Here is a 115,343-nt window from a genome sequence, read left to right as displayed (position 1 = left end):
GCGCGGGCCGGGTTGTCGGCCTCGAACTCGGCGAGGGTACGGCCCTCCACGACACCGAAGTCGCATTCGCGCAGGGCGGGTTCACGGTGTGCGGTGAGACCGAGGGCCTGGCAGGCGGGGGCCGCGGTGGCGACGGCGCGGGAGAGGGTCGACGTCCACACCGCGTCCACGGGGTGGGCGGCGGCCCAGCGGCCGAGCTCCTCCGCCTGGGCGCGGCCCTCGTCCGTGAGGGCCACGTCGCTCACCCCGGCGTAGCGGTTCTCGGCGTGCCAGACGGTCTGGCCGTGCCGGACCAGCAGCAGGGTCGTGCTCGCCGGAGTCCCGGGGCCCGTGGCGTCGTCGTCGGTGTGCGTCGTCCTCATGACCCCGCAGTATCCAGGTCGAGGCGGGCGCGTGCGTGCGCTCCGAGGGAAGCGGACGGCCGGCCGTGTTCCCCGGGTACGCCGAGCAGCCGCGACGAAGGGGACGGCGGCCGGGGCGGGGAAGGGAAAACGTTCGCCGGGTGAGACGAGCGGACGGGCGGGGACGGACGCGGGTTCGTGGGCGGCCGCCGTCCGGTCCAGCCGGCGTCCGGAAAGGCCGCCGACAACGCGCCCGCGCCGACGCCCGACGCCCCGCCCGGCGGCCGACCGCCGTGGGCAGCCCGCGGTGTGCTCCACAACGGGCTGCCCCGGGGCGCGTGGCGGCGCCACGCGCCCCACCGCTCCGCGGCCGTGGGGCGTACGGGTGCGGTGCGTGGCGCCGGGGGGTGCGGCGCCTTACGGTACGGGCGCTTCCGGTGCATTCTGGCCGGATGCCCAGGGAAATGACGTATCCCTGCTACACGTGCGGATCGCGCCAACCGCACCGACAGCCCCGGGACGACCGGGAACGGGATTTCATCCGCGAACTGACGCACGCCGCCCGTCCCCGGGCGTATGTGGACGACTACTGGATCTGCGGCAGCACCGACCACGACTGCCGCAACATCCGGCACGCGTGGCGGGTCAAGCCGTTCGACCCGCCACGGAAGATGCCCGAGCCGGAGTGACCGACGCGAGAGGCCGGCTCAGAGGTTGCTGAAGTCCGGTCCGGCCGTCCGCGTCCGCTTGATCTCGTAGAAGCCGGGGGTGGAGGCGACCAGCAGCGTGCCGTCCCAGAGCCTGGCCGCGGCCTCGCCCTGCGGGGTCGGGGTGACGACCGGGCCGAAGAAGGCGATCTGCTCGCCGTCGTCGCCGGGGAGCGCGATCACCGGGGTGCCGACCTCCTGGCCGACCTTGTCGATGCCCTCCTTGTGGGAGGCGCGCAGCTCGGCGTCGAACTCGAAGTCCTCCTGGTCGGCGTAGTCGATCAGGGAGGCCGGCAGGCCGACGTCGGCGAGCGCGCCCGCGACCGCCTCGACGGTCGGGCCCTCGCCCTGGTTGTGGATGCGGGTGCCGAGCGCGGTGTAGAGCGGGCCGAGGACGTCCTCGCCGTGCTTCTGCCAGGCGGCGGTGACCACCCGGATCGGCTTCCAGGCCTTGGTGGCGAGCATCTCCCGGTACTCGTCGGGGAGCGTGTCCAGCTTGTCCTCGTTCAGCACGGCGAGGCTCATGATGTGCCAGCGGACCTCGATGTCCCGGACCTTCTCCACCTCCAGGACCCAGCGCGAGGTCATCCAGGCCCAGGGGCACAGCGGGTCGAACCAGAAGTCGACGGGGGTCTTGCCGGAGGTGGTCTCGGACATGGTTCTCCTCAAGAGGTCCTCTTTTCCGGCCCCAACGCCGCCGGTGCCCCGGCTCATTCCCGGGTGCCCGCGCTCAGGTGCACATGGGAGGATCGGTCCCGTTCACACATGTCTATGACGCCATGAGGGAGTGCCGCCCGTGCCCGGTGAGAATCTGTCCCGCGACGAGGCCCAGGAGCGGGCAGCCCTGCTGTCCGTGGACGGGTACGAGGTCTCGCTCGACCTGCGATCCGCCGTGGGCACCGCCGAGGCCGGAGCCCGTACGTTCCGCTCGGTCACCACGATCCGCTTCCGCTGTTCCGAGCCCGGCGCCGCGACCTTCGCCGACCTGATCGCGCCGAGCGTCACCGCCGTCTCGCTCAACGGGCGGGACCTCGACCCCGGCGAGGTCTTCGACGGCACCCGCATCCGGCTGGAGGACCTCGCCGCGGAGAACGAGCTGGTGGTCGACGCCCAGTGCGCCTACTCCCGGACCGGCGAGGGCATGCACCGCTTCGTCGACCCCGAGGACGGCGAGACCTACCTCTACACCCAGTACGAGCCCGCGGACTCCCGGCGCGTCTTCGCCAACTTCGAGCAGCCGGACCTCAAGGCGCCCTTCCGCTTCGAGGCACGGGCCCCCGAGGGCTGGGTGGTGTGGAGCAACGGCGTCGGTGAACTCACGGACGGCGTCTGGAAGTTCGCCGAGACGAAGCCGATCTCGACGTACATCACGGCGATCGTGGCGGGCCCGTACCACTATGTGACGGACAGCTACTCCCGTACCTTCGACGACGGTACGACGCTGGAGATCCCGCTCGGCGCGATGTGCCGTAAGGGTCTCGCGCCCCACTTCGACGCGGACGACGTCTTCCTCGTCACCAAGCAGGGTCTGGACTTCTTCCACGACCACTTCGACTACCCGTACCCCTTCGGCAAGTACGACCAGGCCTTCGTGCCCGAGTACAACCTCGGCGCGATGGAGAACCCGGGGCTCGTCACCTTCCGCGAGGAGTACATCTTCCGCGGCAAGGTCACGCAGGCGTCCTACGAGGGCCGGGCGAACGTCGTCCTGCACGAGATGGCGCACATGTGGTTCGGGGACCTCGTCACCATGGAGTGGTGGGACGACCTGTGGCTCAAGGAGTCCTTCGCCGACTTCATGGGCGCGTTCGCGCTGGTCGGGGCGACCCGCTTCAAGGACGGCTGGATCACCTTCGCCAACCGCCGCAAGGCGTGGGCCTACCGTGCCGACCAGCTGCCGTCCACGCACCCCGTCACGGCGGACATCCGCGATCTGCAGGACGCCAAGCTCAACTTCGACGGCATCACGTACGCCAAGGGCGCCTCGGTCCTCAAGCAGCTCGTCGCGTACGTCGGCCAGGACGCGTTCCTGGAGGGCGCGCGCCGCTACTTCAAGCGGAACGCGTACGGCAACACGCGCCTCGGTGACCTGCTGTCGGCGCTGGAGGAGACCAGCGGACGCGATCTGGCCACCTGGTCCCGGGCGTGGCTGCAGACGGCCGGGGTCAACTCGCTGACCCCGCAGGTGATCCTGGGCGCGGACGGCCGGGTGGCCGAACTGTCCGTGCTCCAGGAGGCGGCCGAGTCGCATCCCGAACTGCGCCCGCACCGCGTCGCGGTGGGCCTCTACCGGCGCGAGACCCGGCCGGACGGGGAGACCGGTCCGCTGGTGCGCTACGCCCGCGTCGAGACGGACGTCGACGGCCCGCGCACGGTGGTCGGGGAACTCGCCGGTGCCGACGCCCCGGAGCTGGTCCTCGTCAACGACGACGACCTGACGTACTGCAAGATCCGCTTCGACGAGACCTCGCTGGCCACGCTGCGCGAACTCCTCGGCGACATGACCGATCCGCTCGCCCGCGCGCTGTGCTGGTCGGCGCTGTGGAACCTGACCCGGGACGGGCTGATGCCGGCCCGTGACTTCGTCGGCCTGGTGCTGCGCTTCGCCGGCCGCGAGTCGGACATCGGCGTGCTCCAGACGCTGCACGCCTGGGCCGACTCGGCGCTCACCCACTACGTGGCGCCGGACTGGCGGGAGACCGGCGGCCGGCTCCTGGCCGAGGGCGCCCTGAAGGAGCTGCGGCTCGCCGAGCCCGGCAGCCAGCACCAGCTGGCCTGGGCCCGTTTCTTCGCGGCGGTCGCGTCCGGACGGGACGACCTGCGGCTGCTCCAGGACCTGCTGGACGGCACGGCGAAGATCGACGGCCTGGACGTCGACCAGGAGCTGCGCTGGGCGTTGCTGGAGCCGCTGGCCGCGCACGGTGTCGCCGACGAGTCCGCGCTCGCCGCCGAGCTGGCCCGGGACGACACGGCCTCCGGCAAGCGCCATCAGGTCCGCTGCCTCGCCGCCCGCCCGTCCGCGGCGGTCAAGGCCCAGGCCTGGGCGCAGGTCGTCGAGTCGGACACGCTGTCGAACGCGCTGGTGGAGGCGACCATCGCGGGCTTCACCCAGGCGTCCCAGCGGGAGCTGATCGCCCCGTACGCCGAGAAGTACTTCGCCGCCATCGAGCGGATCTGGGCCGAACGGTCCATCCAGATCGGCATGGACGTGGTCAGGGGGCTGTTCCCCTCCCTGCGGGACTCCCAGGAGACCCTGGACGCGACGGACGCGTGGCTGGCGGCGCACGAGGGCGCGGCACCGGCCCTGCGCCGACTGGTCCTGGAGGCCCGCGACGACCTGGCACGGGCGCTGCGCGGCCAGCGGCACGACGCGGGGACCACGGCCACGAGCGCCGGCTGAGCCGAACGGCACGAGCCGCACGGGCAACGACACCAGAGGGGCACCGGTTCCGGCCGGTGCCCCTCCGCCGTGTCCCCGCCACGTCCGCCCGTCCGCCGTGTCTCCGCCACGCCCGCCCCGCCGCCACGGCCGTCACTGGAACGGGTGGTTACGAAATTCAGGTAAGCAGAGCCGTAACCCCTCTCCGTTACCCATCCGGACCAGCGCCTTTCGGCAGTCGAACGCCCGTACTTTAGGACGAGCTTGTCCGCATTTGCCGACGAGCGTGTAACAGCGGTTAGGGGACGGACCGGTCGCGGAAAGCCCCCGTGCATGAACCACAACACCCCGCTCTCCCCCCGCCCCCCGCGTCCCCTCTCCGACGTCCGGCGCCGGGTGCTGACCACCGCCCAGCTGCGCGCCCGCGGCGTCACCGCCGCCGGGGCGAGCGAGAGGTGCAGGTCCGGCGGACCCTGGCAGCAGTTCCTGCCGGGCGTCTTCCTCCTCCACCCCGGACCGCCCACCTCCGAGGAACGCCTGCACGCGGTACTCCTGTTCGCCGCCCGCACCCCCGCGACGGTGCCCGCGACCGCGATCCCCGTCCAGCCCGGGCCCGAGCAGCCGCACGCCCCCCAGCCCTACGCGGACGCGCTGATCACCGGCCTCGCCGCGCTCACCCTGTACGGCTTCACGTCGGCGCCCTCCCTGCTCTCCCTCGACAGGATCGACGTCCTGGTCCCCCGGCTGCGCCGGCTGCGCTCGCAAGGCTGCGCCCGCATCGTCCGTACCGCCTCCCTGCCCGCTCCGGCCCACGTCACCGGCGTCCCGGTCGCCCCGGTCCCGCGCGCCCTGGCCGACGCGGTGGCGGAGCTGACGGACGCGGACCTGGTACGCCGTCTGCTGACCGAGGCGGTGCGCGGCGGTCACTGCGATCCGGCCGCGCTGGTGCGGGAGCTGACGCAGGCCAGGCTGCTGAGCCGGCCGCATGTGGTGGACGCCGTCGACTCCCTGCTGGCCGAGGGACGCGCCGTCGCGGAGGACCGTCTCTACCGCATGGTCCGTGAGCACGGTCTGCCCGAACCGGTCTGGAACGTGGACCTGCGGCTGGCGGGCGGCCCTCACCTGGGCGGTCTGGACGCCTACTGGCCGGAGCAGGCGGTGGCCCTGGAGCTGGACACCCGGACTCCCCGCCACGACGAGGACGCCCTCTGGTCGGAGTACGCCCGCAAGCGCGAACACCTGGAGCGGCTGGGCATCACCGTCGTCCACATCACGCCGAAGAAGCTCCGCGACACGGCCGAGCAGCAGGCGACGGTGGTACGGACCGCGCTGATGGCGGCGGACGAGCGCGAACCGGCCGTGTACGTCGTGGTGCTGCCCCGGTAGGGACGGACCGGCCGGCCGGCGGGAGCAGGAGGGGAGCGGAGGGGCCACCGGGTGCCGGTGGCCCCTCCTCGTGTGCGCGGCCCCGGGTCCACGGGTACGCGCCTCCCGGGCCCGGGCCCAAACCCGGGCCGCGGGCGTCCGGAGGGCCGGGTTCAGCCCTTCTTCAGCAGGAGCTCCGTGTTGCGGTCGCCCGGGGTGCCGCTCAGTACGGTGCTGCGGCCGGGCGCGTTGTAGGACAGCTCTCGGTAGAGCGCCGCCAGGCCCGTCTGGCTCAGGTCGGAGAAGTCCGTGCGGTGCGGGGCGGCGGACTCGATGAGGGTGGTGAAGAGGGAGAGCGTGCCGTCCTTGTTGTCGACCACCTCGACGATGCGGGCGAGGTGCGGGAAGTCGACGTGGGAGGCGGTGTTGATCTCCCAGAACGATCCGTTGCCCGGCGCCGAGTGCGCGATGATCTCGTTCTTGTGGGTGTGGCCGTTGACCCAGGCCAGGACGTTGCGGTGGCGGGAGAGCGCGGCGACGACGTCCCCTCCGCCGTGACGCTGCTCGGTCGGGTGGGCGGGGTCCTTGCGGGTGTTGTGCATGGACTTGCTGGTGTGGTGGCTGAAGACGATCGCGTACGAGTCCTTGTTCTCGGTGAGCGTCCGCTCCAGCCACTTGAGCTGGGCCGTGCCGATCGAGCCCTCGTAGTGGCCGCCCGGGTCGGTGGTGTCGAGGCTGACACCGATGACGTCGTCGGCGATCCGGAAGGCGTAGTACTGGGTGCCCGCCGCGAGGTTCGCCTCCGAGTAGCCGTGTCCGACCGGGCCCGGGCCGGTGTGCGCCGGGTCGAGGTGCGCCTTGAGGTACTCGGCGGGGGTGAAGGGGGCCCGCGAGGCGTCGGGGGTGACCGACCTGAGCTGCCGCGCGTGCGCCTTGAGCAGGTCCCGCAGCAGGGTGCCCTTGGGGTCCTTGTCGTTCTTGATGGCGGCGCGCAGGTCGACGCTCTGCGCGGCCGGCAGGCTCATCAGCTTCTTGCCGCCGACGGCGAACTCGGCGAGGAAGGAGTCGCCGTGCCGGTAGCAGCCCAGCGGCAGCGCGTCGTGGTTGCCGACGGTGGAGTACCAGGGCAGGGCGAGGCCCGGGCTGCGCAGTTCACGGACGGCGGCGGCCAGGAAGCCGTTCAGGTGCGGGAAGCCGCGCTGCTTGTCGGCGTCGCGCACGGCGCCGTCGGGCTGCCAGTACGTGGTGATCCCGCTGTTCTGGACGCCCTCGTAGTGGCGCGGGTCACCGCTGTTGGGGCGGATGCGGCCCCCGCTCATGACCTTCAGGAACCAGTCGAGTTCCGTGCGGGAGTTGTTGTCCGTGTTGTCCCCGGTGGTCATCACGAAGTGCAGCGGGGAGCCGGTGACGGGCGCTCCCCGCAGCGAGTTGACCCGCTCGACGAGCGAGACGGCGCCCGCGACGGTCAGCGCCTCCTGCGGGCGCCAGGCGTTCGCCGCGCCCGAGCGCAGGAACTCCAGCCGCAGCGGGTGCTGGACGTCGGTCAGGTGCAGGTCGGTGAACTGGACGAAGGAGGCGAGCGCGGTGCGCCGCTCGGCCCGGCCGGCCTTCGCCGACGCCAGCTCGCCGCGCACCACCCGCTTCCAGGCGGGTCCGTCGCCGAGCCGCCGGTAGCCGCCGGAGCCGGTCCGCGGGGCGGCGACGCTGTGCAGGGTGGTGCCGCGCTCGTAGGGCGCGAGGGGAGCGGGCGGCGCCTTGCGGGAGACGGCCACCGGAGCCTCTCCGGGGTCGGCGGCGTGCGCCCCGCGCGCCTCGGCGGCGTGCGCCTCCGAGTCGGGCCGCAGGGCGTAGCCGATGCCCGCGGACAGGGTCACCGCCCCGGTGGCGGCGAGGAGGGTACGGCGGTTCATGGCAGCGGCGGTGGCGACAGAGCGTATGCGCGACATGGCGCGATCTCCCCGAGTGCGAACGCGTCGGCAGTGGTCGCGGGGGGCTGTTTGCGGTGACTCCCCGCTCATACTGGATCGTTGGCACCCGGGATGACCTGGACGTTAACTCGGCGGCAACGCCCGACGCCGATCACCGTACGTGGATCTTGGGCTACCCTGCGCGTCCACGGAGCTCTCCCCGGACGGCCGGGAGGCGGTCACTCCGTGTTCATCTTCAGGGGTAGCGGGCCCCTGGTCGTGACCGGACCCGGCGCGCTCCGGGGGGCGTGCCGTCCGTCCGGGGGCGGGCCGCTCACGCCAGAGTTCCAGGCCCGTGTCGACCAGTCCGACGCGCTCCAGCGACGGCACCTCGCCGAGGGGATACCAGGCCGCCATGTCGGTGGAGCCGTCGGTCTCGTGCCGCAGGTCGCCGCCGGTGATCCGGGCCTCGTAGACGATCCGCAGGCCGTGGAAGTCGGTGGCGCCGCCCATCCGGCGCGGATGCGTGCGCAGTTGGGAGTCGATACCGAGGAGCGCCACCGGTTCGACGGTGTACCCCGTCTCCTCGTCGACCTCGCGGACGACCGTGTCGTAGGGGTCCTCTCCGTGGTCCATGCCGCCGCCCGGCAGGGTCCACCGTCTGGTCCCGTCGCCCGCCACCCACCGGGCCAACAGCATCTGTCCGTCCCGCACGCACACGGCGTAGGCCGCCACCCTCAACTGCTTCGGCATGCCCAGACGTTACGGCAGGGACGGGTTGGCCGGTGAGTATTCGGGCGGCGACCAGCGCAGGGGGCTGCCGGCGGGTGTCTCGACGACCCCGGTGACGGTGAAGCGGACCGTGCGCTCCCCGTCCGGCGCGTACCGCGCGCGGGCCGTGCCGGTGAGCCGCAGCAGCGTTCCCGATGTCCAGTCCAGGAAGAGCAGTCCGGCCCGCGGGTCCGCCTCCAGGTTGCCGAGGGTCAGGAACATGGAGTTGCCGGGGTAGTCGCGCCAGCGCAGCGCGGACGGGCCGTCGGCGCGCACGAAGCCCGGATTGCCGCCCCGGTGGCTGGCGTCCGCGCCGTCCGCGTGGACGGTGGCGAGGAAGAAGGTGTCGGCGGATTCGACGAGGGCGAGCTGCCGGGGGGTGAGGGAGGCGGAGCGGCGCACGTCGCCGGGCTCTCGCGCGACCGTCTCGTAGGACTCCCTGCGCTGGAGGTACTTCGGGCAGTTGGCGAAGACGCGGTCGGCCTCCACGGCGAACCCCCGGGCGGTGGGCCGGGACCGGCCGTTGAGGCGCATCCGGCGGCGGGTGCGGGGGTCGAGCGCGATGGTGCCGACGAGGGTGCCCTCGGCGGCGAGGGCGGCGGCGAGGGGATCGCCGTCGGAGGGGCGGCCGGTGACCGAGATCTGCCGGACGCCGGTGGCCCGTACGAAGCCGGGCGGGCCCGTGAGCAGTGAGGCCCACACCGCGCCGGTGGCCGGATCGGCCGCCCCGGCCACCAGCATCGGCTGCTGTTCGAGGAAGGCGGCGGCCACCGGGCGGATGCCCTGGCCGACCGCCTGCCCGACGTGGTCGGCGAGATCACGGACGCCGACCCGTTCCTGTACGGCGCGCGAGCCGGAGTGGTAGGTCATCTCGCCCTCCGTCTAGAAGAAACCGCAGGTCGGAGCCGACTCGGCGGGTGCGGGCGCCCCTTCGGCGCCGGCCGGGGCATAGATCTCCAGCCGGGTGCCGTCCGGGTCGTGGAAGAAGATGCCGCCGGAGGCCGAGCCCTCGCGGTGGGCGACCACGCCCTCGTGGGCGAACGTGACACCGTGCGCGCGCAGCGCCGACTCGTACGTCCTGACCCGGTCGATCGAGTCGACCTCCAGGGCGAGGTGGTGGAGGCCCGCGCGGTCCTCGGCGTACGGCGCCCGCGCCTGCTGCCAGAGCGTGAGGACGGGCCCGCCGTCCCCGTCCGAGGAGCCCAGGAACGCGAAGCGGCGCATCTCCTCCTTGCCCTCGGCGAGGAGGGTGAAGCCGAGCAGGTCCCGGTAGAAGGCGAGCGAGCGGTCGAGGTCCGTGACGTTCAGGCCGACGTGGCCGGTGCGCGGTGTCATGGCTGTCCTCCGGGACGGTGGTGGCCCCCACACCGAGGGCTAACCTTTCTCAACAAGATTAAGGGTTAGAATGGAGAACGTCAACCGGTCATCTACTCTTGAACGGTTAGCCGCCGAAGGGAGCCCCACCGTGTCCACCGCCACCGACCCCCGCCCCCTCACCGGGGAGCCCCTCTCGCTCGACCTGCTCAACACCCGCTGGATCAGCGACGGGGTGCCCCAGGACCTCCTCACGGACACCGGGGGGCTGGCGGTGTGGCTGGCCGCGAACGGGCTCGGCCTCCCGGCCGACGAGACGGTGCTGCGCCACACCCTCCAGGCGCGCGACGCCCTGCGCGCCGTGGTGGACGGACCCGCGCGGGAGACGGCCGGCGGGACCCGGGCGGCCGGGGCCGAGCGGATCGACGGCGTCCTCGCGCACGGACGGATCAGGCTCACCCTGACCCCCGAAGGGCCGGGCGAGCGGCCCGAGTTCGAGGACCCCGCATGGGGCCCCGGCTGGCTCGCCGCACGCAACTACCTGGAGCTGCTGAGCACTTCCCCTGACCGCATCCGGCGCTGCGCCCACGAGAGCTGCGTCCTGCACTTCCTCGACACCTCGCGCAACGGCACCCGCCGCTGGTGCTCGATGGCGAGCTGCGGTAACCGCGCGAAGGCGTCCCGCCACTACGCGCGCACGAAGGAGGGCTGAGCCCGCACCCCGGCGGCCGGAGGCGTCCGGCATGTCCGCCCATACGCCGCTATCACCGGCGTGACGTATGGCGGAAGTACGCCATGCTTCCTTCCTGCCAGGGTCAACTCTCCCCAAATATCTCTCCCTTGGGTAAAGCTGAGCGGTCATCCGGGTTCACATTCCGGACTGATGTGATCAGGTCCCGCTGGAACGTCGGGACCGGTCACTCCACGCTCGTTCCTTTACCTACAAGGGATGCCGATGACCCACGACCCCCAGCGCGCTCCACTGTCGGGCGCGAGACGCGTGGCCCGCATAGCCGTGGCCGCCGGTCTGGTGGCCGCACTCTCCGCGGCCGGACCGATACCCATGGCCCTCGCCGCGGACCACGCACCCGCCGCGACGCCCGACCCGGGCACCAAGTCCGCGAGCGCCAAGCTCGGTTCGGACGACGCGGCCCTCCTCGCCGAGGCCAAGGCCGACGGCACCAAGAACGTCACCATGATGGTCGCCACCGCGCCCGGCCAGACCGAGCAGGTCGCCCGGCAACTGGACGCGGTCCAGGGCGGTCTCGTCGGCCGGACCTTCGACAAGGTCGGCTACGTCCGCGCCACCGTCCCGACCGCCAAGGCGGACGCGGCCATCGCGGCCGCCGCCAAGCTCTCCTCCGTGCACGGCATCGACCTGCGCCAGGACATCGCGCTGGACGACCCGACCCCGAGCGCGGACACCGCCAAGGGCGCCGGCCGGGCCACGGGCACGGTCACCCGCTCCGCCCCGAACAAGAACACCCCCGCCGAGAACCCGTACAACCCGTCCTTCGAGACGGGCGCCGTCGACTTCGTGAAGAAGAACCCGAAGGCGGACGGCCGCGGCATCACCATCGGCATCCTCGACTCGGGCGTGGACCTGGGCCACCCCGCGCTGCAGAAGACCACCACCGGCGAGCGGAAGATCGTCGACTGGGTCACGTCCACCGACCCGGTCAACGACGGCGACGGCAGCTGGCGGCGGATGACCAGTTCGGTCTCCGGCCCGTCCTTCGCCATCACGACGGCCAGTCAGGGCACCGAGAGCTTCAAGGCCCCCGCCGGCGCCTACAAGTTCAACTACATGTACGAGTCGGCCACCGCGGGCGGCGACGAAGCGGGCGACCTGAACCGCGACGGCGACACCACCGACGCCTGGGGCGTGCTCTACGACCCGGCCTCCGGAACCGTGCGGGTCGACACGAACGACAACCTCGACTTCACCGACGACGTGCCGATGAAGCCGTACAAGGACGGTTTCCAGGTCGGCTACTTCGGCAAGGACAACCCGGCGACCGACGTCGTCGAACGCATCCCGTTCGTCGTCGAGATCCGCAAGGACGTGGTCTACGACGCGGCCGGTTCCAAGGCCGACTACGTCAACATCGGCGTCATCTCCAGCGAGCACGGCACGCACGTGGCGGGCATCACCTCCGCCAACGGCCTGTTCGGCGGCAGGATGAACGGCGCCGCCCCCGGCGCGAAGCTCGTCTCGTCCCGCGCCTGCGTCTTCGGCCCCGGCTGCACCAACATCGCGCTCACCGAGGGCATGATCGACCTCGTCGTCAACCGTGGCGTCGACATCGTCAACATGTCCATCGGCGGCCTGCCCGCGCTGAACGACGGCAACAACGCGCGCTCCGAGCTCTACACGCGTCTCATCGACACCTACGGCGTCCAGCTGGTGATCTCCGCCGGCAACTCCGGCCCCGGTGCCAACACCATCGGTGACCCCGGCCTCGCCGACAAGGTCATCTCGGTCGGCGCGTCGATCTCCAAGGAGACCTGGGCCGCCAACTACGGCTCGGCCGTGGAGAAGAAGTACGCGATGATGCCGTTCTCCTCGCGCGGCCCGCGTGAGGACGGCGGCTTCACGCCGACGCTGACGGCACCCGGCGCCGCGATCAACACCACCCAGACCTGGCTGCCGGGCTCCCCGGTCGCCGAGGCGGGCTACACCCTGCCGGCCGGCTACTCGATGCTGCAGGGCACCTCGATGGCGTCCCCGCAGGCCGCGGGCGCGTCCGCGCTGCTGCTGAGCGCCGCCAAGCAGCAGCACATCGCCCTGACGCCCGCGGACCTGCGCACGGCCCTCACCTCGACCGCCGACCACATCAGGGGTGTGCAGGCGTACGAGGAGGGCGCGGGCCTCATCGACATCGTGGACGCGTGGAAGGCCATCAGGCGCGACGCGACCGCCCACGAGTACACGGTGAAGGCGCCGGTCGACACCGCGATCGACTACGCGCTGAAGACCCCCGGCTTCGGCACCGGACTGTACGACCGCGAGGGCGGTCTCAAGGCCGGTGTGAAGAAGACCTACGAGATCACCGTCACCCGTACCTCCGGTCCGGACCGGGCCATCCGCCACGAGCTGCACTTCGCGAACAACGCCGGTGGCACCTTCCGGATCGTCGGCTCCGACGAGGTGAAGCTCGGACTGAACCAGCCGGTCACCGTCAAGGTCTCCGCCAAGGCCTCCTCGGCCGGCGTCAAGAGCGCGATCCTCGAACTCGACGACCCGCGGACCGAGGGCGTCGACCGGCAGATCCTGACCACGGTCGTGGTCTCGACGCCGGTCAAGTACGCGTTCTCCGCGTCGGGTTCGATCCAGCGCAACAGCACGCGGTCGTACTTCCTGACCGTGCCCGAGGGCGCCAGGAGCCTGGAGGTCGCCATCGGCGGGCTGAAGGGCCTGAGCCAGACCCGGTTCATCTCCATCCACCCCTACGGCGTCCCGGTCGAGGACACCGGCACCCCGTACTGCTACAGCAACTACCCCAACACCAACGGCTGCAAGCCCGACGTGCGCGCGTACGCCGACCCGCAGCCCGGTGTCTGGGAGGTCGAGGTCGAGGCGCGCCGTACGTCGCCGCTGCTCGACAACCCGTACAAGCTGGAGGCCACCGTCCTCGGCGCGGCCTTCGACCCGGAGACCGTGACGGTGCCCGAGGCCAAGGTGGGCACCCCCGTCACCGCCTCCTGGAAGGTGACGAACCGGTTCGCCGCGATCGACGGCAGACTGCGGGGCGGCCCGCTCGGCTCCTCCAAGACGGACCGGCCGACCATCGCCCAGAACGCCACGCAGACCACCACGGTCGACGTGCCGGCGGGCGCCGCCTCGCTGGACGTGGCCATCGGCAACGTCTCCGACACCGCCGCCGACCTCGACCTGACGGTGTACGACTCCGCCGGCAAGCAGGTCGCCCAGTCCGCGGACGGCGACTCGGAGGAGGCGGTCTCCATCCCGAACCCCGCCCCCGGCACGTACACCGTCGAGGTCGTGGGCTACTCGGTCCCGTCGGGCTCGACCGCGTACGACTACCGTGACGTCTTCTTCTCGTCCGCGCTCGGCTCGGTCGGCGTCGACGCGTCCGCCCCGGTGAAGCTCGCCACGGGCGGCACGGCGACGGTGTCCGGCACGATCACCGCCCTGGCCCCGGCCCCCGAGGGACGCGAGTTCTTCGGCCAGGTCCAGCTGGTGAACGCCCGAGGCACCGCCGCCGGTCTCGGCAACGTGAAGATCGAGAAGGTCACGCAGTAACCCGTGCGTCCCTGAGGGGGGCGGGCGTCCGGGATTCCGGGCGCCCGCCCCCTTTCCCGTACCCGGACGTCCGGTACGCGGTGCGGAGGTGCGGGGTGCTCCGGGCCCGGTCGTCCGCCCGCGTCCTCATCCACAGGTGAGGTCGCGGGACGCGGGCAGGGCCGCGAGGATCCGGCGGCGGTCCTGGGCGATCGCCCTCTCGCCCGTCGTCCACCGGTCGGGGGTCGCCGCGCCCTGCCGGATGCCGACGAGTACGTGCTCGCCCCGCCGCGGAACGGCCGCGTCCCGGTCCACCAGGAAGGTGACCCGCGCCCGTCCCGCGGCCGGTTTGTAGGAGCGCGTCACGTCCAGGGTGACGCGGTACCGCCCGCTGCCGGGGACCGGCCCGATCCCGGTGATCTCGCCCTCGACCAGCAGCCGGGAGCACGCGAGGTAGCCGGGGGCCCCGAACGCGGCCGACCCGCCCGCGCCGTCCGCCGCCTTGGCCGCGCTGTCCGCCGACGACGTCGACGCCCCGCCCGCGCCCTGCCCGAGCAGCCAGCCGATGCCGATGACCATCGCGGCGAAGACGGCCACGGCGAGGGTGCCCAGGGCGGCCGCCGGGGGACGGCGGCCCCTCTTCCGCGCCGCTCCCGCCGGACGGCGCGAGCGGCGCCGGGGAACCCGTACGGCCCCCTGTTCCTCCCCCGGCTCCGCCAGCGTGTTCCCGATGGCGGCCAGCTGCTCCCGCAGCAGCGCCAGGTCCTCGACCGCGGACCGGTGCTCCGCCACGGCGTCCGGATCCTCGCGGGCCCCCTCGGGCAGCGGTTCCCCGGCGATCGCGGCCCACAGCGCGTCCGCCGTCGCGCCGTCCCCGTGCTCGGCGTACCCGGCCACGTCACACCACCTCGTCCTCGTGCAGGCGGGCGCGCAGCGCGCGGACCGCCGAATGCAGCCTGCTCTTGACCGTGCCCTCGGGAACGCCGAGCTCCTCGGCGATCCCGCGGACGGACAGATCGGCGTAGAACCGCAGGACGAGGACCTGCCGGTGCGCGTCGGGCAGTTCGTCCAGCCCCTGCGCCACGGCGAGGGAGAGCACGCTGGAGTCCTCGCCCGAGGGGTGCTCCAGCTGCCGGAGCCCCGCCAGCCGCTCGCCGAGGCGCTGCTGACGGTGTTTGGCCCGGTGCCAGTCCATCGCCAGGTTCGAGGCCACGACCGCCGCCCAGGCGGACACGTCACGGGGTGCCTCGTCCCCCTTCGCCGCGCGCTCCAGCAGCCGCAGGCGGACCTGCTGCACCCCGTCCGGCAGGTCCGCCTGCGGGACGCCGCCGAGCGCGAGCACCGCCCGTACCCGGCGTTCCTGCGCCGCGTCCAGCGGGTCGTCCACCCGCTGGACACCGCGTGTCCTTCTGCGCAGCACGGCTGCCCTCCCCTCCCGCGTTTCCCCTACGACGCCGGTGCGGGCCGAAACGTTCGGCCGTCCGCCACCGAGTCGTACGTCACACCGGACCGGGGGCCGGAGGGACGCGAGCACCGTACGGCTTGCGGTTCCCGGGGTCCGCCGGACGGTGTTCTTCCGGCGACCGGCCCCGGGAGCCCCGTCCCACTCCTCGAACGGCGCGGGCAAAGGATTGGACACGACGGCACGGGTGAGACGCATGATGGAAGCGCTGGACCACGTAGAACGCACGCAGAGGGAGTCGCCGTGAGGGTCGGAATCGTCGGAGCCACCGGTCAGGTCGGCACGGTCATGCGCAGGATCCTGGTCGAGCGGGACTTCCCGGTCACGGAGCTGCGCCTGTTCGCCTCGGCCCGCTCGGCCGGGTCGGTGCTGGACGGCGTGACGGTGGAGGACGCGACGACGGCCGACTACTCCGGCCTGGACATCGTCCTCTTCTCGGCGGGCGGCTCGACCTCCCGGGCACTGGCGGAGAAGGTCGCCGCGCAGGGCGCCGTCGTGATCGACAACTCCTCCGCGTGGCGCAAGGACCCGGACGTACCCCTGGTGGTCTCCGAGGTGAACCCGCACGCGATCGCCGACCGCCCCAAGGGCATCATCGCGAACCCGAACTGCACGACCATGGCCGCGATGCCCGTGCTGCGCCCGCTGCACGACGAGGCGGGTCTCGAGGCGCTCGTCGTCGCCACGTACCAGGCCGTGTCCGGCTCCGGTCTCGCGGGCGTGGCCGAGCTGCACGGCCAGGCGCTGAAGGTCGTCGCGGACGCCGACCGGCTGACGCACGACGGCGGGGCGGTCGACTTCCCCGAGCCGCAGGTCTACAAGCGGCCCATCGCCTTCAACGTGCTCCCGCTCGCCGGATCGATCGTCGACGACGGTCTGCACGAGACGGACGAGGAGCAGAAGCTCCGCCACGAGTCCCGCAAGATCCTGGAGATCCCGGACCTCAAGGTCTCCGGCACCTGCGTCCGGGTCCCGGTCTTCTCCGGCCACTCGCTGCAGGTCAACGCCCGCTTCGCGCGCCCGGTCACGGTGGAGCGCGCCACCGAGCTGCTGGCCGGCGCCCCGGGCGTCACCCTCTCCGAGATCCCGACCCCCCTGGAGGCCGCGGGCCAGGACGCGTCGTACGTCGGCCGCATCCGCGCCGACGAGACGGTCGAGCACGGTCTCGCCCTGTTCATCTCGAACGACAACCTGCGCAAGGGTGCCGCCCTGAACGCGGTCCAGATCGCGGAGCTGGTCGCGGCCGATCTCAAGGCCGGCCTCAAGGGCTGACGCCCTCGGCGCACCCCTCGACGCCCCGGGGGCGGTCACCGCACGGTGACCGCCCCCGGTTGTGCCCTGCCCGTGCCCCGCACCACCCGTCCGGACCGCCCCGCCCGGAACCGGACCGACCGGACCCGGGCCGACACCCCCGCCCGGAACCGGTCCCGGCCCTCCGGCTCCCGGCCGGTCAGGTCCGCCGGGCCCCGCGCGTCACGGCCGGTGGACCTCGTACAGGAAGCAGCCGTACTCGACGGCCCGCACGTGGACCAGTTCCACCGCCGGGTCGGCGAACGCCGCCTCGAAGGCCTCCTCGAACGCCGGCCACTCCGGGGCCTCCACCAGCCGGCCCCCGAGGATGCGCCCCGCGGCGGAGTAGCGCCGCACGGTGCGGTGGGCGCCCTCGAAGGGCCGCACATCCGCGGCCGGCCCCCCGCACTCCCGGGCGTGCACGAAGACCGGACCCTGCTCGTCGTACGCGCCCGGATCGACGCCGGCCGCGGCGGCCCAGCGGCGCAGCGGGGCGTACGAGACGAGCGCGATCCGCTCCCCCGGCTCGCTGCGGCGCAGACAGCAGCGGAGCGGAGCCCCGCCCTCCTCGTCCGTGACGGGAACCATCGGGCGGCCGGCGTCGTCAGCTGTGCGGAGATCCTTCAGGACCTCCGGTCCGACGGGGCGTGCGATGTAGGTCGTCATGCGCTCCAGGCTCGCGCCCGAACGCCCCGGTCACCGGCGGGATACGGACATCGCGCTCCGTGCCGGTCCCGTGGAAGGATGGCGCAACCGTCACATAACGAGGAGATGACCGCGTGCCTGGCACAAACCTGACCCGCGAAGAGGCGCAGCAGCGCGCGAAGCTGCTCACCGTTGACTCGTACGAGATCGATCTCGACCTCTCGGGCGCGCAGGAGGGCGGCACCTACCGGTCCGTGACCACGGTGCGCTTCGACGTGGCCGAGAGCGGCGCGGAGACCTTCATCGACCTGGTGGCCCCCGCCGTTCACGAGGTGGTCCTGAACGGGGACGCCCTCGACCCCGCCGACGTCTTCGAGGACTCGCGGATCGCGCTGCCGGGCCTGCTGGAGGGCCGCAACGTCCTGCGGGTCGTCGCGGACTGCGCGTACACCAACACCGGCGAGGGCCTGCACCGGTTCGTCGACCCCGTCGACCAGCAGGCCTACCTGTACACCCAGTTCGAGGTCCCGGACGCCCGGCGCGTCTTCGCGTCCTTCGAGCAGCCCGACCTGAAGGCCACCTTCCGGTTCACCGTGAAGGCGCCCTCCGGCTGGACCGTCATTTCCAACTCGCCGACGCCCGAGCCCAAGGACGACATCTGGGCCTTCGAGCCGACTCCGCGGATCTCCACGTACATCACCGCGCTGATCGTCGGCCCGTACCACTCGGTGCACAGCGTGTACGAGAAGGACGGACAGAGCGTGCCGCTCGGCATCTACTGTCGTCCCTCGCTCGCCGAGTTCCTCGACTCGGACGCGATCTTCGAGGTCACCCGGCAGGGCTTCGAGTGGTTCCAGGAGAAGTTCGACTACGCGTACCCGTTCGAGAAGTACGACCAGCTCTTCGTGCCGGAGTTCAACGCCGGCGCGATGGAGAACGCGGGCGCGGTGACGATCCGGGACCAGTACGTGTTCCGGTCGAAGGTCACGGACGCCGCGTACGAGGTGCGCGCCGAGACGATCCTGCACGAGCTCGCCCACATGTGGTTCGGCGACCTCGTGACCATGGAGTGGTGGAACGACCTGTGGCTGAACGAGTCGTTCGCCACCTACACCTCCATCGCCTGCCAGGCGTACGCCGAGGGCAGCCGCTGGCCGCACTCGTGGACCACCTTCGCCAACTCCATGAAGACCTGGGCGTACCGGCAGGACCAGCTGCCCTCGACCCACCCGATCATGGCGGAGATCCGCGACCTGGACGACGTGCTCGTCAACTTCGACGGGATCACGTACGCGAAGGGCGCGAGCGTACTGAAGCAGCTCGTCGCGTACGTCGGCATGGACGAGTTCTTCCGGGGCGTGCAGGCCTACTTCAAGCGGCACGCGTACGGCAACACGCGCCTGTCCGACCTGCTGGGCGCGCTGGAGGAGACCTCCGGGCGCGACCTGAAGAACTGGTCGGAGAAGTGGCTGCGGACCGCCGGCATCAACGTCCTGCGCCCCGAGATCGAGACGGACGCGAACGGGGTCATCACCTCCTTCGCGATCCGCCAGGAGGCCCCGGCGCTCCCGGCCGGCGCCAAGGGCGAGTCGACGCTGCGCCCCCACCGCATCGCGATCGGCCTCTACGACCTCGACGACGCGAGCGGCAAGCTGGTGCGCGACGAGCGGATCGAGCTCGACGTCGACGGTGAGCTGACCGCCGTGCCGGAGCTGGCCGGCCGGCGCCGTCCGGCCGTCTTCCTGCTCAACGACGACGACCTGTCGTACGCCAAGGTCCGTCTCGACGAGGACTCGCTGGCCTTCGTGACGGAGCACCTCGGCGACTTCGAGTCCTCGCTGCCGCGCGCGCTGTGCTGGGCCTCCGCCTGGGACATGACCCGCGACGGGGAGCTCGCCACCCGCGACTACCTGTCCCTGGTGCTGTCCGGCATCGGCAAGGAGTCCGACATCGGTGTCGTGCAGTCGCTGCAGCGGCAGCTGAAGCTGGCGATCGAGATGTACGCCGACCCGGCCACCCGCGAGACGCTGCTGACCCGCTGGACCGAGGCGACCCTCGCGCACCTGCGCGCGGCCGAGGCCGGCGGCGACCACCAGCTCGCCTGGGCGCGCGCGTTCGCGGCGACCGCCCGGACCCCGGAGCAGCTGGACCTCCTGGAGGGGCTGCTGGAGGACCGGGAGAGTGTCGAGGGTCTCGCCGTCGACACCGAGCTGCGCTGGGCGTTCGTCCAGCGGCTCGCCGCGGTCGGGCGCTACGACGAGGCCGAGATCGCGGCCGAGTACGAGCGGGACCGCACGGCGGCCGGTGAGCGGCACGCGGCCACCGCGCGGGCGGGCCGCCCCACCGTGGAGGCGAAGGAGGAGGCCTGGACCTCGGTCATCGAGTCCGACAAGCTTCCGAACGCCGTGCAGGAGGCGGTGATCGGCGGCTTCGTGCAGACCGACCAGCGTGAGCTGCTCGCTCCGTACGCGGACCGGTTCTTCGCCGTGGTGAAGGACATCTGGGACTCCCGTTCGCACGAGATCGCCCAGCAGATCGCGGTCGGCCTGTACCCGTCGATCCAGGTCTCCGAGGAGACCCTCGCCAAGACGGACGCGTGGCTGGCCTCCGCCGAGTCCAACGCGGCCCTGCGGCGTCTGGTCTCGGAGTCCCGTGCCGGGATCGAGCGCGCCCTGAAGGCCCAGGCGGCGGACGCGGCGGCTTCCTGACCGGCCGCGGGGCGTAGGCCCTTACGGACGGGATCGCAGCCCCGTACGGGCACAGGGGCGTCCGGCGTTTCGCCGGGCGCCCCTTCCGTCCACCGGTTCCGCCCGCGTGCCGCGGGGGGACTCACAGCAGGGCGCGGGCGAGGACGAGCATGGTGCGGGCCTGGAGCGCGGTCTGGTCGGCGACGGGCACCCAGCGGGCGTCGAAGGTGCGCTCCAGCTCGCGGGCCCATCCGGCCACGAGCGCGTCCAGTTCCGGCGCGCCGCCCAGCGCCTGGCTCATCATGGCCGCCGCGCGCAGCGGGATGCGGCGGGCCGCGATGCCGAGGGAGACGGAGTTGCCCACGGTGGCGGCCAGTTCGGCGGCGCTCCAGGTGTCCACGACGCCGGAGCCGATGTCCATCAGTTCACGGGCCGCGGTGAAGTGGGCCAGCCGGCCGGCTGTTTCCGGCGGCTGTGGATCCAACTCGTCGACCAATGAACTCAGTTGCTTGACCCGGCCGAGCAGGAGTTCGCTGACGTCGGCGAGTTCGCGGTGCGGTTCGGCCACCGGCCGTGGATCGCCGACCCCCGCCACGCTCCAGAAGGGCGCCTCGACCACCGCCGAGACCGTGCCGTGCCGCATGCCGTGCAGCCAGGTCGCCCGCGAGACGAACCCGGAGGGGTCCCGTTCCTCGGCGGGGCTGCCCTCGGGCAGGACGAGGACGCCCGGTCCCTCGACCAGCCACCCCATGCCGTCGAAGGGCCGGTGTTCCAGCGGGACACCCAGGTCCGCCGCGATCCGGCGATAGGCGGCGGGCGCTCCGGGCACCGCCCGGGTCAGCTGCAGGAAGGTTCCTCCTACTTCGACGCCGTGCAGCGAGAACTGCGCGACGGGCCGCAGTTCGTCGAGGAGCCCGAGCAGGGCCTCGGACTCCGGCATCGGCGCGCGCGGATCGCCGACGACGGGCGGGAACTCGGGCTGGGCGGCGAAGGCGGGGCGGTAGAAGCCCCGGTAGTAGCTCCCGATGGGTGGGGCCGCGCCGGTGGGGGCCGCGGGCGCCGCGGCCCCCGGCACCGGGCCGGCGCCGGACGGCACCGCGGCCGTCCGTCCGTGCGCGCTCTCCGGGGCGCCTCCGGAGCCCACGAGGGCCGCGGGGTCATGGGCTCCCGTGGCGTCCGCGGCATGCGGAGTACGCATCCGGTACGCGGCGTCCGGGGTCTCCGCACCCCCGGCGACGTTCGGGGTACCCGCACCCCGAGTGACGTCCGGGCCGCCCGTCGCGCCCGTGGGCCCCGGGACGGGGAAGGTGCTCGCGGTCATCCAGCCCTCGGCGAGACTCGCCCCGTCGGGATCGAGGCAGAGCAGGAAGTGCCAGGTGCAGTCCAGCCCCCCGGCACCCCGGCCCAGGATCCTCGGGTCACGGGCGAGGTACCGGGCGCACCGGAGCGAAGTGGCGCCGCCCACCGGTTCGTTGGCGTGCGCGCCGGCCACCGTGAGCAGCTGGCGCGGGCCGTTCCCGGCCGACAGCAGCCACAGCGGACGGCCGGCACGCGAGCACCCGATGTCGCGCAGTCGCAGGACGCCGGGCCGCGCGGCCACCGCCTCACGAGCGCCTCTCAGCAGCTCGTCCAGGGTGGGATACGGGGTTCCCCGCATGCCGGAATCCGGTCAGGTGCCGTTCGCGTTACTGGCCCCGGTGGTCTCCTTCTTGTCCAACGGACGGATCACGATCCTCGCAGCCATGTGGTCCCCTCTCCTTCACGACGGTCCGCGCGACGGAGCGGCCCGGTCCGCGCCGGGCCGCCGGACGAGTACGACGGGCTGGTCAGCCGCCGTTGCCCCCGCTGCTGTCGCCCGTGGTCTCCTTCTTGTCCAACGGACGGATCACGATCTTGGTAGGCATGCCAACTCCTCCCCCTCACAAGGATGTTGTGCATCGCGACGCGATCGCCGACCGCGTCTTGTCAAGGCTCGACTCGGGGCACCAGAGTGTCAAGGCATGTACCTGTAACGGGAAGGGGTCCTGGTGACGGTCACGGTCGACACGCTCCGCCGGCCCCGGATCAAACCCGAGCACCGGCCCTACCGCACGATCGACGGCAACGTCCGCATCGGCAGCGTCGTCCACGGCATCGGCGCGGAGATCGCGGACCCGGAGGGCTGGGTCTGGACCCTGGTCGAGGCGATGGACGGGACGCGACGGCCCGCCGAGGTGGTCGACACGGTGCTGCGGGCGCATCCCGGGCTTCCCGGTCTCACGGACGGGGACACCCGGCAGGCGATGGCCGATCTGCTCGACGCCGGGTTCGTGGAGGACGCGGGCGCGCCCGTACCGGTGTCCGGGCGGGAGCGCGTCCGCTACAGCCGGGGCGTGCCGCTGCTGCGCTGGATGGACCTCGGGCCCCGCGCGACCCCGTGGGACACCCAGCTCCGGCTGGGCGGTGCCCGCGTGCTGCTGATCGGCGTCGGCGGGACCGGCGGGTACGCCGCGCAGAGCCTGGTCGCGTCCGGGGTCGGCCGGCTGCACTGCGTGGACCCGGACGTGGTCGAACTGTCGAACCTCAACCGCCAGCCCCTGTTCCGCGAGTCCGACCTCGGCCGCCCCAAGGTCGAGGCCGCGCTCGCCACCCTGCGGGCCCTGAACTCGGACGTGACGGTGACCGGGGAACGGCGGGAGGTGCGCGGGCCGGGGGATCTGACGGAGCTGGTGCGGGCCGGGGCTCCCGGGGGCTCGCGTCCGTCCGGGAGCCCGCCCCCGCCCGGGGCTCCGGACGCGTCCACGACCACGGGCGCGTCCGAGCCGTACGACCTGCTGGTTCTCGCCGCCGACCGCCCGGACGACATCCGGCGGTGGGCGAACCGTGTCTGCCTGGCCGCGGGCCTGCCGTGGGTCGACGCCGGATACCGGGGTCCCCTGGTGACGGCCGGGGTGCACGTGCCGGGCCGGGGCGCCTGCTGGGAGTGTCTGCGGGCCACCGAGGTCGCCCGCCGCGATCTGCGGCTGGCGCCGGGACAGGACGAGCGGGTCGCCTCCCCGCATCTGCCGTGGAACCCGGCGAGCGCGGTCACCGCCGGTCTCTCCGGCGGCCTGCTCGCCCACGCGGCCCTGGCCCTGCTCACGGGCGTGCCCGCACTCGAACCGGGCTTCCGCTTCGGGATGAACCTGATGCTGCCGGGGGATCCGGTCCTGGAGAGGTCCCCGCGGCGACCCGACTGCCCGGCCTGCGGCGACCGTCCCACCGGAGGACCCGCCCGGCCCGAACCGCCCGAACCGCCTACCCGGCCCGCCACGCCCGAGCCATCGGAGCCGTCCGCCCCGTCCGAGCCGCCCACTCGGTCCGCCCCGCCCGAGCCGCCCACTCGGTCCGCCCCGTCCGAGCCGCCCTCCGGCTCCGCCGTTCCCCGGGCCGGGGTCCGGCCCGGGGACACGGACGGAGGCTCGCCCCCGGGCCGGCCGGGAAGCCCGGCCGGAGAACCGGGGTGACCCCGTCCGCCGAGGAGCGTCACGGGTGCGCCGGCCCCACCGGCCACCCCCCGGCGAGCCCCGCCCACGCCCCCGCCCGCGCCCCGGTCCCCGGAGCCGGCGCCGCCCCGCACGTACGGCTCCACCGGCTCGACTCCCGTCCCGACGGGGACGAATGGATCGTCGGACGGCTGGCGACCGGCCGGTTCGTCGCGCTGCCCGAGGTCGGCAAACAGGCGCTGGACCTGCTCGGGCAGGGGCTGGACGCCGCCGAGGTCGGGCGACGGCTGCGGAAGGCGACCGGAGACGACATCGACGTACCCGATTTCGTCGAGGCGCTGGTGGACCTCGGGTTCGTGGCCGAAGTGGACGGACGGCCCACGCAGGGGCCGCCTCCGCCGAAACCGACGCTCGCCCGCATCCGCCCCCGGCACGTGCGCTGGGTACTGAGCCCCGTCGTCCCGGTCCTGGTCGGGCTGCTGATCGCGGCCGCCCTCCTCGTCCGTCCGCCCGTCCCGCTCGGCTACCGCACCCTCCTGTGGAGCCCGCACGGCAGCGCGGTGATCGCCCTCGGAGCGGGCGCGGGGTGGGCCCTGCTGCTGCTCCACGAATGCGCCCACCTGGTGGCCGCCCGCGCGACCGGCGTGCCGGGCCGGATGCGGCTGGGCACCCGGCTCCAGTTCCTCGTCATGCAGACGGACATCAGCGGCATCGAACTCGCCCCGCGCCGGCACCGTCTGACCGCCTATCTCGCCGGCATCGCGACCAACCTGTCCGTCGCCTCGCTCGCCGCCCTCGCGGCCGACGCCACCGACGGCACGGCACGCCGGGTGCTCGCCGCCCTCGCGCTGCTCGCCCTGCTCCCGCTCCCCTTCCAGCTGATGGTCTTCATGCGCACGGACCTGTACTTCGTGCTCCAGGACCTGACGCGCTGCCGTGATCTGTACGGGGACGGGCTGGCGTTCTCCAGGTACACGGCCCGCCGCCTGCTGCGGCGGGCACACGCCCCCGATCCGAGCCGCGACCTGCCCGCCCACGAACGGCGGGCCGTGCGCGTGTACAGCGCCGTGCTCGTCGTGGGCACCGCGCTGTGTCTCGCGTTCCTCCTCGCCGTCACGCTGCCCGCGGACGTCACCCTGTTCGCCCGCGCGGTCTCCCGCCTGGGCGCGGGCCACTCCGCCGCCCAGCGCCTCGACTCGGCGGCGGTCGTGGTCGCGCTCGGCGGGGTCCACCTGCTGTGGGCGCGCACCTGGTGGCGGGGGCGCAGACTCAGTGCGGGACCATCCCGCCGGTGACGTTGACGAACGTGCCGGTGATGCCGCCCGCCCGGTCGGAGGCGAGGAAGGCGGCGGTCGCGGCGATCTCGGCGAGGGTGGGATTGCGGCGGGTCATCCGCATCCCCGCGAGCCGGTCGAGCAGGCCCCGCAGAGCCGTCTCGTCGAGGTCCATCCGGCTGTCGACGGCGGCGAGCTTCTCCCGGGTCAGGGTCTCGGGCACCCCGGCCGCCCACAGGCCCACGACCCGCAGTCCGCGCGGTCCCAGCTCCGACGCCAGGTTCCGTACCAGCGTGTCGATCGCCGCGTCGGCCGGTCCGGTGCCGCCCATCATCGGACTGCCGTGCGCGGAGCCGCTGTTGAGCGTGAGCACCACGCCCGAGCCCGCCTCGGCCATCCGCCGGGCGGCGGCGCGCGCGGTCGTGAAGGCGGCGCGCAGACCGGTCTCGACGGGCCGTACGAAGTCCTCGACCGGCAGGTCGACCAGCGGAACGCCCTGCACGTCGCCCCGCGTGACCAGATTGAACGAGATGTCGACGGCGTCCAGCGACGCGACGTGCGCCTCGACCGCCGCCTCGTCGAGCGCGTCGAGCACCGCGGTCTCGGCGTACCCGCCCGCGGCCGTGATGTCCTTCGCCACCGTGTCCAGCGTCTCGCCGGTACGCCCCACCAGGTGGACGCGGGCGCCCTCCTGGGCGAAGGTGCGCGCGACGGCACCGCCGATGGATCCGCCGGCGCCGTAGATGATCGCGGTCTTGTCGGTGAGCAGCATGGTGGTCTCTCCTGGGGATGCGTGACCGTACGCGTGCGTCGTACGGGTCCGTCGAACGGGACGGTCATACAGACGTACGCGCCTGCCCGCACTCATCGGCCGCCTTCCCGCGCTCGTCGTCGCCGCCCCGCGCTCAGCGGTCGGCCGGGAGCCGCAGGGGCAGTCCGAACGCCGGGAAGAGGTGCGGTTCGAAGGAGGTGATCTCGACGACGCGGTCGCCCTCGATGCGCAGGACGTCGAGAACCTGCGCCCGGTACACGGTCGTTCCGGGCCGTCGCACGTAACCCCCCGCGGCGAGATGACCGTTGGCCCGAGCGGGGAGGTGGCGCCAGTGACCGAGGAACAGCGGGGAGGCCGGTTCGAGACTGATCGAGAGGAACTCGGTGATCGCGGCGCGGCCGACGAACCAGTACGGGTTCGGCGGCATGGTGAGCCTGATGTCCTCGCTGAGCAGGTCGGTGAACGCGCCGAGGTCGAGGCTTTCGGCGGCGGCCATGTAACGCCCGAGGACCGCGCGTTCACGGGCGTCGGCCTCGGCCGTCCAGTCGCTGCGGCGACGGGGCATCCGGTCGCGCAGGGCCGGCCGGGCGCGCTGCAGGGCGCTGTTGACCGAGGCCGGCGTCATCTCCAGCGCCTGCGCGGTCTCTACCGCCGAGAGGCCGACCAGGTCGCGCAGGAGCAGGACGGCGCGCTGGCGGGGCGGCAGATGCTGGATGGCGGCGAGGAGGACGAGCTCCATGGTCTCCCGGGAGACGGCGAGGGCGTCGGGCTGCTCGTCGGCGGAGGGCAGCTCCTCGTCGGGGTACGGCTGGAGCCAGGTGATACGGGCCGGGGGTTCGGCGCTGCCGTGGTTCATGCCGGGCAGCGGCTCGTAGCGCCGGGGGCGGCGGGCGGTGCGCCGCTGGAAGTCCAGACAGGTGTTGGTGGCGATCCGGTACAGCCAGGTCCGGACGCTCGCCCGTCCCGAGAAGCCGTCCCGGGCCCGCCAGGCCCGCAGGAACGTCTCCTGGACGAGGTCCTCGGCGTCGTCGTACGAGCCCGCCATCCGGTAGCAGTGCACGCGCAGCTCCCGCCGGTACGGCTCGACGAGCGCGGCGAAGTCGCTCTCCCCGAGGCGGACTTGCTCCTGAGGGGTCTGTGTCCCGGAGTCCTGCGTGACGGTGTCCTGCGGGACGGAGTCATGCGTCACGGCGGCCCGCGTGACGGAATCCCGTGCGGCGGAGTCCCGGGGTACCGCGGCCCGCGGGACGGAATCCCCCGTCACGGGATCCCGTGTACGGGAGGTCTCGTCCGACGCGGTCCGCGGGGCGGACGGGTGCGGGCCGCCGGCGCGCGGGGCGGACGGATGCGCTGCGCCGGTCCGCGGGCCGGTGGTGTGCGGCGCGGCGGCGTCCCCGGTGGCGGGTCGAACCGCGGGGGACGGTGAGCCGGCCTCTTTCGTCACGGCGGTCCGCGTGACGGAATCGTCCTGCGCGGTGTCCCGGGCCACCCGGGCGATGCGGCGCAGACGTCCGACCGAGGCGGCGAGGTCGCTCACGCCCGCGTAGAAGACGGACGGCGGCTGCGGCACCAGCGCCTCGACCTGTCGCCCGACGTCCTCGATCAGCCCGCGCACGGTGCCGTCGGGGGCCGCCCGCCGCTCCCGGTACGCCTTCTGCCGGCAGGCCGCGGAGCAGTACACCGAGCTGCGCCCCGCCCGGCCGTCCCGCCCGGCCAGCGGCCGGGCACAACTGCGGCACGCGGCATCGGTCACGGGAACCTCCCAGGGACACGTCACGGGACCGTCGTGACGCTATCGCCGCGGCCCGGTCCCGCGAAGGCGATCGGCCCGGCCCGCGCGGCACCTCTCAGGCACCCACCGCGGCCGTCACCGCCGCCTCGACCGCCGCCGCGTCCGGGGACTCGGCGGCCCAGGCCACGTATCCGTCGGGCCGCACGAGCAGCGTCGTACGCCGGCCGCCCGCCCAGTTCCCCACCGTGAGGCGGTCCTTGCGGTCGCCCACCCCGTACGGCCGGGAGGCCGGTCCCGGTGTCACGAGGACGAACCTGCCGCCCCGCAGGGCCTCGTAGAGACGTCCGCCGCGCAGGGCCACGTCGGGGGCGCGGGTGCCGACGAGGGCGTGCGCGCCGCGCGGCGCCTTGTAGGCGTATCCGATGCCGGTGATCTGGCCTGCCGCCTTCCGCGCCGCCGGGCCGACCCCGTTGAGGACCATGGTGAGGGCGGCGCGCAGCGCCATCGTCCAGGGGCGCTTGGCCATCGCGAGCCGTACGATCCCGCCGCTGCTGCGCAGCACCGATCTGCCCACCGGGTGGCGCTCGGCCTGGTAGGTGTCCAGCAGGGCGGGCGCCGCGTGGCCGTTGACGACCAGGGCCAGCTTCCAACCGAGGTTCGCCGCGTCCTGGAGGCCGGTGTTCATGCCCTGGCCGCCGGCCGGGGTGTGGACATGGGCGGCGTCGCCCGCGAGGAAGACCCGGCCGACCCGGTACGCGGGTGCCTGGCGCTCGTCGCTGTGGAAGCGGGACATCCAGCGGGCGTCGTGCATGCCGTAGTCGCGGCCCAGGGAGAGCCGGGTGATCTCCCTGACCTCGTCGAGTCCGAGCGGCTCGCTGTCCGGGACGTTGCGGCCCCGGTGCCAGCCGATCACGCGGTGGTAGCCGTCCCCGAAGGGCGCGATGAAGGCGAAGGCGTCGCCGACCGCGTCGGCGGTCAGCACCGACTCCGGTTCCTCGGCGAGCCGGACGTCCGCGAGGACGACGGACCGGATGACGGACTTGCCGGGGAACGGCAGTCCGATCGCCTCGCGTACCGCGCTGCGCATCCCGTCCGTGCCGACGACGTACGCGCCGCGCAGTTCCCCGGGCTCCCCGTCCGGGTGCCGGACGTCGAGCGTCACCCCGTCCGCGTCCTGGCGCAGCCCGGTCGCCTCCGTCTCGTACACGAACCGCACCCCGGCCTCCACCGCCCGCCGCTCCAGGGCCTTCTCCACCTCGTACTGCGGAATCACCAGCAGGTGGTTGAAACGGGAGGGGAGGGTGTCGAGCTCGACGGTGAGCCGGCCGAAGAGCCGGATGCGGTCGAGGGGGCGGCCCAGGGCCTCCAGTTCGTCGGCGAGACCGCGAGCGTCGAGCTGCTCCAGGGTCCGGGCGTGCAGGACGAAGGCGCGGGAGAGGCTGCTGATCTTGTGCGGGCGCTTCTCGACGAGAGTCACGGGGACCCCGGCGCCGGCGAGGTCGGCGGCCAGCAGCAGGCCGGTGGGGCCGGAGCCGACGACGATCACGGTCCGGGAAGCGGCGTCGGTGCGGGGCGTGCCGATCATGTTGACCTCCTGATGCCAACCACTACAGGCCAACACTCGTTGACCAGCGATCCCACGGGCGGCTCCCGTCGGGTGACGTGCGGCGACCATCGACCAACACCCTGTCAACGCTTGTTGGCCAACGCTCGTTGACAAACGTAGAACGCCCACACTGGACTGTCAACACGTGTTGGCCTACGGTTGTTGGCATGCCCGTCAAGGAACCCTCGGCCACCCCGCCGCCCTCGCCCTCGCCGTCCCCCTCACCCGCGGCCCCGTCCCGCCGCTCCGACACCACCCGCACCGCGATCCTCACCGCCGCCCGCGAGCGCTTCGCCGCCGACGGCTACGAGCGTGCCACCATCCGCGCCATCGCCAAGGACGCCCGTATCGACCCGTCGATGGTCATGCGGTACTACGGCTCGAAGGAGGGACTGTTCGCGGCGGTCCTCGACGTCGACCTGCGGCTGCCTGCGCCGGAGGGGCTGACCCGGCAGGAGGTGGGCCAGGCGCTCGTCGCGCACTTCCTGGACCTGTGGGAGGAGAACGAGGTGCTCACCGCGGTGCTGAGGGTCGGCGTGACCAATCAGGCCGGGGCCGAGCGCATGCAGCACATCTTCCGGGACCAGTTGCTGCCGATCGCCCTGCACCTGTGCCCCGACCCGGAGCAGGCCCCGGTCCGGGCCGCGCTCACCGCCTCACAGCTGCTGGGCCTCGCCCTCACGCGCTATGTCCTGCGCTTCCCGCCCGCCGTGGCGCTGCCGCGCGAGGAGATCGCCGCCTGGCTGGCACCCACGGTGCAGCGGTACCTGACGGCACCGCACCCCGGCGCCGTCTGATCCGAACGGAGAACTCCCGGAGCGCGCCGCCTGATCCGAACGGCGAGCCGCGGCGGGACCGCCCCTGGAAACACGTCGAGGGAGTCCGCGCTCACCCGGTCGGGTGGGCGCGGACTCCCTCGGCGGAGAGACGGAAGGGCGCAGAAGAGCCGGGATCAGCCCCGCTTCGCCTGCTTGGGGGACTTGTCCATGACCATCACGAGACCAGCGATGATCAGGAAGAGCAGGATCGGCGCCACGACGTAGAGGCCGACCGTGTCGATCACGCTCAGACCCTTGCCGGGGTCGTCACCGTCGTCGCGGGTCAGCGCGAGCGCGGGGGACGACATGAGCAGCATCATCAGCGTCGTACCGGAGGCCAGGGCGCCGGCGCGCAGGGCGTTCTTCTTGTCCACGGTGCAAACGTAGCGAACCCCCGGACGACCCGCGCGCCCGGGGGTGCCGTACGGAGGTCTCAGCGCCGTGGACGGCCTCCTCCGTCGTCTCCCGCACGTGCCCGTACGTCTCCCGCACGCGCCCGCACCACGTCGAGGAGGGCGTGCAGCCGCGGTGAGGCGGCCAGTTCCTCCAGTGTCATCGGCCGGCCGGCCGCGTCGGCCACGGGCAGCCGCCAGTTGGGGTACTGGTCCCAGGTCCCGGGCAGGTTCTGCGGGCGCCGGTCGCCGACCGCGTCCGGGAGCCAGATCCCGACCATGCGGGCCGGGGTGCGCAGCAGGAACCGGTGCACGGCCTGGATCTCGGCCTCCTCCGACACCGCGGAGCCCGAGCCGCGCAGCAGTCCGAGCCGGGCGAAGAACGCGAGCCACTCGCCGGTCTCGGCCGAGGCCGCGGCCCGCTCGTCCGCCAGGGCGCCGGTCAGCAGCCCCAGCCGGTCCCGGAGTTCGACATGGCCGCCGGTGAGCCGGGAGGCGGTGGGCGGCAGGTCGTGGGTGGTGGCGGTGGCCAGACAGTCCGCGCGCCAGCGCTCGGGAGGAAGGGGCCGGCCGTCGCCCTCCCAGTCGCGTTCGAACCAGAGCACCGAGGTGCCCAGCACCCCGCGCTCCTGGAGCGTCTCGCGCACTCCGGGCTCGACGGTGCCGAGGTCCTCGCCGATCACCAGCGCTCCGGCCCGTGAGGCCTCCAGTGTCAGGACGGCGAGCATCGCCTCCGCGTCGTGACGGACGTAGGTCCCCTCCGTGGGCGGCTGCCCCTGCGGGATCCACCAGAGCCGGAACAGACCCATGACATGGTCGATACGCAGCGCGCCCGTGTACCGGAAGAGGGCGCGCAGCAGGTGGCGGTAGGGGGCGTAGCCCGAGGCGGCCAGCCGGTCCGGGCGCCAGGGCGGCAGGCCCCAGTCCTGGCCGCGCGCGTTGAAGGCGTCCGGGGGCGCGCCGACCGACATGCCCGCCGCGTAGTACTCCTGCTGCGCCCAGGCGTCGGCCCCGCCCGGATGCACGCCGACCGCGAGGTCGTGCACGAGTCCCACCGGCATGCCGGCGTCGCGGGCGGAGCGCTGTGCGGTGGCGAGCTGCGCGTCGGTGAGCCAGGCGAGGCGGCTGTGGAAGTCGACGCGGTCCATCAACTCGCGGCGGGCTCGGGCGGTTTCGGGTGAGCGGGGGTCACGCAGGCCCACCGGCCACCGCTGCCACTCCGGACCGTGGACCTCGGCGAGCGCGCACCAGGTGACGTGGTCCTCCAGTGCCTCGCCCTCCTCGGCGAGGAAGTCGGCGTAGGCGGCGCGCCGTCCGGGTCCGAGCGGCACCTCGCGGATCAGCTCCAGTGCCTCGCGCTTGAGTTCCCACACGGCGTCGCGGTCGATCAGCGCGTCCTTGTCGAGCACGGACGCGCGCAGCCGCCCGGCGCGCTCCAGCAGCGCACGGAGGCGGTCGCGGTCGTCGACGTACGCGAACTCGGGGATGTCCTCGATCCGCAGGTGCACCGGATCGGGGAAGCGGCGGGAGGACGGCCGGTACGGGGAGGGGTCCGTGGGGGTGCCGGGCACGGCCGCGTGCAGGGGGTTGACCTGGACGAATCCGGCGCCCAGCGCGCGGCCGGCCCAGGCGGTCAGTTCGGCGAGGTCGCCGAGGTCGCCCATGCCCCAGGAGCGGCGGGAGAGGAGGGAGTAGAGCTGGACGAGGAGTCCGTAGCTGCGCCCGGGCGGGGTGGGCAGCCGGTCGGGGGCGACGACGAGATGGGCGTCGGCGGTGCGTCCGTCGGGCGCGGTGGCGCGCAACGCGTGCACGCCTGGCGGGAGTTGTTCGGCCCCGGCGCGGGTCTCGCCCTGTTCGGTGGTGATGCGCAGACGGGTTCCGTCGGGCAGCGCGGAGAGGGCGTCGGACGGCCGGCCTCCCCAGCAGACCACGGTCGGCGGCAGGAGCCGGTCCCGGGTCTCGGCCTCCCGGGCGGCGAGGGCCGCGCGGACGGCGTCCGGGGTGCTCGCGTCGACGCCGAGCGCCGCCAGGGCGGCGACGACGGCGGTGTCGGTGGCCGGGACCGTCCGGCCGGGCGAGGGGCTGTAGGAGGTGGCGACGCCGTGCAGTGCGGCGAGCCGGGACAGCGGCATCTAGACCCCCGAGGCATCCGTGGCGGCGCCGGTGGAGATGGGTTCGCTGGTCAGGTGCGCGGCGTCGGCCAGCGGCGGCTCGCTGGTCAGCGGCTCGGCGTCGGGCAGGGGAGGTTCGCTGGTGAGCGGCGCCTCGGCGGCGGTGCCCTCCGCGGTGAAGAGGCAGAAGCGGGGTTCGACGGAGATGCGGGGTTCGACGGAGAAACAGGGGTCGGCGGCCGGTTCCGTAGGACGTTTGGAGAGGGCCGAGAGCAGAAGGTGTGCCGATGCGGCCACGGGGGCCTCCTTGTCGGGTACGGCGGCGGGCGGGTTATCGCAGCCCTACCCAACGCGCGGGACCGCAGACGTACACGGGCGAACAATGTGGTTTTGGTCACGTTCTGTTCCGGCTCGGGCCGCTCGGACGGGCGGGAGCGAACCGCCTGCCGCGAGGGGGCCGATAGAGGGGGTGTGAGACTGTTCCGCCCCGTGAGGGGCCACCGGGAGGACGCCACGGACGCGGCACTGCTGCGGGCCGTCGCGGACGGGGACTCGGCGGCGCTGGCCGCACTGTACGACCGGCACGCCGGGTGGCTGCACACGCGGCTGACCCGGCGCTGCGCCGATCCCGAGGTCGTCCGGGAGGTGCTGCAGGACACCTTCGTGACGGTGTGGCGGTCGGCGGCCGGGCACCGGGGCACGGAGGCGGGCGGCTGGCTGTGGACGATCGCGGCGCGCCGGCTCGTCGACGCCCGGCGGGCGACGGAGCGGGCCGTACGGGTCGAACGGGCCGGGCAGGACGGGTTCATGGCGCCGCCGCCCGCCCCCTCCGCGGAGGAGCGTGTGCTGGCGGGTCTGGAGTACGGGGACGTGGGCGCGGCCCTGGACCGTATCTCCCCCGAACTGCGCGAGGTGCTGCGCGCCACCGTCGTCGACGGGCTGACCACGCGCGAGACGGCCCGGCTGCTCGGGATACCCGAGGGCACGGTCAAGACGCGCGCGATGCGGGCGCGCGCGGAGCTCAGGGCGGCGCTCGCCCATCTGGCCCCCTCCGGGGACCCGTCACCGCTGGGAGGCCCGGCATGACCGGCTGGCACGCCGGCGACGATCTCGTCGCCCGTTACACGGACGGCTCCCTCGCGGAGCCGGACGCCTGGTCCCTGGAGAGGCATCTGGAGGGCTGCGGTCCCTGCGCGGCGCGGGCCTCGCGGGCGGCACGCGCGGGGGCGGCGGGGCCGGTGCTGGCGCGGGTGCGGGACGCGGTCCTGGACACCGTCACGCACCCGGCCCGGGCGCCCCTGCCGGCGTCGGCGCCCTCGCTTCCCGTACCGGCGACGCCGGCGCACGCGCCCGTGCCCGCGTCGGCGTCCACACCCACACCCACACCCACACCGGCACCGACACGGGCACCGACACGGGCACCGGCACCGGCACCGGCACCGGCACCCGGGATTCCGCCGTCCGCGCCCGGGGTCCCGGCGGCCGCTCCCCCGGCACCCGGGCTCGTCCGAGCCTCCGGAGGACGGCCCGGACGGCTCGGAGGGTTCGTACGGCCCGGAGGGTTCGTACGGATCGGGTGGGCCGCCGGGCCCGCGCTGCGCGGCGCCTGGACCGGAGCCGTGCTGCTGGTGGCCCTCGGGGCCCTCGCGCTGGCGTACGGCGGCGGTTCCGGCGGCGCGCGCCCACTGCTGCTGGCCGTCGCGCCGGTGGTCCCCGTGGCCGGGGTGGCCCTCTCCTACGGCCGGTACGCCGACCCGCTGCACGAGATCGTCGCGACGTCCCCCTCCGGGGGGCTGCGGCTCCTCCTCACCCGGACGGCCGCCGTACTGGCGGTGAGTGTGCCGCTGCTGACGGCGGCGGGGCTGCTGCTCCCCGCCGCCGGTCCCCGCCTGCCCCAGTCGCCCGCGGCGGCGGCCTGGCTGCTGCCGGGGCTCGCCCTGACCCTGGCCGCGCTGGCGTTGTCCGGGTTCACGAACTGCCGTACCGGCTCCGCGGTGGTGGGCGGCGGCTGGCTGCTCGCGCTGACCGCACCGGTCCTCACGGCCGGCGGCCCGGGCCCGGCCGCCACCGGTCCGGGCGTGACCGCCCGTCTCTCCCAGCAGCTCTCCCTCTACTTCACCGGCGCGTCCACGCAGTGGGGGTGGGCGGCCGCGGCCGCGCTGTGCGCCCTGCTGCTCACCGCGCGCCGTACCGCGTACGACCGTCTGGAGACGATGTGAACACCCCAGCACCGCACGGCACTTGCCCGGGGGACGGGGGCCGGGACACCGGACCCGCCGCGATCCGGGTGTCGGAGCTGACGGTCCGGCACCGCAGGACCACCGCGCTCGACGCGGTCGACCTGGACTTCGGCCCCGGTGTCCACGGCCTGCTCGGCCCCAACGGGGCCGGCAAGACCTCTCTGCTCCGGGTCCTCGCGACCGTCGCCGAACCCACCGCGGGCCGCGTGGAGATGTCCGGCGACGACCTGCGTCGGCACGGGGCGCGCGCCGCGTTCCGCCGCCGACTCGGCTATCTGCCACAGGACTTCGGGTTCTACCCGGGGTTCACGGTCCGCGAATTCGTGGCGTACGTGGCCTGGTTGAAGGAGCTCCCGGCCGGTGACGCCGCGGCGTCGGTCGAGCGGGCCGTGGCCCGGGTCGGGCTCACCGACCGGATCGACGCGAAGGTCCGGACGCTGTCCGGAGGGATGATCCGCCGCGTCGGAGTCGCCCAGGCCATCGTGAACGATCCCCGGGTGCTGCTCCTCGACGAGCCCACCGCCGGACTCGACCCGGAGCAGCGCGTCGAGTTCCGGGCACTGCTGCGGGAGTTGGGTGAGGAGGCCACCGTGATCGTCTCCACCCATCTGGTGGAGGACGTGGCCGCCGCGTGCACGCAGGTGACGCTGATCGAGGCGGGCCGGGTCGCCTACCGCGGCACCCCCGGGACGCTGGCCGCCCTCGGGGCGGACGGTCACGAGTCCGACGGCAACGCGATCGAGCGCGGCTACACCAGGGCGCTGCGCGGCCACCGCACGACGGTGGGGACGGGGGCGGCCCGATGACCGCACGCGTCCACCCGGACGAGGACCGCCCGGCCGGACCGTCGGCCCGAGACGCACTGGCCGACCCGCACACCCTGCCCGGCCCGCACACCCTTGCAGGCCCGCACACCCCGCCCGGCCGGACCCCGCGACCGCACCGGCGGCCCGAGCCGGACGACGGCCCCCCGGCCGCCCGCCCGGACGGACCGGCACACCAGCACCCCGCCGCCCCGGGGCCGGGAGCGGAGGACAACAGCCCGGCGGACCGTCGCCCCCACCCCCGCCCGGGGCCCGCCACGAGCACACCGGCCCGGGAGCCTTCCGTCCGCGCGGCGGGCGCCCCACCCCTCGCGGCCGCCGGTCCGGCGGCCCGCGCGCCGCACCCCCTCCGCACCGAGTTCCTGCGCGGGTCCACCCCCTGGGCGGCCGCCGCGCTGCTGGTGGCTCTCGGCTGGCCGCTCGCGGCCACGGCGGCACAGTGGCAGGGCAGCTGGGGCGCGACGACGGGCAGGCTGAGCACGGCCGCCGCGGTGATCGGCGTCCCCTTCGCCCTCGCCGCGGGAGCCTGGCAGGGCGGCCGGGACCGCCGGCGGCGGATGACGGACCTGCGCGCGTCGAGCCCGCGCGGCCCGCTCGCCCAGCTCCTGACCGCCGCCCTGCCGCTCGCCTGCGTGCTGGCGGGTGCGTACCTGGTGGCGGTGGCCGGCGCGCTGCTGGCCTGCGCACCCTATGTGTCGGCGGGCGGCCCGGTCCCGACCGTCTTCGCCGGGGACGCGCTGTCCATCGCCGCGTGCGCGGTGCTCGGGCAGGTCGCCGGGCGGGTGCTGCCCTGGCGGGCGGCGCCTCCCCTGCTCGCGGTCGGCGGGTACGTCCTGGCCGGCGTCACCACCGGCTCCTCCTCCGGTCCCGCCGCGCTGGCCCCGGCCTCCCTGCGACTGGTCGGCGACGGCGGTCTGCCGGTCTGGTGGTGTCCCCTCGTGTCGGCCCTGTGGGCGGCCGGGCTCGCCGCCGCCGCGGTGCTGGCCCATTCCGCCCGTCGCCGCGGCACCGCCCTGCTGCCGCTCGCCGCGTCCCTCGTCGCCGCCGCGCTGCTGCTCCACACGGGTGACGGGAGGGTGCGCGACAACCCGCTCGCGCACCGTCAGGTGTGCGACGACTCGACCACCCCGCACGTCTGCGTCAACGCCACCCGTCCGGATCTGCTGCCGGAGGCGGTCCGGGTGCTGTCCGGGGTCACCGCCCGGCTGCAGGGCGTACACAACGTACCGGTCCGCTTCGAGGACCTGTCGCGCCGTCCGCGCGCGGACGAGGCGGAGCTGCCGCTGCTCACCCCGCTCGGCTGGTGGTCGGTGCGCGGCAGGGTGCTCGATCCGCGGGGGTACGCCTGGCAGGCCGCCCTGAACCTGGTCCAGGTGCGTCCTGAGTGCGGGAGGACTCCGTCCGCGGGGCGCGTCCGAGCCGTCGACGGGGCCGTGCTGCGCTGGCTGGCCCCGCACTCCGCGTGGAAGGACTACCGCGAACGCTCCCTGCGATCGGCGCGCGAGCGCGGCGACGCGGGGGTGCCGGCCGGGTTCCGCGCCGAGGACAGGGCGTACGCGCGCCTCGCCGCCCTGGGCGACGACGAGCGGCGCGCCTGGCTCGGCCGGTACTTCGCCACGGTCCAGGAGTGCTCCCCCGACGGGAGCGGGGTGCCGTCCCTGTGAACGTCTCGCGCGGGGCCGCCCGGCCGGCCCCCCTCGCCCTCTACGCGCGTTCCCGTGCCGTCCCGGCCACGCTGGCCGCCCTCGTCTGCGCCGCCCTCCTCACCCGCTGGGCGGCGACCGTCCCGGACGTCTTCCTCGACCCCTACCGCAGGGTTCCACTGCTCTCGCTGGCCCCGCTGACGGTCTCGGCGGCGATCGGTACGGGCCTGCACGTGTACGGGCGGGATCTGGACGACACCGCGGTGCGCCCCTGGTGGCCCCGTCGCCTGGCCCACCTGCTGGTGCTCACCGCGCTCGCGGCCGGCACGCTGGCCCTCGCCGTACCGGGGGACGCACAGGTGTTCGGTGCCGTGGGGATGGTCCGCAACACCCTGGGCGCCGTCGGAGTCACCGCGCTCGGTGCGGTGCTGTGCGGGGCCCGCGCCGGCTGGATGCCCACGACGCTGTACTTCAGTGCCGTGTACCTGTCGGCCGCGTCGCCGCACATGAGGCGGGCGACGCTCCTGACCTGGCCCGTCCAGGCCGGCCCCGAGCGCGCCGCGTGGGCCGCCGCCCTCGCGCTGTTCACGCTGGGCGCCGGGCTGTACGCGGTGTGCGGCGCCCGCCCCGAAGGACCCCGCGGCTGAGCGCGGCGGCACCCGGGGCGGGCCACGGCGCACCCCGGCCACGGGTGCACAAAAGCCCGGATCGTCAGGCGGAAATGCCGTCGATCCGGGCCATCGCGTCCTCCGCGCCGTACGGCTGCAGGTAGGGCAGCCACCGCGGGTCCCTGTGCCCTGTTCCGATGATGCGCCAGGCGAGCCCCGTCGGCGGGGCGGGTTTATGGCGCAGGCGCCAGCCGATCTCGACCAGATGGCGGTCGGCCTTGGTGTGGTTGCAGCGGCGGCAGGACGCCACCACGTTGTCCCAGGCGTGCTGACCCCCGCGGGAGCGCGGGATGACGTGGTCGACGCTGGTTGCGACGCCACCGCAGTACATGCACCGGCCGCCGTCGCGGGCGAACAGTGCCCGACGGGTCAGCGGGACGGGCCCCCGGTAAGGGACCCGCACAAACCTCTTCAGCCGGACCACGCTGGGTGCGGGGACAGTAACGGTCGCGCTGTGCATGAAGGCGCCGGATTCCTCGAGAGAGACGGCCTTGTTCTCAAGGACGAGGATGAGCGCGCGGCGGAGCGGTACGACGCCGAGTGGTTCGTACGACGCGTTGAGGACCAGGACATGCGGCACGGATGCCTCCTTGTACGCCGGCGGCGCGTGGCTCGCGCCGGGACGATCTGCAGTCAGTCTCCCCTCTTGCCTGGTGGAAGCGCCACCATGTCCCGGTAACGGGCTGGGAGTGTTTTCGACCACATCCTCTTCATCCCCAGGTGAGTACCGTCTCTCCCCCGAACATCACAACGATCCACACACGATGCCCCGTTAGTGTGGTTGTTCTGCCCGGCGGCGTCTCTCACCTGTCCCCGAGCCGCGGGCAGACCGCCATACCTGGAGGTACCTGCTGTGTTCTCGACCGTCCTGCGGGCCGCAGGGTCCAGTCCGTCGCCCTCTCCCTCGGCGACGACGGGCCCCGCGGTCACCACGCTCCAGGACGCCCAGGAAAGCGCGACCAACGCCGCGAGCTGGGTCGAGCAGAACTGGTCCACATGGCTCGCGATAGGCCTGCGCGTGCTGCTGATCCTGGTGATCGCGGCGGTACTGAGAGTGGCGGTCCGGCGGGCGATCACCAAGCTGATCGACCGCATGACCCGCACCGTCCAGGCGGTCGACGGGACGGCCCTGGGCGGTCTGCTGGTGAACGTCGAGCGCCGTCGCCAGCGCTCCCAGGCGATCGGCTCCGTGCTGCGGTCGGTGGCGTCCTTCCTGATCATCGGCACCGCCGCCCTGATGATCCTCGGCACGTTCGAGATCAATCTCGCCCCGCTGCTGGCCTCGGCCGGTGTCGCCGGTGTCGCCATCGGTTTCGGCGCCCGCAACCTGGTGACGGACTTCCTCTCCGGCGTCTTCATGATCCTGGAGGACCAGTACGGCGTGGGCGACACGATCGACGCCGGGGTGGCCTCCGGCGAGGTCATCGAGGTCGGCCTGCGCGTCACCAAGCTGCGCGGCGACAACGGGGAGATCTGGTACGTCCGCAACGGCGAGGTCAAGCGCATCGGCAACCTCTCCCAGGGCTGGGCCACCGCCGGCGTCGACGTCACGGTCCGCGCCTCCGAGGACCTGGACCACGTCCGGTCCGTGCTGGACGAGGTCGCCGAGGCGATGAGCAAGGAGGAGCCCTGGAACGAGCGCCTCTGGGGCCCGGTCGAGGTCCTCGGCCTGGAGAGCGTGCTCCTCGACTCCATGGTCGTGCGGGTCTCGGCCCGGACGATGCCCGGCAAGGCGCTCGCCGTCGAGCGCGAGCTGCGCTGGCGCGTCAAGCGCGCCTTCGACGTCGCGGACATCCGCATCGTGGGCGGCCCCACGGCCGCCGTCGAGGAGGAGCCCGTCGACCCGAGCGCCGCGGTGGCGGCCCCGTCGGCCCTCGGAAACCCGGCGTCCCCCCAGTCGGAGGCGGCCGCCCCGATCGCCCCGCCCACGACAGCGGCGCCGTCGGGCGTGCCGAAGTAGGAACGGCCCCGCCCGCGCCTCCCGCGAGGCGATGACTCCCGCCCCCGAGGTAACGACTCTGTTGCCTCGGGGGCGGTTTCTCTTGACGCCCCCTCCGCGCCCGGCCTAGGTTGCCCCCACCGAACAGGAAACTTTCCTAACAGTGATCTTGCGGTGTCGCCTTCTGGACGCCCCCACCCGGTCGCTGGAAGGCTGGGCAGCACAGAGAGGCAGGTGTCGTCACCATGGCAGGATCCGCCGGTACGCCGGGCACCCCGCGCGTCCTGCGCGCCATGAACGACCGCGCCGCCCTCGACCTGCTGCTCGCGCACGGGCCGCTCTCGCGGACCCGTATCGGGAAGCTGACCGGGCTGTCCAAGCCGACCGCGTCCCAGCTCCTCGCCCGGCTGGAGGCCGCCGGACTGGTGCTCGCCACCGGCACCAGCGAGGGGCGGCCGGGCCCCAACGCCCAGCTGTACGCGGTGAACCCGGTCGCCGCCCACGCGGCGGGCCTGGACGTCACCCCCGAGCGCATCCTCGCCGCGGTCGCCGACGTGACGGGGCGGACCGTGGGCGAGTACGAACTGCTGACGCCCGGCCGGCGGCCCGCGCAGCCCGTCGTGCGCCAGGTCACCGACGCGCTCGACGGCGCGGTCAAGGAGGCCGGCCTGGCCCGTGACGACGTCCACCGCCTCGTCATCGGCACCCCCGGCGCCTTCGACCCCAACACCGGACGGCTGCGGTACGCCTCCCACCTGCCCGGCTGGCACGCCCCGAGCCTCCTCGACGACCTCGCGGCCGCACTGCCCATGCCGGTCGAGTACGAGAACGACGTGAACCTCGTCGCCATCGCCGAACAGCGGCTGGGCGCGGCCCGGGGACACGAGGACTTCGTCCTGCTGTGGAACGAGGGCGGACTGGGCGCCGCCCTCGTGCTCGGCGGCCGGCTGCACCGCGGCTGGACCGGCGGCGCCGGCGAGGTCGGCTTCCTGCCGGTGCCCGGCGCACCCCTCGTCCGCCAGGTGACCAAGGCCAACAGCGGCGGCTACCAGGAACTCGCCGGCTCCCAGGCGCTCCCGAAACTCGCCCGCGAACTGGGCGTGCAGCCCGTTCCCACCGGGTCGTACACCGAGGTGGCCGCCGCCCTCGTCGGGCAGGCCGCCACCCGTGACGAAGGCCCGCACCGCAGGCTCCTGGAGACGTACGCGACCGGCCTGGCCACCGGTCTCGCCTCACTCGTCTCGGTGCTCGACCCCGAACTCGTCGTCCTCAGCGGCTCCTCGCTCACCGCCGGCGGCGAACCGCTGCGCGCCCTGGTCCAGGCCGAGCTGGAGGAACTGGCCGCGTCCCGTCCGCGCCTCGTGCTCGGCGACGTCATCGAACACCCCGTACTGCGCGGCGCGTTGGAGAGCGCGCTGGCCGCCACCCGCGACGAGGTGTTCGACACCTCGCGCTGAACCCCGACCCCCTCGCCCGACCCGCCCACCCCATCGCCCCGGCCCTGCCCTAGGGAGAACCCGCCATGCCCGGAATATCCAGGAAAGTCGCCACCGCACTCGCCGCTTCCGCATCGCTCGCCCTCCTCACCACGGCCTGTACCGGCCAGTCGGACTCCGGCGCGAGCGACGACGCCTCCAAGGAGACGACGATCAACTTCTGGCACGCCTGGAGCGCACCGGGCGAGGTCCAGGGCGTGAAGGCCCTGGTCGCGGGTTTCGAGAAGGCCCACCCCAACATCCACGTCAACATCGTCGCCAACGTGACCGACGACAAGATCAACCAGGCGCTGCGCTCCGGCGGTGACAAGGCGCCCGACGTGATCTCCTCGTTCACCACCAACAACGTGGGCAAGTTCTGCTCCTCCGGCGCGCTCGTCGACCTCAACCCCTTCTTCAAGAAGGCGGGCATCGACCCGGCGACGACCTTCCCGAAGGCGATGAACGAGTACACCCAGTTCGACGGCGACCGCTGCACGGTGCCGCTGCTCGGTGACGCGTACGGGCTCTACTACAACAAGGACGCGTTCAAGAAGGCCGGGATCGCCGCTCCCCCGAAGACCTGGTCCGAATTCGAGGCGGACGCCAAGAAGCTGACCATCGCCAAGGGCGACTCGTACTCGCAGCTCGGCTTCATGCCGAACTACCACGGCTGGGAGTCGACCACCGAGCACTACTTCGGTCAGTTCTCACCGACGTACTTCGACAGCAGCGGCAAGTCGAACATCGCCAAGGACCCGGCGTTCACGGCCGGTTTCACCCTCCAGAAGAAGCTGGTCGACGAACTCGGCGGCTTCAAGAAGCTGGAGACCTACCGCTCCAAGCTCGGTGACGAGTGGGGCCCCAAGCACCCCTTCCACACCGGCCAGGTCGCCATGCAGCTGGACGGCGAGTGGCGGCTCGGCATGGCCGAGGAGGCCAAGCCCGGCTTCGAGATCGGCGTCGCCCCGCTGCCCGTTCCCGACGACCGGGCCGACCAGTACGGCAAGGGCTACATCACCGGCACCATCGCGGGCATCGCGGCCACCAGCAAGAAGCAGAACGCGGCCTGGGAACTGGTCAAATACATGACCACGGACACGGACGCGGTCGTCGGCTTCGCCAACGCCATCCACAACGTGCCCTCCACGCTCGCCGCGCTCAAGTCGCCGAAGCTGAAGTACGACCCGCGCTTCAAGACCTTCCTGGACATCGCCTCGGACCCGAACTCGACGACGACCCCCGCGTCCATCAACGGCGGCACCTACCTGGTGACGATCCAGCAGTTCGGCTACGACTACGAGAGCGGCAAGTCCAAGGATCTGAAGGCCGGTCTGGAGAAGACCGCCGCGCAGATCGACACGGACATCGCGCAGGCGAAGTAGGAAGCGGCACGGACATGAGCGCCACCTACACCCTGCGCGCCAAGCGACGCCGGGCGGCCCTGAGAACAGCCGCCTTCATGTCGCCCTGGCTGATCGGCTTCGCGGTCTTCTTCGCCTATCCGCTGCTCTCGACCGTCTACTTCTCGTTCATGCACTACGACGGCTTCAAACCGCCGACGTGGAGCGGCACCAAGAACTGGTCCTACGTCTTCCGGCACTACCCGCTGTTCTGGCCCGCGCTGCGCAACACCCTCTGGCTGGTCCTGGTCATGGTGACCCTGCGCGTCGTCTTCGGACTCGGCGTCGGACTGCTCATCACGAAGATCAAGACGGCCACGGGGATCTTCCGCACCCTCTTCTACCTGCCCTACCTCGCACCGCCCGTCGCCGCCACGATGGCCTTCGCCTTCCTCCTCAACCCCGGTACGGGGCCGGTCAACTCGATCCTGGAGAAGGTCGGCATCCCGGCCCCCGGCTGGTTCAACGACCCCAGCTGGTCCAAGCCGGCCCTGACCCTGCTCGCCCTGTGGGGCATCGGCGACCTCATGGTCATCTTCATGGCCGCGCTGCTCGACGTACCGACCGAGCAGTACGAGGCGGCGGAACTCGACGGCGCGTCGGCCTGGCAGCGGTTCCGCTTCGTGACGCTGCCGAACATCTCGCCGATCGTGATGTTCGCGGTGGTCACCGGCGTGATCCAGACCATGCAGTACTACACGCAACCCCTCATCGCCGGGAAGGTCGCCTCGGGCGTCATCCAGGGCGCCGGCACGCAGTTCGAACCCGGCTACCCCGACAAGTCGACGCTCACCCTGCCCCAGCTCGTCTACAACCTCGGCTTCCAGCGCTTCGACTACGGCTCCGCCTGTGTGGTCGCGCTCGTGCTGTTCGCCCTGTCCATGGTGTTCACCGCGTTCCTGATGCGGCGCCGGGGCGGTCTCATCCAGGCAGGTGACTGACCATGACCCAAGCACCTCAGGTGTCCGGTGTGCTCGACCGGCCGGCACCGCCGCCGGCGCGGACCCTCTCCCCCGCCGAACGCACCGCCCGCCGCAGGACGCTCCTGGAGTGGATCGCGGTCCACGCGCTCGGTGTCGCCGCCGCCCTCTTCTTCGTCCTCCCCTTCGTGTTCGTCTTCCTCACCTCGCTGATGAGCGACACCCAGGCGCTCAGCCGCGACCTGATCCCGCACACCTGGGAATGGGGCAACTACCGGAAGGTCTTCGACACCCCCGGCTTCCTCACCTGGTGGAAGAACACCCTGCTGTACGCCGGCGCCGGCACCGTCCTGACGGTCGTCTCGTCGATCCCCGTCGCCTACGCGCTCGCCAAGTTCCGCTTCCGCGGCCGGAACCTGTCGCTGATGCTGGTCATCTCGATGATGATGCTTCCGCCCCAGGTCGTCATCATCCCGATGTACCTGTTCTGGGCGAAGCAGCTGGACCTGTCCGGGACCCTCTGGCCCCTGATCATCCCGATGGCGTTCGGCGACGCCTTCTCCATCTTCCTGCTGCGGCAGTTCCTGATGACCATCCCGAACGAGTACCTCGACGCGGCGAAGGTCGACGGCTGCGGGGACCTGCGGACCCTGCTGAGGGTCGTCCTGCCGATGGCGCGGCCCGGGATCGCCGCCGTGGCCCTGTTCCAGTTCTTCTACGCCTGGAACGACTACTTCGGGCCGCAGATCTACGCCTCCGAGAACCCCGGCGCCTGGACCCTGTCCTACGGCCTGGAGTCGTTCAAGGGCGCGCACCACACCGACTGGAATCTCACCATGGCCGCGACCGTACTGGTCATGGCCCCCGTGATCCTCGTGTTCTTCTTCGCACAGAAGGCGTTCGTCGAGGGCGTCACGCTCACCGGAGTGAAGGGCTGACTATGAAACTGGCAGTAGTGGGCGGGGGCTCCACCTACACCCCTGAACTCATCGACGGCTTCGCCCGGTTGCGGGACACCCTGCCGGTCGAGGAGCTGGTCCTCGTCGATCCGGCCCCCGAACGGCTGGAGCTGGTGGGCGGACTCGCCCGGCGCATCTTCGCCAAGCAGGGGCACCCCGGCCGGATCGTCACCACCGACGACCTGGACGCGGGCGTCGAGGGCGCCGACGCCGTCCTGCTCCAGCTGCGCGTCGGCGGCCAGGCCGCCCGCGAGCAGGACGAGACCTGGCCCCTGGAGTGCGGCTGCGTCGGCCAGGAGACGACCGGCGCGGGCGGCCTGGCCAAGGCGCTGCGCACGGTGCCGGTGGTGCTGGACATCGCCGAGCGCGTCCGCCGCGCCAACCCGGACGCCTGGATCATCGACTTCACCAACCCGGTCGGGATCGTCACCCGCGCCCTGCTCCAGGCCGGACACCGGGCCGTCGGACTGTGCAACGTGGCGATCGGGTTCCAGCGCAGGTTCGCCGGCCTGCTCGGGGTCGCGCCCGCGGACGTCCACCTGGACCACGTGGGCCTCAACCACCTCACCTGGGAGACCGGCGTACGGCTGGGCGGCCCCGAGGGTGACAACGCGCTGCCGAAGCTGCTCGCCGAGCACGGCGACTCCCTCGCCGACGAGCTCCGTCTGCCGCGCGCCGTCCTCGACCGGCTGGGCGTCGTCCCGTCCTACTACCTGCGCTACTTCTACGCCCACGACGAGGTCGTACGGGAGCTGCGCACCAAGCCGTCCCGGGCCGCCGAGGTCGCCGAGATGGAACGGGAACTGCTGAAGATGTACGGCGACCCGGCCCTCGACGAGAAGCCCGCGCTGCTCGCCAAGCGGGGCGGCGCCTACTACTCGGAGGCGGCCGTCGATCTCGCCGCCGCGCTGCTCGGCGGAGGCGGCAGCCCCTACCAGGTGGTGAACACGTACAACAAGGGCACCCTGCCGTTCCTGCCGGACGACGCCGTGATCGAGGTGCAGGCGGCGGTGGGCCCGCACGGTCCGACGCCCCTGCCGGTGCAGCCCGTGGACCCGCTGTACGCCGGGCTGATGGCGAGCGTCACCGCCTACGAGGACCTGGCGCTGGAGGCGGCCCTGCGGGGCGGCCGCGACCGGGTCTTCCGGGCCCTCCTCAGCCACCCCCTGGTCGGCCAGTACGCGTACGCCGAAGCCCTGACCGACCAGCTGATCGCGCACAACCGGGAGCACCTCGCGTGGGCATGACCTCATCGGGATCCGGAGCCGGGACGGCCTCCGGGTCCGGCCCCGCGGGTCCGGTGCTCGCCATCGACGCGGGGAACAGCAAGACCGACGTCGCGGTGGTCGCGGCCGACGGCACGGTGCTCGCCACCGCGCGCGGTGGCGGCTTCCGGCCGCCGACGGTCGGTGTCGACGTGGCCGTGGACGCGCTCGCCGACGCGGTCGGCCGGGCCTTCGCGGAGGCCGGGACCGACTCGGTCACCCATGTCTCGGCATGCCTGGCCAACGCCGATCTCCCCGTGGAGGAGGCGCAGTTGGCGGACGCGCTGCGGGCGCGGGGCTGGGGCGGCGGGGTGGACGTGCGCAACGACACGTTCGCGATCCTGCGGGCCGGGATAGCGGAGCCGCGCGGGGTCGCCGTGGTGTGCGGCGCCGGCATCAACTGCGTCGGCATGCTGCCCGACGGCCGCACCGCCCGCTTCCCGGCGCTCGGCCGCATCTCCGGTGACTGGGGCGGTGGCTGGGGCCTCGCGGAGGAGGCCCTGTGGCACGCCGCACGGGCCGAGGACGGACGGGGCGGCCCGACGGCGCTGACCCGCACGCTGCCCGGCCACTTCGGGCTCGACTCCATGTACGCGCTGATCGAGGCGCTGCATCTGGAGCACATCGGGCAGGCACGGCGGCACGAGCTGACGCCGGTGCTGTTCGCCACGGCCGTGGACGGGGATCCGGTGGCGCGCGCCCTCGTCGACCGGCTCGCCGACGAGGTCGTCGCGATGGCGACGGTCGCGCTGGCCCGGCTCGACCTCATGGACGAGGAGGCTCCCGTCCTGCTCGGCGGCAGCATCCTCGCCGCCCGCCACCCCCAACTCGACGACCGCATCCGCGAACTGCTCGCCGAGCGCGTCCCCAAGGCCGTCCCCCAAGTGGTCACCGCCCGCCCCGTGCTGGGCGCCGCGCTGCTGGCACTGGACCACATCGGGGCGGGGGACGCGGCGCGGGCGCGCGTACGGCGCTTCTACGAGGGTTCCTGAGGTCACCCCCCACCGGGGGCTCCGCCCCCAGACCCCCGTTCCCCCTGGACGGCCTCGTCCTCAAGCGCCGGACGGGCTGATGGTGCCGGCCGGAGCCGAAGGGCTTGTGCGCGGAGGTGATCTTTCCGGCGTGGGCGCGCATCTCCAGCCCGTCCGGCGTTTGAGGACGAGCCCTCCGGGCGATGCGGGGGTCCAGGGGGCGGCAGCCCCTTGGCGGGGGTCCGGGGGCGGAAGCCCCAGGTGCGGGACGGGTCGGGTAGGGGCGGCGGGGGCGAGGGAACCGAACGGATACCGAACGCGTATTCATGGTCAGGGGGAGACCGCGAAGCGCCACCGTCGGAATCCGAACAAGATCCAGTCAAGGCCTGTGCGGATGTCGGCCCCGGCGGCGATACTTGCGGCCGTGCACCTCCCCTCGCGCTCCCGCGCCCGCGGGGACCGGTGACCGACGGATGACCATGGGGGAGGTCAAGTGACACACCCGCCGCAAGGCAGCACGGCACCACCACGGCCCACAGTCGCGGCCACGACACCGGCCGTCCCGCCGCAGCCCGGCTCCCCCGCGCCCGGCCGCCCTCCGGCGACGGCACCGGACACCCTGCCCGCGCGCCGCACCGCCTGGGCGGAGGGCGTCGACCGGCTCCGCGCCGCGGCGACGACGGAGCCGGGCCGGCTCCGCATCATCGGCGCCGTACTCGCCCTGCTGGTCGTCGCGTTCGGCGCGGTCACCGCGTGGCAGACGACGGAGCGCTCGGCGGCGGCGGACGACGTGCTGCACAGCAGCCAGCCGCTGAGCGCCGGCGCCGCGGACATCTACCGTTCGCTCGCCGACGCCAACACCGCCGCCTCCAGCGGCTTCCTGGCGGGCGGCCAGGAGACCGCGGCCACCCGCGACCTGTACGAGAAGGACATCAGGACGGCGGCCCAGGGCCTGGTCACCGCGGCGGCCAGCTCCGACCCCGGCTCTCCCTCCGCGCACACCATCACGAAGCTCAACCAACTGCTGCCGGAGTACAAGGGCCTGGTCGAACGGGCCCGCGCCAACAACCGCCTGGGCTACCCGCTGGGCGGTGCCTATCTCCGGTACGCGAACGAGAAGATGCAGGGCGAGATGCTCCCGGCCGCCAAGGATCTCTACGAGCGGGAGAACAAGCGGCTGGGCGCCGACTACGCGGACGCCAAGCCCTACCCGTGGGCGGCCATCGGCCTCGGCCTGCTGGTGCTCGCGGGACTCGCCTGGGCCCAGCACCGCCAGTACCGGCACACCAACCGGGTGCTGAACCAGGGCATGGTCGCCGCCACCGCCGCCTCGACGGTCGTCCTCCTCTGGCTCGTGGTCGGCCACACCGTGGCCCGCTCCGAGCTGAACGCCTCGTACGACCACGGCGTCCGTTCGCTGAACGTGCTGCACGACGCCCGGATCGCGTCGCTGAACGCCCGGGGCAACGAGAACCTGACGCTTGTCAGCCGCGGCGCGGAGACCAAGAAGGTGTCGGCCACCGAGGTCGTGGACCGCTACGACTACGAATTCCAGCAGGACATGAAGAGCCTCACCAAGGGTCTCGCCCTGGCGGCGGACCTCGCCGACGACAAGGCGGGCGCGAGCCCGGTGACCGCGGCGACCGGCAACATGAAGGTGTGGAAGGCCCGTCACCTGGACGCCCGCAAGGCCGACGACGACGGCAACTACCAGGGCGCGCTGGACAAGGTGATAGGGGCCAAGGGCGCGACGGGTGAGTGCTTCGACGGGGTCGACACCAATCTGGCACTGGCGCTGACGCACGAGCAGGACGAGTTCAAGCGGGCCGCGAGCGACGGCCTGGGCGCGATGACCGGTCTGCCGGCCGGTGCCGCGGCCCTCGCGGTGCTGGCCGCCGCGGGCGCGCTGCTGGGCATCGGGCGCAGGCTTTCGGAGTACCGGTGAAAGGGGGATCGGCGATGACCGTACGGCGCCTGAGGGCGAGCCTGCGGGGCTGGGGCGGCGTGGGAGCGATGGCCGTCGCCCTGGCCCTCACCGCCGTCTTCGCCCTGCTGCTGTCGCTGAGCAGCGCCCACGGGGAGGGCGGTCCGGGTCTCGGCGGCCAGGGCGTGGCCCGGGGCACGCAGGCGAAGGCCGGCTCGTGCACCGACGACACCGCCCAGGACCGCAGCCCCGACCCGTCCGGCGACGAGAGCGGCGACACGATCGCGGCCATCAAGGCGCGCGGCTACCTGTCGGTCGGCGTCGACCAGAACAGCTACCGCTGGGGCTACCGCGATCCCAACAGCACCAAGAAGAGCAGCGACCTGGAGGGCTTCGACATCGATCTCGCGCACGAGATCGCCAAGGAGATCCTCGGCAGCCCCACCGCCGTCCGGTTCCACGCCATCCCGACCAACCAGCGGGTCCCGGCGATCCAGAACGGCCAGGTCGACATGGTGGTCCGCACCATGACGATCACCTGCGACCGGCTGAAGGACGTCGCGTTCTCCGACCCGTACTTCGTGACCGGCCAGCAGGTACTGGCGCCGAAGGCCTCGGGCATCGACGGCTACGACAAGTCGCTGGCGAAGCAGCGGATCTGCACGGCGTCGGGGTCCACCGCCCACGACAAGCTGGCCGCCGACCAGAAGGCGGGCAGGCTCGTCTCCTCGGCGGACATCTCCACCACCGTGCCCAACCAACTCGACTGCCTGGTAAGGCTGCAGCTCGGTCAGGTCGACGCCGTGGTGACGGACGGCGCGCTCGCCGCGAGCCAGGCCGCGCAGGATCCGACGGTCGAGCTGAAGGGCAGCACCTTCACCACCGAGTACTACGGCGTGGCGATGAAGAGGGGCCCGGAGGATCTGGTACGCCGGGTCAACCAGGTGCTGGTGGACTACGTCAAGAGCGGTGGCTGGCAGGCCTCGTACGACAAGTGGCTGTCGCCGACCCTGGGCGCGGACTCGCCGTCGTCGAAGCCGCCGACGACGTGACGCGGGCGGACGCCTCGGCGCGAGCGGCGAGGCCGACCGAGCTGATACGACTGGAGAGTCACCCCGGCGCACCGGACGGGCGCGCGGGACAGGACCGAGAGCGAGAGGTGATCGATGGGCGTCACGGGACCCCCCGGGCCGGTGATGGACCGGGACGAGGTGGACCGTGCGCTGGCGCGGCTCGGCGCGGAGCACGAGGCCATCGAGACCTCGCTCCTCGCCCTGCAGGACCACGCGGGCCGCAGACTCCTCGAAGGCGCCGAACTCACAGGCACGACCAAGGAACGCTGGTCGACCGCGGACGCGTCGATCACGCTGCTGTGGGCGTACTTCGACGCGTACACGGACGCGTTGCGCGCCGCCCGTGACATCCGTTCGCGGCGGCGCTGGTCGAGCCGCGAGGACCTGGTCGAACTGACCGAGCTGCTGCGCGGCACGAGCGTCACGGTCGCCGGTTCGGCCACCGCGACGGCGAACGCCCCGACGCTGTCCGGCGCGGGCCGGCTCAGCGAACAGTTCTCGCTGGCCACCCTGGTCGAGCGGATGAACGAGCTGTACGCGGCCTCGCTCGACATGGTCGTGACCGCGGACGCCGTCTGGTCCGCGCTGCCCGCCCGGATCGATTTACTGGCCGCGGAGCTCCAGCGCACCCGCCGGCTCGCGCACTCCGTGGGCGTGCGCCCGGGCGAGCACCCGTCGGGAGACGATCTGGAACGGATCACCCGGACGCTGACCACCCTGCGCGAGCGCGTCGTCTCCGACCCGCTCGCCTACTGGGTTCCCGCGCAGGGCAGTTCGGCGCCCGGCGGCGGCCGTCCGGACACGACGGCCTACGACCGCGAGGCACGTGCCCTGGAGGACGTGCGCCGGGAGATCGACGCGGTGCTCACCGTCCGGCAGGACGCGGAGGCACGTCTGGTGCGGCTGCGCGACCTGCTCAGCCGTGCCGACCGCACCCTCGCGGAGGCCCGGAGCGCCCGCGGTGAGGTGCTCGCGAAGATCGCCGCGTCCGAGGTCCCGGCCGTCAGCGGCCCGCCGACGGTGCTGCAGGAGCAGCTGGCGACGGCCGCGGAGTACCGCAGGCACGCCCAGTGGCACCGCCTGTCGCCGCTTCTGGAGGCCCTGGAGGAGAAGGCCGAGGACGAACTGCTGCGCGCCCGCGAGTCGTTGACGGCGGTCACCGCGCCGCTGGCGATCCGCGCCGAACTGCGCGGCCGGCTCGACGCGTACAAGGCGAAGGTGGCCCGGCACGGCCTCGCGGAGGACCCGTTCCTCGTCGAGCGCTACGACGCGGCGCGCCGCATGCTGTGGAGCGCGCCCTGCGATCTGCGGGTCGCGGAGGACGCGGTGCTGCGCTATCAGCACGCGGCGGCCGATCTGTTGAGCCCGCGGGTGCCGGAGCAGGGCGGGCCCACCGACCGAAGGGGGCCCCAGGCGTGAGCGTCGAAGGTGATGCGGTATGAGTGAAGAGCCGGTGGGCGAGGAACGCCGCGCGTGCCAGCGGCCCGGTTGTCCGGGGTCGTACGAGGACATGGGCGGCGGCGAGCTGTACTGCGACACGTGCGGTCTGGCGCCGGTCGTCTCGGCGACCGGGGCGGTGGGCTCGGTGCCGACCGGGATCACGGCCGGCGGACGGGGTTCGCGCGGGTCCGGCAGCCGCAGCGCGCGCTCGGGCTCGCCCGCCAGCTCCCGTACGTCGTCGCGCTCCTCGCAGTCCCGGCGCTCGGTCTCCGGCCGGCTGTCGCGCTCCGTGTCGGGCCGGTCGACCGGCCGTTCGGTGTCGGTGCGCAGCTCCGGCTCGTCGACCGCGTCCGGCGGGCGCGGCCGGCTCGGCGCCGGTCTGGTGCAGGTCCCGGACGTGCCGCGGCCGGACCCGCGCGCGATGGTCCTGGAGAACCCGGAGGTGCCCGAGCGCAAGCGGTTCTGCTCGCGCTCCGACTGCGGTGCCCCGGTGGGGCGTTCGCGGGGCGAGCGGAAGGGCCGTACCGAGGGGTTCTGCACCAAGTGCGGTCACCCGTACTCGTTCGTGCCGAAGCTGCAGGCCGCCGACATCGTGCACGGCCAGTACGAGGTGGCGGGCTGCCTCGCGCACGGCGGCCTCGGCTGGGTCTACCTCGCCGTCGACCGCGCGGTCTCGGACCGCTGGGTGGTCCTCAAGGGCCTGCTGGACACCGGCGACCAGGACGCGATGGAAGCGGCGATCTCCGAGCGGCGCTTCCTCGCGGAGATCGAGCACGCCAACATCGTGCGGATCTACAACTTCGTCGAGCACCTGGACCAGCGGACCGGGTCGCTGGACGGGTACATCGTGATGGAGTACGTCGGCGGCAAGTCCCTCAAGGAGATCGCCAACGGGCGCCGGACGGCGGACGGGAAGCGTGATCCGCTGCCGGTCGAGCAGGCCTGCGCGTACGGCATCGAGGCGCTGGAGGCACTCGGCCACCTGCACAGCCGCAATCTGCTGTACTGCGACTTCAAGGTCGACAACGCGATCCAGACCGAGGACCAGCTCAAGCTGATCGACATGGGCGCGGTGCGCAGGATGGACGACGACGAGTCGGCCATCTACGGCACGGTGGGCTACCAGGCGCCGGAGGTGGCGGAGGTCGGCCCGTCGGTCGCCTCCGACCTGTACACCGTCGCGCGCACGCTCGCCGTCCTCACCTTCGACTTCCAGGGCTACACGAACGTCTTCGTGGACTCGCTGCCGGACCCGGACACCATCGAGGTCTTCCGCCAGTACGAGTCGTTCTACCGGCTGCTGGTCCGTGCGACCGATCCCGACCCGGCGCGACGGTTCGCCTCGGCGCAGGAGATGGCGGAGCAGCTGACGGGGGTGCTCAGGGAGGTCGTGTCCCTCCAGACGGGGCGGGCCCGTCCGGCGCTGTCCACCCTGTTCGGGCCCGAGCTCAAGCTCACCGACACGGAGCTGTTCGGAAGGCTGGACGGGGACGTGTCCCGGCTGGGCGCGCGGGCGGTGCCGGTCAGACGGAGAAAGGGCGTGCCGGCACCGCGGGCCGACGCGCACGGCACGCCCGCGCTCCTGACGGCTCCCGGTCCCGCTCCGGTGACCCTCGTCAAGCCGCTGAACGCCACCGCCACGGCCCTCGCGCTGCCGGTCCCGCTCGTCGACCCGGGTGATCCCAACGCGGGCTTCCTCGCGGGTCTGATGGCGTCCGCGCCCGCCGAGCTGATCACCGCGCTGCGGGCGGCGCCCGCCGCCTCCCTGGAGCTGCGGCTGCGGGAGCTGCGGGCCCGGCTGGAGATGGGCGAGCTGGCCGGTGCGGCCGGGGCGCTGGAGACCCTGGAGTCGGACCATCCGGACGACTGGCGGGTGGTCTGGTACCGGGGCGTCGCGGCGCTGGCGACCGGGGAGCACGAGGTCGCGGCGCTGTCCTTCGACGCGATCTACGACGCCTTCCCGGGCGAGCCCGCGCCGAAGCTGGCCCTCGGCCTGTGCGCGGAGGTGCTGGGTCAGCTGGACAACGCCGCCGAGTACTACCGCCTGGTGTGGACGACCGATCCGAGCTACGTCAGTTCGGCGTTCGGCCTGGCGCGCGTGCAGCTCGCGGCGGGCGACCGCCGTGGCTCCGTCCGCACGCTGGAGTCCGTACCGGAGTCGTCGATCCACTACACCGCGGCGCGGGTCGCGGCCGTACGGGCCCGGCTGCGGCAGCGGCTGGCCGAGGAGGCGGCGGCAGCCGCGTTCCTCGACGATCTGACCGCCGCCGCGGGCCAGGTCGAGGCGCTGGACGGATACGGTCTGGACGCCGTGCGACGCGAGCAGTTGTCGACGGAAGTCCTCGGCTGCGCCCTGGACTGGGTACTCTCCGGTAGCCAGGGTTCCGCCCCGCACGCCGACGGCGGACGGGTGCTGCTCGGCAGTGAACTGGACGAGCGCGGTCTCCGCTTCGGTCTGGAGCGCTCGTACCGCACGCTGGCCCGGCTCGCGCGGGGCGGCGAGGAGAGGATCGACCTGGTGGAACGTGCCAACCGTTACCGCCCCCGGACGTGGGTGTGATTGATGTCCCAGATGCCCCAGCCGACGGCCCTTTCGCGGTGCCCCAGTTGCGAGGAGCCCCTGGAGGCGGGTGACCGCTTCTGCGGTGCGTGCGGGTTCGACCTGTCGGCGGTGCCCGCACCGCCGGAGGACCACCCGACGATCACCATGAACGGCGGGGCGGCACCGGCGCCCGCGGCCGCCACCTCCGCCTCCGTGGACTGGCCCCTCGCGCCCGAGCCGACGAGCTCGGGGACGCCCGTGCACCGGGCCACCGACATCCAGGGAACCGATTCGGGCGGCTCGGAACTCCCGCACGGCACCGAGCACGGCAACGGCAGTGCGCACGGCCACGACGACGTGCGCGGAAACGGCGGCGCGCTCGGGCACCCGGAGCCCGCGGGCGCACGGCCCCCGGCCGTCCGGCCGCCCGCCGCACAGGCCGCCACTCCGCCACCGCCCGCCGCACAGCCCGCCGCCCCGCAGCCGTCCGGTACGCCGCCGACCGGCGCCCAGCCGGCCGGTGTGCGCTTCGACCGGCCGCCGGAGCCCGACGAGTACCCGCTGGCTCCCCCGGCCGGGGCCCCCGCCGCGCACCTGGCCGATCCGCGGACCGCGGACCTCGGCACGCCCCCCGCGGGCACCAAACTGTGCGTCGCCTGCCGGTCGGGCCATGTCGACGGCGACGGCTACTGCGAGAACTGCGGTCACGCCCAGCCCCGCGAACGCGACCACATGGAGCAGGAGTTGACCTCGGTCGCCGCGGTCAGCGACCGGGGTCTGCGCCATCACCGCAACGAGGACGCCTTCGCGATCTCCTCGACCGCGCTGCCCGACGGCTCGCCCGCAGTCGTCGCGATCGTCTGCGACGGCGTCTCCTCGGCGACCCGTCCCGACGAGGCCTCGCTCGCCGCCTCCCACGCGGCGGCCGAGGCGCTCCTCGCGGCCCTGCCGCTGGGCACCCACCCGCAGCAGGCCATGCACGAGGCGATCGTCGCCGCCGCGGAGGCCGTCAACTCCCTGGCCGGGACGCCGCCCGCCGACGACGAGCACACCCCGCACCAGAACGCGCCCGCCTGCACCCTGGTCGGCGCCGTCGTCACCCCCGCCCTGCTGATCGTCGGCTGGGTCGGCGACAGCCGTGCCTACTGGGTTCCCCTCGACCGGAGTTCGCCCCCGGCCCGGCTCACCGAGGACGACTCCTGGGCCGCGCAGATGGTCGCCGCGGGCCTGATGAGCGAGGCGCAGGCGTACGCCGACGAGCGCGCTCACGCCATCACGGGCTGGCTCGGCGCCGACGCGTACGAACTGGAGCCGCACACCGCGTCCTTCAAGCCGGACCGGCCCGGTGTGGTGGTGGTGTGCACCGACGGACTGTGGAACTACGCCGAGGCGGCGGAGGAGATGGCGCAGGTCGTCCCCCTCGACGCCGCCGAACGGCCCCTGCACAGCGCCCGGGTGATGGTCGGCCACGCCCTGGACGGCGGGGGCCACGACAACGTAACAGTGGCCGTCGTGCCGTTCCCCGCGCCGTCGCAGGGGGCAGGATCGGCCTGAGGCCGGAGAGCGCGCAGGCGTCGGGCAACCGCGACAACGGGGCCGGCCTCGGACCGGAGGGGACCGGTCCGCGGACAGTCATCACCTCCGTCAACCATCGGAGGCCTTGAGGGGGACGAAGAAGGCATGGCCAATTTCTCGAAGTCGAACGTGCCACAGTTCTCGGTCGACGTGTACCAGAACGAGTACCTGCCCGAGAACGGCCGTGAGGTCAACGCGATCGTCACGGTGAGCGCCACCGGAGGCGGCACCGTGGGGACCGCGGTCGGCGCGCCCCACCTGTACACGGCGGGACAGAGCCCGGACGCGGCCGTGGCGGTCATGGTCGACTGCTCGGGCTCGATGGACTACCCGCCGACCAAGATGCGCAACGCGCGGGACGCCACGGCCGCCGCGATCGACACCCTGCGCGACGGCGTGCACTTCGCGGTCATCGGCGGCACCCACGTCGCCAAGGAGGTCTACCCGGGCTCCGGGCGGCTCGCGGTGGCCGACGCGACCACCCGTGAGCAGGCCAAGCAGTCGCTGCGCAGACTCAGCGCGGGCGGCGGTACGGCGATCGGCACCTGGCTGCGTCTCGCCGACCGGCTGCTGTCCACGGCGGACGTGTCGATCCGGCACGGCATCCTGCTCACGGACGGCCGCAACGAACACGAGTCGCCGGAGGACCTGAAAGCCGCGCTGGACTCCTGTGCCGGGCGGTTCACGTGTGACGCGCGTGGAGTGGGCACCGACTGGGAGGTCAAGGAGGTCACCGGGATCGCCTCGGCGCTGCTCGGCACCGCCGACATCGTCGCCGACCCCGCCGCCCTGTCCGCCGACTTCACACAGATGATGGAGACGGCGATGGGCAAGGAGGTCGCGGACGTCGCCCTGCGGCTGTGGACCCCCGTCGGGACGACGATCAGGTTCGTCAAGCAAGTCGCCCCCACCGTCGCGGAGCTGACCGGCCGGCGCACCGAGGCGGGCCCCCGGGCCGGCGACTATCCCACGGGTTCCTGGGGCGACGAGTCCCGCGACTACCACGTGTGCGTCGAGGTCCCCCTGGCCGGGGTCGGCCAGGAGATGCTGGCCGCCCGGGTCTCACTGGTGATCCCGCAGTCCGACGGGAGCGTGCGGAACCTGGGCGCGCAGGGTCTCGTACGGGCGGTGTGGACCGACGACATGGTGGCCTCGACCAGGATCAACTCGCAGGTCGCGCACTACACGGGTCAGGCCGAACTGGCACAAGTCATCCAACAAGGGTTGGATCTTCGCAAATCAGGAGATGTGGACGGTGCAACGGCCAAGCTGGGCCGTGCCGTTCAGCTCGCAAATGTGTCCGGCAACGCGGATACTGCGAAACTGCTTGCGAAGGTGGTGGACGTCGTCGACGCCGCGGCAGGTACTGTGCGATTGAAGGCAAAGGTCGAAGAGGCCGACGAAATGACGCTCGAGACCCGGTCCACAAAGACTGTTCGTGTAAAGAAGTAGCGAGCCCGGCTCCCGCGGGGAGCCGGAGAAACCCGGTCAGAACGACCGGAAGAGGAGAGGGGGAAGCGCCGACATGCCGACCTGCCCGAACGGACACCAGTCGGGTTCCGACGACTGGTGCGAGGTCTGCGGTCACCGCATGGCCGGTGCCGTGCCTCCGCCCCCCGCCGGATACGGCTATCCGGCCCCGGGCTCGCCGCCCGGTCCCGGCGGACGCCCGCACCTCTCCGGTGTGCCCGGTTCCGAGCCGGAGCTCTGCCCGCAGTGCCGCACGCCCCGCGAGGGCGGCGCGCCGTTCTGCGAGGAGTGCCGGTGGAACTTCCTGACGAACACGGCGACCTCGTACACCCCCGCCGCGCCGCGTCCGCAGGCGCCCGCGCCCGGGCTGCCCAATCCGGCCCTGCGGTTCCAGCAGTCCGGCCCGGGTCAGCAGGGGGGCCCCGGCCCGCAAGGGGGCCCGGGGCAGCCCGGCGGGCCCGGTGGCGGGCCCGCCCACGACCCGTTCGACTACCAGAGCTCACGGCCCTCGCAGATGAACCGTCCCGCGGAACCGATTCCGCCGTACGGGGGAGACCCTTCCGGTTTCCGCGGCGACCCGTCACGCCAGAGCGGCCCTCCCGGCCCCTCCGGCGGCCCTGGCGGTCCCGGCGGCCCTGGTGGTCACGGCGGCGGCTTCGGTGGCGACCCCTCGCGTCCCGGCCCGGGGCCGGGCGGCCCCGGTGCCCCGCAAGCCTTCACCCAGCAGTCGGCCGCGCCCGCGTTCCCCCAGCAGGGGCAGCAGCAGCGCCCCGGCGGCCCGGGAGCCGGCGGCCCGTCCTTCGGCGGCGGTGACGACGACTGGGTCATCTCCCCGCCGGCGGGTGGCCAGGGCGGCCACGGTCAGGGCGGGCACGGCCAGGGCGGTCCCGGCCAGGGTGGCGGTTACGGCTACCCGCAGCCCGGCCAGACCCAGGCCCCGCCCGGCGTCGGCTACCAGCAGCAGCGCCAGCCGCTGTCCTGGTCCGTGACGATCGGCCCGGACCGCGACTACTTCATGGCGATGATGCAGCGCTCCGGCCCCGAGGCCGCGGGGCTGAACCTGCCCGCGTACTCCCCGGAGCAGCAGCGCCCGCTCACCGGCAATCAGCTGACGATCGGCCGCCGCAGGCACTCCACCGGCGACACCCCCGACATCGACCTCGCGGTGCCGCCGGAGGACCCGGGCGTCTCCCACCAGCACGCGGTCCTGGTCCAGCAGCCGGACGGCAGCTGGGCGGTCGTCGACCAGAACTCGACCAACGGCACCACGGTCAACGGCGGCGAGGAGCCCATCCAGCCCTTCGTGCCGGTTCCGCTCCAGGACGGGGACCGGGTGCACGTCGGCGCCTGGACGACGATCACCATCAGGCGCGGCTGAGCGACGGGCCGGGTGCGCGGGCGGGACCTCCCACCGGTCCCGCACCGCGCTGTGAAACGGGCGCCGGGCGCTACGGCAGCGGCCAGACGTGCGGCCCCGCCGGGTCGTCCAGCCACGCCCACGCGTCGGCGCCGCTGACCGTGATCCCGTACCGCTCGCGCTCCGGCCGCCGCTCCCGCTCCCACAGGGTGAACGCCTCGTAGGGGTCGACGCTGCCCGCCGTGAGCGTCAGCAGGAACCGGAGGAGCTCGTCGCCGCGGGCCCGGCGCGGCAGGCCGCCCAGGTGCTGCGGCTCCGGGTCGTCGGGGCGGGTGTCGCCGCGCAGCGGGACGAAATAGGCGGGCGTGTGCAGGAAGCGTCCCTCGGCGTGCCCGGCGTCCCGGACCCGCAGCGCGATCAGGCCGGTGGCCAGCGGCGCGAGGATGAGCGCGCCGGGCCGGCACTGGGCCAGCCAGGGGCGCGGGATCGAGGTGAGGGTGCAGGTCGCGATGATCCGGTCGAACGGGGCCCGCTCGGGGACCCCGCGGGTGCCGTCGCCGGTGACGACGGAGGGATGCCTGCCGACGGCGTCGAGGTGCTGCCGCGCGGACTCGGTGATCTCCGGGTCGAGGTCGACGGTGGTCACGAGCCCGTCGCCGAGGCGGTGGGCGAGCAGCGCCGCGTTGTAGCCGGTCCCGGCGCCGATCTCCAGGACGGCGTCCCCCTCCCGCACCTCCAGCGCGGTCAGCATCAGCGCCATCAGGGAGGGCTGGCTGCTGGAGGAGACCAGCTCGGCGTCGCGGACCCGGGTGGCCAGCGCGGTGTCCGCGTAAGCGCCGCGCAGCCAGCGCTCCCGCTGCCCCGGATCGGGGTCCTCGCACCACACGCGCTCGAAGCCCTCCGCGGTGCCGACGTAGTAGTAGGGCACGAAGAAGTGGCGCGGGATCTCCTGGAACGCCTCCCGCCAAACCGGGTCGGCGTCCCAGGCCCCGCTGGCCTCGATCACGCGCACCAGCCCTGCCCGCGCCCAGGTGGCGAGGTCGTCCAGATCCTTGTCGAGTGTGTGCGCGCCCATACCTCCACTGTGCTGCCGGGAGGCTCCGGAGGCGAGCGCCGGCCGGGCCGATCGGGTGGGGGGTGGCCGGGTGGGCGCCCCCCACCCGGCCACCCGGACCTGCCCGTGCCCCGGCCCGGGCAGTGGTCCTAAGCCTCGAGTCCTCGGTCGGCGGGTCTGAGACCATGGGAGACGTGAATGAGATCCGGCGCGGCACGCTTCAGGAGCAGACCTTCTACGAGCAGGTCGGCGGCGAGGAGACCTTCCGGCGCCTCGTGCACCGTTTCTACGAGGGAGTCGCCGAGGACCCGCTGCTGAAGCCCATGTATCCCGAGGAGGACCTGGGCCCGGCCGAGGAACGCCTCACGCTGTTCCTGATCCAGTACTGGGGCGGCCCGACGACCTACGGCGAGAACCGCGGCCACCCCCGGCTGCGGATGCGGCACGCCCCGTTCGCCGTCGACCAGGCGGCGCACGACGCCTGGCTCAGGCACATGCGCGTGGCCGTCGACGAGCTCGGCCTCTCCGCGGAGCACGAGCACACCCTGTGGAACTACCTGACGTACGCGGCCGCTTCGATGGTGAACACGGCCGGCTGAGGGGCAGTACCGGGCGCCGGCCCGCGTGAGACCGGTCACATGACACCCGCCGCGTGACGTCTGTCGGGGGGCGGGAACCGTGAGATGTGGATCACGCGGTACGGCATCCGGTGGGGCGCGGCCGCCGTGCCGGTACCGAGCCGGTCGTGCCGGCACCGAGGCCGGTCATGCCGGTACCGAGGCCGATGCCTGCGTCTTTCACGGGAAGGACAGGACCGCGGAACCCCCGCCCGACGGACGCACGGAGATCCGTCGGCCCTGGCCCCGCCGGACCCGCTCACGCCGGACCCGCTCACGCCGGGACGACGGGCTCAGCGGACGCTGACGTCCAGCGCGCCGAGTCCCGCCCGGCGGACGGCGATCGACCCGTAGGGAGTGCGCAGCCGCAGCCACGCCCCGGACGAGTACAGGCCCAACGGGTTCTGCGCGGGGGCGTTCTGGCCGGCTGGGCGGAGGAATCCCAGCGACTGCGCCGCATGCGCGGCCCGCACCGGAAGGCCGCTGTCGCCGATCGGACGGGACCAGATCTCCCGCCCTATGCCGTCGAGTTCGGCGCGGGTACGCCGCTCGGGCGGCAACTCCTCGGTACGCGACCGGAATTCGGCGACGGCGGCACCCACCGACGCCCGGACGGCGGACGGCGCCGGCAGCCCCGACTCCGGCCGCCAGCCGCCGCGGGGCGGCAGCACGCCCGCCCACGGCGGACCGGTGACGGCCGCGGGGACGGCGACCGTGGCCGCCGGTTCCTCGACGGACTCGAGGAGTTCACCGGCGGAGACGGTCACGTCGAGCACGAGGTCGAGCCCGTCCTCGTACGGCTTGTCGAGCCGCACCGTACGGATCGCGAGGACCTCGAAGGCCGGGGGGCGTCCGAAGACCGCGAGCGTGGTGCCGGACGCCTGGAGGCGCACGGCGGCCGCGCGGTCGTAGTGGATCAGCCGGGCGAGAAAGGCGGCGAGGTCCGCCGCCTCCCCGTCGTCGGCGAGGTACAGGGCCGTCATGCAGCGACGGCCTCGTCCACGTCGTCCCGGTATTCCTCCAGGAACTCGCGCTCCTGCGCCGTGATCCGGCGCGGACGCTGCTGCGCGAAGTCGAACGGCACGATCACCGTCGAGGCCGTGACGTAGAGCTGGTCCGGGTCCTTGACCTCGTAGGCGATCGTGAACGACGCCGCCCGTATCTGCGTCACCCACAGCTCGATGTCCACCGGCGTGTGCCGGTGGACCAACTGCCGCTTGTAGTCGATCTCGTGACGCGCCACCACGGACCCCTGCTGGAAGTCCTTCTCCGGGCGGAACAGGAAGTCGATACGGGCTTCCTCCAGGTAGCGGAGGAAGACCACATTGTTCACGTGGCCGTACGCGTCCATGTCCGCCCAGCGCAGCGGGCAGCGGTAGATGTGCCGCAAGATCAGCCCCGGGTCAGCTTCTTGTAGGTGGCGCGGTGCGGGCGGGCCGCGTCGGCGCCGAGCCGCTCGACCTTGTTCTTCTCGTACGACTCGAAGTTGCCCTCGAACCAGAACCACTTGGACTCGCCCTCGTAGGCGAGGATGTGCGTCGCGACCCGGTCCAGGAACCAGCGGTCGTGGGAGACGACCACGGCCGCACCGGGGAACTCCAGCAGCGCGTTCTCCAGCGAGGAGAGCGTCTCGACGTCCAGGTCGTTCGTCGGCTCGTCGAGGAGCAGCAGGTTGCCGCCCTGCTTGAGGGTGAGCGCGAGGTTGAGGCGGTTGCGCTCACCACCGGAGAGGACACCGGCCGGCTTCTGCTGGTCGGGGCCCTTGAAGCCGAAGGCGGAGACGTAGGCGCGGGACGGCATCTCGACCTGGCCGACGTTGATGTAGTCCAGCTCGTCCGAGACGACGGCCCAGAGCGTCTTCTTCGGGTCGATGTTCTCGCGGCTCTGGTCGACGTACGAGATCTTGACCGTGTCGCCGACCTTGATGGTGCCGGAGTCCGGCTCCTCCAGGCCCTGGATCATCTTGAAGAGCGTGGTCTTGCCGGCGCCGTTCGGGCCGATGACGCCGACGATGCCGTTGCGCGGCAGCGTGAAGGAGAGGTCGTCGATGAGGACCTTCTCGCCGAACGCCTTGGAGAGGTTGTTGACCTCGACGACGATCGAGCCCAGGCGCGGGCCCGGCGGGATCTGGATCTCCTCGAAGTCCAGCTTCCGCATCTTGTCGGCCTCGGCCGCCATCTCCTCGTAACGCGCGAGACGGGCCTTGGACTTGGCCTGACGCCCCTTGGCGTTGGACCGCACCCACTCCAGCTCTTCCTTGAGCCGCTTGGCGCGCTTGGCGTCCTTCTGGCCCTCGATCTTCAGGCGGGAGGCCTTGTTGTCGAGGTACGTGGAGTAGTTGCCCTCGTACGGAATGGCGCGGCCGCGGTCGAGCTCCAGGATCCACTGGGCGACGTTGTCGAGGAAGTACCGGTCGTGGGTGACGGCGACGACGGTGCCGGTGTACTTCGCGAGGTGCTGCTCCAGCCACTGCACGGACTCGGCGTCCAGGTGGTTGGTGGGCTCGTCGAGGAGCAGCAGGTCGGGCGCCTCGATGAGCAGCTTGCAGAGCGCGACGCGGCGGCGCTCACCACCGGAGAGGTTGGTGACCGGCCAGTCGCCGGGCGGGCAGCCCAGGGCGTCCATGGCCTGCTCCAGCTGGGCGTCCAAGTCCCACGCGTTGGCGTGGTCCAGGTCCTCCTGGAGCTTGCCCATCTCGTCCAGCAGGGCGTCCGAGTAGTCGGTCGCCATCAGTTCGGCGACCTCGTTGAAGCGCTTGAGCTTGCCCATGATCTCGGCGGCGCCGTCCTGGACGTTCTCCAGGACCGTCTTCGACTCGTCGAGCGGCGGCTCCTGCAGCAGCATGCCGACGCTGTAGCCGGGCGACAGGAACGCGTCACCGTTGGAGGGCTGCTCGAGACCCGCCATGATCTTGAGAACGGTGGACTTACCGGCGCCGTTCGGACCGACCACACCGATCTTCGCACCCGGGAGGAAGCTCAAGGTGACGTCGTCGAGAATCACCTTGTCGCCGTGCGCCTTGCGCGTCTTGCGCATGGTGTAAATGAACTCAGCCAAGAGAAACCGTCCGGACGCTTGAAATCGGCAGTGGGCAGATACACCCCATCTTGCCTGACGGCCACCCCTCGAAGGAAACGCGTTCGGTCACGGGGGCGTGACCTGCACCGTTCCCCGCCCACGCTCCGAGCCGCTCTGTCACCGGTGGTCGCCGTCGGTCACCGCCGAGCCCCCTCACACGGCCCGGGGACGGCCCAGCGCGATCACCTGACCGCCGGTGCCCGCTCCTGTTCGCCGGTGCAGGTGTCGGTGGTCGATGTCAGCTCGTCGTGTCGGCGGACGAGGCCGGCGCGACCAGGGGTTCACGGCGCTCGGTGATCCAGTGTCCGACGACGAAGAACAGCCCGATGGTGGCGGCCACGGTGACCAGGGCGAGGGTGGGGAACCCGTCGTCCCCGTGCGGGTAGCGGTCACCGCACAGCCGGACCAGCCGAGGGCGCTCGCGGGCTGCCTCCAGGCACACCCGGTCGCCCTTCCAGGGGTGGGGATGACCGCCGTTGGGCACCTCGCGGACGGTATGGCGGTGGCCTGCCATGGAGCACACGATCTCACCGTTGATGCGCTCGCCCTTACCGGTGGAAGCACGACGCGGGAGACGACGCCCGTGACCCGTATCCCGGTCTCGTCCAGCAGCTCCGCCTGCTGCCACTCGTGCGCCATCATGCCTCCTCCGAGGCCGACGACGATCAGGAAGACCGCGACGAGCAGCGCAGGCCACCGCTGCTTCGGGGCCCGAATCCGCGGAATCCTCAACGGCCTCTGATCCCTCCCGCGTGAGACGCGACGTACTCGCGAACCGTCGGCGCCCGAGGGTGGCGCCGCTCACACCCCCCATCCCCTGTCGAACACCATGGCGATTCCGGCAGGCCCGGCTCTGCGGCACGGCGGACTTCTCGCACACGCACGACGCCCGCCCGCGGAGACACCGTAGGGACGGCCGCGGGCGACGATGGCGGGCGACCGCGTGAAATGGCGGGGTCCGGCCGCTCTTGCGATCCTGGTCCGGTGGCACGTGATCCCGGGCGGGTGGCACACCGCTCCCCCGCGCACGAACCGGACCCGAGTCCCTCGCCGGAGCAGCCCCGGACCGACTACACGGGTGCCGTCTACGGCTCGCTCCTGGCGGCTTCGGTGGTGGCGGGCGCCGGCGCGTTCGGGCCGCATCCGCGCGTCGAGCTCGTGGCCCTCCTGCTCTGCACCGGTCTGGTGTTCTGGGCCGCGCACGCCTACGTCCGTTTCATCGGGAACCGGCTGCGGCACCGGTCGGTGACCTGGCGGGAGATCCGCCAGGTGTGCGCCGCCGAGTGGCCGATCGTCCAGGCGGCGTTCCTGCCCGCCTTCGCCGTGGCGGTCAGTCCGCTGCTGGGGCTCGGAATCGAAGGGGCGGGATGGCTCGCGCTGGGAGTCGCCGTGGTCCAGCAGGTCGGCTGGGCGACCGCCATGGTCATCCGGGCCGGCGTCTCGCACGGGGCGGTGGCGTCGGTCGCGGCCGTGAACCTCGTCCTCGGGCTGATCATCGTGGCCGCCAAGGTCGCGCTCCACTGAGGGCACCCTCCGCGCACGGAGGACGACCGGGCGTTCACACACCGCCCCACCCCGTGCGGAGTCGGGCGAAGAAGCACACCCTGGAAGGAGGGCTGGGGTAGCAGGGGCTGGGTCGGCCCCGGAGGTGATCGTGATGACACAGACGACGGACATGAAGCCGACACGACCGCAGGCACGGACGGCGGTCGGCTGGCACGTCGAGATGGAGTTCGAGGAGGACGAGCACCGCACCCGCGCCGCCGCTCTCCTGCGGCTCGCCGACGGGAACGAGGTGCGCGCGCACGGCTACGCCAGCCGCCACCCGAGCGACTCGTACCAGCCGAGGGTCGGCGAGGAGGTCGCCGGAGCGCGGGCGCTCAACGAACTGGCGATGAAGCTACTGACCAAGGCACACGACGAGATAGACGAGGCATCGGGCAGAACCTCCCACCCGCTGCGCTGACCGGCGAGTGCGAGGCACCCCTGGCGCACGTACTCGGACGGGCCTGAGTACCCGGACTCTGGCCGGGGCCGGGGCGGGCCGGAACGCTGGGTCCATGAACCAAGGACTGCTGAACGCCGGTCGCCGGCTCTTCCCGATCCTCGCCACGGCCGTGGCGTCGTCGGCGCTGTGGGCCGCCTGGCTGGGCTGGGACCAGCATCGTGACGTGCACCCCGACGGTACGACGACCGGCCCCTACGCGGCGTGGCAGGTGATCGGGCTGGTGCTGACCCTGCCGGCGCCGGTGTACTGGGCGGCGTCCCGGCGCGGTTTCGCGGCCGCCGTGCTCGGCCCCACGGCCGGCCTGACCGTCGCCGCCGGCGTGGACTGGTCGGACGACTCCAGCGGCCTCTTCATGATCGGCGTGGGACTGGTGACGGCGGGCAGCCTGCTGGCGACCGCCGCCGCCTCCACGGTGATCGCCGCCGCGCGCCGGGACGGACGGCGGCTCGGCACCTGACGGAAGAGGCCGTGGCGCCTGGGTGCCGGGTGCCGGTATTCGGGTACCGGGAATCCGGTGCACGTGCCGGGCGCCGGGTAGACGGGTGCCGGATGGATGGGGATGGATGACCCCTGTAGTTGAGATTTCACCTACGTACAGTTGATCATTAACCCACGTGCGCGTTCTGATGCCCGTCATGGCGTTACGCCGAGCTGGGCCGGCTCGGCAACGCGTACCCGCAGCCCGCGCCACCCCGCCGGCCCGACCCCTGCGCCGAACTCGGGCGTCTCGACGCGGAGTACGCGGCGCGTCCCGCCGCCACGACGGCGGCCCCGGTCAACCCGGCCGCGTCCGACCCGGGTTACCCGGCCCTTGAGAAGCCACGCCGTCGAAGACGCCTGCTGGGGTGCCTCGTTGTCACCGCCGCCCTCGTCGTCGGGGCCGGGGGCGTACTCGCCTACATCGGCATGACCACGGTCGCCAAGGCCGGCCGCTTCGAACTGGCGCCGCCGCCGGGCTTCCAGGGGCTCTCGTCGGACCCGTCCAACGCGCCGGCGAAGGCCCTCGCGGCGAGCAACGGCGAGATCGCCGAGGCGGGCGCCACTCCCGCGCTGGCGGCCTGCTCCACCCACCTCGGCGACCGCACGCCCCAGCTGGTCCTGCTGGGCGGATACGGCAAACTCCTCGCGCCCGGGACCGAGGTGGCGGCCGCGTGGGCCGGGATCGACCGGAGCGGCGGTGCCGTCAGGGACAAGACCGACGAACCCAGCGGCAAGCTCGCCGGCACGACCCACTGCGCCGTCACCACCGCGGGACCCGTGGAGATGCCGGTCTGCATCTGGGCCGACAACAGCACCCTCGCCATCGCCCTCTTCACCGGCCGGATGAGCCCCACCGTGGCCCACCCCGACTTCGCGGCACTCGACCGACGACTGCTCGCCCTGCGCGCGGTCGCGGAGGTGAAGAAGTAGCGGGCGGGGCGGCTGCTCCTCGATGCGCACGGCCGGGCGCCGGGCAGGTTCACTTCCCGCGACGCCGGCCCGCCCGCTTCTTCAGCTCGGCCCGGCCGCCCCGGCGGGACCGTTCACACGACGAGCCGGGAATCCTTCCGCGAATCCCGCACAGATTCAGAACGACTCCTACGGACGTGCTTCGTGGGCACTACAGTCACCTGCGCACCGATCACCCCATAACGCCAGGCATCAGGCACCCGGGGTGACGGCGGCGACACGCCCAAGTGGCATCGTTCTGGGGGGTTCCATGCACGAAATGATCAAAGGGTCGAACGTATCCCTCGCGGCATTGAGCGAGAACATCGATTCGGTGATCGTCAGTCTGAGCTGGGGGAGCTCGACCGGCGAAGGGGACGCCGATGTGTCCGTCCTGCTGCTGAACGGGAACGGCAAGGTCCGAAGCGACGCCGACTTCCACTTCTACAACAACCCGGTGGCCGCGGACGGCAGCGTGCAGCTCCTGGGCAAGACGCCGACGGCGGACGGCAACGAGGACCGGATCAGCTTCGATCTGACGGCGGTGTCCTCCGAAATCGATCGCATCGTCCTGGCCGCCAGCCGGTACGAGGGCGCGCGCTTCGGAGAACTGGAGGGCGTGAAGCTGGCGTTGGCGGACGGCGGCGGTGAGGAACTCCTCCGCTTCGCCATCGACGACGCCGACGCGGTGAGCGCGATCATCTTCGGCGAGTTGTACCGGCGCGCGGAGGACTGGAAGTTCCGCGCCGTCGGCCAGGGCTACGACGCGGGCCTCGCCGGTCTGGCCACGGACTTCGGAGTCGACATCGACGACGACGCGACGGCCGAGGAGACGCAGAACGGGACCGCCGGAGACGCTCAGGCGGACGCGACGGCACCGGTACGCCCCGATGAACCCGGCCTGCAGGAGGCGCTGAGGGCGGTCCCCTCCCCCCGTCAGCCCGAGGGCGAGGGCCGGCAGACCCTGCCGGGGAACCCGGCCGCGCGGCCTCGTACGGCCAAGAAGAAGGTCACGCTGCCCAAGGCGGCCAGGAAGACGCTGGCGGAGAACGAGTCGTGGAGGGACGCGAGGCTCTTCCCCGCGTCGGCACTCAAGAGCGACCGCGAGCGTGAGACGCGGGCCACCTCGGTCCTCCTGTCCGTGATGGCCCAGGTACCGGAGTTCGGCAGGAGACTCACCGCCGCGTTCGGGGCGCCGGCCGGCCGTATGGAGACCTTCGCGGAGGTCACGCTGCCGCACGGTGACACGCCGCGACGCCCGGACGGAGTGATCCGGGTCGCACGGGCCGGCAAGTTGTGGACTGCGCTCGTCGAGACGAAGACCAACGGCAGCGCTCTCAAGGCCGATCAGGTACAGGCGTACATGGACATCGCCGCGCGCCGCGGCTACGAGGCCGTGATCACCCTGTCGAACGATGTCGCGCTGGAGGGCAGCCCGCTCGTCGAGGTCAAGATCGACGGAAGGCGCAAACACAGGGTCGCCCTCTGGCACTTGTCCTGGGCGGAGGTCGCCCATCAGGCACAGATGCTGATCAGGCACGAGGGAGTCGGCAACGCGGCGCACGCCTGGCTCCTGCAGGAACTGCTGCACTACCTGCGGCACGAGAACTCCGGCTGCCACGGCTTCCAGAACATGGGACCGGCCTGGGTACCGGTACGCAACGGAATCGACGACGAGACCCTCTGTCAGGGAGACCCACGGGCGCTGGAGGTCGTCGAGAACTGGGAGCGGCTCATCCGCCAGGTCTGCTTGCGGCTGGGCGGCGAACTGGGCCGGAAAGTGCTCCCCGATCACCGCGCCAAGCGCGGAATCGATCCGAAGGTGCTCCGTGCCCGTCTCGCGGATCAGCTCTGTCTCGACGGAAGACTCCAGTCCTCGGTGCGCATCGAGCAGACGCCCGGAGTCCTGACGATCAGCGCGGACCTGCGCACAGGAAAGCTCCGCACGTCCATCGAGATCCCGGCACCCGAGCAGGGCTACCCCCTGTCGTGGGCGAAGCGGCTCGTCCGGCGGCTGGCCGAGGCACCGGCGGATCTGCACATCGAAACCCTCGTCGACGGGGAGAAGGGCGGCCCGCGAGGAACGCTCGAACGTCTCCGCCCCGAGCCCGCCGACCTGCTCCCCAAGGAGGCCGGAACCCAGATCACCGGCTTCCGTCTCTCCCTCCTCAAGAGCATGGGAAGCACCCGTGGCAACGCCGAGTCCGGCTTCATCCGCAGCGTCGACGACGCGGTGAACCGCTTCTACACCGGCGTGGCGGTCCATCTGGACGGTGTGCCGCCCGGCCGCGCACCGTCCAAGGCGGAATCGACCGCGGGCTGAGGCTCAGCGACCAGCCAACCGACTCGCACGTCCGGTCATCCGACGCGCACGGCACGCACACAGGACCGCCCGACTCCTCACGGGCGGCCCTGTGCACGGCATCCGCCACACGCGCCTGACAGGTGACTCGGGAACGCCCCCCCGGGCGCCCGCACCGGCAACGGCGCACCCGTAGTGCACCGAAGGGCAGCCGCTTGACCGGAAACGGCGCCTGGAACCTTCCCCGATCAGACCGACTCCGGCCGGGATCTCCCGTCGAGAACTTCGCTCCGTAGGCGACACGGCAACAGCCGAAAACCCGACGACAGCCGGACGGCCCCGAACCTTCCCCATGATCGCCGGGGAGGTGTACGGGGCTCGGCCCGTACGGGCGAAACCCGCCCTGACCAGCAAAAAGCCCTCCCATAGGGGAGGGCGGAGACTTGCGCCCCCGGCAGGACTCGAACCTGCGGCCAAGCGCTTAGAAGGCGCCTGCTCTATCCACTGAGCTACGGGGGCCGGGTGTGGTGGCCGGTGTCGCTGTGCCCGGGTGTGGGCCGATCCGTGACCTTGTCGGGGACAAGGATAGGGCTCCCGGGTCCTTGTCCCTTGCGCTTCGCCTCCGTGGCTCAATGTGGAGGTTCAGTGAAGCGGTCCTGATAATCGCAGGCAGGTACGAATCATGCACCGCTTTTGGCGCCCGACGCCCCGGGTGTTGTGCACTCGTTATGCCTGCACCCCAGTCGCCCCTTCCGCCCCAAGTGTCCTGTCGGCGCGCAGACGTGGCCATATGCTTCAGAAAGCCTCCAAAATTGGGCATTCTTCACATGTGGTGACCTTGGACGTACGGCCCCAGCTGCTCGACGCACTCTTCGCCCTGCGCGACCGTGTCGCCGCCGCACGCTTCCCGCTGCCCCTGGCGGGGGCTCCACGCGCGCGTGCCAACCGCGACGAACTGCTCGCACAGCTCAACGACTACTTGGTGCCCCGGTTGAAAGACCCCGAAGCGCCACTTCTGGCCGTGATCGGTGGATCCACCGGCGCCGGCAAATCCACCCTCCTCAACTCTCTTGTGGGGCGCCGGGTCAGCGAGGCCGGGGTGCTCCGGCCGACGACCCGTACACCGGTGCTGGTGTGCCACCCGGAGGATCATCACTGGTTCAGCGGAATGCGGGTACTGCCCGACCTCACGCGCGTGTGGATGCCCCACCAGGAACCCGGCGACGACCTGCCCGCCCCCGTGGAGCGCGGCGAACGGGTGCTGCGGGTCGAGACCGTCGACACTCTCCCCCGCGGCCTCGCCCTGCTCGACGCGCCCGATGTCGACTCCCTGGTCGCCGAGAACCGCCTGCTCGCCGCCGAACTGATCAGCGCGGCGGACATCTGGGTCATGGTGACCACGGCCGCCCGGTACGCCGACGCCGTCCCCTGGCACCTGCTGCGCACCGCCAAGGAGCACAGGGCGACCCTGGTCACCGTCCTCGACCGGGTGCCCCACCAGATGGTGTCCGAGGTCTCACGGCAGTACTGCGCCCTGCTGACCAAGGCCGGCCTCGGCGAGGTGCCTCGCTTCACGGTGCCCGAACTGCCCGAGTCGGCCTGGGGCGGCGGCCTGCTGCCCGCCTCCGCGGTCGCGCCGCTGCGTACGTGGCTCGTGCACCAGACACAGGACCCCGGAGCCAGACGCCAGGCGATGGCCCGTACCGCCCAGGGGGTCCTCGACTCCCTCAAGGTCCGGATGCCGGAGCTGGCCGGCGCCGCCGCGGCACAGTACGCCGCCGCGCTGCGGCTCACCGCGGCCGTCGACGGCGCGTACGACAGGGAGCACGCGCGCGTGCGAAGCCGTCTGCGGGCCGGTGCGGTGCTCGCCGGGGACGCGCTCAAGCGGTGGCGCGCCTATCCGCTGGACTGCACCGCCGGCGAGCTGCTCGACTCCCTCGTCGAGAGCCTTGCCGCCCTCATGCTGTGCACCGTCACGGCCGCCGACGAGCGCGTGGACGAGGCCTGGCGCCGCGAACCGGCCGCGTGCGTTCCCGAGCTGACCGACCGTGATCCGGCCCTGGAGAGTCCCGAACACCGGATCGGGGTGGCCGTACGACGGTGGCGGCGGGTCCTGGAGGAGTACGCCGAGGAAGAGGCCGGGCACCTCGAGAAGAGCACGGCGCCGGACGCCGAGGCCCTGGCCGCGCTGGTCGCCACCAGCCTCCTGGGCGGCCACCGGGCACAGACCGCGGGTGAGCAGCTCGCCGACCGCATCGGCGCGCAGGGCGCCCTGCGGCTGCGCGAACGAGGCGAGAACCTGCTCACCGAGTACGTCGACCAGACGCTGCACGCCGAGCGTGAACGCCGCCTGGCCCCGCTCGACGCCCTCGACGTCCATCCGGAGCCCCAGTCCGAACTCATCGCCGCGCTGTCCGTACTGCAGAAGGAGAGGTGACCGCGATGACGGCCGTCACAGACCACACGGACCACACGGATCACTCGGACCACACGGATCACTCGGACCCCGCAGAGCGGACTGAGCGCGCGGACCGCTCCAGCCGGCCAGGTCGCCCGGGCGACGCCGATCGGTCGGGCGACACTGACCGGTCGGGCCACGGAGAGGGGGCGGACCACAGAGATCGTTCGGACCGGTCGGGTCACTCAGGTCACACGGGTCGCCTTGTTCCCACGGACCACACCGACCATGCGGGAGAAGTCGGCCACACCGACCGGGCCGACCAGGCCGATCACACGGACCGCAGCGACCGCACGGGCCGCGGCGGGGACGTGCCCGAACCACACGGAGGCCCGTCGGGCGACGGCTCCTCCGGAGCCCCGCGAGCCGAGAACCTGCCCGCCGCACGCACCCGCGAGGAGACCGGCGACTCGGCTACCCCGCCCGGAGCAGCTCGGAGCAGTCACCCCGCCGTCCCCCCACGCGCGGATCGCCCTCCGACGCACGCCCCCGTGGGAGACGACGGCGGGCACGCGCGCGTGAAGGACGACGCGGGGCACGCGCGCTTGAAGGACGACAACGCCCCCGCCCGTGCCGACTCCCGTACCGAATCCGAGTCCGTCTGGGACGACGGGCTGATCGCGCGCCGCGCGTCCGAGGCCCCGCCCAGCACGGAAACCCCGGTACCGGAGGCCAGGACCGCCGCGCAGGCCCCACCGCCCCCGCTCGCGTACGACGGCCTCCTGCGCTCGCGGCTCGAAGCGCTCCGGGAGCTCGTCGGGCTCTCACGCGCGCGTCTCGACGGCAGGACCCTCGCCGAGGCGGGCAAGGTCCTGGACGAGGCGGCCGCGCGGCGCAAGCTCTCCGGGCAGCACACCGTCGTCGCCATCGCCGGGGCCACCGGCAGCGGCAAGTCGCAGCTCTTCAACGCACTGGCCGGGGTGGCCATCTCCGAGACCGGTGTCCGCAGGCCGACCACCGCGGCCCCCATCGCGTGCAGTTGGAGCGACGGCGCGGCGACGCTCATCGACCGGCTCGGCATCCCCGGGCGGTTGCGCAGGCGTCCTCTGCAGAGCCCGGAGGGGGAGGCCCAGTTGCACGGCCTCGTCCTGGTCGACCTGCCCGACCACGACTCGGCCGCCGTCCAGCACCGCGAACACGTGGACCGCATCCTGGCGCTCGTCGACGCGGTCATCTGGGTCGTGGATCCCGAGAAGTACGCGGACGCCATGCTTCATGAGCGCTATCTACGGCCCATGGCGGGGCACGCGGAGGTCACCTTCGTGGTCCTCAACCAGGTCGACCGGCTGCCGGGCGAGGCCGCCGACCTGGTCCTCGACGACTTGCGCAGACTGCTCGACGAGGACGGGATCGCGCTCGGCGAGTACGGCGAACCCGGCGCGACCGTGCTCGGGCTGTCCGCGCTCACCGGGGAAGGCATCGTCGAACTGCGTGAAGCTCTAGGTCAGTTCGTGGCCGAGCGAGGCGCCGCCGCCCGACGGATCTCGGCCGACCTCGACGCGGCCGCCGCTCGGCTGCGGCCCGTGTACGCGGCCGGCGGGCGCACGGGGCTCAGCGAGGAGGCGCGCGACGAGTTCTCGGACCGGCTCGCGGACGCGGTGGGCGCCACCGCGGCGGGCCAGGCGGCCGAGCGCGCCTGGCGCCGCAACGCCAACCGCGCCTGCGGCACGCCCTGGTTGCGGCTGTGGCACTGGTGCCAGGACCGGCGCGACCCACCGACCGGACGGCACGCGCTGCGCGTGCCCGCCGACGAGGAGGCCACGGCCCGCCAGCGGGTCGAACAGGCGGTCCGTACGGTGGCGGACCGGGCGGCCCGCGGCCTGCCGGCGCCCTGGGCGATGGCGGTGCGGGAGGCGGCCGTACGCGGTGCCCAGGGGCTGCCGGAAGCCCTGGACGAGATGGCCACGCGGGCCGCGACACCGGCGGGGCGGCCGCCCCGGCCGGGCTGGTGGCCGGTCGCCGTGCTCGCCCAGGCGTCGATGACCCTTCTTCAGATCGTCGGCGGGCTGTGGCTGCTGGCGCAGATCGTCGGGGTCGTGGCGCCGAACCTCTGGGTGCCGGTGCTGTTGATGGTGGCGGGCATCATCGGTGGTCCGGCCGTCGAGTGGAGCAGCAGACTGGCGGCGCGCGGGCCGGCCCGGCGGTACGGGCTCGACGCGGAACGGCGGTTGCGGGAGGCGGCCGCCGGGTGCGGGAGGGCGCGGGTCCTGGATCCGGTGGCCGCGGAGTTGCTGCGGTATCGGGAGGTACGGGAGCAGTTCGGGCGGGTCACGGGGGCATCGGTCGGCTGACCTTGGCCGTCCGGTGACGGAACGCCGATCCCTCTCCAGCCGCCTGCCCGCGAGCCGCCGCCCGTCCGCGGGCCGCCGCCTGCCTGTGGGCCGCCGCCTGCCTGTGGGCCACTGTCTGTCCACACGGCGTCGCTTGCTCGCGGGCCGCCGCCTGTCCACAGCGTGGCGGCGGCCGCCTGGGCGCGCGGCCGGCGGCGCCTCACTCCCAGGGGTGACGCGGTTGTCCACAACCCTCGGGCCGTGCACAGCGCTCAGCGGGCTCCGCCCCGGCGGAGGCAGTCTGGATCCGCGGCGATCGCACGGCATGCGATCGCCGGGACAGACGCAGCCGTACGGGAGAGGGGTCCGGGCATGAACGAGACGATGGTCTGCGCGGTGGGCAACGTGGCGACGCAGCCGGTGTACCGAGAGCTGGCGAACGGGGCCTCGGCGAGGTTCCGCCTCGCGGTGACGGCGCGGTACTGGGACCGCGAGAAGAGCGCGTGGGCGGACGGGCACACCAACTTCTTCACCGTGTGGGCCAATCGAGCGCTCGCCACCAACGTGGGAGCGTCCCTGTCGGTGGGCGATCCCGTCATCGTGCAGGGCCGGCTGAAGGTCCGCACCGAGGTGCGCGAGGGGCAGAGCTGGACGTCGGCGGACATCGACGCGGTGGCGATCGGTCACGACCTCTCCCGCGGAACATCCGCCTTCCGACGCCCGCACAAGGAAGGTGACACACCGTCGGCTCCACGGACCGAGCCCAACTGGGAGACGGAGCCGGGGAGTCCGTCCGAGGCCGCGTCCTCCCGCAGGGCCGAGCCGGCCGGAGTGACCTGAGCCGGGCCGGAGACGACCGTCGCGTACGCGTCCGGGCGGTGGACAACGACGACGGCACCCCTGATCACCCAAGGTGACCAACCGGCTCCATCAAGCTATGGCTTATCGACGCATACATGGACACTCTTCGCGGGGAATCGCCCCGACATCGGCCATGGATCTGTCGATAAGCGCAGCTCACAGCCTTGCCGACCGATAACGATTCCGAGTCGGATCGGATATCGGATGGAATGCCTGGGGAGCGTGGTGCGCCGCGTCCTTAGGATGCCGGGCATAGCTCACGGGGCTTCTGATTCTGCTGGCGGGACCGTCCCCCATGTCAACGGGTCCTGCGCGAAGGGGAATTCTGTGTTTTCTGCGCTCTCTGCGTTCTCTGCGGCGTCCGCGTCGGCGGTAGCGCGCAGACGAGGGGCCGGCCGGCTCGCCGCCGTGGCTGTGGTGTCCGGACTCGTCGCCGCCGCGACGATGGTCACCGCGGGCACGGCCGCCGCGGACGACGCTCCACGGAGTCAGGGCGGCGCGACGGCGACCATCACCGGTCTGAAGACCTACGGGTCCGCGGTGATCCATGACAACGGCCAGGACCAGCAGGTGTCCGCCGGTCTGTTCGAGATGTCCGTGGACGACGGCGGCATGCTGCAGACCTACTGCATCGATCTCCACAACCCGACCCAGCGGGACGCCAAGTACCAGGAGACGTCCTGGAGCGGCACGTCGCTGAACGGCAACAAGGACGCGGGCCGGATCCGCTGGATCCTGCAGCACTCCTACCCGCAGGTGAACGACCTGGCCGCGCTGGCCGAGAAGGCCGGGGCGCGCGGCCTCACCGAGCAGGACGCCGCGGCCGGCACGCAGGTGGCCATCTGGCGGTATTCGGACGGCGCCGACGTGGACGCGGTGGACCCGCAGGCGGAGAAGCTCGCGGACTATCTTCAGAAGAGCGCACGGAACATGCCGGAACCCAGGGCCTCGCTGACCCTCGATCCGCCCGCGGTCTCGGGTCACGCCGGCGAGCGCGTGGGCCCGGTCACGGTGCACACCGACGCGGACAGCGTGACGGTGACCCCGCCCGCGGACGCCTTCGCGAGCGGGGTGAAGGTCGTCGGCAAGGACGGCAGGCCGGTCACCTCCGCGGCCGACGGCAGCCGTCTCTACTTCGACGTGCCGGAGGACGCCACCGACGGCTCGGCGGCCCTGACCGTGCAGGCGTCGACGACCGTTCCCGTCGGACGGGCCTTCGCCTCGGAGACCCGCAGCCAGACCCAGATCCTGGCCGGCTCCAGCGAGTCGACGGTGTCCGCGACGGCGACGGCCGCCTGGGCCGCCGAGGGTGCGATACCCGCGCTCTCCGCCGAGAAGAACTGTGCCGAGGGCGGTGTGGACGTCTCGGTGGCCAACGCGGGCGACGCGCCGTTCACCTTCGAGTTGATGGACGCCGAGCACACCGTCCCGGCCGGCGAGTCGGTGAAGGTGACGGTCCCCCTGCGGGAGGACCAGTCATACGCCTTCACGGTCACGGGCGCGAACGGCTTCGAGAAGCGGTTCACCGGCATGTTCGACTGCAAGACGCAGGGCAGCACGAGCGACATCACGACCCAGACCGTGGGTGAGCCCAGCCCGGCCGTGGCGGACGCCACCTCCGCCGGAGACACCGACCTCGCCGAGACGGGCGGCTCCGCCGCGACCCCGATCATCGCGGGCACGGCCATCGCGCTGGTCGTCCTCGGCGGAGGTGTCGTGTTCCTTCTCCGCCAGAAGGAGACGCGGAACTGACCGGGCGCCGGACCGGCGCCGAGCGGCACCGCACCTTGGCAACTCAACAGTGAGTGACCACGAACGCCGCGCCCTCGTGAGCTCGTGGCCCCGGCCCGCCCCCAGGCGGCCGGGGCCACGCTCCTTCCGGTCTCCACGCTCCTTCCGGTCTCCGCGCTCCTCTCCTGTCTCGGAGCACCGTGCCGGTCTCCCTGGCATCGGCTCACGGCGGCCCGCACGCCGCAGGCCCCACCGTCCGGTGACGCCCATTGCCGTCAGGCCGCCGTGTCGGGCGAACCGTCCCGTCAGGCCGCCGCGTCGACCGGCCCGCAGCGTTCGGCCTCGGACAGGGAGGCGATGAGCGACGTACGCGCACGGGCCACACGTGAGCGGACCGTGCCGACCGGGCAGTCGCTCACCGCGGCAGCCTCCGCGTAGGGCAGTCCCAAGAGCTGGGTCAGCACGAAGGCCTCTCGCCGCTCGACGGGGAGTCCGGCCAGCAGGTCGTCGAGCGCGATGCCGTCGTCGAAGCCCGGCAGACCGCGTGGCTGGGCGCGTTCGACCGCGAGCTGCCAGTCGTCGAAGTCGGCCGGCCGGGGCCGGGCGGCCGCGCTCCGGAAGCTGTCGATCACGGCACGGCGCGCGATGGCCAGCAGCCAGGCGCGGGCCGAGGAACGGCCCTCGAATCGGTGCAGGCTGCCGAGGGCGCGCAGGAACGTGTCCTGAGCCAGGTCGTCGGCGGTCTGGGGGTCCGCGCCGAGATAGGCGACGTAGCGGTGTACGTCCCGTTGGAGGGCGCGGACGAACCGGTCCACGGCTTCGGGGTCGCCGCCGCGGGCGGCCATCGCCCAGGCCGTCAGCGAGGCGTCACGTGAGGTGGGCAGGGCAGGAGTGGTCACCTGGTGTCCTTCTGGGATCGTCCGGGATCCGGACCTCGGCGCGCGGAGACCCGCGGGGGTCCGGTGAGGGGACGGCCGCGCGCAAAGGCACGGCCGGGCCCGGGGCCCACGGTGCGCGCCCCGGGATACCGGCTGTCGTCAGACGACAGCGGTCCCGACGGGCGGACCCCGAGAGGTGATCGCGTGGACGAGAAGAAGCAGGCGTGGAGCGCGCACCGGGCGAGGACGGCGCGGTCGCGGAAGGCGACAACCCACCGGGACGGGCAGCGCGAGGAGCAGACGCAGCGGGGCGGCCAGCCGGGTCGCGAGGGCCCGCAGGACACGGAAGGCGGCGCGTTCCCCGTGTGCCAGCCAGAGGCCGCAGAGCAGGGCGGCCAGCAGATGGGCGGCGAGCATGCCGAGCGAGGAGACCCCACCCGCCATGTCGCCCATGGGTGCCATGCCCGGCATGGCCCCCATGCTCATCGAGTCCAGGTGATCCGGTCCCATCGGCATGGCCCCGGAGGACATGTCTCCGGCGAACATGGCGCCCATGCCCGGGCTGTCCATGGCCGAACCGCCCGTGGCAGGCGGGACGGAGGCCGAGGCCTGGGCTAGTGAGAACGCCGCGTGGAGGGCCGCCTGAGCGGCCGTCACCGCGGTCACGATCAGGGGCAGCCCGCGCTCCCGGCCGGCCAGTCCCCACCCCGCGCCGCCGATCAGCACGATCGAGAAGCCGAGGACCCACGGGGGCGGCTCGGCGCCGGACATCATCACGTGTCCCAGGCCGGCGAGCAGCACACAGACGACAGCGAAGACCGCGGCCCGTACCGTGCGAGAACACCACCCAGCAGTCATGGCGGCCTCATCCTCGCATCCGGGCACCGGTCGTCACGGAGGGGTACGGAAAATTCCCGCGTCCCGCTCACCCGCGAACCCGACGCGCGCGATGGTCCCGGTCGTCGCGGGAGTTCCGTCGCCCCGCCCACGGCCTGCCGCGGCGGGCGGAGCGACGGAAGGCTCGTCCGCCGGGGCTACGAACCGGTGTTGCGGCCGCGGACGAGGGTGAACGCCGCCGCGCCCAGGCCGAGGAAGCCCACGACCAGCCCGGCGATGCCCAGGCCTCGCGCGGTGGAGTCACTGCTCGACGCCGAGCTCCCGGCCGCCTGGGCCGGAGCCGAGCTCGACGCCGACGAGGTGTCCGAGCCCGAGTCCGAACCCGAGCCCGATGCGGTGGACGAGCCGGCGTCGGAGCCGGAGTCGGAACTGCCGCCGTCCGCCGCCTTGGCGGTGAGGGCGAGCACCGGTGCCGGGTTCTCCGGCTCCTCCCCGCCCTTCGACGTCTCCTCGATCCAGCGGGCGACATTGCCGTCCGAGTACGTCTGCAGCGTCTTGAACGCCAACTGACCAGTGTCATCGGGCAGTTGTCCGAAGGCGACGTCGAAGTCCTGGAACTGGCCGTGCCGGATCCGGCCGCCGGTCCAGGTGATCTCCGAGACGGCCTCGGTGATGGTGCCGTCGTCGGTCTTGACGGGGGACTTGAGCTTCGTGGTCGTCACCTTGGCCGTCCAGCCGTTCTGGGGGGTGACGAGGACGCCGAGGACCGGGTGGTCCGTCGGGAGGAAGACCTGCACCTTCGTGGTGCTGGCGGTGTCCTCCTCGTTGGGGACGCGGAAGGTCAGGACACCGTCCGTGGCTCCCTTGGCGTAGCTCTCGGGATGGACGGTCACGTGCGCGGAGGCGGCACCGGCGGCGGCCAGGATCCCGGCCGCGGTGAGGGCGGTGACGACACCGGCGCGGCGCAGGGTGGTGCGTATCGGGGACATCAGGGGGACTCCGTACTGGTGGAAAGGGTGTCAGGGCGCGTACGACAGCCCCGGGGGTGGTCCCCGGCGGGAGACCGCGTGCCGCAGCAGGACCTGCCGGATCGGCCCGGACGCGGCGGAGTGGGAGCGGATCGCGTCCGGCCGGACGGGGCCGGACGGCGGTCCCGTCCGCACCCGCCACCAGGCGGCCAGCCCCGGCACCAGCGCGACGGCCCGGCGCAGCAGGCACCAGAACGCCGCCTCACCTCGCCGCAGCCACCAGGTGGCCAGTGCGGCGGCCACCACGTGGGCCGCCGTGGCGTGCGGGGTCATCGCGTGCGAAGCCATGGCGTGCGCGTGCGAGGAGGCCATGGGCATGCCGTGCATGTCCATCGTCAGCCGTGGCCGGGCGGCCGCCTCGAACGCGACGTGGAGTCCGGCCTGGGTGGCCAGCATTCCGCCGCCGATCCCGACGAGTGAGCGTTCGCGCCCGCCGAGCAGACACCCGGCCGCGAACACGACGAGGAATCCGGCACCGTCCGCCCACAGCGGCGGAGCCTGTCCCGAGGCGAGCCCGTGGCCCCCGGCGGCCAGCAGCACGCACAGCACGGCGAACACCGCCGCGCGCAGGCTCCGTACCTCTGGGGACGCACTCATGAAGCCCAGATACTGCCACGGGGAGCGAACGGCCGTCGCGGCTTCCCCCCGAGTGGCCCACCGCGGGGGCTCCGCAGCGGCCGCGGACGTCTCCCGGCCAGGCTCCGACGGAGTCCGGGAGCGACCCGTCGCCTCCAGGGTGCGCGACACGGTGATCGACTGCGCGCGCAGGCAGGGGCCCGGGCACGGGCGCCGGATCAGGCCTCCGAGGGCCTCCGGTAGACGCCGTGCTGCCGGGTCAGATGGTGCAGGTCCACGAGGTAACGCCGCAGGGTCGCATGGTCGACGGGCGCGTCCTCGCACCAGGCGCGCAGCTTCTCGTTGACGATCCGTTCGGGGTACTCGACGCCGGGTTCGAAGGTCTGCTCGGCGATGTGCCGGAGCACGATCAGCTTGCGCTGCCACTGGGCGGGCAGTCGGACCAGCCGCCCGCCGCGTACAAAGGTCCGCAGGACGGCCTCGGTCCCCTCGTCCCCGGAGCCGTGGTTCTCGGCAGGTGCCCGGTGGGCGCGTGCTCGCTGCCTGAAGTGGTCGTAGGCGACGGCCAGTCCGCCGTCGTCGGTGATGACGTCCTGGCTCAGGAGCCGGCGCAGTGCCACGGTCGCGTCCCGCGGCGACAGCCCGGCCCGCTCCACGACCTTCGCCGGCGTGTCCGCGCCGAGGGCCACCGCGGCGAAGGCGCGTGCCCGGCTCTCCTCGGCGAACAGGCCGACCAGCGGGTCGGTCGGCGGGGCGCTCGGACGGTCGGCCGGCGGGGTGGTCGACGCGGAGGCCGACAGGTCGGTGGGCATGTCCGGCAGGCTAACCGCGGGTGCGGGGCGAGCCGTAGTGAATTTCCGCCCGCGACGCCGTCCCGGGCATCCCTCGGTGGGGAGCCGCTCGTCCGGGACGAATGATCCTCCGGCGTACGCCGTGACCGGGCGTGGATGGGCGCGTTGAAGGGGGAGTGCGTCCGCGTTCGAGCGGCCGCGTTCATCGAACCAAAGGAGAAACGTGATGTCTCGCATCGCGAAGGCAGCCGGCGTCGCCCTCGGCACGGGCGCCGTGGTTCTCGGCGGGGCCGGTCTCGCCCTGGCCGACGCGGGCGCTCAGGGTGCGGCCGTCGGCTCCCCCGGTGTCCTTTCCGGCAACGTCATCCAGGTCCCGGTCAACGTGCCGGTCAACGTCTGCGGCAACACCATCAACGTCGTCGGTCTGCTGAACCCGGCCTTCGGCAACACCTGCGTCAACGGCGGCGGCCCCGTCACGGGCACCCCCGGCCCGAGCAGCACCACTCCCGGCTACGGCAACTGACCGTCGGCCGTACGAGGAAGGCCCCCGCAGCATCCGCTGCCGGGGGCCTCGCCGTGACCAGGGCGACGCGGTCCCCGCGCGGGCGGGCCGCCACGGGACCGCGTCCCACCACACCCCTCCACCCCCTCCGCACCGGTCGCACCCCGCCTGTGACGGCAGCGACGGCAGCGACGGCAGCCACGGCAACGACGGCACGTGCGTACGTGGTCGCGAGTGCTACGCGTACCGGTAGATCCGGCTGTGGTCCTCCAGCTCGGCCGGTGTGACGTTCCAGGGGGGCATCCGCTCGTGCCGCGCGACGATCCGTCCGTGCTGGTCGTCGTGGGGGCCTGGTGGTCGGGCGGGCAGGTAGTGGGCCCCGTGGTGGCGTTGCCGCCAGCGGGACCACTGGAGGTCCACGAAGGCGTGGTGCAGCCAGAAGACGGGATCGTTGACCGAGGCCCCTCCGAGCATGGCGCCGCCGACCCACCGGTGGACCCGGTTGTGATTGCGCCAGGCCCCGCTGCCGGACCCGCGCCCCCATCCTTCGAGCTTGTTGCGGAACCCCTTGGTGGTCGTGGAGTTCCAGGGGGAGCTGTCGTAGACGGGGTCAGCGAGAGCGGAGTCCAGTTCATGCCTGGTGGGCAGCTCGAACGGGGCCTGCCGGCGCCCTAAGTCGCGGGTGAGGTACCCGCCTTCGGTGACCCCCACCTTGATCGTCCACTGCCCGTGGGCGTAGGCGAAGGGGCCGGTCATGACCTGGCGGTCGGAGCGCCGCCCGTTGCCGCCGAGCAGATCCGCGGTCCAGGGCGCGGAGGACGGCGACCGCTGCCGCGTCCAGTCCCAGTAGGGCACGCTCACCGAGGAGTCGACGCGGCGCAGCGCCCGCTCCAGTTCCAGCAGGAACTGCCGGTGCCAGGGCAGGAACGAGGGCGTCATGTGGGCCGCGCGCAGGCTCCGGTCGCCGTCCGCGACGTAGTACTCGATGTGCATCCGGACGAACTCGTCGTACTCGCCACGGCGTTTGATCTCCAGCATCGCGGCGACGAAGCGTCGCCGCTCCGCCGCGGTCAGCTTGCTGACGTTCTTACGCGTGTACGCCACTGTGGCCGTTCCCCTCCGCCTCCACGCCGCGAAGCTGCTCCGTGGGGCTCAGTTCGTCGACGGCCGCGCGCGCGGCGGCCAGCGCGGTCGGATACGAGCGGTAGTGATCGACCATGCTCAGATAGCTCCCGTCCGCCCGGCGCATCAGGTGCAGCGGCCGGCCGTCCACGGTGACCCGCCACTCACCGCCGCCGACCGCGGCGCGGCCGCCGGTTCCGGTCCTGGCGCCCAGGAGGTGGCGACCGTGGTACATCTCGTCGAACGGGGCGTCGTCGGAGCCGGGAAGCCGCGGAGGCCAGGAGGCGGCGACGACGGGGGTGAGCACCGCGGCGGCCGCCGTCGCGAGCAGGCCGTGCATCACGCTCCTGCGGGTCACCGTCACTCTGCTCGGCACACCGCTCGGCACACCGTTCGGCACTCTGCTGACGGACATGGTTCTCTCCTCGGCGGGTTCGGTCGGGGCCGGTGGCCCTAGCGGTGGCCCTCACGGCATCCGGCGGCTCGTCCTACGGGATCGCGGCCGCGTCCGTCTCCGGGGCGGCGGGGACATCCGGCCCTCCGTGCGGCCCGGCTCTCCGTGCGGCCCGGCCCCCGGAGATCCCGCGCACAGTCGACGGTCAGCTCGTCCAGAAATCCCACCACCGGGTCAGGATCAGCATGCCGATGACGCCGACGTGCAGCAGCGGAAATACCCAGGTGAATTCACCCAGGAATCCTCTCAGCCAGGGAGAGGAAGGCAGAAAATCATTTCGTACGTTGAATGAAGTCACGTACCAGAACATGATGATCGTGGCGACCCAGGCGAGACAGCACCACAGGCACAGCGAGTTGATGCGGTACAGCGACTGGAACTGCAGCCAGGTGCAGAATCCGACGCCGAAGAGCGTGCCGGCGTTGAACGTCAGCCAGTACCAGCGCGGGAAGGCCGCCCGCGCCAGCAGACTCACCCCGACGCAGATCACGATGCCGTACGCCACCAGGCCCAGCATCGGGTTGGGGAACCCGAAGGCCGAGGCCTGCTCGCTCTTCATGATGTTGCCGCAGGACACGACCGGGTTCAGGCTGCACCCCGGCACGAAGTCCGGGTTCTCCAGCAGCTTGAACTTGTCGATCGTGATGACCCACGCGGCGAGCAGACCGGCCGCACCGGTGATCACCAGCAACAGGGCGAGCGCACGGCTGCTCCCTGCGGTCCGTGTCATCAGCCGCGCAGGGTCCGTGCGGGCAGGAGGACGTGCGCCGCGCTGAGCAGGGTCTCCTCGTCCCCCGCGAACGCGGCCAGGCTCTCGGGGGCGACGGGCCTGCCCGGCACCGCGTCGGGCCAGGGCCGGGTGGCGAACAGGAAGTAGGCGTAGCCGCGCTCACCGACCGCGGCCAGCCACTCCGGCGGCACGACGCACTGGGCGTTGAGGTACGGCATGGTGACCACGGCCTGGCCGGCCTCGACGAGAAGGGTGAGCGGCAGGCTCGGCTGCCGGGAACCGTCGAGGAGCGTGTCGCCGACGGGCAGACCGTTGTTGCGCAGCAGTTGCTCGATGGCGGTCGTGGCGCCACTGGCGCCGCCTTCCCCGTCGCCCAGGGAATAGGCGAGGAGATAAGGCATGTCCCCGTCGGGTGCGTCACCGCTGAAGGCCATGACGGCGAGCGTGCCGAGATCTGCGGCCCGGAAAGGACGCGTTTCGCTTGAGGTTGAAGTCACCGCGGAACCTTATCGACGCACCCGAACGGACCTCATGCTTTCTCACCCGACCGGGCGACAACCGGGCGGGCGACCACACTAAAGAGGGACACGTCTCGAACAGGCTCGGCGCGGATACCGTCGAAAGGACCGGATCCGCGGAGTACGGAGCCGGCCCTCCCACCGCGGTGATTCACCGGACCATTCACGGGACCTGGATCTGGGACGACGGGTGCCGGCGTCTGCACCGGGCCGCTCGTCCGCCTCGGCTCTCGCGCCGGAGTCGGTGGCGGCGGTGACTGGGGCTCCACCGAGGCCGCGGGCACCAGCGGCCGGTACCGCTGCGGCGGCCGGTCCCGCCACGGCGGCCGATTCCGCGGCCACGGAAAAGCAGACGGACTTCTCGGCGCTGTCGGGCGTCCGCGCCGTCCGACGTCCGCAACGTCCGGCGTCCACGCTGCCCGTCGTCCGTGGCTTTCTCACCGATGCGCCGCGGCCCCGGGACAGGCGCCGCGGGGCCTACGGAAAAAGACCCTCGCCGAATGGAGCGGACAGCGGCGGAATGGCCGATCAGCTCTGGAGCGGAAGTCCACCGAGCAACTGGGCGGGGCCGCCGGCCGAGTTGAGCGTCTTCGTCGCGCCGTTCAGGGAGTTGAGGACCGAGCCCTTTTTCTCGGTGTCGAGCGCGTCCGACTGGTGCTGCAGGGGCTGTACGTCCTTCAGGCTGATCGAGCGCTGGCTGGTGATGGTGTTCAGGGCGCCGTTCAGGCTGGTGGGCGTGAGGTCGGAGGCCCCGGCGGCAAAGGCGGGCGCAGCGGCACCAGCGATGACCATGGATCCGGCGACGACGGCGGCGGCCTTCAGGGACTTCATCGTGTTCCTTTCTTCGGCAACTCGCGTCACCGGCGGGAGTTTTTCACTGCGCCCTGACTAACGAGCCCCGCACGGGACGGAAACCCCGTGTGCAGAAGATTCCTGCACCCCACCCGAACACCCCAACCGGGAACGGCGCATCGCATTCTCATACAAGAGCCGCCGATATACGGTCTGTGCACAATCTCGACGTGAATCGGGGCACGCGTCGGCGCACGCGAAACGGCCGTCGTGCCGACCGGACGGGTCGGCACGACGGCCGGCGGGCGACCGCGTCGCCGGGACACGACTCCCCCTGCCCAGGGAGGGCGGGAGACGGACGGCGGGGTTCACCGGGCAGGTACTCACCCGCCGTGCGCGTCGCGGTGGATCAGGTCGCCGGCAGGCTCGGCAGCGCGGGCAGGCCGGGCAGGTTCGGGGCGGGCAGGCCGCCGCCGAGCACGACGGCGACGACGAAGTTGACGAGGCCCGTCACCACGGCGGTGGCCGCGGGGACCACCTGGGTGGCGTCGCCGGAGGTGACCGCCTTGACCAGCGTGTCGACCGCCTTCTGCAACGCGACGAGGGCGTCGGCCGCGAGGTTCGCCGCCGCTCGCGCGCCCTTGGCGCGCGGCGCCTTGTCGTCCTGCGACCCGGCCTGGTCGGCGTGGCGGCGCTCGTCGGTCATCCTCCGCCCCTCGACGTCGCCCCGCGCCTCGCTGTCGCCCCGCTCGTCGGAGTTCTTGAGCGACGGCACGGCCGGCGTCGCCGGGAGGGCCGGTGTACTGGGCAGCGTCGGCACGCTGGGCGCGGCGGGCACGGCCGGAAGCGCCGCGGTGGCCTTGGCGATCGCGTCCTTCACGGCCTGGCTGAGCTTGGTCGCGTCGGCGGCGGGAAGCTGCCCGCCCTCCGCCTTGAGAGCGGCGCTGAGCAGGTCGGTGACGGGGGCGAGGACGCCACTGATGTTCGCGAGCGACTGGACCTGTGTCAGAAGCGCGTCCGCGCCGGGGACAGGTGCCGCCGCGTGGGTGTGGACACGCGCCGGGCCGTCACCGGCCGCGACGGCGGCCGGCCCGGAAATCCCGAGCAGAAGCGTGGCACAGAGAGCGGAGGTCGCGATGCGCCGTGCGGGCAGAGCACGCATGGATGTTCCCTTCGGTGGTGCTTGGAATCGTGTGCCCACCGTGTAAGCCGTCGTCGCTGTACGCAACCTTATGGATGCTCTGCGTAGTCGACCCTCGCCCGTAGCACCCTCATCTTCGCTGGTGGGGAGCCACACCGGGGCCGCCCTCCCCCTTCCCCCGTTCGGGGCAGGGGCAACGCGAACCGGCCGCCCTCCCCTGGGGGAGGACGGCCGGCAGAAGGGTCCGCGCCGGCGTCAGCCGTTGACGCAGGTGTTGCCGAACGCGGGGTTCAGCAGGCCGATCACATCGATGGTGTTCCCGCAGACGTTGACCGGGATGTGGACCGGAACCTGCAGGACGTTGCCCGACAGAACGCCCGGGGACCCGGCGGCCGCACCGTGCGCGTCGCTGTCGGCGGCGGCGATGCCGGCGGTGCCCGCCACGGCGGCGGCGGCAACGGAGGTCAGGGCCAGGCCCTTCGCGATACGCGACATGGAGAAGTGCTCCTTGAAATCGTCACAACAGCAGGGCGGAATGCCCGGCGCTGGAAACAACGCGCGGCGCACGCCGGGGTTGCGCCTCCAAAGGGGTGATCTAACGAACCTCCGCACGAACCCGCGCACGAATCCCTCGCCCCGACCCCCGCCAGACCCCGTCCGCCACGCGTCCCGACCCCGACCCCGACCCCGACCCCGACCCCTGCCCCTGCCCCTGCCCCTGCCCCTGCCCCTGCCCCGACCCGAAAAACTGTCATAACGACACACTTGTCAGGTTTCGACAATTAAATACAGATAACGGTTAGAGTCGATCGTCTCCCGAAGCTGCTCGGAACCAGATGCCGGAAGGCGTCGAGGACCGGCGGGGGAGTCAGCGCGCACCCAAGTGATCTGCGGATCTCCGTTGCTCCGCCGGTCCAGAACCTTTTCCCCGAAAGGGCAACGCCGGTCATGCGTCAATCCCCGGGCCCTCCGCCGCGCCGCGCGAGGGTGGCCCGCTCCGCCTCCTTCACCCCGCGCGCCCGCGTCCTCGAACACACCCGGATGCGACGCCGATGTCCGCGCCCCGCACACGGAATTCCGTTTCGGGGGTGACCAGTTGGGCGTCCGGCTCGTTTCGCAGCGGGACGCGGCCTGGGTCGGAGCGCTGTTCGCCGCCGTCGACGCGCAGCGGTGACACGCGCGTCAGAGCGCCGTCCGTCACTAAGGAACCCGCGCATGTCATTGCCATCGAGCGACCCCCCGCCGCGGGTCCTGCACCTCACCCAGCCCGTCGACGGCGGAGTGGCACGCGTGCTCACCGACCTGGTGAGGACGCAGCTCGCCGCCGGGCTGCACGTCACCGTGGCCTGCCCCCAGGACAGCGGTCTCGCGCACACGCTCCGGGCGCTCGGCACCGACGTGACGCACTGGCAGGCGACGCGCGCACCGGGTCCCGCGCTGGTCGGGGAGGTACGACGCCTCGCCCGTGCCGTCGCCGAGGCGCGGCCCGACGTGGTGCACGCGCACAGCGCCAAGGCCGGGCTCGCCGGCCGGCTCGTCCTGCGCGGCCGGGTGCCGACCGTGTTCCAGCCGCACGCCTGGTCGTTCGCGGCCGTCGACGGCCTCACGGCCGACCTCGCGCTCAAGTGGGAGCGGTGGGGCGCGCGTTGGGCGTCCCGGGTGGTGTGTGTGAGTGAGGCGGAGCGTGTCACCGGAGTGCGCGCCGGGGTCAGTGCCCGGTGGAGCGTGATCCCCAACGGGGTCGACACCGAGCGCTTCCACCCCGCGGACGCGGGGACCGCGCGCGCCGGGATCCCGCTGCTCGACGGGCTCGGTCCGGCGGCTCCCCTGGTCGTCTGCGTCGGGCGGCTGTGCAGGCAGAAGGGCCAGGACGTTCTGCTGCGGGCCTGGGACACCGTACGGGCGCGGATGCCCGGGGCCCGGCTCGTGCTCGTCGGGGACGGTCCGCGGGCCCCGGGGCTGCGGGCCGGCGCACCTCGCGACGTGCTGTTCGCCGGAGCCGCGGACGACGCCGTGCCCTGGTACCAGGCCGCCGACCTGGTGGTGCTGCCGTCCCGCTGGGAAGGCATGGCGCTCGCACCCCTGGAGGCCATGGCGTGCGGGCGCCCGGTGGTGGTGACGGACGTGGACGGCGCGCGCGAGAGCCTGCCGCCGGGCCTCGACACCCGCTGCCTGGTGCCCGCCGGATCGCCGACTCCGCTGGCCCACGCGATCTGCGACCTGCTGGCCGACCCGCCGCTGCGCGAGTCGCTGGGCCGGCAGGGGCGACGCCACGTACTGACCACGCACGACGTGCGGCGCGCGGCCGACGCGGTCGCGGCGGTCTACCGCGAGTTGCTCACCGCGGGACCCGGCGGGCGCACCGTGCGCGGGAAACACACCGAGTGCAGGGAGCCCATCCACACGTGACTGCGGAAAGCACCGTTCCCTCCCCCGGCGGACAGCCCCGGGAGTACGGATTCTCGTCCGTCTCGGTCATCCCTTCGCGCGGGACCGCCGACGGCTTCAGGTTCCCCGCCGGGCGGCGGCTGTCCGCACCCCGCGCCCCGTGGCTGCCCCTGCTGGTCGCGGACGGCGGCGCGGCGCTGCTCGCGGGTCTGTCCCTCGCCGAGGTCCAGCGACGGCCGCCGCTCCTGGCCGCGCTGCTGCTCGGCGTGCTCGCGCTGAACGCGCGCGGCGCGCTGTACCGCCCCGGGAGGATCCCCACCGCGCTCGACGACCTGCCCGCCGTGTGCGCGCGTGTCCTGGTGACCTGGTGCGCGCTCGCCGCCCTGCTGGCGGCGCTCTCCCCGGCCGCGGCGCTGCCCGCCCGGGTCCTGGCGGCGGGCTGTGCGCTGCACGCGGCGGCGAGCTGCGCGGGCCGCGCCCTCGTGCACGGGCGGCGCCGCCGGGCCCTGGTCCTGCGCCCGGACGCCACGTTGGTGATCGGTCCCGCCGGGACCGCCCAGCGGGTGGCCGCCGCGTTCCTGCGCCACCCGCGGTGCGGGCTGCGTCCGGTGGGAGTCGTCGCCGCCCGGACGGACGGCGCCGAGGGGCTGCCCGTCCTCACCACCGGTGAGGAGGTGCAGCGGGCCCTCATCCAGAACGGTGTGCGCGCGGTGCTCGTGGTCGAGCCGCGTGGTGAACACGGCCCGCTGCTGCGCGCGTTGAGCGAGGCGGGCTGTGTGCTGTGGCACGTCGACGCGGACTCGCCGTCGCAGGAGATCGCGTACGGGGTGCCGCAGAGCCGGCCGCACGGGGGCGTGCCCGGCAGGGCGGGCGGGAGCGGGCGGCTCGCCGGGTTCTCCTGCCGGCGGATCGAGGTCTCCGGGCGGTACGGGAACCTCGGCAAGCGACTCCTCGACATCGCCGTCTCGGGGTCCCTGCTGCTCGTGATCAGCCCGCTGCTGCTGGTGTGCGCGGTCGCGCTGCGGCTGAGCGACGGACCGGGGGTGGTCTTCCGGCAGGAGCGCATCGGCAAGGACGGACGGCCCTTCACGCTGCTGAAGTTCCGTACCCACCGCCCGGCCGACGCGCACGAGGCGGCGACCCGCTGGAGCGTCGCGGGCGAACGCGAGATGAGCCGCTTCTGCCACTTCCTGCGGCGGACCTCGCTCGACGAGCTGCTGCAACTGTGGAACGTCCTGTGGGGGGACATGAGCCTGGTCGGCCCGCGACCCGAACGGCCCTACTTCGTGGCCAAGTTCAGCCAGACCTATCCGGGCTACGCGGCCCGCCACCGCATGCAGACCGGCATCACCGGCCTCGCCCAGATCCACGGGCTGCGCGGCGACACCTCGATCGAGGACCGCTGCCGGTTCGACAACGCGTACATCGACAACTGGTCGCTGTGGCAGGACGTCTGCATCCTGCTGCGCACGGCAGCCTCGCTGGTACGCCCGACGGGGAGCTGAGCCGATGAGCCGAGCCCTGACGCTCTCGCCGACCACCCCGGGCACACCGGGCACACCGTCCGACGCTCCCGCGTCCTCGTCGCCCCGACCCCGCTCGCCGCTGGGCGCCCTGCTGGTCCGGGTCCGCGGCGCGCTGCCGGTGCTGCCCGTCGTGGCGGTGGTGGCCCTGCTCGGGCTGCCGATCGCGCCGAGCGGGGAGGGCGGCGCGAACATCGCGGACGCCATGTCCGGTCTGCTCGTGGTCGGCTGTGCGGTACGGCTCGTACGGCACCGCCGGCGTCCGCTGTCCCCGGGCGCGGCGGTGGTCCTCGCGCTGCCCGTGATCGGCATCGCGGTCGCGGCCGCCGACGCTGCGGGCCCCGGGGCCGGGCTCACCGGCCTCACCCGCTATCTGCAGATCTTCGTCCTGGTGCCCGCGGCCGTGGCGCTGCTGGTCCGGGACCGTCGCGATCTCCGGCTGCTGGCCTGGGCGTTCGTCGCCCTGGCGCTGTGGCAGGGCACGGTCGGGGTGCACCAGTACGTCACCGGGACCGGTGCCTCCTACCAGGGCGAGGACGTCCGGGCCGTGGGCACCTTCGGCCCGACGGACGTGATGGGCATGGCGACGGTGGTCGCCTTCGGGCTGGTGTGCGCGGTCGCCCTGGCACTCGGTTCGGGCACGGTACGACAGCGGACCCTGGCCGTGGTGTGCGCGCTGGCGCTGCTGCCGCCGCTCGCGCTGTCGTTCAGCAGGGGCGCGTGGATCGCCACGGCTCTGGCGTGCGGTGCCCAGCTGGCGCTGGCCGGGCTGCGGCGCGCGGTGAAGGTGGGGGCCGTCGTCGCCGCCGTGGCCGTGATCCTGGTGGGCGGACTCGGCGTCGGTACCGAGATGCTGCAGCAGCGCCTCGACAGCATCACGCAGGTGACCGACGCGCCGGACCAGTCGGTGGTGGACCGCTACACCATGTGGGCGGCGGCCGTCGACATGTGGCGCGACCACCCGCTGACGGGTGTCGGGCTCAAGGGCTTCCCGGACCACCGCGACGGCCACGCCTCGCTCGCGCTCTCCTCGGGCAGCGACATCGGCGGCGCCGGAACCGCGTACAGCAAGCAGCCGCTGCTCTCCCCGCACAACATGTATCTGCTCGTGCTGAGCGAACAGGGACTGATCGGGCTGCTCGCCCTCGCGGGCAGCTGGCTGGCGCTCCTGGTGTGCGCGCTGCGGGGGCTGGTCCGGGTGCGCCGGGCCCCGCCGGACGGCCCGGCGACGGCCGTCGGCGGCGGCCCCGCGCGGACCGTGACGGGGCTCGACTGCGCGCTGATCGCGTGCGGGCTGCTCTGCTGGCAGTTGGTGGACTTCGTGTACGCGGACATCGGCGGTCCCTCGACCGTGCTGACGGGCGTCTGCTTCGGCCTGGTGGCCTGGTGGGCGCTGGTGGACCGGGTGTCCCCGCTGTCCCTGGCCTCCGAGGCCGGAGTGTCTCCGACGCGACCGGTGGCCGCGGGCGCCTCCGTCCGGCCGACCGCCTCGGACGCCCCGGGCGCCTCGGCCGCCCCGATCTCCGTGGCCTCCGTGGCCGAGGCCGTCCCGACCGCGCCGGTCTCCGAAGCGGCGGCGCCGCCCGTGTCCGCGTCGGCGGCCTCACCGGGGTCCTCACCGACGCCGGGCTCGACGGAGGAGGCACCGACACGATGACGGTGCAGCCTCCACGGGCGGCGACCGACGACGACGGCGCCGGCACCGACGGCCTGCGGGCCCTCTCACCCGCTCGCGACACCGCCCCTGCCCGCACCCCGTCCGCCCCGCACACCCTCCCCTCGCCACCCCTCTCCTCCGCCCCGTCGGTCCCGTCTGGCCCGTCCGTCCCGTCCGCCCCGCTCTTCTCCGTCACCCCACCTCTCCCCTCCGCCCCGATGCTCTCCTCCACCCCGGCGATCCCCTCAGCCCCCGCTCCCTCCTCCGAAACCCCCTCGCGGGAAGCCTCCTCCAGGGAAGCCCCCTCCCCGGAGACCCCCTCCGCAGCGCCCCCCGCGCCCCCCTCCGGGGAAACCGCCTCCAACCGGTTCCTCGCCAAGGCCGCCCTCGTCACGATCGCGCTGTCCGTCGCCGGAGCCCTGCTGGGTCTCGGCCGCGACCAGGCCCTCGCGCACCTGTTCGGAGCCGACTCGGCGACGGACGCCTTCCTGGTCGCCTGGACCCTGCCGGAGTTCGCGGCGACGCTGCTGATCGAGGACGGCCTCGCCTTCGTGCTCGTACCGGCGTTCAGCATGGCGGTGGCGCGGCGCGCCCAGGGAGCCGTCGGCGACCCGGTCCGCGCCCTGGTCGCCACGACCCTGCCCCGGCTGACGCTCGCCGTCACGGCCGTCGCCGCGCTGCTGATCGCCGGGGCGCCCTACCTCGTCGAGGCCCTCGCGCCGGGCCTGCCGGATCCGGCACTCGCCGTGGACTGCACCCGGTTGACGGCCACCTGCGTGTTCACCTTCGGGCTCGCCGGGTACTGCAGCGCCGCGCTGCGGGCACACCGCCGGTTCGTCGCGCCCGCGGCCATCTACGTCGCGTACAACACCGGCATCATCACGGCGATGTTCGTCCTCGGCGGCCGGTGGGGGGTGCGGGCGGCGGCCCTCGGGGTCGCGGTCGGCGGCGCCCTCATGGTGGTCGCGCAGGCGCCCTCGCTGTGGCGGCAGCTCAGGCACCACGAGGTGAGCGCGGACGGGTCGGCCGTCGCGGAGGCGCGTCCGATGGACCTGACGCTGATCAGCACGGTGCTGCTCTTCGCCCTGTGCCGCCAGTCCCAGGTCCTGATCGAACGGTTCCTGGCCTCGTCCCTGCCCGCCGGCGCCATCTCGCACCTGAACTACGCGCAGAAGGTCGCCCAGATGCCGATGGTGCTCTCGCTGATGCTGTGCACCGTCACCTTCCCGGTGGTGGCGCAGGCGATGGCCGAGGGCGACACCGAGCGGGCCCGCGTCCGGGTGGAACGCGACCTGGCGCTGGTCTCCTGCACCGTGCTGCTCGGCACCGCGGCGGTCGTCGCCTGCGCGCCCCAGATCATCCAACTGCTCTTCCAGCGAGGTGCGTTCACCGCTCAGGACACCTCGGCCACCGCCGCCGTGATGCGGGTCTACGCGGTCGGGCTGCTCGGCCACACGCTGGTGGGCGCGCTCGTCCGCTCGTACTTCTCGTCGGGGCGGCCCACCTGGTACCCGCTCTTCGCGATGACCGCCGGGATCGTCGCGACCTCGTGGATCGGGGCGCTCGCCGTCGGGAGCTTCGGGGTGTGCGGGATCGCCGCGGCCAACGCGGGCGGCATCACTCTCAGCGCCCTGCTGCTGCTGTACGGCATGGGCCCGCGCAATGTGCCGATCCGCACCCGTCGGGTGGTCGCCGAACTGGGCAAGCCGGTGCGCGCGGCGCTCGTCGCGGGCGCGGCCGGGGCACTCTGCGCGAGCCGCGCGCACTCCCCCCTGGTGGGTCTCGTACTCGGCGGCACCGTCGTGACCGCCGTCTTCGCCGTGCTGGCCTGGGCCCTGGGCATCCAGGCCCTCGCACCCGTCCTCCGTTCCCTCAAACGAAGGCTGCCGCATGTCCGTTTCCGCTGACCGCCTCAGACGTGTCGACGCCCGCGCCGTCACCGGCCTCCGCTCCTGCTTCCACACCGCCGTCCGGGCCGCCGACACGGTCCCCTGGGTCGCGATGTACCACTCCGTGGGCGACTGTTCCGAGGACCCGTACAGCATCACCGTCACGCAGGACCGCCTCGACCACCAGCTGGGGTGGCTGAGGCGGCGCGGGCTGCGCGGTGTGAGCATGGCCGACCTGCTCGCCGCCCGCGCCCGCGGCAAGGGCCGCGGCCTGGTCGGTCTCACCTTCGACGACGGGTACGCCGACTTCGTCGAGACCGCCCTGCCCGTGCTGCGCCGGCACGACTGCGGCGCCACCCTCTTCGTCCTGCCCGGCCGGCTGGACGGCGACAACGCCTGGGACCCGCTCGGCCCCCGCAAGCCGCTGCTCGGCGCCCACGGCATCCGGCTGGCCGCCGCCGAGGGCGTCGAGATCGGCTCGCACGGCCTCACCCACATCGACCTGACCCGGGTCGACGACGACGTGCTGCGCTCCGAGGTCGCCGGCAGCCGAGCGGCCCTCGCGGATCTGACCGGTGCCCGCGTCGACGGCTTCTGCTACCCCTACGGAACCGTCGACGCGCGGGTCGTGGACGCCGTCCGCGACGCCGGCTACGGCTACGGCTGCGGAATCGACCCCGGCCCGCTGACCGGCCCGCACGCCCTGCCGCGCGTCCACATCGGGCAGAACGACACCTCCGTCCGCCTCCTGCTGAAACTCAAGCTGCACCGGTTGCGGCGGCGCCCGGTCCAGGGGGCCTGATGAAGGCCCTGCACATCATCACCGGCCTCGGGGTCGGCGGTGCGGAGCAGCAACTGCGGCTGCTCCTGCGGCATCTGCCCGTCGACTGCGACGTCGTCACGCTCACCAACCCCGGCGCGGTCGCCGAAGGGCTCGCCGACGACGGCGTGCGCGTCGTCCACCTCGGCATGGCCGGCAACCGGGACCTCGCCGCGCTCCCCCGGCTGGCGAGGCTGATCCGCGAGGGGCGCTACGACCTCGTGCACACGCACCTCTACCGGGCCTGCGTGTACGGCCGGATCGCCGCGCGGCTGGCCGGCGTGAAGGCGGTCGTGGCCACCGAACACTCCCTGGGCGACTCCCAGATGGAGGGGCGCGGGCTGAACGCGGGCGTCCGGGCGCTGTATCTCGCCAGCGAGCGGCTCGGCCGGTCCACCGTCGCCGTGTCGCCGACCGTGGCCGACCGGCTGCGGCGCTGGGGCGTGCCCGGACCGCGCATCGAGGTCGTCCCGAACGGCATCGACGTGGACCGCTTCCGCTTCGACCCGGCGCTGCGCGAACGCACCCGTCGCCGGCTCGGACTGCCGAAGGACGCCTACGTCGTGGGCGGCGTCGGCCGGCTCACGGCGGGCAAACGCTTCGACGTCCTGATCCGCGCGCTCGCCGGACTGCCCCCGGACAACTGGCTGGTGCTGGTCGGCGGCGGCACCGAGGAGAGCGTGCTGCGGCGGACCGCGCAGCGCGCCGGGGTCGCGGACCGGGTGCTGTTCACCGGCGAGCGCCCCACCGGCGGTCACCCCGGCTGCGATCTTCCCTCGCTGACCGCGGCCATGGACGTCCTCGCCTCGCCCAGCGCCGAAGAGGCCTTCGGACTCGCGGTGGTGGAGGCGATGGCGGCCGGTCTGCCGGTCCTGTACGTGTCCTGCCCCGCGGTCGAGGACCTGTCGGCGGACGCCGCGCCCGGCGCCCACCGGGTCCAGGGCGGCGCCGAGTCGTTCGTACGCGCCCTCCGGGCGGTCCGCGGGGCGGGTCCCGGGCCCCGTTCGGTACCGCACGCCGCCCACCACTACAGCATCACCCGCAGCGCCGCGCAGCTCATGGACGTGTACGCGGCCGCCGTCTCCAGCACCCCTCTGGGAGTGAGTTCCTCATGACCGAAATCCCCACCAGGCAGCACCGCCCGGCCGAACCGGCCGGGCCCGTGGAGACACCCGCACCGGCCGGACCGGTGGGCACGGCCGGCCCCTCGGGCCCGCCCGCCGCCCGTCGCAGGGGTCTGCCGCCGTGGACCCTGCTGGTCGCCGGCGTGCTGCTCGGCGGCGCGCTCGGCGGCGCGTACGGCGTCGAGAAGACCCCCACCTACACGGCGACGAGTTATGTCATCGCCGTCCCGACCGAGAAGTCGGACCCGGCGTCGGCGCTCGGCTTCGCGCAGGCGTACGGCCGGGTCGCCACGCAGCTCGCGGTGCTCGGGCGCGCCCAGGCGCGGGCCGGGGTGCCGGTGCGGACCCTGCAGCGCAGCGTGCAGACCGCGACCTCGCCCGACGCGCCCATGGTCGCCGTGTCGGCCACGTCCTCGCGGCCGGCCCTCGCGGCCGGCATGGCCAACGCCGTCTCGCGCTCGCTGACCGAGCACGCCAACGCCACCCGTGCCAGTACGCACGTCGAACTCCTGCAGTTCTCCGCCGCGATGAAGCCGACCGCCCCCTCGTCGCCGTCGCCGAAGGTGACCGCGCTGGTCGGCGCGAGCGCGGGAGGGCTGCTGGGCGGCCTGGTCCTGCTGGTGCGCCCGCGGCGGGACCGGCACTCCGCCCGGACCGCCTCCGTGCCGGGTCCGGCGACCGCCGCCGACGCGCGCGGACAGCTGTGAACGGCACCCTGCGGGCCGCGCCCCGCAGCGCCCTGCGGGCCGAGATCGTCACCGAGGAGGGCGAGTTCGCCGCCCTGGCGCCCGCCTGGGGACGCCTCTACGGCCGGTGCGGCGCCGCCACCCCGTTCCAGAGCCACGCCTGGCTGTACTCCTGGTGGCTGTCGTACGGCACCCCGGGCCGTCTCCGTCTCGTCCTGGTCCGGGAGGGCGACGAGCTCCGCGCGGTCGCGCCGCTGATGCGCGTCCGCCGTCCGCTGCCGGCGCTGGTGCCGCTCGGCGGGTCCATCTCCGACTACGGGGACGTCCTCATCGACGACGAGTACGCCGACCGCGCCGCGGCGACGCTCGCCGAGGGACTGTCCCTGGCCGCCCGCAGCGCGCTCATCGACTTCCGCGAGGTACGGCCCGGCGGCGCGGTGGAGCGGGTCTACGAGCGCTGGTCCGGCCCGCGGCGCCGGGTGCGCGACTCGGTCTGTCTGGAACTGCCCGCCCTCTCGATGGACGGACTGGTGAACAGGCTGCCCTCCTCGAAGGCCCAGCGGGTCCGGGCCAAGCTGCGCAAACTCACCGCTCTGGGCATCGAACGCCGGATCGTGCCGCCCGGTGAGGTGGACTCGGCGCTCCGCCGGCTGCTGGAGCTGCACCGACTGCAGTGGCAGGGCCGGAAGGTGACGTCCGAGCATCTCCAGAAACGGTTCGCCGAACACCTGGTCCGGTCGGTCGAACCGATGGTGAGCTCCGGGGACGCGGTGGTCACCGAGTTCCGGCTCGACGGCGCCGTGATGGCGGTGGACCTCACCCTGCTCTCCCCGAGGCTGGCGGGCGGCTATCTCTACGGGGCCCATCCCGATCTGCGCGAACGCAAGGCGGACGTCGCCGTGATGCTGCTGGACGCCTGCGCCCGGCACACCGAGGGGGACGCGCGCGGGGCCCTGAGCCTGCTCCGCGGCGACGAGCCCTACAAACACCACTGGCGTCCCGATCCCGTCGTCAACCAGCGGCTGCTGCTGGCCCGTCGGCGTACGGCGCCGCTGCTGTCGGCGGTGGTCTGCGACGTCCTCGCGCGCAGCCGCGGCAAGCAACTGGTGCGCCGCTGGCGGGAGCGTGGTGGCGACCGGTCGTGAACGACCCGCCGCCACCACGCCGTCCCGGCCGCGGTCCCGTCACCGGTCCTGTCGCCGGTCCCCTCGCCGGTCCCGTCACCGGTTGCGCGACCACCAGTCGAAGCGGAGGCAGAGCTTCCCTCCGAGCCAGTACTCCGCCCAGTCGCCCAGGTCCACCGGCGAGCAGCCGGGCGGGCGCACCGGAGTGGGAACGGGCGTCGGCACCGGCTTGGGCACGGACGGCACCGGGGTCGGCGTCGGCTCCGGGGTCGGCGTCGGCTTCGGCTCCGGGGTCGCCCCGAGGTGGCCGGAGAGCACCTCGCGGTACACCTCGGAGGCCTTCGGGTTGTCCGTGCACTGCCACACTCCGTGCGGGCAGTAGTCGGTCAGCGTGTTGTAGAGCGGCCGGTGGTCGTCCATCCACGCGAGCATGCTCTTCATGTACGCCGCGTTGTCGCCGTTGCGGAAGAGCCCCCATTCGGGGTACGAGATGGGCTTTCCGTGGGCCTTGGCGAAGTCCACGTGTTCCTGGAGGCCGTACGGCTCCTTCACCTCGTCGTCGAACGAGAGTCCGCGCGGCTGGTCGTAGGAGTCCATGCCGATGATGTCGACCGTGTCGTCACCCGGATAGCACTGCGTCCAGGGAACGGCGTCCAGGCCCCGGCTCGGGGTGAAGTCGAACCGGAACCTCTGGCCCGGCACCGACCGCATCACCGTGACGATCCGGTTCCAGTACTTCTTCCACGTCTCCGGGTCCGGCCCGCAGCGGTGGGTGTACGTGACGCCGTTCATCTCCCAGCCGAGCACGATGACGGTGTCCGGCACCCGCAGCCGGACCAGCCGCTGGGCGAGCGCGCGGAAGTGCTGGTCGAACGCGCCGTCGGCGCCCTGTCGCAGCAGTGCGCGCACCTCGGGGTCGGAGACGTTCTCCTCGTTGCGCTCCATCATCGGCACGTTGAGGACCAGCATCCGGTCGGCCCGGGCGCGCCGCCAGTCCGCCCACACGTCGAGGAAACCGGGCGGGCCCTCGATGTTGCTCCAGCGGTCGCCCGGCAGGTACGTGTGCCCGACGCTGAGTTCGGCGCCGCCCAGCCACTGGCTGAGCTGGGCGATCCTGGCCACGCCCATCGGGCCGTAGTCGAGGTACGCCCCGAAGGCCGGGCGCGGCACGACCGGCGCGGGCTCGGCCGGCGCCGTGGGCTTCGGGGACGTCACCGGCTTCGCGGGGGCGGGGGGTGGGGCGGTGGGGGTCACGGACGCGGTCGGCGCGGTCGGCGCGGTCGGCGCGGTCGGCGCGGTCGGCCTCGCCGGATCGGCCGGGCCCGTGGACGGCGTGGACGGCACTGGCTGCACGGCCGGTGCGGGGGCCACGGGCGTCTGCGCCTGCGGGGTGGCCGACGCCGGTGTCGGTGCCGGAGGATCGGTGGCGCGCACCGCCCCGGCCCCCACGGCGTATCCCGGGCTCGGCGCCAGGGTGATCGCCGCGACGATGCCGGCCGCGACGAATGCCAGCCTTCCGCTCCGGGACCATTGCTGTTGTGGGGCCACGCCCGCTCCTCTCTCCGCTCTCCGGTGCTGCGGCTGCCGTCTCTCTCCTCCTTCACTGACAACCAGTCATATAAATACCCATTCCTCCAACGGAGTCACCACCTTCCCGACATAACGGTCACTCGCAGGAGTGACCGGGCCGGGCGGAGATGCCGTGACTCTGCTCGGCGGAGCGCACGTGGGCGTCCCCGGGATCGCCGGCCCTGCGGGAAATCCCTCGCAGGGAACGGCCTTTCATCCGCGCGGGGAGTCTGCCGTCACCGCTCGACGCGAGGGACGGGGACATCGTCCGGGCATTGCTCCGAGTGGCCGCGCGTCCTTCTGCCGGAGCGGCACCCCTCCCGACGGAGGACGCGGGCGCGGTGCGCGCGCGTCGACGGGCGGCGTACGACCGGGGCGGCGACGCAGGAGCGCGGTGGACGGAGGGGCGGATCGGCGGCGCCGGTCCTCACGGCGGCGCCGGGCTTCGTCCCGACGGGGAGGGCGGCGGCGCGGCGCCGGCGGCCGAACGGTGCGGCACGGGCGACGGGTTCGGGGCGCTCCGCGAAAAGAGCTCGGGTGCTCCGGCAGCTCGACGGCTCTCGCGCCTCTGGCGGCTCACCGGCCGGTCGGCGAGCCGTGCCGCAGCCGGGTCGTGGTGGCGGGCGGCGCGCCCGCGGCCGGCCGGGACACCCGGCACTCAAGGCCGGGCTGTTGCGTCACGACCCCGGGATCCGGGACCGGCCCGGAGGACGAGCTCGGGTGCCGGACACGGCTAGGTGTCCGGCACCCGATGCGCCGTACGGGCATTCCGCTGGTGCCGCGTGCTAGCGACGCGACGTGGCGCGGCCTCGCCGGTACAGGACGGCGCCGCCGATCAGCAGCGCCGCGCTGGCGGCCGAGAACCCGATCATGTCCTCACTGCCCGTGTGGGCCAGGGAGGGCGGAGCGGGCGGGCTCACGGGCGGCGTCACCGGAGGAGTGACGGGCGGCGTCACCGGCGGGGCGACCGGCGGAGTCACCGGCGGAGTCACCGGCGGCGGGGTGGTGGGGGGCGGCGTGACGACCGGCGGCGTCGTGGGGGGCGGCGGGGTGTCGCCGTAGCCGTTGTCGCAGTGGTTGCCGAAAGCGGGGTTGCCGATGCCGACCACGTCCACGGTGTTGCCGCAGACGTTCACCGGGACGTCCACCGGCGCCTGCACGTTGTTGCCCGAGCCGATGCCGGGCGAACCGTGCGTCTCGCCGTACGCCGAGGCCCCGGAGCCCGAACCGAGGAGGCCGGAGTCCAGCGGGCCGGAGCCGTGGGAGACCGAGCCGGAGGAGCCCGTGCCGTGGGAACCGGTGTGGTGGGAACCGGTGCCCGAGGGGCCGCTGTAGGGGCCCGACCCGTGGTGGTGCACGTGACCGCCGCCGTCGACGGACCGGCCCACGTGGTGGACGGGCTGGTGCGTCACGCCGCGCGACACCTGCGAACCCTGCGAACCCGAGCCGTTGGCGCACGAGTTCCCGAAGGCCGGGTTGAGCGCGGCGATCACGTTGACGGTGTTGCCGCAGGCGTTCACCGGTACGTTCACCGGAAGCTGGACCGTGTTGCCCGATCCGACGCCGGGCGAGTCCGCCGCGCCGCCGCCGGCGTGCGCGTCCGCGAACGCGGGGGTGCCGTACAGGGACAGGATGCTCGTCGTGGCCGCGGCCATGACCATTCCCTTGCTCAGGGTCTGTCGCACTCTCTTGTCCTCCCTGTGTGAAGAAGTGAGAAGTAAGAAGTGAGGAAGGCCGGCCTCGGAGCCGGAAAGGCGGTCCGAGGCCGGCCGTGACACAGCCGGGCGGCTGGTGCCCTGTTGCGTCAGTGGTTGGCGCAGGCGTTGCCGAACGCCGGGTTCAGCAGACCGATGACGTCGATCGAGTTGCCGCACACGTTGACGGGGATGTGCACGGGAACCTGGATCACGTTGCCCGAGAGGACACCCGGGGAACCGATGGCGGCGCCCTCGGCACCGGCGTCCGCGAAGGCCGGGGCGGCCATGCCCAGGGCCATGATGGCACCGGCGGCGACAGCAGCGCTCTTCTTGTGCTTCACGTGCTTTCCCTTCTCTGCGGTCATGCCCCTATGACGGCCGAAGCCGAGCGAGCGCAACGGGAACGGCTCGCTTCATGACCTGCAGGCTGTAAACGAGGGCGGGACGCCCGAAGAAACTGTGGAACGCATGCCGGTTGGGAATTCACTCGAATTGCCCTGTTTTCATTCCGGAACCGGGGTGGCGCAAGAGGAGAAACGCTTCGCCCAATTACCGGAAACGCCGACGGGCCGCCCGCGTCGAACACGACGGGCGGCCCGGGCCTCTTCGAGGCGATGATTCAGCGGCGACGTTCAATGGTTGCCGACACCGTTGCCCGACAGGACCGGGATGTCGTCCACCAGGTGCGACAGCGGCTCGTCGCCCTTGGCCTGGGTGGAGTTCTCGGCGCACTGCTGGTTCTGCGGGGCCGACAGGACCGGAATGTCCTGGACGGCGACGGGCACGAGGACGCCGACGAGCGAACCGGCGTTCGCCTTGGCCGGCAGGCCGACACAGAGCTTGTTCAGGGTGCCCTGCGCGAGGCTGAGCTGCGGGCTCATGTTGCCGCCGGTCACGGAGTTGCCGAACGACTGGCTGGCGCCGTTCCCGCTGACGGAGGTCGTGCCGTTGTCGTCACCGATGGCAAGCGCCTGGGGCGCGGCCGCCGCCGAGACACCGACGACGGAAGCGGCGACCGCCGCCGCGGCCATTGCCTTCTTGAACATTTCGCGTTCCTTTCCTACAGAGACACGTTCTCCTGCCCTGGCATCAACCCGGCGGTCCCCCATTGGTTGCGGTGATTCACCCGGTTGGCCCGTTCAGCGGCCGGGAAAGCGCGGGAATCCCTGGCGCGCGCGGGCCCGTGACCCCTCGCCGGTGTGCGCCATCGGAGTGAATGGCAGCAACCAAGGTCGTCCGCCGGAGTTGACCAGTGCGCTCCGGTGGACGGGGTTTCTCCAGAAGGGACTAGCTAGTGATCAAGAAGGTTATGGCCGCCGCCGCGGTCGCCGCTTCCGTCGTCGGCGTTTCCGCCGCGGCCGCGCCCCAGGCGCTGGCCATCGGAAACGACGGTGGCACGACGTCCACCAGCGGCAACGGTGCCATGCAGTCGTACGGAAACTCGGCGACGTACGGCAACATGAGCCCGCAGATGGCGCTCATCCAGGGCTCGCTGAACAAGCCCTGCATCGGCCTGCCGGCCAAGGCGAACCTCGGCTCGCTCGTCGGCGTGGTCCCGATCGCGGTGCAGGACGTCCCGATCCTCTCGGCCCCGCAGAACCAGCAGTGCGTCGAGAACTCGACGCAGGCCAAGGGCGACGAGCCGCTGTCGCACATCCTCGACGACATCCCGGTCCTCTCGGGCAACGGTGTGGGCAACAGGTAGTCCTCTTCCTGAGTTCCCGTCAGCGGGCCGCCGAGCATTCGGCGGCCCGTCGGCATTTCCCGGTCCCGGTCGGCTCTTCACACCTTCCGCTCTTCATGCATTCCATTTTTCAGGCCGTCGGTTCTTCGGCCGTTCCGTTCGTCATGCATTCGCGCATTCAGCTCGTCACGTCTTCACCTCGTCGCCTCTTCTCGTCTTCACCTCTTCTCGTCTTCGTCTCTTCTCGTCTTCACCTCTCCTCATCTTCGTCCCTTCGTCTCGTCGGGCCTTCCGTTCCTCGGGCGAATGCTTGCTCCCACCGCGTTCCGTGCGGGTCCGCGGCCGTGGCGTTTTCTTTCGGGGGAGCTCATCGGCGTACACGTGGCGAATCGAGCTCCTCGGGCGCTGCGCCGAATGGGGCACAACCCGAAACCCCGGAAGCATTACCCCAGTTCATGATCATGCAGCTCCACCCCCAGGAGTGCGCTTTTCGAAGGGAACGAACATGAAGAAGCTGTGGGCAACCGCCGCTATCGCCGCTTCCGTCGCCGGCATCGCGGCCGCGGCCGCCCCCCAGGCCCTGGCGATCGGTGACGACGGTGGCACCACGTCCGTCAGTGGCAACGGGGCCACCCAGTCGTTCGGCAACTCGGCCACGTTCGGTGCCATGAGCCCGCAGCTCTCGCTGGTCCAGGGCTCCCTGAACAAGCCGTGCATCGGCCTGCCCGCGAAGGTCAACGCCGGTTCGCTCGTCGGCGTGATCCCGATCGCCGTGCAGGACGTCCCGATCCTCTCGGCCCCGCAGAACCAGCAGTGCGTCGAGAACTCGACGCAGGCCAAGGGCGACGAGCCGCTGTCGCACATCCTGGACCAGATCCCGGTCCTGTCGGGCAACGGCGCCAACAACGGCTGATCCCCCGTACCGCGCAGAGCGGGTCGTCGAGCACTCGGCGGCCCGCTCTTCGTGTGCTCAGGCCCCGTACAGCGCCTCGATCTCGGCCGCGTAGGCACGCGCCACCACATGCCGTCGGACCTTCAGGGACGGCGTGAGCAGCCCGTTGTCCTCGGTGAACTCGCCCTCCACCAGGGCGAAGGCGCGGATGGACTCGGCCCGCGAGACCGCGCCGTTCGCGTGGTCCACAGCCTTCTGGACGTCGGCGCGCAGCAGCGGGTCCCCCACCAACTCCGACAGCGGGGTGTCAGCGGGCCGTCCGCGGACGGTGAGCCAGTGCGCGAGGGCGTCGGGGTCGAGGGTGATCAGGGCGGCGACGAAGGGGCGGTTGTCGCCGACGACGACGCACTGGCCGACGGGCGGCCGGCTGCGCAGCCGGTCCTCCAGGACGGCCGGGGAGACGTTCTTGCCGCCCGAGGTGACGAGCAGGTCCTTCTTGCGGCCGGTGACGGTGAGGTAGCCGTCCTCGTCGAGGGCTCCGAGGTCACCGGTGGCGAACCAGCCGTCGCGCAGGACGGCGTCGGTGGCTGCGGGGTCGTTCCGGTAGGAGTGGAAGACGATGCCGCCCCGGACGAGGATCTCTCCGTCGTCGGCTATTCGGACCGCGGTGCCCGGGACCGGGAGGCCGACCGTACCGGGGCGGGGGCGCAGCGGCGGCATGATCGTCGCCGCGGCGCTGGTCTCCGTCAGGCCGTACCCCTCGTGGACGAGGATGCCGGCGGCGAAGAAGAACAGATTGAGGTCGCGGTCGAGCGGGGCGCCGCCGCTGATGGCGTGGTGCATGCGGCCGCCGAGTTCCCTGCGGATACGGCGGTAGACCAGCAGGTCGTAGAGCGCCCAGGCCGCGTACAGGCCGGGGCCGGGGCCCTTGCCGGTGCCCAGGAAGCTGTCCAGACGGGCCTGTCCGAAGCGGACGGCGACACGGTGGGCGCGGTCGAAGGAGGCTCCGCGGCCGATCCGCTCGGCGGTCGCCCGTCCCGTGTCGTGGATCTTCTCGAAGAGGTAGGGCACACCGACGAGGAAGGTGGGGCGGAACTCCCGCAGGGCCGGCCGCAGTTCGTCCGGCTTGAGGCCGGGGCAGTGCCCGAGTTCGATCCGTGCCGTCAGACAGGCGATCTGGAGGGTGCGGCCCAGGATGTGGGCGAGCGGGAGGAAGAGGAGGGTCGAGGCGGTCCGGCCGGTGACCTGCTTGAAGAGGGGGTGCAGCAGCTCGACGGTGTTGGCGGCCTCGGCGTGCAGACTGGCGTGCGTGAGGACGCAGCCCTTCGGCCGTCCGGTGGTGCCGGAGGTGTAGCAGACCGTCGCGGCCGTGTCCGGGGTGAGCGCGGTGCGGCGGCCGGCGAGCTCCTCGTCGGGGACGTGCGCTCCCCCGGCGGCGAGTTCGGTCATCGCTCCGTCGTCCAGGACCCGGACGCGCGGGCGTTCGGGGTGCCGGGCGGTGCCGGCGGCGACGGTCTCCGCGTTCCCCGCGGTCTCGACGATCACCAACCGTGCGCCCGAGTCCCTGACGATCCACTCCACCTGTTCGGCGGAGGAGGTCGGGTAGACCGGGACGGTGAGGCCGCCGGCCGCCCAGACCGCGAAGTCGAGAACGGTCCATTCCCAGCGGGTACGCGACATCACCGCGACGGCGCCGCCGGGTTCGAGGCCCCCGGCGATCAGGCCCTTGGCGGTGTCGGCGACCTCGCGGGCGAAGGCCGCCGCGGTGACCGGGCGCCAGACGGTGCCCTCCCGGCGGCGCAGGACCACGGCGTCCGGGGCCTCGGCCGCGTTGGCGAACGGCAGGTCGGCCGTACTGCCGGTGGTGGGCCGGGGCGCGAGCGGGGCGGTGCGCACCTCGCGCACCACCCCGCTCCCGTCCCTGATCAGTTCGGTCCCGCCGCGGGCCGCCAGGTCGGCCCGCCGCCGTGCCCGTCGCAGATCCTTGCGTACGCCCATGCCGGCTCCACCGGGTCGCAGGGTTCCCACCCCTCGCGGGGTTCTTACTCGGCAGTCAACTTACCGACTCGTAACGGAAGTTCAATGGCCGGGACGCGGGCGGTCGGGGCCCGTGGGGGCCGCGGGTCCCGGCCGCCCGCTCCCCACGTCGGGCCGTGGGCCCCGCCTCCGTCCGCCTCCGTCCTCAGCCCGTCAGCCGGCTCGCCCGTTCGACCGAGTCGGCGAGGTCACGGACCGCTCCGTCCTCCGTGGCGGACGCGACCGTACGGGCCCGTCCCGCGAGTGCGGAGAGCGGGAGAGCGCCCGGCAGCGCGCTCCCTCGGTCGTCACCCGTGCGCAGGGCGTCGGCGAAGTACGCGGCCACCGCGTCGACCTGGAGGCGGGGGGCGGAGGTCCACAGATCGTCGTGGAGGGAGCCGGTCTCCAGGGCGCCCGACTCCTCGTGCGGGGCGCGGGTGCGGGGGTCGAGCCAGCGCACGCTCGCGGTGGCGAGGTGGCCGAAGGCGCCGGGCCGGGTGCGGACGGCGTAGAGCGCGGTGACCGTGTGGCCGGGACCGATCTCGCCGCCGTCCACCCGGTCGTCGCGGAAGTCCTGGTCGGCCACCTGCCGGTCGTCGTACCCGATCAGCCGGAACTGCCGTACGGTCCCCGGGTCGAAGGCGACCTGCGCCTTGGCGTCGCGGGCCGTGAGGTCGATGTTCTCGGGGAGCTGCTCGCAGAAGACCTTGCGGGCGTCCTCGTCTTTCGACACGTACGTCGTGTGGCCGTCGCCCCGGTCGGCGAGGCGCTCCATGAGGGCGTCGCCGTACTCGCTGCCCACGCCGACGCCGAAGAGGGTGATGCCGTGCTCGCGGCGGGCGCCGGAGATGCGTTCCAGGATGGTGTCCGCGTCGGTCTCCCCGGTGTTGGCGAGGGCGTCCGAGATCAGGACGACACGGTTGGTGGCGCCCCGGCGCAGGCCCTCGACGGCCGTGTCGTACCCGGCGCGCACCCCCGCGCCGAGGTTGGTCGACTCCGTCGGTGCGAGCCGGTCGACCGCCGCGTGGACTCGGTCGCGGTGGTGACCGAGGCGCGTCATCGGCAGCACGGTCTCGGCCTCGTCGCTGAAGGTGACCAGGGCGACCGAGTCGTCGTCGCGCAGCCGGTCGGTCATCACGCCCAGCGAGTCCTTGGCGAGGTCGAGGCGGCCGGGTTCGCCCATGGAGCCGGAGACGTCGATGACGAAGGTGAGGGCGGCGGGCGGGCGTTCGCCGTCCGGCGCGGCCGTGCGGGTGGCGAGGCCGACGCGGACCAGCGACCAGTCCTCGTCCCGGGTGCGGGCGCCGTCCACGGTGACGGAGAAGCCGTTGCCGTCGGGGCGCCGGTAGTCCTGGCGGAAGCTGTTGACGAACTCCTCGGGGCGGACGGTGGCCGGGTCCGGCAGCCGCCCGTCGGCGAGCGAGCGGCGGGCGTAGCCGTACGAGGCGGTGTCGACGTCGAGGGCGAAGGTGGAGAGGTGGTCCGGGGACGGCGCGATCTCCCGCCGTGCGTCGTCCGTCTGTTCGCCGTCCGCTCCGCCCTGTCCGGTGCCCGGGGTCCGGTCCGGGGCGGGCAGCGGGCCCGCGTATCCGCCGGAGCCGTGCGCGCCGCCCGCCGAGCCGTACGCGCCGTCCGCCGAGCTGTGGCCGCCGTCGCTCCCGCTGCAGCCGGTCAGCAGCAGACCGCCCGCGAGGGCGAGGCCGAGCAGGACGCGGGTGCCGCGCGGGCGCGGCGCCCGTCCGGTGCTCGTCGTCCGCCATGGTCGCCGTATATGGCCGTTCCTCATCCGTGCCCCCTCGGTGAGTCACCCGTCGGCCCCTGTGGTGGGCCGGTGTCTGTGACTGTGACGTCCGAGGGGGGCGCGTCGTGCGCCACGGGGCGTTGCGGATGGATCTCGAAGCGGCCACGAAGGGCGGCCGTCGAGACCGGTAGGTGACGCTCCGGAGATCTACGACACGATGTCCTTGCGCCGGAAACCCCGGAAGGCCAGGGCGAACAGCACCAGCGCGTACGTTACCGAGATCGCCGTGCCCTTGATCATGCCCGCCCACTCCAGTTGCGGCTGGACGGCGTCGGCCCATGCGAACTGCCAGTGCGCGGGCAGGAAGTCGCGCCAGTGGCCGAGGGCGGTGACGGCGTCCAGGACGTTGCCCACGATGGTCAGGCCGACCGCGCCGCCGACCGCGCCGAGGGGCGCGTCCGTCTTGGTCGACAGCCAGAACGCGAGGCCCGCCGTGACCAGTTGGGAGACGAAGACGTACGCGATCACCACCAGGAGCCGCTGCGTCGCGGTGCCCGTGGAGAGCGCGCCGCCGGTGGGGATCTCCAATGGGCCCCAGCCGTAGGCCGCGGTGCCCACCGCCAGCGCGACGACCGGGAGCAGCACCATCGCGGCGAGGCTGAGGCCCAGCGCGACGGTGAGTTTGGACCACAGGAGCCTGGTCCGCGGCACCGGGGCCGCCAGCAGATAGCGCAGTGAGGACCAGCTCGCCTCGGAGGCGATGGTGTCCCCGCAGAACAGCGCGACCGGGATGACCAGCAGGAAACCGGCGGACACGAACAGGTTCACCGCGGCGAAGTTCGCGCCCGACGCCGTCGCGGTGTCCATCAGCGTGACCTGCCCGTTGCGCGAGCCGGGCCGGCCGCCGATCGTGAACGCGACGAGGAGCACGAAGGGCAGCACCGCGAGGATCGCCCCCATGACGAGGGTGCGGCGGCGCTTGAGCTGGCGCAGCAGTTCGACGCGCAGGGGCAGGGTGTGCCGTGGACGGTAGCCGTCCGCGGTCTCGGCCCGCTCGGCGAGCGTGCTCATGCGGCACCTCCGATCAGGGTGAGGAAGGCGTCTTCCAGGCGTCGGTGCGGGCCCACCGAGGCCACCGGCACTTCGAGCCGTACGAGTTCCACCACCAGGCTCTGCGCGCTGCCGTCCGCGTCGAGGCGGACCAGCAGCCCGCCCTCGGCGGCGACCGCCGAGGCCACGCCCGGCAGCGCGCCGATCTTCTCGACGACCGGGGCGTCCACGGGGGCGGCCGTGCCGACGAGGAGGGTGTCGCCCGAGCCGACGATCTCGCTCACCGGGCCGGCCTGCACCAGCCGTCCGCGGTCCATCACCACCAGGTGGGTGCAGGACTGCTCGACCTCGGCCAGCAGATGGCTGGAGACGATGACGGTGCGGCCCGCCGCGGCGTAGCGGATCATGACCTCGCGCATCTCGCGGATCTGGGGCGGGTCGAGGCCGTTGGTGGGTTCGTCCAGGATCAGGAGGTCCGGCAGGCCGAGCATGGCCTGGGCGATGGCGAGGCGCTGGCGCATGCCCTGGGAGTAGGTACGGACCGCGCGGGCCAGCGCGTCGCCCAGGCCCGCGATCTCCAGTGCCTCGGCCAGATGCGCGTCCTCGGCCGGGCGGCCCGTCGCCCGCCAGTACAGTTCCAGGTTCTCCCGGCCCGAGAGGTGCGGCAGGAAGCCGGCGCCCTCCACGAAGGCACCGACCCGTGAGAGGACCGGCGCGCCCGGCCGGATCTCGTGCCCGAAGACACGGATCTCCCCGCCGTCGGGCTTGATCAGGCCCATGAGCATGCGCAGGGTCGTCGTCTTGCCCGCGCCGTTCGGCCCCAGGAGGCCCAGGACCTGGCCTCTTTCGACGCGGAACGCCAGGTCGCGGACCGCGTACCGGTCGGACGACCGCGCGTACCGCTTGCTGAGGCCGGTGATCTGGAGCGGGACGTCGGCGAGGGCCGGGTCGGGCACTCCCGGTGTCATCCGGCGGCGGCCGGTCAGCAGCAGCGCGACGGCGACCAGCGCGCCGGCCAGGGGCAGCCACCACACCCACGAGGGCAGGGGTGCCGCGGCGGTCCGCACACCGGGTGCCGTCGGCACGTGCAGGTCACTCCTGAGGGAGACCGTGTACGTGGCAGGGGCGGCGGGTGACGCGTAGCCGAGGTCGGTCGAGGCGAGGACCAGGCGCAGCCGGTGGCCCTTCTGGACCTCGTGGTCGATCGCGGGCAGGACGACCGTGACGTCCTTGCCCGCCTTGGCCCCCGTCACCCGCAGGGGCGCCACCAGCTGCGACGGCAGCACCGGCTGGGCGCCGCCCGGGCCGACGTCGTACACCTTTCCGAAGAGGACGGCGTCGTCGGTGCTCGACGTGACGTGGACCTTCACGGTCGGCGATCCCGTGACACGCAGGCCGGTCCCGAGGGGCGCGGAGTCGAAGCGCGCGTACTGGCCGGGGAAGTCGAGCGAGACGCCGACGCCGAGGGAGGAGAGCTGGGAGAGACCGCCGGTGCCGCCGAGTCCGGGCAGCGCGGAGATCGCGGGTGGGCTCGCGCCCGCCGGGTTCTGGAAGCGCCGCTCCCGGCCGGCGCCGAGCGGGACCGCGTGCTCGGTGCTCCGCAGTCCGGGGTACGCGTCCGCGCTCGCGCCCTTGAGCTGCACGGCGCCGTCGGTGGAGTCGATGCCTCCGGTGCGGGTGACGCGGAACGCGGGACCGGTGTCGGCGCTCTTGTCGTCCTTCAGATAGCGGTCGAACCAGGAGCCGACGCGGGCCTCGACCCGGTCGCTCTCCAGGTCCCCGCCGTCGTGGCCGCCCGCGATCCAGTCGACGTCCACGGGCGCGCCGTTGGCCCGGATCGCCCTGGCCATGGCGTCGGCCTGGCCGAGCGGGAAGAGGGAGTCGGTCTGCCCCTGCGTGATCAGCGTGGGCACCTTGATGCGGTCGGCGACGGCGGACGGGGAGCGGGCCTCCAGCAGGGCACGGGCCGCGGCGTCCGGCCTGCCGGCCTCCGCGACCCGGTCGTACATCGCGCACAGCTCGGGTTCGAAGTGGGCGCAGCCGCCGCCGGAGTTGACGAAGATGCCGGCCCAGAGCCTCTTGAAGACGCCGTTCGGGAAGAGGGCGTCCGCGAGGTTCCAGTACGTGATCGACGGGGCGATCGCGTCGACGCGCGGGTCGTGGGCGGCGGCCAGCAGCGAGACCGCTCCGCCGTACGAGGCGCCGGTGACGCCGACGCGCGGGTCGCCGGCCTTGTCGAGCCGGACCTCGGGGCGCGCGGCGAGCCAGTCGATGAGCTTCGAGACGTCGGCGACCTCGGCGTCCGGGTCGTTCAGTCCGATCCTGCCCCCGGATCGGCCGAAGCCGCGCGCCGACCAGGTGAGCACCGCGTAGCCGTCGCGGGCGAGCTTCTCGGCCTCCTGCCGGACGTCGTCCTTGCTGCCGCCGAAGCCGTGCCCGATCAGCACGGCGGGGCGGCGGCCGGAGCCCGCGGTGAAGTACGAGGTGTCGATGCGCACCCCGTCGCGCATGGCCATGACGCGGTCGGCGCGGTGGACGGCCGGTCCGTCGTCCGAGGCCGCGGCCGTCCACGTGCCGGCGCCCGCGAGCACGGCGACGGCGGCGACCGCCGCGGTCGTCCACCGGCGCCGCCCGCCCGGTGCGGGCCCGCGCAGTCGGCGCAGTCGAAGATCCATGCGTCAACGGTACGGGCCGCCACCGACAACCGATGCAGCCGCCGGTCGGAACCCTCGCCCCTCCTGCGGGAGTAGACGTGGGCTCCGGCGTACCGCACCCGTGGTACGAAACGGCCCATGGAGATTCGCCGCGCCACCTCCGTCGCCGAACTCGTGGCGGCCGAGCACCTCTTCGACCACGCCGTCCGTCCCGAGTGGGCCCGGCGTTTCCTGGACTCGCCGGGCCATCATCTGTTCCTGGCCCACGAGGACGGCGGTCCGGTCGGTTTCGTCAGTGGTGTCGAGACCGTCCACCCCGACAAGGGCACCGAGATGTTCCTCTACGAGCCGGCGGTCGACGGCCCGTTCCGGCGCCGTGGCACCGGCCGGGCGCTGGTGCTGACGCTCGCCGCGCTCGCCCGCGAACGCGGTTGCCACGGGATGTGGGTCGGTGTGGACACCGGGAACGACGTCGCCCTCGCCGTGTACCGCAGTGCGGGAGGCGAGGACGACGGGACGTGCACGGTGGTGGCGTGGGACTTCGGTTGAGGGTCAGGCCCGCGCGTCCTCGGGGATCGACACCAGCCAGCGGGTCTCCCGGCGCGGTCGCAGGTAGAAGGCCCAGTAGAGGGTGGCTACGGCCGTGATGCCCCCGGTCCACAGGAGGTAGACCGTCTCCTGCCGGCTCAGGATGTAGGCGAGGACGGCGATCAGCAGGATCGGCACCGCGGGCCACAGGGGCATGCGCCAGGCGGGGGTGTGGGCGTGGCCACCGCGCCGGGCGAGCAGCGCGGCGACCGCGACGAGCAGGTACATGGCCGTCACGGACACGCCCGTGACGCCGTACAGGGTGTCCAGGTTGACGAAGCAGAGGGCGGCGCCGGGGACGCCCACGAGGAGGGTGGCGACCCACGGGGAGCCGAAGCGGCCGAGCCGGGAGAGACCCTTGTTGACCGGTCCGGGCCAGGCCTTGTCACGGGCCGACGCGAACAGCACCCGGGAGTTCTGGATGACCATGACGATGCCCGCGTTGATGATCGCGAGGGCGACGCAGAGGCTGACGAAGGTGCCGACGGCGGAGTTGGACCAGGCGGTGACCATGGTGCTGATGTCGCCGCCGGTGAGCGCCGAGAGGTCCGGGGCGCCCATGGTGATCGCGACGACCGGGACCAGGATGATCACGGACGAGATGGCGAGGGTGGCGAGGACCGTACGGGCGACGTTGCGGCGCGGGTTCTCCAGTTCCTCGGAGAGGTAGACCGCGGTGGAGAAGCCCTGGGTGATGAAGAGGGCGATGGCGAGTCCGGAGACCACCAGCATGGCCGTCACGGTGTCCGTGTGGCCGCCGGAGCCCGCGACCTGCATCGAGACCAGGCTGCCGGCGCCCCGCCGGCTGTGCGCGAAGCCGAGGACGGCCACCACGCCCGCCGCTATGACCTCCAGGACCAGGAAGATTCCGGTGATCCAGGCGTTGGCCCGCAGGTCGAGCAGGCCCGCGAGGGTGGCCAGGAGCATCACGCCCGCGCCGGCGAGCGAGGGGTCGAGGTGCACGATCGGCGCCAGGTAGTCCGCGGTGCCCATCGCGATCACCGGCGGCACGATCATGACGACGAGCAGGGACAGCACGAAGACCAGCCAGCCCGCGAGGCGGCCGGCCAGCGTGGAGACCATGGCGTACTCGCCGCCCGCGCTGGGGATGAGGGTGCCCAGCTCCGAGTAGCAGAACGCCACGGCGATACAGAGCAGCGAGCCGATCGCGATGGTGAGCGCGGTCGCGGTGCCGAGGGAGGAGAACAGGTCGGGCACGACCACGAAGAGCGTGGAGGCGGGTGTCACGCACGAGAGTGTGAGCAGGGTGCCTCCGACGATGCCGATGGAGCGCTTGAGCTTCTGGGGGCTGTCGGAGGCCGTGGAGGCGGTGTCCGGGGCAGCGGTCTCGACAGGGCGGAGCGTGTCGGTCATGGAGCGGTTCCGATCGACTCGTGCGTCAGTTGTTCGGGTGGGAGCGCTATCGCCTCCGGTGGCTCGCGTCGTACATCTCGTCGTCCGCTCCCGCGTTGATGGAACCTTGACGGAAACCGTTGCGTCAATGGCCGTTTACCTGCGGAATCCGCAGTAGCGGAGCGTATCCCACCACATCGCTTTCCCAGGTTTCGAAGCCTTTGCATGCCAATCATCAACACTCAGCAGAGTGTGACCTTGTTTTCAAAGGCAACATCAGCAAGTGGCCTGCGGTACCCGTTTCATCACCGCATGGCGAGAACCGCAGTCGAGCCTCCGAAATTGACCAGGATTGGTCCGGACTCCGGGACCTCCGCGGCGCGGCTCTGTCGGACCCCGCCCCTAAAGTCCTTGATCACAGCCGAAGCACGAACAGGGGTGGGGACCATGAGGTACACGCGAGGCGCGGTCTGGGCCGGGGTGGCCGCGGTGGCGCTGGCCGGGACGGCCGGATGCGGCGCGCAGACGACGAGGGCGGGCGAGGCGGTCGGCCGCGCCGGCGCGATCATGGCGGCGCTGGGCCGGGCGACGGACCGGACGGACTCCCTGGGCTCGGCCGAGGTCAGAATGAGCACCGAGCTGAAGGGCGGCGCCCCGATCGCCATGGAGGGCACCTACTCCTGGGGCGACGGCTACGCGTACGACGTCGAGATGGACACCAAGGCCGCGAAGATGGAGACGTTGACGCGCTCCCCGTCGATCCGCACGCTCCTGGTCGACGGCGCCTACTACTACGACACCGACCCGCAGCCCTCGGGCCCGCTCAAGGGCAAGGAGTGGATGAAGGTCGACGCATCGGCCGTGTTCGGTGACAAGGGCGCCCAGGCGCTGACCGGGACCTCGAACGCCGGCAGCCCCGCGGCCACCATGCGGGGACTCAAGTACGCGAGCGACGTCCGGGATCTCGGCCGGCAGACGGTCGACGGGAAGCGCGCGACCCACTATCGCGCCGTGATCGACAAGGACCACCTGGGCAGGGCCAAGGAGGCCCTGGCGTCCGGGGACGACACCCTCTTCGGCTCGGTGACCGGCGGCACCGACTCGATCACCATGGACGTCTGGGTCGGCGCCGGGGATCTGCCGGTCCGCCTCAAGGAGGTGATCGGCACCATGACGGTCACCATGGACTTCGAGAAGTTCGGCGCCACGGCCGATGTGAAGGCCCCGCCTGCCGCGCAGACCGGTGACGTCACCGAGCTGATGAAGAAGGCCGCCGCGCGGCGCTAGCCGGGGCGACGGTGGGCCGGGCGGCACGGTGCCCCGCTCTCCCGGGGGAGGAGCGGGGCACCGGTGGCCGTGCGGGGTCAGTGGTTGCGCGGGAAGCCCAGGTCGACGCCGGACGGCGTCTCCGACGGGTCCGGCCAGCGGGTCGTGACGACCTTGCCGCGGGTGTAGAAGTGCGTGCCGTCGTTGCCGTAGATGTGGTGGTCCCCGAAGAGGGAGTCCTTCCAGCCACCGAAGGAGTGATAGCCGACGGGCACCGGGATCGGCACGTTCACGCCGACCATGCCCGCCTCGATCTCCAGCTGGAAGCGGCGGGCCGCCCCGCCGTCCCGGGTGAAGATCGCGGTGCCGTTGCCGAACGGCGAGGCGTTGATGAGGGCGACCCCCTCCTCGTACGTCTCCACGCGCAGCACGCACAGCACAGGACCGAAGATCTCGTCCCGGTACGCCTCCGCGGTCGTCGGCACCTTGTCGAGCAGCGAGAGGCCGATCCAGTGGCCGTCCTCGTACCCCTCGACGGTGTAGCCGGTGCCGTCGAGGACGACCTCCGAGCCCTGCGCCGCCGCGCCGTGGACGTACGACGCGACCTTGTCGCGGTGGGCCGCCGTGATCAGCGGGCCCATCTCCGAGGCAGGGTCGTGACCGGGGCCGATCTTGATCTTCTCGGCGCGCTCACGGATCTTCGCCACCAGCTCGTCGCCGACCGCGCCGACCGCGACGACCGCGGAGATCGCCATGCAGCGCTCACCGGCCGAGCCGTACGCGGCCGAGACCGCGGCGTCGGCGGCCGCGTCCAGGTCGGCGTCCGGCAGGACCAGCATGTGGTTCTTCGCGCCGCCCAGGGCCTGGACGCGCTTGTGGTGCGCGGCGGCCGTGGTGTGGATGTAGCGGGCGATCGGCGTCGAGCCGACGAAGGACACGGCGGCGACGTCCGGGTGCTCCAGGAGCCGGTCCACGGCCACCTTGTCACCGTGCACCACGTTGAAGACACCGTCGGGCAGACCGGCCTCGGCCAGCAGCTCGGCGAGCTTCATCGCGGCCGACGGGTCCTTCTCGGACGGCTTCAGCACGAAGGTGTTGCCGCACGCGATGGCGATGGGGAACATCCACATCGGCACCATGGCCGGGAAGTTGAACGGCGTGATGCCCGCGACGACGCCCAGCGGCTGCCGGATCGAGGCCACGTCGACCCGCGACGCCACCTCCGTCGACAGCTCGCCCTTCAGCTGCGTGGTGATCCCGCACGCCAGGTCGACGATCTCCAGGCCGCGCGCGACCTCACCGAGCGCGTCCGAGTGCACCTTGCCGTGCTCCGCGGTGATCAGCTCGGCGATCGCGTCCCGGTTGGCGTCCAGCAGCGCCCGGAACTTGAAGAGGATCGTGGTCCGCTTCGCCAGCGAGGACTGGCCCCAGGTCGCGTAGGCCTCCTTCGCCGCGGCGACCGCGGCGTCCACCTCGTCCACCGTCGCGAACGCGACCCGCGTGGTCACGGCGCCGGTCGCCGGGTCGGTGACCGGCCCGTACGTACCCGACTCGCCCGCGGCGTTGGCGACGGGCTTGCCACCGATCCAGTGGTCGACGGTCTTCGTCATGGCCAAGAACTCCTTCACAGATGGCGGCGTCGGGCGGCGACGTGCCGGTCGTACTCCTCACGCGCCTTGACCGCCGACGCTCGGGTCGCGGTCTCGGCCACAGGTACATCCCACCAGGCCTGGGCCGGGGGCGCGCCCGACACTGTGTCTGCCGTTCTGGTCTCGACGTAGACACAAGTGGGAGTGTCCGCGGCGCGCGCCTCGGCCAGCGCCGAGCGCAGGTCACGGACGGTCTTCGCGCGCAGCACCCGCATGCCGAGACTGGCCGCGTTGGCGGCGAGATCGACGGGCAGCGGGGCCCCCGTGTACGTACCGTCCTCGGAGCGGTAGCGGTAGGCGGTGCCGTACCGCTCGGCGCCCACGGACTCCGAGAGGCCGCCGATCGAGGCGTAGCCGTGGTTCTGCAGGACGAGGACCTTGATCGCGACGCCCTCCTGCACGGCGGTGACGATCTCGGTCGGCATCATCAGGTACGTGCCGTCGCCGACCAGTGCCCACACGGGGCGCTCGGGCGCGGCCAGCCGGACGCCGATCGCGGCGGGGATCTCGTAGCCCATGCACGAGTAGCCGTACTCGACGTGGTACTGGTCCCGCGACCGTGCCCGCCACAGTTTGTGCAGGTCACCGGGGAGCGAGCCGGCCGCGTTGATCAGGATGTCGTCGTCGGTGACCAGCTCGTCGAGGAGGCCGAGGACCTGCGGCTGGGTCGGCCGCAGGTCGATGTCCTCCGCCTCGAACGCGGCGTCGACGCGGTACTCCCAGCGCTCCTTGTCGTCCGTGTACTCGGTGACGTACCCGGGTTCGGCGCGGTGCTCATGCAGCAGCAGCGCCTCGGTGAGGGCCTCGATCCCGGCCCGCGCGTCGG

General features: G+C 72.8%; 95 protein-coding genes, 1 tRNA gene and 2 pseudogenes (2 of these 98 running past the window's edge). 52 read left to right on the top strand and 46 right to left on the bottom strand.

Going from position 1 to position 115,343, the window contains the following annotated elements:
* Positions 1-362, bottom strand: partial view of a histidine phosphatase family protein gene (locus OG776_RS27160; RefSeq protein WP_148013982.1) — the 5' portion only. The gene continues 295 nt to the left of window position 1, outside the view; 362 of the gene's 657 nt are visible here — the first part of the coding sequence; the start codon lies at positions 360-362; the stop codon falls past the left edge of the window.
* 431 nt (positions 363-793) lie between these two features.
* Here OG776_RS27160 and OG776_RS27155 point away from each other — a divergent pair, with 431 nt between their 5' ends.
* On the top strand, positions 794-1,030 hold the full coding sequence (locus OG776_RS27155; RefSeq protein ID WP_148013983.1) for a hypothetical protein: 237 nt from the start codon (positions 794-796) through the stop codon (positions 1,028-1,030).
* Positions 1,031-1,048: 18 nt separating this feature from the next.
* Here OG776_RS27155 and OG776_RS27150 read toward each other — a convergent pair whose 3' ends face one another.
* On the bottom strand, positions 1,049-1,705 hold the full coding sequence (locus OG776_RS27150) for a mycothiol-dependent nitroreductase Rv2466c family protein (RefSeq protein ID WP_148013984.1): 657 nt from the start codon (positions 1,703-1,705) through the stop codon (positions 1,049-1,051).
* 139 nt (positions 1,706-1,844) lie between these two features.
* On the opposite strand from OG776_RS27150, the gene pepN (OG776_RS27145) reads away from it, so the two are divergent.
* Positions 1,845-4,448 carry an aminopeptidase N gene (pepN, locus tag OG776_RS27145; RefSeq protein WP_148013985.1) on the top strand — a complete coding sequence of 868 codons (2,604 nt, stop codon included), beginning with the start codon at positions 1,845-1,847 and terminating at the stop codon, positions 4,446-4,448.
* A 312-nt stretch (positions 4,449-4,760) separates the two neighbouring features.
* On the top strand, positions 4,761-5,813 hold the full coding sequence (locus tag OG776_RS27140; RefSeq protein ID WP_329322673.1) for a hypothetical protein: 1,053 nt from the start codon (positions 4,761-4,763) through the stop codon (positions 5,811-5,813).
* A gap of 152 nt (positions 5,814-5,965) precedes the next feature.
* Here OG776_RS27140 and OG776_RS27135 read toward each other — a convergent pair whose 3' ends face one another.
* The 4 genes and pseudogenes from OG776_RS27135 to OG776_RS27120 all read right to left on the bottom strand — a co-directional run bounded on the left by OG776_RS27135 (position 5,966) and on the right by OG776_RS27120 (position 9,805).
* Positions 5,966-7,738, bottom strand: a complete 1,773-nt coding sequence (locus OG776_RS27135; protein WP_148013987.1) for a TIGR03767 family metallophosphoesterase — start codon at positions 7,736-7,738, stop codon at positions 5,966-5,968.
* A gap of 273 nt (positions 7,739-8,011) precedes the next feature.
* Positions 8,012-8,452: pseudogene (locus OG776_RS27130) on the bottom strand (NUDIX hydrolase); the annotation flags it as partial.
* 9 nt (positions 8,453-8,461) lie between these two features.
* Positions 8,462-9,340, bottom strand: a complete 879-nt coding sequence (locus tag OG776_RS27125) for a pyridoxamine 5'-phosphate oxidase family protein (RefSeq protein WP_148013989.1) — start codon at positions 9,338-9,340, stop codon at positions 8,462-8,464.
* 12 nt (positions 9,341-9,352) lie between these two features.
* Complete coding sequence (locus tag OG776_RS27120) at positions 9,353-9,805, bottom strand: VOC family protein (protein WP_329322672.1); 453 nt, start codon at positions 9,803-9,805, stop codon at positions 9,353-9,355.
* Positions 9,806-9,935: 130 nt separating this feature from the next.
* On the opposite strand from OG776_RS27120, the gene OG776_RS27115 reads away from it, so the two are divergent.
* Positions 9,936-10,496, top strand: a complete 561-nt coding sequence (locus OG776_RS27115; protein ID WP_261994985.1) for a CGNR zinc finger domain-containing protein — start codon at positions 9,936-9,938, stop codon at positions 10,494-10,496.
* 243 nt (positions 10,497-10,739) lie between these two features.
* Complete coding sequence (locus OG776_RS27110; RefSeq protein WP_329322671.1) at positions 10,740-14,051, top strand: S8 family serine peptidase; 3,312 nt, start codon at positions 10,740-10,742, stop codon at positions 14,049-14,051.
* 126 nt (positions 14,052-14,177) lie between these two features.
* On the opposite strand, the gene OG776_RS27105 is transcribed toward OG776_RS27110, so the two are convergent.
* Both OG776_RS27105 and OG776_RS27100 read right to left on the bottom strand, forming a co-directional pair.
* A complete protein-coding gene (locus tag OG776_RS27105) occupies positions 14,178-14,927 on the bottom strand; it encodes a hypothetical protein (protein WP_148013993.1) in 750 nt (249 codons plus the stop codon).
* Between the two features lies 1 nt (position 14,928).
* Positions 14,929-15,450, bottom strand: coding sequence for an RNA polymerase sigma factor (locus OG776_RS27100; protein WP_148013994.1), 522 nt, complete (start codon positions 15,448-15,450; stop codon positions 14,929-14,931).
* Positions 15,451-15,735: 285 nt separating this feature from the next.
* Between OG776_RS27100 and OG776_RS27095 the strand changes: the two genes are divergently transcribed.
* Positions 15,736-16,764 carry an aspartate-semialdehyde dehydrogenase gene (locus tag OG776_RS27095; protein WP_329322670.1) on the top strand — a complete coding sequence of 343 codons (1,029 nt, stop codon included), beginning with the start codon at positions 15,736-15,738 and terminating at the stop codon, positions 16,762-16,764.
* A 201-nt stretch (positions 16,765-16,965) separates the two neighbouring features.
* Here the strand turns inward: OG776_RS27095 and OG776_RS27090 are convergent, their stop codons facing one another.
* The gene (locus OG776_RS27090; RefSeq protein WP_148013996.1) at positions 16,966-17,448 is read right to left on the bottom strand and encodes a DUF1203 domain-containing protein; all 483 of its coding nucleotides are present in this window, start codon (positions 17,446-17,448) and stop codon (positions 16,966-16,968) included.
* Between the two features lie 113 nt (positions 17,449-17,561).
* Here OG776_RS27090 and pepN (OG776_RS27085) point away from each other — a divergent pair, with 113 nt between their 5' ends.
* Positions 17,562-20,135, top strand: coding sequence for an aminopeptidase N (gene pepN, locus OG776_RS27085; RefSeq protein ID WP_148013997.1), 2,574 nt, complete (start codon positions 17,562-17,564; stop codon positions 20,133-20,135).
* Between the two features lie 121 nt (positions 20,136-20,256).
* On the opposite strand, the gene OG776_RS27080 is transcribed toward pepN (OG776_RS27085), so the two are convergent.
* Positions 20,257-21,771 (bottom strand): M14 family zinc carboxypeptidase, encoded by a 1,515-nt coding sequence (locus OG776_RS27080; protein ID WP_148013998.1) that lies wholly within the window; start codon positions 21,769-21,771, stop codon positions 20,257-20,259.
* A gap of 406 nt (positions 21,772-22,177) precedes the next feature.
* Here OG776_RS27080 and OG776_RS27075 point away from each other — a divergent pair.
* Positions 22,178-23,344 (top strand): annotated as a pseudogene (locus tag OG776_RS27075) (HesA/MoeB/ThiF family protein); the annotation flags it as partial.
* Positions 23,345-23,595: 251 nt separating this feature from the next.
* Positions 23,596-24,873: a hypothetical protein gene (locus OG776_RS27070; RefSeq protein WP_443077289.1), complete on the top strand. Its 1,278-nt coding sequence runs from the start codon at positions 23,596-23,598 to the stop codon at positions 24,871-24,873.
* Here OG776_RS27070 and OG776_RS27065 read toward each other — a convergent pair.
* The 3 genes from OG776_RS27065 to OG776_RS27055 all read right to left on the bottom strand — a co-directional run bounded on the left by OG776_RS27065 (position 24,848) and on the right by OG776_RS27055 (position 28,941).
* The gene (locus OG776_RS27065) at positions 24,848-25,624 is read right to left on the bottom strand and encodes an SDR family NAD(P)-dependent oxidoreductase (protein WP_148014679.1); all 777 of its coding nucleotides are present in this window, start codon (positions 25,622-25,624) and stop codon (positions 24,848-24,850) included. The genes OG776_RS27070 and OG776_RS27065 overlap by 26 nt on opposite strands.
* Before the next feature lie 133 nt (positions 25,625-25,757).
* The gene (locus OG776_RS27060; protein ID WP_261995081.1) at positions 25,758-27,377 is read right to left on the bottom strand and encodes an RNA polymerase subunit sigma-70; all 1,620 of its coding nucleotides are present in this window, start codon (positions 27,375-27,377) and stop codon (positions 25,758-25,760) included.
* A 94-nt stretch (positions 27,378-27,471) separates the two neighbouring features.
* Positions 27,472-28,941 (bottom strand): FAD-dependent monooxygenase, encoded by a 1,470-nt coding sequence (locus tag OG776_RS27055; RefSeq protein ID WP_148014678.1) that lies wholly within the window; start codon positions 28,939-28,941, stop codon positions 27,472-27,474.
* 188 nt (positions 28,942-29,129) lie between these two features.
* Between OG776_RS27055 and OG776_RS27050 the strand changes: the two genes are divergently transcribed.
* Entirely contained in the window at positions 29,130-29,759 is a 630-nt protein-coding gene (locus tag OG776_RS27050) for a TetR/AcrR family transcriptional regulator (RefSeq protein ID WP_329326529.1), read from the top strand.
* Positions 29,760-29,914: 155 nt separating this feature from the next.
* On the opposite strand, the gene OG776_RS27045 is transcribed toward OG776_RS27050, so the two are convergent.
* From OG776_RS27045 to OG776_RS27035, 3 genes are read right to left on the bottom strand one after another with little or no spacing between them, the layout of a single operon-like run.
* Positions 29,915-30,154, bottom strand: a complete 240-nt coding sequence (locus tag OG776_RS27045; RefSeq protein WP_148013999.1) for a hypothetical protein — start codon at positions 30,152-30,154, stop codon at positions 29,915-29,917.
* Between the two features lie 59 nt (positions 30,155-30,213).
* The gene (gene malQ, locus OG776_RS27040) at positions 30,214-32,304 is read right to left on the bottom strand and encodes a 4-alpha-glucanotransferase (protein WP_329322667.1); all 2,091 of its coding nucleotides are present in this window, start codon (positions 32,302-32,304) and stop codon (positions 30,214-30,216) included.
* The gene (locus OG776_RS27035; protein ID WP_148014001.1) at positions 32,305-32,580 is read right to left on the bottom strand and encodes a hypothetical protein; all 276 of its coding nucleotides are present in this window, start codon (positions 32,578-32,580) and stop codon (positions 32,305-32,307) included.
* A 174-nt stretch (positions 32,581-32,754) separates the two neighbouring features.
* On the opposite strand from OG776_RS27035, the gene OG776_RS27030 reads away from it, so the two are divergent.
* From OG776_RS27030 to OG776_RS27010, 5 genes are all read left to right on the top strand, one after another.
* Positions 32,755-33,369 carry an RNA polymerase sigma factor gene (locus OG776_RS27030; RefSeq protein ID WP_148014002.1) on the top strand — a complete coding sequence of 205 codons (615 nt, stop codon included), beginning with the start codon at positions 32,755-32,757 and terminating at the stop codon, positions 33,367-33,369.
* On the top strand, positions 33,366-34,502 hold the full coding sequence (locus tag OG776_RS27025) for a zf-HC2 domain-containing protein (protein ID WP_329322666.1): 1,137 nt from the start codon (positions 33,366-33,368) through the stop codon (positions 34,500-34,502). The genes OG776_RS27030 and OG776_RS27025 overlap by 4 nt, the downstream gene beginning before the upstream one ends.
* Positions 34,503-34,570: 68 nt before the next feature.
* Positions 34,571-35,329: an ABC transporter ATP-binding protein gene (locus tag OG776_RS27020; RefSeq protein ID WP_148014149.1), complete on the top strand. Its 759-nt coding sequence runs from the start codon at positions 34,571-34,573 to the stop codon at positions 35,327-35,329.
* The gene (locus tag OG776_RS27015) at positions 35,326-37,011 is read left to right on the top strand and encodes a hypothetical protein (protein WP_329322665.1); all 1,686 of its coding nucleotides are present in this window, start codon (positions 35,326-35,328) and stop codon (positions 37,009-37,011) included. Before OG776_RS27020 ends, OG776_RS27015 begins: the two co-directional genes overlap by 4 nt.
* Positions 37,008-37,637: a hypothetical protein gene (locus tag OG776_RS27010; protein WP_148014004.1), complete on the top strand. Its 630-nt coding sequence runs from the start codon at positions 37,008-37,010 to the stop codon at positions 37,635-37,637. Before OG776_RS27015 ends, OG776_RS27010 begins: the two co-directional genes overlap by 4 nt.
* Positions 37,638-37,701: 64 nt before the next feature.
* Here the strand turns inward: OG776_RS27010 and OG776_RS27005 are convergent, their stop codons facing one another.
* Positions 37,702-38,238, bottom strand: coding sequence for an HNH endonuclease (locus OG776_RS27005; RefSeq protein ID WP_148014005.1), 537 nt, complete (start codon positions 38,236-38,238; stop codon positions 37,702-37,704).
* A gap of 273 nt (positions 38,239-38,511) precedes the next feature.
* Between OG776_RS27005 and OG776_RS27000 the strand changes: the two genes are divergently transcribed.
* From OG776_RS27000 to OG776_RS26935, 14 genes are all read left to right on the top strand, one after another.
* Complete coding sequence (locus OG776_RS27000; protein WP_187286021.1) at positions 38,512-39,618, top strand: mechanosensitive ion channel family protein; 1,107 nt, start codon at positions 38,512-38,514, stop codon at positions 39,616-39,618.
* A 224-nt stretch (positions 39,619-39,842) separates the two neighbouring features.
* Complete coding sequence (locus OG776_RS26995) at positions 39,843-41,054, top strand: ROK family transcriptional regulator (RefSeq protein ID WP_148014007.1); 1,212 nt, start codon at positions 39,843-39,845, stop codon at positions 41,052-41,054.
* Between the two features lie 65 nt (positions 41,055-41,119).
* Positions 41,120-42,457 carry an ABC transporter substrate-binding protein gene (locus OG776_RS26990; RefSeq protein WP_148014008.1) on the top strand — a complete coding sequence of 446 codons (1,338 nt, stop codon included), beginning with the start codon at positions 41,120-41,122 and terminating at the stop codon, positions 42,455-42,457.
* A gap of 14 nt (positions 42,458-42,471) precedes the next feature.
* Complete coding sequence (locus tag OG776_RS26985) at positions 42,472-43,416, top strand: carbohydrate ABC transporter permease (protein ID WP_148014009.1); 945 nt, start codon at positions 42,472-42,474, stop codon at positions 43,414-43,416.
* Positions 43,417-43,436: 20 nt separating this feature from the next.
* Positions 43,437-44,333, top strand: coding sequence for a carbohydrate ABC transporter permease (locus OG776_RS26980; RefSeq protein WP_148014151.1), 897 nt, complete (start codon positions 43,437-43,439; stop codon positions 44,331-44,333).
* Between the two features lie 2 nt (positions 44,334-44,335).
* Positions 44,336-45,601 (top strand): 6-phospho-beta-glucosidase, encoded by a 1,266-nt coding sequence (locus OG776_RS26975; RefSeq protein ID WP_329322664.1) that lies wholly within the window; start codon positions 44,336-44,338, stop codon positions 45,599-45,601.
* Positions 45,598-46,611: an N-acetylglucosamine kinase gene (locus OG776_RS26970; protein WP_329322663.1), complete on the top strand. Its 1,014-nt coding sequence runs from the start codon at positions 45,598-45,600 to the stop codon at positions 46,609-46,611. The genes OG776_RS26975 and OG776_RS26970 overlap by 4 nt, the downstream gene beginning before the upstream one ends.
* A gap of 472 nt (positions 46,612-47,083) precedes the next feature.
* Positions 47,084-48,535: a hypothetical protein gene (locus OG776_RS26965; RefSeq protein WP_148014011.1), complete on the top strand. Its 1,452-nt coding sequence runs from the start codon at positions 47,084-47,086 to the stop codon at positions 48,533-48,535.
* A gap of 14 nt (positions 48,536-48,549) precedes the next feature.
* A complete protein-coding gene (locus OG776_RS26960; protein ID WP_148014012.1) occupies positions 48,550-49,566 on the top strand; it encodes a glutamate ABC transporter substrate-binding protein in 1,017 nt (338 codons plus the stop codon).
* Positions 49,567-49,680: 114 nt separating this feature from the next.
* Complete coding sequence (locus OG776_RS26955) at positions 49,681-51,006, top strand: hypothetical protein (RefSeq protein ID WP_148014013.1); 1,326 nt, start codon at positions 49,681-49,683, stop codon at positions 51,004-51,006.
* A 19-nt stretch (positions 51,007-51,025) separates the two neighbouring features.
* Positions 51,026-53,587, top strand: coding sequence for a serine/threonine-protein kinase (locus OG776_RS26950; protein WP_148014014.1), 2,562 nt, complete (start codon positions 51,026-51,028; stop codon positions 53,585-53,587).
* A gap of 3 nt (positions 53,588-53,590) precedes the next feature.
* Complete coding sequence (locus OG776_RS26945) at positions 53,591-55,123, top strand: protein phosphatase 2C domain-containing protein (protein ID WP_329322662.1); 1,533 nt, start codon at positions 53,591-53,593, stop codon at positions 55,121-55,123.
* Between the two features lie 126 nt (positions 55,124-55,249).
* Positions 55,250-56,596 carry a vWA domain-containing protein gene (locus OG776_RS26940; protein WP_148014016.1) on the top strand — a complete coding sequence of 449 codons (1,347 nt, stop codon included), beginning with the start codon at positions 55,250-55,252 and terminating at the stop codon, positions 56,594-56,596.
* 73 nt (positions 56,597-56,669) lie between these two features.
* Positions 56,670-57,992, top strand: coding sequence for an FHA domain-containing protein (locus OG776_RS26935; protein WP_148014017.1), 1,323 nt, complete (start codon positions 56,670-56,672; stop codon positions 57,990-57,992).
* A 70-nt stretch (positions 57,993-58,062) separates the two neighbouring features.
* On the opposite strand, the gene OG776_RS26930 is transcribed toward OG776_RS26935, so the two are convergent.
* Positions 58,063-59,046 (bottom strand): methyltransferase domain-containing protein, encoded by a 984-nt coding sequence (locus tag OG776_RS26930; RefSeq protein WP_329322661.1) that lies wholly within the window; start codon positions 59,044-59,046, stop codon positions 58,063-58,065.
* 164 nt (positions 59,047-59,210) lie between these two features.
* Between OG776_RS26930 and OG776_RS26925 the strand changes: the two genes are divergently transcribed.
* Positions 59,211-59,624, top strand: coding sequence for a globin (locus tag OG776_RS26925; protein WP_187286022.1), 414 nt, complete (start codon positions 59,211-59,213; stop codon positions 59,622-59,624).
* A 311-nt stretch (positions 59,625-59,935) separates the two neighbouring features.
* Here OG776_RS26925 and OG776_RS26920 read toward each other — a convergent pair whose 3' ends face one another.
* From OG776_RS26920 to OG776_RS26905, 4 genes are all read right to left on the bottom strand, one after another.
* Positions 59,936-60,625 carry a hypothetical protein gene (locus OG776_RS26920; RefSeq protein WP_148014020.1) on the bottom strand — a complete coding sequence of 230 codons (690 nt, stop codon included), beginning with the start codon at positions 60,623-60,625 and terminating at the stop codon, positions 59,936-59,938.
* A complete protein-coding gene (locus tag OG776_RS26915) occupies positions 60,622-61,032 on the bottom strand; it encodes an acyl-CoA thioesterase (RefSeq protein ID WP_148014021.1) in 411 nt (136 codons plus the stop codon). Before OG776_RS26915 ends, OG776_RS26920 begins: the two co-directional genes overlap by 4 nt.
* A gap of 2 nt (positions 61,033-61,034) precedes the next feature.
* Positions 61,035-62,699: an energy-dependent translational throttle protein EttA gene (gene ettA, locus OG776_RS26910; protein ID WP_148014022.1), complete on the bottom strand. Its 1,665-nt coding sequence runs from the start codon at positions 62,697-62,699 to the stop codon at positions 61,035-61,037.
* Positions 62,700-62,958: 259 nt separating this feature from the next.
* Positions 62,959-63,234, bottom strand: a complete 276-nt coding sequence (locus OG776_RS26905) for a hypothetical protein (protein WP_148014023.1) — start codon at positions 63,232-63,234, stop codon at positions 62,959-62,961.
* A 491-nt stretch (positions 63,235-63,725) separates the two neighbouring features.
* On the opposite strand from OG776_RS26905, the gene OG776_RS26900 reads away from it, so the two are divergent.
* The 5 genes from OG776_RS26900 (at position 63,726) to OG776_RS26880 (ending at position 68,479) form a co-directional block, all read left to right on the top strand.
* Complete coding sequence (locus OG776_RS26900; RefSeq protein ID WP_148014152.1) at positions 63,726-64,244, top strand: hypothetical protein; 519 nt, start codon at positions 63,726-63,728, stop codon at positions 64,242-64,244.
* Between the two features lie 133 nt (positions 64,245-64,377).
* Positions 64,378-64,686 carry a DUF1876 domain-containing protein gene (locus OG776_RS26895; RefSeq protein ID WP_187286023.1) on the top strand — a complete coding sequence of 103 codons (309 nt, stop codon included), beginning with the start codon at positions 64,378-64,380 and terminating at the stop codon, positions 64,684-64,686.
* Positions 64,687-64,780: 94 nt separating this feature from the next.
* Positions 64,781-65,185: a hypothetical protein gene (locus OG776_RS26890; RefSeq protein WP_148014024.1), complete on the top strand. Its 405-nt coding sequence runs from the start codon at positions 64,781-64,783 to the stop codon at positions 65,183-65,185.
* Between the two features lie 449 nt (positions 65,186-65,634).
* On the top strand, positions 65,635-66,138 hold the full coding sequence (locus OG776_RS26885) for a hypothetical protein (RefSeq protein WP_148014025.1): 504 nt from the start codon (positions 65,635-65,637) through the stop codon (positions 66,136-66,138).
* 289 nt (positions 66,139-66,427) lie between these two features.
* Complete coding sequence (locus OG776_RS26880) at positions 66,428-68,479, top strand: TerD family protein (protein ID WP_148014026.1); 2,052 nt, start codon at positions 66,428-66,430, stop codon at positions 68,477-68,479.
* A 425-nt stretch (positions 68,480-68,904) separates the two neighbouring features.
* Here the strand turns inward: OG776_RS26880 and OG776_RS26875 are convergent.
* A tRNA-Arg gene (locus tag OG776_RS26875) sits at positions 68,905-68,977 on the bottom strand.
* A 310-nt stretch (positions 68,978-69,287) separates the two neighbouring features.
* On the opposite strand from OG776_RS26875, the gene OG776_RS26870 reads away from it, so the two are divergent.
* From OG776_RS26870 to OG776_RS26855, 4 genes are all read left to right on the top strand, one after another.
* Positions 69,288-70,895 carry a dynamin family protein gene (locus OG776_RS26870; protein ID WP_148014050.1) on the top strand — a complete coding sequence of 536 codons (1,608 nt, stop codon included), beginning with the start codon at positions 69,288-69,290 and terminating at the stop codon, positions 70,893-70,895.
* Between the two features lie 5 nt (positions 70,896-70,900).
* Positions 70,901-73,207, top strand: coding sequence for a GTPase (locus OG776_RS26865; RefSeq protein WP_329326528.1), 2,307 nt, complete (start codon positions 70,901-70,903; stop codon positions 73,205-73,207).
* A 351-nt stretch (positions 73,208-73,558) separates the two neighbouring features.
* On the top strand, positions 73,559-74,026 hold the full coding sequence (locus OG776_RS26860) for a single-stranded DNA-binding protein (RefSeq protein WP_148014048.1): 468 nt from the start codon (positions 73,559-73,561) through the stop codon (positions 74,024-74,026).
* Positions 74,027-74,455: 429 nt separating this feature from the next.
* A complete protein-coding gene (locus tag OG776_RS26855) occupies positions 74,456-75,799 on the top strand; it encodes a Cys-Gln thioester bond-forming surface protein (protein ID WP_329322660.1) in 1,344 nt (447 codons plus the stop codon).
* 284 nt (positions 75,800-76,083) lie between these two features.
* Here the strand turns inward: OG776_RS26855 and OG776_RS26850 are convergent, their stop codons facing one another.
* The 5 genes from OG776_RS26850 to OG776_RS26830 form a co-directional block, all read right to left on the bottom strand.
* Positions 76,084-76,677 carry a sigma-70 family RNA polymerase sigma factor gene (locus OG776_RS26850; protein WP_187286027.1) on the bottom strand — a complete coding sequence of 198 codons (594 nt, stop codon included), beginning with the start codon at positions 76,675-76,677 and terminating at the stop codon, positions 76,084-76,086.
* 138 nt (positions 76,678-76,815) lie between these two features.
* The gene (locus OG776_RS26845; RefSeq protein ID WP_329322659.1) at positions 76,816-77,514 is read right to left on the bottom strand and encodes a hypothetical protein; all 699 of its coding nucleotides are present in this window, start codon (positions 77,512-77,514) and stop codon (positions 76,816-76,818) included.
* Positions 77,515-77,690: 176 nt separating this feature from the next.
* Positions 77,691-78,482: a YcnI family protein gene (locus OG776_RS26840; protein WP_329322658.1), complete on the bottom strand. Its 792-nt coding sequence runs from the start codon at positions 78,480-78,482 to the stop codon at positions 77,691-77,693.
* Positions 78,483-78,512: 30 nt separating this feature from the next.
* Complete coding sequence (locus OG776_RS26835) at positions 78,513-79,118, bottom strand: hypothetical protein (RefSeq protein WP_148014043.1); 606 nt, start codon at positions 79,116-79,118, stop codon at positions 78,513-78,515.
* 197 nt (positions 79,119-79,315) lie between these two features.
* Positions 79,316-79,909: a DUF2087 domain-containing protein gene (locus tag OG776_RS26830; RefSeq protein ID WP_148014042.1), complete on the bottom strand. Its 594-nt coding sequence runs from the start codon at positions 79,907-79,909 to the stop codon at positions 79,316-79,318.
* Positions 79,910-80,114: 205 nt separating this feature from the next.
* On the opposite strand from OG776_RS26830, the gene OG776_RS26825 reads away from it, so the two are divergent.
* Entirely contained in the window at positions 80,115-80,411 is a 297-nt protein-coding gene (locus OG776_RS26825) for a chaplin (RefSeq protein WP_148014041.1), read from the top strand.
* Between the two features lie 216 nt (positions 80,412-80,627).
* Here OG776_RS26825 and OG776_RS26820 read toward each other — a convergent pair whose 3' ends face one another.
* From OG776_RS26820 to chpG, 7 genes are all read right to left on the bottom strand, one after another.
* Entirely contained in the window at positions 80,628-81,494 is an 867-nt protein-coding gene (locus OG776_RS26820) for a tyrosinase family protein (protein WP_148014688.1), read from the bottom strand.
* Entirely contained in the window at positions 81,478-81,927 is a 450-nt protein-coding gene (locus OG776_RS26815) for a tyrosinase family oxidase copper chaperone (protein WP_148014687.1), read from the bottom strand. Before OG776_RS26815 ends, OG776_RS26820 begins: the two co-directional genes overlap by 17 nt.
* Positions 81,928-82,111: 184 nt before the next feature.
* Positions 82,112-82,696: a vitamin K epoxide reductase family protein gene (locus tag OG776_RS26810; RefSeq protein WP_148014686.1), complete on the bottom strand. Its 585-nt coding sequence runs from the start codon at positions 82,694-82,696 to the stop codon at positions 82,112-82,114.
* The gene (locus OG776_RS26805; RefSeq protein ID WP_148014685.1) at positions 82,696-83,193 is read right to left on the bottom strand and encodes a DUF5949 family protein; all 498 of its coding nucleotides are present in this window, start codon (positions 83,191-83,193) and stop codon (positions 82,696-82,698) included. The genes OG776_RS26810 and OG776_RS26805 overlap by 1 nt, the downstream gene beginning before the upstream one ends.
* A gap of 549 nt (positions 83,194-83,742) precedes the next feature.
* On the bottom strand, positions 83,743-84,045 hold the full coding sequence (locus OG776_RS26800) for a hypothetical protein (protein ID WP_329322657.1): 303 nt from the start codon (positions 84,043-84,045) through the stop codon (positions 83,743-83,745).
* A 370-nt stretch (positions 84,046-84,415) separates the two neighbouring features.
* Positions 84,416-85,168, bottom strand: coding sequence for a hypothetical protein (locus OG776_RS26795; RefSeq protein WP_148014683.1), 753 nt, complete (start codon positions 85,166-85,168; stop codon positions 84,416-84,418).
* A 234-nt stretch (positions 85,169-85,402) separates the two neighbouring features.
* Positions 85,403-85,642 carry a chaplin ChpG gene (chpG, locus tag OG776_RS26790; protein WP_148014682.1) on the bottom strand — a complete coding sequence of 80 codons (240 nt, stop codon included), beginning with the start codon at positions 85,640-85,642 and terminating at the stop codon, positions 85,403-85,405.
* A gap of 720 nt (positions 85,643-86,362) precedes the next feature.
* Here chpG and OG776_RS26785 point away from each other — a divergent pair.
* The 8 genes from OG776_RS26785 to OG776_RS26750 all read left to right on the top strand — a co-directional run bounded on the left by OG776_RS26785 (position 86,363) and on the right by OG776_RS26750 (position 96,379).
* Positions 86,363-87,556: a glycosyltransferase gene (locus OG776_RS26785; RefSeq protein ID WP_148014065.1), complete on the top strand. Its 1,194-nt coding sequence runs from the start codon at positions 86,363-86,365 to the stop codon at positions 87,554-87,556.
* Complete coding sequence (locus OG776_RS26780; protein WP_148014066.1) at positions 87,553-89,040, top strand: exopolysaccharide biosynthesis polyprenyl glycosylphosphotransferase; 1,488 nt, start codon at positions 87,553-87,555, stop codon at positions 89,038-89,040. Before OG776_RS26785 ends, OG776_RS26780 begins: the two co-directional genes overlap by 4 nt.
* Positions 89,041-89,044: 4 nt before the next feature.
* Entirely contained in the window at positions 89,045-90,715 is a 1,671-nt protein-coding gene (locus OG776_RS26775) for an O-antigen ligase family protein (RefSeq protein ID WP_148014067.1), read from the top strand.
* On the top strand, positions 90,712-92,622 hold the full coding sequence (locus OG776_RS26770; RefSeq protein WP_329322656.1) for a murein biosynthesis integral membrane protein MurJ: 1,911 nt from the start codon (positions 90,712-90,714) through the stop codon (positions 92,620-92,622). Before OG776_RS26775 ends, OG776_RS26770 begins: the two co-directional genes overlap by 4 nt.
* 94 nt (positions 92,623-92,716) lie before the next feature.
* Complete coding sequence (locus OG776_RS26765; RefSeq protein ID WP_261995008.1) at positions 92,717-93,406, top strand: polysaccharide deacetylase family protein; 690 nt, start codon at positions 92,717-92,719, stop codon at positions 93,404-93,406.
* Complete coding sequence (locus OG776_RS26760; protein ID WP_148014070.1) at positions 93,406-94,539, top strand: glycosyltransferase; 1,134 nt, start codon at positions 93,406-93,408, stop codon at positions 94,537-94,539. Before OG776_RS26765 ends, OG776_RS26760 begins: the two co-directional genes overlap by 1 nt.
* On the top strand, positions 94,536-95,255 hold the full coding sequence (locus OG776_RS26755; protein WP_261994987.1) for a lipopolysaccharide biosynthesis protein: 720 nt from the start codon (positions 94,536-94,538) through the stop codon (positions 95,253-95,255). Before OG776_RS26760 ends, OG776_RS26755 begins: the two co-directional genes overlap by 4 nt.
* Before the next feature lie 8 nt (positions 95,256-95,263).
* Positions 95,264-96,379: a GNAT family N-acetyltransferase gene (locus OG776_RS26750; RefSeq protein ID WP_187286034.1), complete on the top strand. Its 1,116-nt coding sequence runs from the start codon at positions 95,264-95,266 to the stop codon at positions 96,377-96,379.
* Positions 96,380-96,454: 75 nt separating this feature from the next.
* Here the strand turns inward: OG776_RS26750 and OG776_RS26745 are convergent, their stop codons facing one another.
* The 4 genes from OG776_RS26745 to OG776_RS26730 form a co-directional block, all read right to left on the bottom strand.
* Positions 96,455-97,906 (bottom strand): glycoside hydrolase family 26 protein, encoded by a 1,452-nt coding sequence (locus OG776_RS26745; RefSeq protein WP_329322655.1) that lies wholly within the window; start codon positions 97,904-97,906, stop codon positions 96,455-96,457.
* A gap of 806 nt (positions 97,907-98,712) precedes the next feature.
* Positions 98,713-99,612, bottom strand: a complete 900-nt coding sequence (locus tag OG776_RS26740; RefSeq protein ID WP_329322654.1) for a chaplin — start codon at positions 99,610-99,612, stop codon at positions 98,713-98,715.
* Between the two features lie 119 nt (positions 99,613-99,731).
* Positions 99,732-99,989, bottom strand: a complete 258-nt coding sequence (locus OG776_RS26735; RefSeq protein ID WP_148014072.1) for a chaplin — start codon at positions 99,987-99,989, stop codon at positions 99,732-99,734.
* Between the two features lie 267 nt (positions 99,990-100,256).
* Complete coding sequence (locus tag OG776_RS26730) at positions 100,257-100,670, bottom strand: rodlin (protein ID WP_329322653.1); 414 nt, start codon at positions 100,668-100,670, stop codon at positions 100,257-100,259.
* Between the two features lie 248 nt (positions 100,671-100,918).
* On the opposite strand from OG776_RS26730, the gene OG776_RS26725 reads away from it, so the two are divergent.
* Both OG776_RS26725 and OG776_RS26720 read left to right on the top strand, forming a co-directional pair.
* Positions 100,919-101,329: a rodlin gene (locus tag OG776_RS26725; protein ID WP_329322652.1), complete on the top strand. Its 411-nt coding sequence runs from the start codon at positions 100,919-100,921 to the stop codon at positions 101,327-101,329.
* A 484-nt stretch (positions 101,330-101,813) separates the two neighbouring features.
* Positions 101,814-102,221, top strand: a complete 408-nt coding sequence (locus tag OG776_RS26720) for a rodlin (protein WP_148009836.1) — start codon at positions 101,814-101,816, stop codon at positions 102,219-102,221.
* A 57-nt stretch (positions 102,222-102,278) separates the two neighbouring features.
* On the opposite strand, the gene OG776_RS26715 is transcribed toward OG776_RS26720, so the two are convergent.
* The 4 genes from OG776_RS26715 to OG776_RS26700 form a co-directional block, all read right to left on the bottom strand.
* Positions 102,279-104,198, bottom strand: a complete 1,920-nt coding sequence (locus OG776_RS26715) for an AMP-dependent synthetase/ligase (protein WP_329322651.1) — start codon at positions 104,196-104,198, stop codon at positions 102,279-102,281.
* A gap of 184 nt (positions 104,199-104,382) precedes the next feature.
* Positions 104,383-106,002, bottom strand: a complete 1,620-nt coding sequence (locus OG776_RS26710; RefSeq protein WP_329322650.1) for a vWA domain-containing protein — start codon at positions 106,000-106,002, stop codon at positions 104,383-104,385.
* Positions 106,003-106,164: 162 nt separating this feature from the next.
* Positions 106,165-107,028: an ABC transporter permease gene (locus OG776_RS26705; RefSeq protein ID WP_148009833.1), complete on the bottom strand. Its 864-nt coding sequence runs from the start codon at positions 107,026-107,028 to the stop codon at positions 106,165-106,167.
* Positions 107,025-109,682, bottom strand: coding sequence for a CocE/NonD family hydrolase (locus OG776_RS26700; RefSeq protein ID WP_148009832.1), 2,658 nt, complete (start codon positions 109,680-109,682; stop codon positions 107,025-107,027). The genes OG776_RS26705 and OG776_RS26700 overlap by 4 nt, the downstream gene beginning before the upstream one ends.
* A 117-nt stretch (positions 109,683-109,799) precedes the next feature.
* Between OG776_RS26700 and OG776_RS26695 the strand changes: the two genes are divergently transcribed.
* Positions 109,800-110,210, top strand: coding sequence for a GNAT family N-acetyltransferase (locus tag OG776_RS26695; RefSeq protein WP_148009831.1), 411 nt, complete (start codon positions 109,800-109,802; stop codon positions 110,208-110,210).
* A gap of 3 nt (positions 110,211-110,213) precedes the next feature.
* On the opposite strand, the gene OG776_RS26690 is transcribed toward OG776_RS26695, so the two are convergent.
* Positions 110,214-111,623, bottom strand: coding sequence for an APC family permease (locus OG776_RS26690; protein WP_148009830.1), 1,410 nt, complete (start codon positions 111,621-111,623; stop codon positions 110,214-110,216).
* A gap of 426 nt (positions 111,624-112,049) precedes the next feature.
* On the opposite strand from OG776_RS26690, the gene OG776_RS26685 reads away from it, so the two are divergent.
* Positions 112,050-112,889, top strand: coding sequence for a hypothetical protein (locus OG776_RS26685; RefSeq protein WP_148009829.1), 840 nt, complete (start codon positions 112,050-112,052; stop codon positions 112,887-112,889).
* 77 nt (positions 112,890-112,966) lie between these two features.
* On the opposite strand, the gene mmsA is transcribed toward OG776_RS26685, so the two are convergent.
* Entirely contained in the window at positions 112,967-114,478 is a 1,512-nt protein-coding gene (gene mmsA / locus OG776_RS26680) for a CoA-acylating methylmalonate-semialdehyde dehydrogenase (protein ID WP_148009828.1), read from the bottom strand.
* A gap of 14 nt (positions 114,479-114,492) precedes the next feature.
* Positions 114,493-115,343: the 3' end of a 3D-(3,5/4)-trihydroxycyclohexane-1,2-dione acylhydrolase (decyclizing) gene (gene iolD, locus OG776_RS26675; RefSeq protein ID WP_148009827.1), read on the bottom strand. Its footprint extends 1,051 nt past the window's final position; the window shows 851 of its 1,902 coding nt (coding positions 1,052-1,902); its start codon lies off the right edge, out of view — the gene reads right to left on this strand; it ends in the stop codon at positions 114,493-114,495.

Origin of the sequence: Streptomyces sp. NBC_01689 (assembly GCF_036250675.1) — a bacterium.
Classification (GTDB): domain Bacteria; phylum Actinomycetota; class Actinomycetes; order Streptomycetales; family Streptomycetaceae; genus Streptomyces.
This window is presented reverse-complemented; position numbering and strand designations above follow the sequence as displayed.

Coding starts and splice junctions, on each gene's coding strand:
- OG776_RS26990 (WP_148014008.1), top strand. CDS start 41,120: ATGCCCGGAATATCCAGGAAAGTCGCCACCGCACTCGCCGCTTCCGCA.
- OG776_RS26930 (WP_329322661.1), bottom strand. CDS start 59,046: ATGGGCGCGCACACACTCGACAAGGATCTGGACGACCTCGCCACCTGG.
- OG776_RS26775 (WP_148014067.1), top strand. CDS start 89,045: ATGAGCCGAGCCCTGACGCTCTCGCCGACCACCCCGGGCACACCGGGC.
- OG776_RS26810 (WP_148014686.1), bottom strand. CDS start 82,696: ATGACACGGACCGCAGGGAGCAGCCGTGCGCTCGCCCTGTTGCTGGTG.
- OG776_RS27110 (WP_329322671.1), top strand. CDS start 10,740: ATGACCCACGACCCCCAGCGCGCTCCACTGTCGGGCGCGAGACGCGTG.
- OG776_RS26960 (WP_148014012.1), top strand. CDS start 48,550: ATGACCGTACGGCGCCTGAGGGCGAGCCTGCGGGGCTGGGGCGGCGTG.
- OG776_RS26885 (WP_148014025.1), top strand. CDS start 65,635: ATGACCACGGTCGCCAAGGCCGGCCGCTTCGAACTGGCGCCGCCGCCG.
- OG776_RS27050 (WP_329326529.1), top strand. CDS start 29,130: ATGCCCGTCAAGGAACCCTCGGCCACCCCGCCGCCCTCGCCCTCGCCG.
- OG776_RS27055 (WP_148014678.1), bottom strand. CDS start 28,941: ATGATCGGCACGCCCCGCACCGACGCCGCTTCCCGGACCGTGATCGTC.
- OG776_RS26795 (WP_148014683.1), bottom strand. CDS start 85,168: ATGCGTGCTCTGCCCGCACGGCGCATCGCGACCTCCGCTCTCTGTGCC.
- OG776_RS26765 (WP_261995008.1), top strand. CDS start 92,717: ATGTACCACTCCGTGGGCGACTGTTCCGAGGACCCGTACAGCATCACC.
- OG776_RS27025 (WP_329322666.1), top strand. CDS start 33,366: ATGACCGGCTGGCACGCCGGCGACGATCTCGTCGCCCGTTACACGGAC.
- OG776_RS26890 (WP_148014024.1), top strand. CDS start 64,781: ATGAACCAAGGACTGCTGAACGCCGGTCGCCGGCTCTTCCCGATCCTC.
- OG776_RS26800 (WP_329322657.1), bottom strand. CDS start 84,045: ATGAAGTCCCTGAAGGCCGCCGCCGTCGTCGCCGGATCCATGGTCATC.
- OG776_RS26710 (WP_329322650.1), bottom strand. CDS start 106,002: ATGAGGAACGGCCATATACGGCGACCATGGCGGACGACGAGCACCGGA.
- OG776_RS26715 (WP_329322651.1), bottom strand. CDS start 104,198: ATGGGCGTACGCAAGGATCTGCGACGGGCACGGCGGCGGGCCGACCTG.
- OG776_RS26720 (WP_148009836.1), top strand. CDS start 101,814: ATGAAGAAGCTGTGGGCAACCGCCGCTATCGCCGCTTCCGTCGCCGGC.
- chpG (WP_148014682.1), bottom strand. CDS start 85,642: ATGTCGCGTATCGCGAAGGGCCTGGCCCTGACCTCCGTTGCCGCCGCC.
- OG776_RS26760 (WP_148014070.1), top strand. CDS start 93,406: ATGAAGGCCCTGCACATCATCACCGGCCTCGGGGTCGGCGGTGCGGAG.
- OG776_RS26970 (WP_329322663.1), top strand. CDS start 45,598: ATGACCTCATCGGGATCCGGAGCCGGGACGGCCTCCGGGTCCGGCCCC.
- OG776_RS26815 (WP_148014687.1), bottom strand. CDS start 81,927: ATGTCCGTCAGCAGAGTGCCGAACGGTGTGCCGAGCGGTGTGCCGAGC.
- OG776_RS26705 (WP_148009833.1), bottom strand. CDS start 107,028: ATGAGCACGCTCGCCGAGCGGGCCGAGACCGCGGACGGCTACCGTCCA.
- OG776_RS26785 (WP_148014065.1), top strand. CDS start 86,363: ATGTCATTGCCATCGAGCGACCCCCCGCCGCGGGTCCTGCACCTCACC.
- OG776_RS26690 (WP_148009830.1), bottom strand. CDS start 111,623: ATGACCGACACGCTCCGCCCTGTCGAGACCGCTGCCCCGGACACCGCC.
- OG776_RS26945 (WP_329322662.1), top strand. CDS start 53,591: ATGTCCCAGATGCCCCAGCCGACGGCCCTTTCGCGGTGCCCCAGTTGC.
- OG776_RS27080 (WP_148013998.1), bottom strand. CDS start 21,771: ATGCGGGGAACCCCGTATCCCACCCTGGACGAGCTGCTGAGAGGCGCT.
- OG776_RS26940 (WP_148014016.1), top strand. CDS start 55,250: ATGGCCAATTTCTCGAAGTCGAACGTGCCACAGTTCTCGGTCGACGTG.
- OG776_RS26865 (WP_329326528.1), top strand. CDS start 70,901: ATGACGGCCGTCACAGACCACACGGACCACACGGATCACTCGGACCAC.
- OG776_RS26770 (WP_329322656.1), top strand. CDS start 90,712: ATGACGGTGCAGCCTCCACGGGCGGCGACCGACGACGACGGCGCCGGC.
- OG776_RS27065 (WP_148014679.1), bottom strand. CDS start 25,624: ATGCTGCTCACCGACAAGACCGCGATCATCTACGGCGCCGGCGGATCC.
- OG776_RS26975 (WP_329322664.1), top strand. CDS start 44,336: ATGAAACTGGCAGTAGTGGGCGGGGGCTCCACCTACACCCCTGAACTC.
- OG776_RS26995 (WP_148014007.1), top strand. CDS start 39,843: ATGGCAGGATCCGCCGGTACGCCGGGCACCCCGCGCGTCCTGCGCGCC.
- OG776_RS27125 (WP_148013989.1), bottom strand. CDS start 9,340: ATGACCTACCACTCCGGCTCGCGCGCCGTACAGGAACGGGTCGGCGTC.
- OG776_RS26955 (WP_148014013.1), top strand. CDS start 49,681: ATGGGCGTCACGGGACCCCCCGGGCCGGTGATGGACCGGGACGAGGTG.
- mmsA (WP_148009828.1), bottom strand. CDS start 114,478: ATGACGAAGACCGTCGACCACTGGATCGGTGGCAAGCCCGTCGCCAAC.
- OG776_RS27120 (WP_329322672.1), bottom strand. CDS start 9,805: ATGACACCGCGCACCGGCCACGTCGGCCTGAACGTCACGGACCTCGAC.
- OG776_RS26985 (WP_148014009.1), top strand. CDS start 42,472: ATGAGCGCCACCTACACCCTGCGCGCCAAGCGACGCCGGGCGGCCCTG.
- OG776_RS26935 (WP_148014017.1), top strand. CDS start 56,670: ATGCCGACCTGCCCGAACGGACACCAGTCGGGTTCCGACGACTGGTGC.
- OG776_RS27140 (WP_329322673.1), top strand. CDS start 4,761: ATGAACCACAACACCCCGCTCTCCCCCCGCCCCCCGCGTCCCCTCTCC.
- OG776_RS26835 (WP_148014043.1), bottom strand. CDS start 79,118: ATGAGTGCGTCCCCAGAGGTACGGAGCCTGCGCGCGGCGGTGTTCGCC.
- OG776_RS26895 (WP_187286023.1), top strand. CDS start 64,378: ATGACACAGACGACGGACATGAAGCCGACACGACCGCAGGCACGGACG.
- OG776_RS26830 (WP_148014042.1), bottom strand. CDS start 79,909: ATGCCCACCGACCTGTCGGCCTCCGCGTCGACCACCCCGCCGGCCGAC.
- malQ (WP_329322667.1), bottom strand. CDS start 32,304: ATGCCGCTGTCCCGGCTCGCCGCACTGCACGGCGTCGCCACCTCCTAC.
- OG776_RS26685 (WP_148009829.1), top strand. CDS start 112,050: ATGAGGTACACGCGAGGCGCGGTCTGGGCCGGGGTGGCCGCGGTGGCG.
- OG776_RS27015 (WP_329322665.1), top strand. CDS start 35,326: ATGACCGCACGCGTCCACCCGGACGAGGACCGCCCGGCCGGACCGTCG.
- OG776_RS27135 (WP_148013987.1), bottom strand. CDS start 7,738: ATGTCGCGCATACGCTCTGTCGCCACCGCCGCTGCCATGAACCGCCGT.
- OG776_RS26840 (WP_329322658.1), bottom strand. CDS start 78,482: ATGTCCCCGATACGCACCACCCTGCGCCGCGCCGGTGTCGTCACCGCC.
- OG776_RS26845 (WP_329322659.1), bottom strand. CDS start 77,514: ATGACTGCTGGGTGGTGTTCTCGCACGGTACGGGCCGCGGTCTTCGCT.
- OG776_RS27155 (WP_148013983.1), top strand. CDS start 794: ATGCCCAGGGAAATGACGTATCCCTGCTACACGTGCGGATCGCGCCAA.
- OG776_RS26905 (WP_148014023.1), bottom strand. CDS start 63,234: ATGGCAGGCCACCGCCATACCGTCCGCGAGGTGCCCAACGGCGGTCAT.
- OG776_RS26755 (WP_261994987.1), top strand. CDS start 94,536: ATGACCGAAATCCCCACCAGGCAGCACCGCCCGGCCGAACCGGCCGGG.
- OG776_RS26825 (WP_148014041.1), top strand. CDS start 80,115: ATGTCTCGCATCGCGAAGGCAGCCGGCGTCGCCCTCGGCACGGGCGCC.
- OG776_RS27090 (WP_148013996.1), bottom strand. CDS start 17,448: ATGACGACCTACATCGCACGCCCCGTCGGACCGGAGGTCCTGAAGGAT.
- OG776_RS26730 (WP_329322653.1), bottom strand. CDS start 100,670: ATGTTCAAGAAGGCAATGGCCGCGGCGGCGGTCGCCGCTTCCGTCGTC.
- OG776_RS26860 (WP_148014048.1), top strand. CDS start 73,559: ATGAACGAGACGATGGTCTGCGCGGTGGGCAACGTGGCGACGCAGCCG.
- OG776_RS26880 (WP_148014026.1), top strand. CDS start 66,428: ATGCACGAAATGATCAAAGGGTCGAACGTATCCCTCGCGGCATTGAGC.
- OG776_RS27150 (WP_148013984.1), bottom strand. CDS start 1,705: ATGTCCGAGACCACCTCCGGCAAGACCCCCGTCGACTTCTGGTTCGAC.
- OG776_RS26700 (WP_148009832.1), bottom strand. CDS start 109,682: ATGGATCTTCGACTGCGCCGACTGCGCGGGCCCGCACCGGGCGGGCGG.
- OG776_RS26925 (WP_187286022.1), top strand. CDS start 59,211: ATGGGAGACGTGAATGAGATCCGGCGCGGCACGCTTCAGGAGCAGACC.
- OG776_RS26920 (WP_148014020.1), bottom strand. CDS start 60,625: ATGACGGCCCTGTACCTCGCCGACGACGGGGAGGCGGCGGACCTCGCC.
- OG776_RS26695 (WP_148009831.1), top strand. CDS start 109,800: ATGGAGATTCGCCGCGCCACCTCCGTCGCCGAACTCGTGGCGGCCGAG.
- OG776_RS26735 (WP_148014072.1), bottom strand. CDS start 99,989: ATGACCGCAGAGAAGGGAAAGCACGTGAAGCACAAGAAGAGCGCTGCT.
- OG776_RS26950 (WP_148014014.1), top strand. CDS start 51,026: ATGAGTGAAGAGCCGGTGGGCGAGGAACGCCGCGCGTGCCAGCGGCCC.